This is a genomic window from Streptomyces sp. NPDC088350 (assembly GCF_044753545.1).
In the GTDB taxonomy this organism is placed as follows: domain Bacteria; phylum Actinomycetota; class Actinomycetes; order Streptomycetales; family Streptomycetaceae; genus Streptomyces.
In genome coordinates this window covers 1-113,436 of record NZ_JBIVNL010000021.1, presented here as the reverse complement: position 1 = coordinate 113,436, position 113,436 = coordinate 1, and the positions used below count along the sequence as shown (strand labels likewise).

Below are 113,436 nucleotides of genomic sequence, written 5' to 3'. Positions count from 1 at the left end.
TCGGTTATGTGGGCGACCCCGCGTCCACCGCCGAACGCTTCCTTCCAGACCCGTTCGCCGACCAGCCGGGCCGACGCGTGTACCGGACCGGCGACCTGGTCAGCTGGACCGAGGACGGCACGCTGCTCTTCCATGGCCGGCTCGACGGCCAGGTCAAAATCCGCGGATACCGGGTGGAGCCCGGCGCCGTCGAGACCGAGTTGCTGGCTCACCCAGACGTGCGGCTGGCCGCCGTCGTGGCGCAGCGCGACCCCTCGGGGGATCCTCGCCTCATCGCGTACATCGAGGCACGAGGTGGGGCGGTGCGAAGCCATGCCGATCTCGCGGTCCGCCTGCGAACCCATCTGGCCACGACGTTGCCCGCGTACTCGCTGCCAGCCGCGATCCTGGTCCGCGACGCGCTTCCACTGACGGCCAGCGGCAAGGTGAATCGCCGGGCGCTGCCGGCCAACAGCAGCATCGCGCGTTCGGTGTGGAACGAATACGTCCCGGCCCGCGACGGTCTCGAACAACGCCTGACGGAGTTGTGGGGTGAGGCGCTGAACGTGGAGCCGATCGGGGTCGAGGACGACTTCTTCGAACTCGGCGGGCACTCACTGCTCGCCGCGGAGCTGCTCAGCCAGATGCAGCGCGAGTTCCAGGTCAAGCTGACCGCCCGGACCCTGTACCTGCAACCGACCATCGGCGAGCTGGCCACTCAGATCTCCGACCTCAGCCGGGAGATCACTCGTGACGACGTCTGACTCCATCCACTCGGCGCGAATACCGGGCTGCCCGGTCCACAACGGCGGAATCGACCTCGTTGATCCGATGCTGTACAGCGACGGTGACGCTCCGGCGATGTGGCGTCGCCTGCGTGCCTTGGACACCCTGCACTGGCAGCAGGTGGACGACGAGAACGGATTCTGGTCGGTCGTTTCCTACGACGACGCCGATCGCGTCCTGCGTGACTGGGCCGTCTTCACCTCCGAACGCGGCACTCTTGTGGACCTGCTCGGACACGACGACCCTGCGGGTGGACGGCAGCTCGCCGTGACCGACCCGCCCCGGCACACCGAGATGCGGGGCCGGCTCCAGAAGGCGCTCACCGCGCGCGCTGTCGACCGGCAGCGCGACATGATCACAAGTCTGTTGGTCGAACTGATCGAACCACTCGGCGACGGAGGAGTCTTCGACTTCGCTCAAGCCACTCTGGCTCTCCCCATGGCCGTCAGCGGCACACTGATGGGCATCCCGCGGCGGGACTGGTCGTGGCTGAGCCGGCTGACAACGGTCTGCATCGCCGCCGACGATCCGGAGTATCAAGGCCCGGATGGCAAGGCCGCCACTCTGGAGGCCGCGCACCGCGAGCTGTTCGCCTATTTCCAAGACCTCGTGGAGTTCCGGCGCGCCAACCCCGGCGACGATTTGCTCAGTGTATTGATCGGGACCACTTTCGAGGGGCGCCATATGTCCCCGGGAGAGATCACCTCCAACTGCTACAGCTTGTTGCTCGGTGCGAACGTCACCACACCGCATTCACCCAACTTCGTCATGGCCCAGTTCATCGGCACGGACGTTCTTGACGACTGGGCCGCGCACCCCGAGGTAGACGCGACCGCCACCGAGGAGGCCCTGCGCTGGGCATCTCCGGTCAATCACTTCCTGCGCTACGCCACCCAGGACGTAGTCATGCACAATACGCCGATCGCCGCCGGAGATGCGGTGGTGGTATGGCTCGGTGCGGCCGACCGTGACGAAAAGGCGTTCCCCGACGCCGAGGTTTTCCATCTGAGGCGCAAGCCCAACAGGCACCTAGCCTTCGGGGTGGGGCCGCACTACTGCGTCGGTCACTCACTCGCGCGCCTGACCCTTCGCATCCTGTTCAACGAGCTGTTCGAACGCTTCGATGATTTCCAGGCCGCCGGACCGGCGGAACGACTGCGGTCGAACTTTGTTTCGGGCTTCAAACACATCCCCATAACCGCGAAGCGGCGCATCGGAGGGAGAAAGTCATGAAGGGCATGAATCCTTGGCTGCTGCGCAAGCCCGATCCGTTGGCCACCGCCCGGATATTCTGTATCCCCTACTCGGGCACCGGCGCAGGGATGTACGGCCGTTGGCCGTCCGGCGTGGGCAGTGTCGAACTCGTGCCGGTACAACTACCTGGACGCGCGAACCGGATGCGCGAACAGATGCCGACCACCTACGAAGAGTTGGCCGTGAACCTCGTGGCCGGCCTGGCGCCTTACCTCGACCGGCCGTACGGCTTCTTCGGGCACTGCGGCTCGGCTTTGGCGGCATACCAGGCAGCCGTCCAGGCCGAGGCGACAGACCCGGCCGTTCCGGGCCATTTGTTCATTTCCTCACAGGTGGCGCCGCAGGACGGCCCGACTGGACGGTTCCTGGAACTCGATGACGATGGGCTGACCGACGAACTCCGCATCCTGATCGAAGACCGCGGCGGGAACCCGAGCCCGGAGGTTCTCGAACTGGCGCTGGAAGTCTTGCGTTCCGACATCGAGGTCAACAAACGGTACGTCGTCCCCGAACCCGTCAGGCTGACCATGCCGATCACGACCATTGGCTGGAGCGAGGACCGCGAAGTCCAGCACCACACAATGAGTGGCTGGAACCGGTGCGGAGATACGGATCACCATGTGCTTCCGGGGGCACATTACCGGTTCCTTGACGGACCACCGGAGTTGTTCGAACTGTTCGCCGCCGGGCTGGGTACGAAGGGGGCCTAGTGGCTGCTCGGTCACGGCGCGGGGCAGAGACCAAGTGGTTCCAGCGGCTTGGTCCGGCCCACGAAGCCAGGGCACTGCGCCTGTTCTGCTTCCACTACGCGGGGGGCAGTGCCGCCTCATTCCGAGACTGGCGGTTCCTGCTTCCGCCGTACGTCGAGGTGGTGGCCGTGCAGCTGCCTGGCCGCGGGAACCGCTTCGCGGAGCAACCCTTCCGGGACATGCGACCGCTGGCCGAGGCCGTTGCCGACGCGATGGCCGGAGAGCTGAATCCACCGTATGCCTGTTTCGGATTCAGCATGGGCGCGCGTGTGGCCTTGGCGGTGTCGCACCTGCTGCGCGAGCGGGGCCTACCGCAGCCCTCGCATATGTTCTCCGCGAGCAGTTGCGCTCCTTTCCGAGGCCTGCCGGTGCGTGGCTGGAACGAGTCGGACGAGATGCTGATCGCCTACCTGCGTGAGCTCGGCGGCACAGCCGCGGAAATCCTCGACAACAAAGAGTTGCTGGACATGTATCTGCCAATCGTCCGCGCCGACCTCACCGTCGTCGGCACCTGCCCGCCGCGAAGCGGGCTGCCGCTGGCGGTGCCCCTGCGGGCTTTCGCCGGCACAGACGATACGCAGGCACCACCCGAGCTCATGCGGGACTGGTACCGGGAAACCTCAGGGGCGTTCAGCTTGACCACGGTGTCCGGCGGGCACTTCTTCGACCCCGCCGGCACCACCGAAATGATCAACCAGATCGCGTCCGACCTGGAGTTCACGGTGCGGAATCAAAGGTGATGTCCGGCTCCGCGCCGGAAACCCGCGGTCGGGGTTCCGGCGCGGCCACGGCGAACTCCCACGCCTCGGCCACAAGGTCAGCCCGGCCTCGCCCGCCTACTCCCGACGGCGGCAAAGGCTGTCGTCCTGGCCGACCTCGGTGCGCAGGCAGGAGGCGACTCGGCGGGTCTTGGTGATCATTCCGATGCGGGCGGTGATCTTCTCCGGGGTGTTGCAGTACCTGCCGTGGGCCCCGCGCCGGACTTTCTCCAGGTCTTCGGTGGCGCGGGCGGGACGTTTGGCGCGAGCGGCCTGCTGGCCTGCGGCGTTGCCGGTGGAGTGGACCAGGATCCGGCGCACGGTCGGCACCGGGTCCCGCTTGCGGGGGCCGTTGAGGGTGTGGACGTCCTCCAGCACCCGGTGGACATCGCGCCGGCCGGGGTCCTTGCCCTCGTCGCGGGCAGGTCCTGGACGCCGAGGAGGCGGCCGACGGCTGGTACGCGCTGCTGACCGCGTCGCCACCCGAGCATCGAGCGCACCAAGGAGTCCTGCAGATGCGGCTTGAGGGCGAACTTGCGCCAGCTGCGCCCGATGGTGGACGTCGACAGGCCGGTACGTTCGGTCATCGAGGCCTGTGACCAGTGCGTGTCTTCGCCTGGCGTGGACTCCAAGGTCGCCACGGCGATTTCCGCGACCCGGTCCAAGAGGATCGAGGGCGGTCTTCCCGGGCGTGGCTCGTCGGCCGGCCCGTCCAGGCGGTCTTCGATGAACCGGGCACGCCGGCGGTTCAGCGTCGCCTGGTCGATCCCGAGCTCCGCCGCGACCGGTTTGTTCGTCCCGCCCTCCGCACACCGCAGCACGAACTTCGCCCGCAACGCGAGGAACTGGGCGGTTCTCGCGCGCCGGGCCCACCGGGTCAGCTCTGCGGTCCGTACCCGGAGCGCCTGCGGCAGCAGTTCGGGGGCCTGATCCGGCGGTTCAAGACCGGAGGGCAGTGGCGGGAGACGCCGTCGGAGTTCGGGGCGTGGTCGACCGTCTCCCCTCGCTTCCGGCAGTGGCGTGACGCGGGCGTCTTCGAAGTCCTGATGGAGGGCGCGATCGCGGAGGCCGCGAGGCGGGGCGAGGTGGACTTGTCACTGGTCGGCGTGGACTCCACCACCGTTCGGGCTCACCACGACGCCGCCGGGACGCACCTGGGCCCCGACGCCCTGGCGGCCCGACGGATCATCGGGCGCAAGCGCCACCTCGGCTGCGACGCCCTCGGCCTGCCGCTGACCGTGCTGGTCACCGCCGACGCCTCCGACACCGCAGTCGGCGTGACCCTGCTGTCCCGCATCGCCGCCGCCCACCCGCACATCACAAAGGCCTGGGTGGACGCCGGCTACCGCACCAGCGCCATCGACGCGACGTCCACCCCGTCCAACGCCCGCCCGGCACCCGCGGATTCACGATCGTCCCGAGACGGTGGACCATCGACCGCAGCATCGGCCGGCTATCGCACCACCGACGCCTCGCCCGCGACTACGAACGCCACCCGGAACCACACACGAATCACCGGACCAAACGCTTCAGTCAGAACGTCGAGTCCTCCCGCCGGTACAGGACGCCCTCGCTCCACACCAGGTCGAGCTGGCCCCACTCGATCGCCGACGCGACGTCGGGGAAGAAGCTGCGGCCGTTGTAGTTCGCGCTCGTGTTGCACAGGACCGGGATGCCGCTGCACTTGTAGTACTCGCGCAGGATGGCGTGCAGGTTCGGGTCGTCGGACGCGTTGACGGTCTGCAGCCGTGCCGTGCCGTCCAGGTGCATGACGGCCGGGACGCGGTCGATCCACTCGGGACGGACCCAGTGTTCGAACAGCATGTACGGGTCCGGCGTGCCCGGGTCGAAGACCGTCGGGGCATGCTCTTCCAGGCAGATGGGCGCGACCGGCCGGTAAGGCTCCCGGCTCTTCACGTCGTTCAGGAGCCTCTTCATCGAGGCCTCGACCGCCGAGGCGATGATGCTGCGTCCGCCGAGCGCGCGGGGTCCCAGTTCGGCACGGCCGTCGAGCACGACCGCGGGCTGGCCTGTGGTGTGCAGGATCTGGGCCAGTTCCTCCGGCGTGCAGGGCGACGTGCTCCAGCCGCGCGGCACGTCCGGCGTCGGTTCGAGAGCCGGGCCCAGCCGGGGGCCCCACTGGATCGGCCGGAGCCCCGAGCCGCCGGCCGCGGCCAGGCAGGCCGTGCCGATGGCGACGCCGGAGTCGTCCGGGAACGGCGGCACCCACATGGCCTTGATCGTCGGGTGGGAGCGCAGGGCGCTGTTCCACTTGATGTTCAGCGCGCAGCCGCCGGCGAAGCACAGGTTCCAGGCGCCGCCGCCCTTCCACGCCTGGATCTTCTTGGTCACCCGGTCGATCAGCAGTTCCTCGATGAACGTGTGGACGCTGGCCAGCACGTCCTCGTCGGAGAACCCGAGCGTGGCGGTGCGGGTCTGCACGGCGGAGAGGAACCGGTGTACGTAGGCATGCGACTGCTCACCGGTGCTGCCGCACCCGATGATGGCCCGCCGGTACTCCCGCACCCGCGGCGAGTCGGCGTCGAAGAACTCGAAGAACTCCTCGCGGAAGACCTGCTTGATCCGCTCCTGCGAAGTGCCCAGGGCGATGTACGCCATCATCTTCCCGGCCACGGAGAGGTCGTCGACGTTCTTCGACTTGTTCTGCCGCTTGAACGGGCCCCAGTACTGCGAGGTCATCGAGTAGGTGTGGCCGATGAGCGGGAACGCCTCGCCGCCGGCCTCGATCCGGCCGTCGGCGTCCACGCAGTACAGCCGCGGGAAGCAGCCGCCGTCCCAGACCAGCACCATCGACGGCTCGCCGCGGCGCGCGAACGGGCTGGTGCAGTAGGCCGAGGCCAGGTGACCGGCGACGTGGACGTAGCTGTCGTAGTCCAGCGCCTGGCCGCCGATCACGATCCGGCCGCGGTGGCCCGGCAGCGCCGGGTCGGGGACCAGGTCGGTCTCCCGGTAGGGGGCGACCAGGACCTCGGTCCGGATCCCGCCGGCGAGCACCTTGACGCGCCCGCCGGCGGCGCCGTCCCAGCCGTCCAACGCCCATGTGCCGACGTCGCCGACCTTGAGGTCGAACTTGTCCATGACGCCGACCAGGTCGTCGAGTTCGTCGACGTTGCTGTACCGGGCGCCGTTGGCGATCTTCTGCATCTCGACGTTGAACACCAGACGGTCCTCGTCGAGGATCGCGATGCCGCCGCTCTGCGTGAGCTTCAGGCCTGCTGTGATCATGGTCTTGCGGCTCCCGTATGTCCGAGGGCTGATGTGGTCGTGCCGGAGGTGGTGCTCAGAGGTCGTCATGGTCGGGCCGGTCCAGCCGGGCCAGTGGGCGCTCGCCGTGCGCGACCAGGCCGGCGAGCAGGTTCTGGTAGCGGCGCGCGACGTCGGCGGCGAGGTCGGGAGCGACGACGTCCGTCGCGATCTCGAAGTCGCACCGGAAGCCGTCCGCGCTCTCGATGATGTTCAGCGCCAGGGGGTGGCCGGTGTGAATGATCGGCAGCGGGTCGGCATCCGACACCGTGAGCCCGTCCATCGGGGGCGCCGCCACGCGGCGGTAGAACGAGACGGACGTCGCGAGCAGGTCGGCGCGCAAGCCGGTTCCGGGCGCGAGCTCCACGATGAGGTCGGCGAACGGGTGGTCCTGGGTCTCGAGCCCGGTCACGAGGTGTTCCATGACCTCGGCCACGTAGTCCGCGGCCAGGACGTCCGCCGTCCGCCGCAGACGCAGCGGCAGCAGGTTCGAGCAGTACCCGACCACCTGGTCCAGCTCCTGCGGTCGGCGGGCGGCCAGGACCGGGACGACGATGTCGTCCTGCCCCGTCACCTGGTGCAGCACGGCGCCCCAGGCCGCGACCAGGTAGGCGAACACCGTCGCGCCCTGCTCTCTGGCGGTGACGCGCATCCGGTCGCAGAACTCGGAGTCGAGCCGGACGCTGTGCCGCACCGCCCTGTAGGGGAAGGGCCCGGACGTGCCGGACCCGGGCAGTTCCGGAGCCGCCGCGCCCTGGAGAAGAGTGCGCCAGTAGTCCCGGTGCCCGGCGGCGTCGGGGCCGCCGACGACCCGCTCGTGCCACGCGGCGTAGTCCCGGAACTGCGCCGCGGGCGGCAGCAGAGGCCTGACATCCTGGCAGCCGGCGTTGTACAGCGCGACGAGGTCGTCGACCAGGACGCTGAACGACCAGCCGTCCACCGCGGCGTGCGCCCCGGAGATCAGCAGCAGATGCCGCTCCGGAGCGGTCTGCGCGATCGCGGCGCGGAACACCGGCCCGGCCGCGAGGTCGAGCCGCTGCTCGGCCCAGGACTGCCGGAAGCGGTCGAGGTCGTCGTCGTCCGGGCAGACGTGTTCGGTCAGAACCTCGTCCAGCACCGTCTCCGCAGCAGGATGCACGACGAGCGTCACGCCGTCGGCAGCGAGCGTGGTCCGCAGGGTCTCGTGCCGCGCGACCAGGCCCTGCACGGCGCCGCGCAGCGCGTCCCGGTCCAGCCGACCGTCCAGCCAGAAGCCGACGGACATCTGATACGCCGGCACGCCGCCCTCGTCCAGTGCCGCCTGCTGCCGCTGCGCGAGGGTGCTGCGCGGCGCGGGCGGCGACACCACGGCCCCCGCCGGGGCCGCCCGGCCGGGGCCGAGCACACCGTGCTCCCGCAGCTCGGTGATCGAGTCGCGGACCGCTGCCCGGATGTGGTCGAGGTCGGCCTGCTCGTGCGCCGTGGACAGGAAGAAGTTGCGCAGCTCCCAGACGAACACGCCGCGGTCGAGCAGGTTGAGGTACAGGGGGTCCATGTTCTGTTCGTGCTCGAACCGGAAGAACGAGGAGAACCGGCGGACCTCGATCGGCACGTCGAGCTCGCGGAAGTCGGCCTTCAGCCGGTCGACGAACACCTCGGTCCTGTGATCGAGGTCCCGCTGCAGGGCCGGGCCCTCGCCGCGAAGGTGGTCCAGAACCGCCCGGGCCGCCACCATGGTCATCGGATGCTGGCTGAACGTGCCGGCGAAGAAGGTGGACTCCGCGGTCGGGCGGGAGTCGTCGCCGAAGTCCCACACGCCGCCGTCGATCGTGTCCATGATCCCGTCCCGGCCGGCGATCACGCCGATCGGCATGCCGCCGCCGATGATCTTGCCGTACGTGGCCAGGTCGGCCTCGATGCCGTAGAGCCCCTGGACACCGGCCGGGTGGCAGCGGAAGCCGGTCACCATCTCGTCGAAGATCAGCTTCGTGCCGTGCCGCCGGGTGATCTCCCGAACCCGGCGCAGGAACTCGGGGTTCTGCACTCCGGGGGTGCGGAGGGTCACCGGCTCGGTCATCACCGCGGCGAGCCGCGGACCGTGCCTGTCGATGAACTCCAGGGCCTCGTCGGTGCCGAATTCGAGCACGTGCACGTTCTCCACCGCGCGCGCCGGGATGCCCGAGGTGATCGGCCGGGTGGTCCGCACGCCGTTCTCGGAGGAGGCCGCGGCGAGCACGCTGTCCGCGTGACCGTGGTAGGCGGTGGAGAAGACCACGACGTCGTCGCGGCCGGTCGCGGTCCGGGCGATGCGCAGGGCGGTCATGACCGCTTCGGTGCCGGTGTTCAGGAAGGCGACCCGCTCCATGCCGGTGAGTTCGATCAGGCCGGCGGCGACCTCTTCGACCACCTCGGTGCGCGAGGCGATGAGGAAGCCGAGGTCCAGCCGCTCGCGCAGGGCCGCCATGACGGCGGGCGGGTTGTGCCCGAGGAGGTGGACACCCCAACCCAGGGTGAGGTCGACATACTCGTTGCCGTCGATGTCCCACAGCCGCGCGCCTTGCCCCCGTTCGGCGACGATCGGGTACAGCATCTCCTTGGTCGTCGGCCGGAAGCCGATGGACGAGCGGCTGTCGGCGATCAGCGGGCGGAACCGCTGGGCGAACTCCTTCGAGCCCTTCGTCCTGCTGCCGAACCGCTCGGCCAGGACCTTGAGATACCGGACGCGCTCTGCCGACTCCACGAGGCCGGCTCCGCCGCGCGCACCGGGTGCGAGCGGGGCGGCCGGCCGGGACGAGGCCGGTCGCCCCGCCGGACGGGCCGCGGGCGCCGGTTCGACGACGACCGGTCCGGCGCCCGGGGCGGCACCGCCCGCCAGGAGTTCTAGCTGGCTTCGCATGACGGCGAGCTGTTCGGTGATCAGCCGCTCGACTGCCGTCGTGGCTCCGGGCGCCGACACGGTGTCGGCCGAAACCGGCGCCACCGGCGCGGCTGCGAGGGTCTGCGGCACGTCGACGGCCGCGCCGATCACAGCACCGGTGGCCGGGGTCGCCGCAGCCTCCGGCGGCGTCCCGGCCGGGGCGTTCGCCGCCAGGTGCGCCGCCAGCGCGGCAGGCGTCTGGATGTCGCCGAACAGCTTCCGGAGCGAGACCTTGCAGCCGAAGCGTTCCTCGACCAGCCGCAGCATGCCGAGCAGCGCCATCGAGTCCGCACCGATTTCGGCGAACGAGACGTCCGGATCCAGCGCGTCCGGCCGGATGTCGAAATAGCCGCCGACCATCGCGACGACCTCTGGGAGCAGTGGCTCCACGGTGTTCTCCTCGTGGTTCACGTCAGCCGACCCGGGCCAGGTGCGCCGCCAGGCGGTCGACCGTCGGGTTCTTCAGCAGATCGATCGTCGGCAGGGGGACGCCGAGCTCCGTCCCGATCCGGCGGGCGAGCCGCACGGCGAGCACCGAGTCGTCGTTGATGTCGAAGATGCTCTGGTCGTAGCGGACGACCTCGGTGCGCAGCACCTCGGTCCACAGCTTCGCCAGCAGCCGCTTCAGCTCCTCGCCGCGCGGCGGGCCGGCGGGGGCCGCCGGCGGCACCTGGTCCGGTTCGTCCAGCCGCAGCCTGCTGCGATACAGCGGATGTGCCGGCAGCGGGACCCTGCGGGGCTCCTGGCCGGACCAGCCCGACCAGTCCACCGGCACACCCGCGGTCCACAGCCGGGCCGCGTCGTGGAGCAGCCGCGCCACCGGCGACGACTCGGCGCCGCCGTCCGGGCCGAAGTCCCCCGGCAGCGGTTCAGCCGGGGTTCCGATGACGACCACCGTCGCCCCGTCCGCGGTCAGGCCCCCGAATGCCCCGGCCAGCCGGCCGCCCTCCCAGACGTCCCGAGTCCAGTGCAGCGGGTCGAGGGCTCGCGACTCCGGCAGCTCGCCGCCCACGACGGCCGACAGGATCGGGACGCGCGGGACCCGCGGCCGCACCTCCGGCGGGCCGTCGAGCAGCCCGGCCCGCCAGGACAGCAGGGCCAGCGCCTCGGTCTCGTCGAGGACCCCGCTGAAGCAGGCCGCGAGGACTTCGCCGGCTCCGGCGCCGCCGACCGCGTCGGGCCGCGCGCCGGATTCGGCCCACAGCGTCGCGAGCACCAGTGCGGCGGTCACCCGCGCGGCCGGCGGACTCTGCGCGCCGATCAGGACGCTGTCGGTGGACCGCTGCGCGATGTCGGCCACGGCCGGCACCCGCTCGGCCAGCACCCGGAAATCCTCGACCGGGACCTCGCCGAACAGGAACGACACGGCCGGGGCGGCCTCCGCCGTCGGCGCCGCCGCGGCCCCCGCGGCGATCTCCCGCAGTCCGGCCACGGCGGTGGCGTGGTCGTCCGCGACGACCGCGCGGCGATGCGCGAACCCGCGCCGGCCGGCCCGCAGCGTGTAGTCGGCGCCGGCGAGGTCGGGGGCGTCCGGCCGCGCCAGCACGTCGGCCAGCCGGCCGGCCAGCTCGCGCAGCGCCCGGTCGCTCTTGGCGCTCACCGCGAGCAGCCGGGGACCGGCGTCCGGCGTCCGCGCGGGCAGCGGCGGCGCCTCCTCCAGCACGACGTGCGCGTTGGTGCCGCCGATGGCGAACGAGCTGACCGCGGCCCGCCGCGGGGTCGGGCCCGGCTGCCACGCCATCGGCAGAGTATTGATGTGGAACGGGCTGCCGGCCAGCTCGATCTCCGGGTTGGGCCGGGTGAAGGTCGGGTGGCCGGGGATCTCCCGGTGCCGCAGGGCCAGCACCGTCTTGATGAACCCGGTGATCCCGGCGGCGGCGGCCAGGTGCCCGACGTTCGCCTTGACCGAGCCCAGCGCGCACTGTCCGGGCTGGGCGCCGCCGGCGACGAAGGCTTCGCTGAGGGCGGCGAACTCGATGGGGTCGCCCAGGGCGGTCGCGGTCCCGTGCGCCTCGACGTACGTGATGGTGTCGCTGTCCACCCCGGCGACCGCGTGCGCCTCGCCGATCACCGCCCGCTGCCCTTCGACGCTCGGGGCGGTGTAGCCGATCTTGTCGGACCCGTCGTTGTTGACCGCCGATCCCTTCAGCACGGCCAGGATCCGGTCGCCGTCCTCGATCGCCTCGGCCAGCCGCTTCAGGGCCACCAGGCCGACGCCGTCGCCGAACGTGGTGCCGTCGGCGTCCGCGTCGAAGGGACGGCACCGGCCGTCCGGGGAGAACATCATCCCCTCGCGGTACACATAGCCCGGATACGCGTTGGCGATCACCGAGACGCCGCCGGCCAGCGCGATGTCGCATTCCCCCGCGATCAGGCTCTGCGCGGCCACGTGCACCGCGACCAGCGAAGTCGAACAGGCGGTCTGCACGGCGACGCTGGGCCCCTTCAGGCCCAGCTTGTAGGAGATCCGCGTGGTCAGATAGTCCTTGTCGTTGGCGACCATGAGCTCGATGCCGTCGTAGGTCAGCAGGTCGCAGGACCGGGCAACGACGTTCGTCAGGTACGTGTTCATCGCCGCGCCGGCGAACACCCCGACCGCCTGGCCGTCGGCCCCGCCGGAGTAGCCGATGGTGTCGAGCAGTTCCCACGCGACCTCCAGCATGATCCGCTGCTGGGGATCGATCAGCTTCGCCTCGCGCCGGGTATAGCCGAAGAACTCGGGGTCGAAGTCGAAGGCGTCGGGCAGGACGGCCGCTCGCCGGACGTAACGCGGATCGCGGAGTACCCGCTCGGGCACACCGGCCGCGAGGAGTTCGTCGTCGGTGTAGGTGGTCAGCAGCTCGTCCCCGGCCCGCAGCCGGCTCCAGAGCGCGTCCACGTCGGGGGCGCCGGGAAACCGGCCGCACATCCCGATCACGGCCACGTCGTTCGACCGGATCGTCACGTCGGTCTCGTCGGCGTCAGGCATTCTTCCCGCCCCGTTCCCGGGCCCGCAGGCGCGCGCCGCGGACCGTGTCGTCCGCCAGTCGGACGCGTCGGCTCGACGTCCGATCCCGGTCGCGGCCCTCGCCTCCGCCGACGACGGCGGGCGCGGCATCGGCCCGGCCGAGGCGCGCGGCCAGACTGGCCACGGTCGGATAGCGGAACAGCTCGGACCCCTTCAGCGGAGGGTCTGCGGCGTCGTCGGCGAGCAGTTCGTGGACTTGCAGCAGCAGCACGGAGTTGCCGCCGAGATCGAAGAAGTTGTCATCGCGGCCGATGTCCTGGCGCTGCAGCACCTGCTGCCAAACGGCCGTCACCCGGCGCTCGTGGTCGCTCGGCGCCCCGGCGACGCCGGTTCGAGCGGCCACGCTCGCGAACTGCGCGGCCAGTCGGGCGCGGTCGACCTTCTGACTGGCGTCGAGCGGGAACGCGTCGAGGAACCCGATCGCGGTGGGCACCATGGAATGCGGCAGCGTGGAACGCAACTCCGCGCTCAGGGCGCTTTCCGTCAAGTTCCACCCCGGCTCGGGAATCACGCAGGCGACGAGGCGGCTGTCGTCGACGCCCGCGCCGACGACCAACGCCGTCGACCTTCTGACACCGGGCACCTTGTCCAGCTGGGCTTCCACGCCTTCCAGCGCGACCCGGAACCCGCTGATCGTCACCTGGTTGTCGACACGTCCCAGGATTTCCAGTTGCCCCCGGGTGTTGACCCGCGCCAGATCGCCGGTGCGGTACAGCCGGCCCCGCGGCTCGAGCGGACTGTCGAGGAAGCGTTCCTTCGTCAGCTGCGACTGGTTGACGTAACCCCGGCTGACGCACTGTCCGCCGAGGTGGAGTTCGCCGGTGAACTCCGGCGGCACGGGCTGCCCGTGCTCGTCGAGGACGTGGACCCGGGCGTTCGCCAGCGGGAGTCCGACCGGCACGCTGGTTCCCACGCAGTCTTCGGGCCGGACGGGCTGCGCAGTGGCCCAGACCGTGGTCTCGGCCGGGCCGTACACGTTCCACAGCGTCCCGCACCACTCGCGGACGGTCCGGGCGAGCGGCGCGGGCAGAGGCTCGCCGTACGAGAAGACGTGCCTCAGCGCCAGACCCTGGGTCCCGGTCCGCCGGACCACGGCGGACAGGCCGTGCAGGGCGGAGGGGGTCTGGACCGTGTGTGTGACCCGTTCCTCGACGAGCAGCGTGTGGAAGAGTTCGGGCGAGCGGGCCGCCCCCGACGGCACGACGACCAGGCACGCCCCGGCCAGCAGGGTGCCCCACAGCGACAGATCGAGACCGGCCGGGTGGAAGAACGCCCCGACCGCGGTCTCGTCGATGACGACGTGCTCGCGCATCGACTCCAGCAGCGTCAGGACATTGCCGTGCTCGACGTCGATCCCCGTGGGCGTCCCGGCCGAGCCGGAGGTGTAGACGGTGCAGGCCACGTCGTCGGCTCGGGGCAGATCGCCGGGCTCGCCGGCCGGCGGCAGCTCGGCCTCCGGCATGACCAGGACCGGCACCGCGACACCGTCCAGCAGACCGGTCAGGTCCGGCTGGGTGAGCACCACGCGCGCTCCGCTGTCCTGGAGCACCGTCCGGCACCAGGCCGCGGGATGGGACGGGTCCAGGACCACGTAGGCCGCCTGGGCCCGCTGGACCGCGACGATCGCGGTCACCGTGTCGAGGGAGGGCTCGAGCAGGAGGGCGACCCGGCTGCCCGGCCCGACGCCCTCGGCCCGCAGCCGGGCCGTCCAGCGCCCGGCCAGCTCGTCGAGCTCGGCATACGTGAGCCGGTCGCCATCGCAGCGCACTGCCGTTCGACGGGCGTGCTGCTCCGCGGCCTGCCGGAATCGGGCCGCCAGGCTGTCGTCCGGCGCGACGGACACCGGCACGGGGTGCCGGTCGGCGCCGTGCCCGGCCTCGGTCAGGATCGGCAGTTCTGCCACGCTGCGGTCCGGGCCGGCGACCGCGGCCCGCAACAGCGTCGCGTAGTGCTCGGCGGCACGGCCGGCCGCGGCGGCGGAGAAGACGGACTTGCGGTACTTGAGCACTCCGACGAGCCGGTCGCCGTCGTGGACGACCTCTAGGGTGAGCTCGAACTGGTTGTCCTGCTTGGCCAGCGGGAACGGCGCCGCGGACAGTCCGGCCCAGGCGACCGGGGACGCGCCCTCGTCGGCCACGTGGAGGGCGGTGTGCGCCGGATGCCGGCCGGACTTCTGGTAGATGAACATCGCCTGGAAGACCGGATTGCGGCCGTCCACCCGACGCGGCGCCAGCTCGCTGACGAGCAGCTCGAACGGATAGTCCTGGTGCTCGAACGCCTCGGCGACGGTGCGGCGGGTCCGGCCGAGCTGCTCGCGGAACGAGACCGCGTCACTCAGGTCTGCGCGCAGCACGACGGAGTTGACGAAGTTCCCGACGCATTCGGCCAGCGCCGGGTCGGTGCGGCCGGCGAACGGGCTCCCGACGAGCACGTCACGTCGGCCTGTGTAGCGGCCGACCAGGATCTGAAAGGCCGTCAGCAGTACCACGTAGGGCGTCACCGCTTCCGCCTTGGCCAGCGCGAACACGTCGGCGGCGAGGTCCGCGGGGATGGGGAACACGAGCTGATCGCCGCCGTCGGCGTCCGCCGGGTCCAGATCGAACCGGGGCCATTCGGCCGGCTCCGGCTGACCGGACAGCTGGGAGTGCCAGTAGGCGCGGGCCCGGGCACCCCCATCGCCGGCGATCAGCTCACGCTGATACGTGACGAAGTCGCTGTACGGATTGTTGCGCCCGGACAGCCCCGCCGGGCGCCGTTCGGCCTCGGCGGCGTAGAGCTGCTCGAGTTCGGCCAGCATGGTGCCGAGCGACCAGAAGTCGCACACCGCATGGTGGGCCGCCAGCAGAACGACCGCTTCTCCGGGCGCCACCCGGTAGGCCCGCGCTCGAAGGGGAGACCCGGTCACGAGGGCGAACGGCTCGCGATAGGCGGCTCGCACCGCCTCCTGGAGTTCTCCGTCAGTCCACTCATGCGCGTCCAGCTCGGCGAAGTCGGGTTCGAGCCAGCCGTGGACGGTCTGACGGCCCGCGAGGCCGTCCCCGCCGTCGGCGCCCGCCGGGCTGAAGGTGGTGCGCAGCGCCGCGTGCCGCCCGACGAGCGACTGCAGCGCGCGGTGGAACGCGGCGGAGTCGAATCCGCCGGTGAACCGGACGGTGAGGGCGACGTTGTAGGACGCGCTCTCCGGGTCCATCCGATGCAGCATCAACATCGAGCTCTGCGCGTACGAGAGCGGATGCTCGGTGCGTGCCTGCCCGGCCCGTGCCCGAAGCGCCGTCTCCAGCTTCTTCCGGAGGTCGTAGTCAGTCATGAGTGTCACTCCTCGGTCGATCCGACGGGGGTGGAAGCGTCTGAGCCGGTCCACAGAGGCAGGAGGGCGTGCAACTGGTCCTCGGTGAGCGCGTCGAGCGAGGCCAAGAGCCGCTCCGCCTCCTCCGGCGAGATCTGGTCCGGCCCGCCCGCCTCCTCACCGGTCCCCGCCCCGATGACGAGCCCGAAGACCTCGACCACCGGCCGGCCGGCGTCGTCGACGACCGAGACGTCGACCACCTCTCGCGCCGTCTCGCCCACCCGGTGCCGGACCACCGCGACTCCGGACCCCGCAGCGCTCGCCGACTCGTGGATCACGACCCGCTCGATCCGGAACGGCAGCTCCGTGGACGGCGCCGGAGCCGGCCGATCCACTTCCGGCCGATCCACTCCCGGCCGATCACCGACCGTCCGCCCCGTCGCACGGAACGGCGCGTGGTACCTCACCCAGTCGACCGGAATCCCCTCCTCCTCCAACCGGGTCAGGTGCTCCAGGACCGTCACCGAATCCGGTGTCCGAGGCGAGAGCCCCGCCAGCCAGAGCTCGCTCCCGTCGCTCTGCGCCCGGCCGGCCGTGGTCAGCGTCCGTCCGGGCCCCACCTCCAAGAAGACCGTGCAGCCGCCGTCCGTCAGTGCCCGCACTCCCGCCATGAACCTGACCGGTGAGGTGAGCTGCCGGCCCCAGTACTCCGCGCCGAGATCCCCGCCCGCGGCCCACCCCCCGGTGAAGTTCAGCGCCAGCGGCACGGCCGGGGTCCGGTGCCGGATCCGGCCCGCCGCCGCCACCAGCTCCGGGACGGCCGGGGCGACCAGCGTCGAGTGAAAGGCGTGGGTGGTCTCCAGCGGGATCGTCAGCCAGCCTCGCCGCTCGAACGCCGCCACCAACTCCCCCATCGCTGTGTCGGTCCCCGAGACGACGATCCGCTCCGGGGCGTTGTACGCGGCCACCGACGCGGCACCGCCGTGTGCCGCGACCAGGCGTTCCAGCTCCGCCGGGTCAGGAGCGCCCACGGCGACCATCCGGCCGGCGCCGGGCACGGCCGCGAAGGCCCGGCCGCGGGCGCTGACGAGTTCGAGCCCTTCCTCGACGCCGAACACCCCCGCCACACAGGCGGCCGCGTATTCGCCGAGGCTGTGGCCGACCACCGCGTCCGGCCGCACCCCGCACGAGGTCCAGAACTCCGCCAACGCGACCTGCAGCAGGAAGACCGCGGGCTGGAGCAGCTCGGCGCGAGTCTGGGCGGCCGGGTCGGCGAACACGTCGAGCGGACCGACGCCGGTGAGCCGGCGGAACTGATCGGCGTGCCGGTCGACGGCCGCGCGGAACAACGGGTGCTCACGATGGAGCTCGACGCCCATGCCGACGTACTCGGAGCTCTGCCCTGGAAACAGGAACCCGGTCCGCGGCCGGGTTCCGGCCGCCGTCACGAGGTCCCCCCGCACCGCAGCACCGGCCGGGCACTGCTCTCGGCGGCCCCGAGCTGCGCCGCGATGTCCCGCAGCGACGTCCCGCCGAGGGCGAAGAAGTCGTCGTCGAGACCCGCCTCCGGCAGGTCCAGGACATCGGCCCCGATCTCGCACAACTGCCGGCCCCGAGTATCGGCCGGCGATGCGACGGCAGGCGCCGCGCTCGACAGCCCGGCACCCAACGGCTTGACGACCGCCGGCTGATCGCTCGACGCCATCCGCTCCGCCAAGGCCCGGCGATCCACCTTGCCGTTCGCCGTGATCGGGAAGGCGTCGAGCAGCTCGACCCGGTCCGGGAGCATCGCGGACGGCAGCCGATCCCGCAGAAACACCCGCACGCCAGCGGTGGTCGTCGCGTCCCCGCCCTCGTCCGCCGGCACGAGAAACGCCGCCGACTTCGCCTTCCGCGTGCCTTCGCCCGTCGCGACGACAGCGGCGCGGGCCACATCCGGGTGGCCGAGCAACGCGGCCTCCACTTCGCCCGGCTCCACCCGCACGCCCCGGACCTTGACCCGGCGCGCGGCTTCGGCGTCCGCCCGGTCCCGGCGCTCGGCCGACGACACGCCCTCGGCCTCGACGACCCCGGTCCCGACGCGGCATGCGTCGGCGTCCCGCACCACCTGAAGGACTTCGCCGTTCCGCTCGAGGCACGTCGTGCGGAACGCGCCACGCCGCCGGTACAGCACCATGCACGCCCGCTCGAGGCGGTCGACGGACAGGCCGCCCCCGACGCTCGGCACAGCCTTCCCGATGTCGGCGGTGTCATCTGACCGCAGGATCCAGGAGAAATACATCCGTCGCCGCGCCGACGATGCGGCGACCGTTCGGGAATGACCTCCGGTCGAGGGATCACCGTCTGAATCCGACATGACCTGAACATTGTTGTACGGCATTCCGGGCACGAAGGAACTCCAAACGATCTATCAAGTCTGGAAAAAGTCAGCCACGTGAGCCCGCGACGACATCCAACGGGCCAGAAATGGGATGACGCCGATTTCCAGAAGAGGTCGAAGCGCCATTGACCGAGGGTGCTGTCACCGAACCACGAACATATAGGCCGGGACACCGTCCACCGCAAGGTGATATCGGCTCGATGTCTAGCCGGCGAGACAGGCTCTCTGTCTCAGCGTTCTGATGCTGATGCGATTTACCTGGCACGGGGAAAGGGCGGCGTCGCACCCGGGACTTCGCCCGGACGCGGCCCTCACGACATGGTCAGGACGCCTCGCCGACCAGTTCGCTCAGCACGTCGCTGAGGTCGCTGAGCAATGGGTTCTTGAGGATAACGCCCGTGATCCGGGATATCCCGAGCTCCTGGCGGAGGGCCTGGCCGAGGCGGACGGCGGTGATGGAGTTGCCGCCGACGGCCAGGAAGTCGTCGCCGATGCCGATGCCCGGATTCCCCAGAAGCTCCCGCACCTTGCCGACCACCAGCTCGTCCATGGGGTTACGGAACCCGCTGTCGACCGTCACCTGACCACCTCTCGCACTTCATCGGTCAGCTCTCGCAGGCTGGCAGGCCGCATGTCCGACCAGTGTGCGGACACGTATTCAAGACAGTTCGCCCGCGTATCCGCGTCGTGCGCGACCGACCAGCCGGCGGGCACGGCAGGGGACGCCGGCCACAGCGAGTACTGCTCCTCGCCATTGACGAGGACCAGATGAACGCCTTCCTCGTCTTCGAACGAATTGGCCACGGCTCTCCTGTGTGAACGAAACCTGATTTCCCGAAGGACGTGTCCATCGTGCGCTTGTCTCGCCGGCGAGACAACACTCCGTCGGCCGTTTTCCACCGCGGTCAGCGGTGAGCGTGTCCGCGAAGAACGAGGGTGCTATGAATCAGGAGCGGGCGCTTTTACTGACCGATGTTCGCCACACACCCCCGACTCCGAACCCGTATCCGCTGGGGAGAACACACAATGGATCTCAGCCTCTTCTATTTCGCCAACGACAGCGGAGGCGCCGAGGCCGACCGGTACCGGTTGTTGCTCGAAGGCGCCCGCTTCGCCGACGAGAACGGCTTGGCGGCGGTGTGGACCCCGGAACGCCATTTCCACCCCTTCGGCGGGACCTATCCGAACCCCTCGGTGACCAGTGCGGCGATCGCCGCGACGACGGAGCGTGTCAAGATCCGGGCGGGCAGCGTCGTGGCACCGTTGCACCACGCGCTGCGGATCGCCGAGGAGTGGTCCGTGGTGGACAACATCTCCCGGGGCCGAGTCGGGGTGTCCTTCGCCTCCGGCTGGCACGCCGTCGACTTCGCCCTGAATCCGGCCGCCTACCCGAACCGCCGCGCGGAGATGTACGAGCGGATCGAGCAGGTGCGTGCCCTGTGGCGCGGCGAGGCAATCGAGGTCACCGACGGCGCGGGGAACCTGGTGAAGGTGCGGTCGTTCCCGCCGCCGGTCCAGACCGACCTGCCGATCTGGGTCGCCAGTGTCGGCGACGTAGAGACCTTCCGGAGCGCCGGCCGGATCGGAGCCGGGCTCCTCACCCACCTGCTCGGCCAGAGTCCCGAACAGCTGGCGCACAACATCGCCGAGTACCGGAAGGCCGCGGCCGACGCCGGCTGGCCGGGCCACGTCGCGGTCATGGTGCACACGTACCTCGGCGAGGACACCGACAGGGTCCGAGAGCTGGTCCGGCCGTCGCTGAGCGACTACATGCGCAGCTCGCTCGGGCTCATCCTGACGTCCGACCTCAGCACCGGAGACCTGGAGCCGGACGAGATCGACATGCTCGTCGAGCGGGCCTTCGAGCACTACTTCGACAACGTCGGACTGCTCGGCTCGGTCGACAAGGGCGAGCAGGTCGTGGCGCGGCTCGCGGAGCTCGGCGTGGACGAGATCGCGTGTCTCATCGACTTCGGACTGCCGACGGACGAGGTCATGACCGGCTTGACCTACCTCAAGCGACTGCAGGACGCGTGCGGCGCCGTCGCGCCCGACCAGCGCACGATCTGATCCTGATACCGGCCCGTTTCCGGGGCGCGGTTGTATCAGCCGACGGCGGTCCGTTGTGATCGGGTCGATGGACAGGGCGGTAGGTAGAGGTTGATGCCGTTGCCACCGGCCAGGCCGGCGGTGAGCACGTTCGTGGCCGGATGTCGGGTGCTTGTTCCGGGCAGAGTCTTCGTATCGATGACTTGCGTGCCCGGAAGTCCGTCCGAATTGAGCACGCCACAGAATCGCCCGACCACCGGCGGAACCGGGTATTCCACTCCCCCGTGATCACGCTGCGCCGTGAGCGGGCACAAGCCATACCCCAGCGGTCTGTCCGACGCCCGACGGGCCTCGACCGGGCCGACGTCGACGGCCTGGAGAAAGGCCCGACTCGAACACAGGCAGTGGAGCGAAGCAGCCATGATCCACATCGCCCCGGCCGACACTCTGCGGCATAGACAACAAACTGCCCAGATCAAACGTCCTCTGAACACGCCGCACCGGATCCGCTCTTCGGGCGCATGAACGGCACACTGTCCCACCGCAGCGACGCGCACCGAGCTCCGCGGGATCATCAAGCCGACGTGACGCGGCGTGCTCGTCTCGTCGGCGGGACGAGCGACGCGATCGCCGAACGCCTCATCGGCTCAGTCCGCGGGGAGGTCACCGACCGGCTCCTGATCACCGGGAAACGCCATCTGCGCCTGGTCAGGGCCGGTGATGGAGTCTTGGACCAGGACAGCCGACGTCGAGCAGTCCGCCGGTCCCAGCACCGTCCCGCAGTTCGTCCAGGCGGTGCGCGGCCACCAGCACGTCCAGACCGGCCCCGGCCGGCCCGCTGCCCGGGTCGAGGCACGCACGGACGATCTGGTCGTACGGCGACACGTGGAACATCGGGCAGCCGGGCGTCCCGGCGAGCGCCGCGCCGAGGCAGGGCAGGATCGGGTCGGCTGTGCAGCCGGCCGCGATCCCGATCCGTGGACCGGCCGACGCCGGGTCGCGGAGGTCCACAGAGGCGTCGAAGAGCGGCGGTGGCTTCGTCGTCCTCCCGTCAGTCCGCGAGCCGGGCGATGGCGTCGGCGGTCTCCAGGTCCTGCTTGACCGCGGTGAGGAAGCGGACCGCGTCGCGGCCGTTGAGATAGCGGTGGTCGTAGGTGGCCGCGACCGTGGTGACCGGCCGGGCGAACGGCATACCGTCCTCCGTCAGCGCGACTTCGCTCCGCTCGGCGCACAGGGTCACGACGCAGGTGCGGCCCGGATGGACGATCGGCGCGGCCAGGATGATGTCCGGATCGTTGTGCAGGGAGAGGGTGATGGCCTCGTCGGCGAACGCGTCCTCGCGGAAGTTCTGCCGCCGGGCGCTGACCCGGAAGTCCATGAGGTCGTCGGTCAGGTCGGCGATCGGACGGCGGGCGGCGTCCTTGAGCACCGGGATGAACAGCCCGGTCCCGACGTCGACGGTGACCCCGACGTTGGCGGCCGACGCGAGGGTGAGGGTGTGGTCCGCACCGGGCGTGGCGAAGAACAGCGGGAAGTCGGCGTGGCGAGCGGCAATGGCCTTGACCAGGAGCTCGACCAGGCCGTACGGGGCGCCGCCGCGGGTCGCGCGGAACGCTGTCAGGTCGACCGCGATCGCGGCGAAGGCGGCCGGGATTGTGCGGTGCGCCTCGCTGACGACGGCGGCCACCGCGCGCTGGCGCGGACTGAGGTTGACGACGACGGCGTCCGTGGACACCGCGGACGCCGCCCCCTGGTCCATGACCCGCTGGTCGATGAGCCGCTGGACGTCGGAGGCCTTCACCACCCGCTTGCCGAGCGTACGCAGTTGCTCGGTCCGGATGCCGTGATCCTGGGCGAGGGTGCGCGCGGCGTCGCTGAGGATCGGGTCCGGGCCGCCGTCGTGGTCCTCGCCCTCGCCCTCGGGTGCGGTGGTCACTTCGGCGGCTGCCGGGCTCGCCAGGTAGTCGTCGCGTTCCTGACGGCTGTCGAACAGCAGCCCCACGGGCCGCCCGAACTCGCAGTGCGCTCCGGCCTCGACGAGCCGGTGGAGGACGCCGTCCGCGTCCGCGACGAGTTCCTCCAGGGCCTTGGCGGTCTCGACCTCGGCGACGACCGCGTCCGCGGACACCGCGGCGCCGTCGTCGACCGTCCAGCCGACCAGGACGCAGCCCTCGTCGTTGTTGTTGAACTTCGGCAGCAGCAGTTCACGCATGCAACGCCTCCCAGATGGCGCGGTGGATGTCAGTGGCTTGGGGGAGCACGGTCTGTTCCAGGTGTGCGGCGGTCGGGATCACTTCGGCCTCGGCGCTGCACAGCACGACCGGGCGCCGCAGCCGCCCCCACAGCCGCTCATAGACGCGCGCGGCGACCTCCGAGCCCCAGGTTCCGCCGGCGGCACAGTCCTCGACCAGGCACACGACCTCGGCGCCGGCCAGGGCGGGCAGCAGTGGCTCCACGTCGAACGGGTACAACCGGGTCGGAACGATCACCTCGCAGGTGATCTCGTGCTCGGCGAACAGCGTCCCGGCCGCCGCCAGGGCCCGCCGGGCCACGCCGCCGGGCACGATGATCACGCAGTCGGCCGCGTCGTCGCCGTCCGACGCCCGCAGCCGTGCCGGGCCGCCGGCTCCGAACGGGAAATCGGCGACGAACGGCCCGTCCGTCCCCGGCTCGTACATCGGCTGTGTGTAGAGCACCTTGTCCTCGAACAGGACGGCCGGCTCGCCGTCGGCGAGCAGCCCGGCCAGCAGCGCCGTACTGTCGTGGAACGGCGAGATCTCGTGCACCGACAGGTGCGGCACGCCGATGAAGTGCTTCTGCAGGCTCTGGCTGTGGGTCGGGCCGTACCCGCGCCGCCCGCCGGTGGGACAGCGCACGATCACCGGGACCTCGACGCGGCGGCCGTACATCGCGACCGATTTGGCCGCGAAGTTCACGATCTGGTCGAAGGCCAAGGTGGCGAAGTCGCCGAACATGATCTCGACGATGGCGCGCCCGCCGGACAGCGCCAGCCCGTTGGCCACGCCCACCAGCGACTGCTCGCTGATGGGCGTGCTCAGGACCCGGTCGGGGTAGCCCGACGACAGCCCTTTGGTGATCTTGAAGGCGCCGCCGTACGGATCGGCGACGTCCTCCCCCAGCAGGAACAGGTCGGGGTCGGCGGCGAAGGCCGCGTGCAGGGCCCGGTTCAGGTTCTCAGCGACACGCTCCACGGCTCAGCCCCTCTCCCACACCGAGGCCGGACGGGCCAGGACCCGGTCCACGGCCTCGGCGATCCGCGTCCGCTGCTCGTCCTCGACCTTGGCGAACAGATCGGGGTCCAGGCGCCGATAGGCGTCGTGCCAGTCGTGCTCCCGCTCGGCGGCGACCTCGGCGGCGGAGCGCGTGTCGTCGCCCTTGCTGTGCGGGCCGAGGCGGTGGGTCGCGAACTCCACGACGGCCGGCCCGCCGCCGGTGCGCGTCCGTTCGACCACCGGTGCCAGACGCGCGCGGATCGCGGCGACGTCGCTGCCGGCCACGGACGCATGGGTGATTCCGAACGCCGCGGCCCGCCCGGCGATGTCGCCGGCCATGGCGCGCGCGGTCGGCGTGGTCTGTGCGATGCCGTTGTTCTCCACGACCACCAGCAGCGGCAGCCGCCACAGCGCGGCCAGGTTCAACGCCTCGTAAACGGCGCCCTCGCCCCAGGTGCCGTCGCCGATGTAGGCCACGGCGATGCCGGGCCGGCCGGTCCGCTGGAACCACAAGGCCGTGCCCACGGCGACCGGCAGGCTCTCGCCCTGTACCCCGGTGGACAGGTAGGTGCCCCGGAAGATGTGCTGGCTGCCGCCGACGCCCGAACAGACGGCGCCCTCGCGGCCGGTCATCTCGGCCAGCAGGCCCTCGGGGTCGTCGAACCGGGCCAGGTAGTGTCCGTGGCCGCGGTGGTTGCTGAACACGAAGTCGTCCGGGGCCAGCAGCGGCCCCAGGGCCACCGGCACGTACTCCTGGCCGAGGCAGGTGTGCGTGGTGCCGTTCAGCAGCCCGCGCGCGAACAGGTCCAGGACGGCCTGCTCGAAGTGCCTGATCATCAGCAGGCTGGAGAGGTCGTCGACGTCGATCCCGGCATCGGTCCCGGCGACGCTGATGGCGGTAGCCGCTTTCATGACAGGCCCCCTTCCGGAAACGCTTCTGACGCGTGTCCTTCGAGGAGTGTCGTGAGCTGATCCTCGTGGTTCACAAGGACGAGGGATCGCCCGTTCTCGTCATCGACCACGTTCATGTTCCCGCCCGTCGGAGTTCGAAAAGATCAAGATGAGGTCGCATGAGTCATGTCTGCACAGATGGTCACCGTTCCGCCTGGCGGTGCTGCGCCGACTGCGGCGTGCAGGTCCTCGCCCAGGTCCGCCGGGCAGGGAGCGGCATCTCGGAACCCTCGACGTCACCCCGCGTCATCTGCGCCCGCTCGGGGAATGCCGACAGTGCGGCAGTCCGGGTCCGCAAAGGTGAACTCCCTGGTGACTGATGTGGCGGGATCACCCGGCCTGATGTGCAACTGGCCGCTCCCCGGCAATGCGACGGCAGCAGCGACGGTGCGCTCGTACCGGATGTCACCGGTTCCGACAACTCGGATGGGAGGGACCGAGAGCAGAGCGAAATGCTCTTCCACCCCTGCGGCCGGTGCCATCGCGGCGAGACCGGCGCGGCACGCCTCCAGCCTTCGGCGTGAGGAGTTCCGCGCGAAGACGTTGATCTCGTCGAAGGGTTCGAACTCGGGGTGGAGGAAGTGGTTGGTGTGCTCGGTCTGTTGGGCTTCGAGGCACCGGAACCCGCCGTCCAGAGCCTCCACCCAGACCGCTTTGCCCGCGTCGCAGAGCATGAACGACCGTGAGCTGGCCAACGGGAGGCCGCGGAGGCACTCGACCCCCTCATCGACGGTGGCAGCGGAGTCCAACACGTGGCGAATGGCCAGGTACGGCGGGACTCCGGGTTTCCAGTCGCCGCCGAGGACCAGGTTGAGGCCCACGGCCAGGCCGTCGCTGTTGACCCCGAGATAGCCGAGCAGGCCCGCGAAACTGAGCACCAGCGCCCGGCGCGGGGAACCTGTGAGTCGGACGTCGAGGACGCTGATCTGATCGTCCAGGTCGCCGTTGAGGTCCACCGTCTGGGCCAGGACCGGATGGGAACCGGCCTTGGCGTAGGTGGTGCAGTCGCCTCGCGCCGGGATCTTCCGGTAGCCCAGGATCTCCCGGCGCAGTTGCAGCAGCAGCGCCTGGTCACGGTGGATTCCGATCCCGTCGGCGAGTCCGGTGATCTCCTCGGCCAGCCGTGGCAGCTCTGCCGTGATCACCTTGTCGAACGCGGACAGCACCGGTTCGAGCCCGGCCGTCGTGACAGGTTCGTCCAGAAGCAGGTTGAGGCGGCAGAGCGAGTCGTCGACGAAGCCGCGCAGCGGACCCGCGAGGGCTGCCCCGTGCTGTCGGCCGACCTCATATGGATCGCCGCAGAGATGCAGACGGGTGACGCCCGCTCCGCCGGTCACACCGCCATGCCCTCACGGATCACCTTCGCGTTGGTGGCCAGCTCGTCCTTGAGCCACGACCACTCACCGCGCAACACGCTGTAATAGACAGCGTCCCGGCGTCTGCCGCCCGGCATCGGGTTGAAGCTGCGAAGGACGCCCTCCTCCAGGGCGCCGATGTTGCGCAGGCCCCGTCGGGCCTGCGCGTTGAGCTGGTCCGTCTTGAACTCCACGCGCTCGGCGCCCAGGTTCTCGAAGGCGTGCTCCAGCAAGAGGTACTTGGCCCAGCGGTTGATGCCGCGGCCCTGGAAGTCGACGCCCAACCAGGACCAGCCGATCTCCAGGCGCGAGTCCGCCTCGGAGAGGTTGCCGAAGCTCATACTCCCCGCGCATCGCCCCGTCGTCTTGTCGGTGATGTGGAAGACCACACGCCTGCCTGCCGCATGGTCGGCGACCATGCCCTGGAAAAAGGCTTCGAAGTCCTCCTCCGTCTCGACCAGGCTCACGAAGTAGCGCCAGATCACCGGGTCCATCGCGATGTCGTGGATCGACTCGCGGTCCTCGGGACTGATCGGACGCAGCCTCACGTGGTCATTCTCCAGCGTGGCCGCGGCCAGCTCTGCCCAACTCACTCTAAGAAGCCTTTCCTGCGTAGCGTGACAGTGTGTCGACAACATCGTTCAGCGTGCGCATCTCTGCGACGTCGCGCTCGGTCAGATACGCGAGGTCGACCGCGAGGTCCTCGCAGAGCCGGGTCAGGAACAGGACCTTCTGCAACGAGGTCAAGCCGTAGTCGGTCAACTCGAGTCCAAGTTCGATCTCGTGCGGATCCACGGCCGACTGGAACGCGGCCGACAGGTTTTCCCGCGCGATGGTCTCGACGTCACTGGGCATGGATACCGTCCTGGTTGTTGGTGATCTCCGACTGGAAGGCAGCGAAAATGGCCTGTCGTTTCGGCTTGAACTGCGAAGTGAGCATTCCGTTGGCGATACTGGGCCGCGGGCTCGCGACCACGACCTTGCGAATCTGTTCGTCACTGCCGAACGAGGCGTTGGTGCGGGCCAGTTGTTCGGCGATCGCCTCAAGGTCGGCCGTGTCGGAGGAAGGCGAGACCACCGCCACCAGGGACGTCTGCGCGGGGCAGAACACCACACACTCCTCGATCGCCGGACTCGTCCGCATGTGCTCCTCGATCGGCCGGACGATCACCTTCTTGCCGTTCCCCAGCACGATGACGTCGTCGGCGCGCCCCTGGATGAACAGGAAGCCGTCCTCGTCCACGTAACCGAGGTCGCCGGTGCGCACCACCCCGTCGGCGACGAACATCCGCTCGGAGTCCCCGGGCTCGGCGAACTCGTAGCGCTGGTTCACCGGATGCTCGCTTCGTACCAGGATCACGCCGTCCTCGTCGAACAGCACCTCCTTCCCCCGCAGCACCCTCCCCACGCTGCCCTCCCTGTGGGCACCGGGGTGGTTCTTGCTGACGATGCACGTCTCGTTCAGCCCGTAGCCCTCATAGAGGGGAAGACCCGCCTCGGTGAGGTAGCGCAGCACCTCACCGTCCGCCGGCGCCGATCCCGTCCACAGGTAGCGGATCCGATCGCCGAACAGCCGCCGCGCTGCCGCGCGGCGAGCCTCCTCCGGCGCGACGCCGTCCGCGCGAGCGGCATCCTGGCTGATCTGCTGCCTGGCGGCCTCGAAGAACGCTGGTACGCCCATCACCACAGTCGGCCGGGCCGTGCCCAGTGCGGCGAAGGCCGCCTCGTACGTGGTGACAGTCGCATCGTGGCCGAAGCAGAGGGCGGAGTACAGCCAGTACCGCTGCTGCAGCAGCGACAGCGGAAGGAAGACGAAGAGGTTGTCGCCGCCACGGTGCTCGAAGATCTCCTGCACAGCCTGTATCGACGCGTCGATACTGCCGACCGTGGCCCCGAGTCCCTTCGGCGCACCGGTGCTGCCGGAGGTGAACTTGATCGTCGTCACCTCCCCGGGCTCGTACACGACAGGTCCGGGCGGCTCCGGCCATGTCTGCCTCGCGGCCTCGGCGACATCGGTGATGGTTCGGACAGCCGCCGGCGCGTCCGCCGGCACGTCCTGGTCGGTGAACAGAACCGTGAGCCCGTAGCGCGCCACCAGCTCTCCGGCATCGGTGAACTTGCCTGGTTCGAAACCTGCGACCACCACCTTGAGCCGCAGCGCGGCAAGGTCCAGCAGAACCCATTCCAGGCAGTTGGCCGCCAGGATTCCGATGCGGTCCCCGGACTCGACGCCGAGGCTCCGAAGGTAGGCGGCGACACGGCCCGACTGTTCGTACAGTTCGGTCAGGTCCAGCGTCCTGAGACCGCCGAGCCGGATGAAGGAGATCCGGTGGCCGGGAGCCGGCGGCCCCGCCACCAAGCGGTTGATCACAGAGTCCGTCATCCCGTGGCTCCCTCGGCGAGCGACCAGTCCGACGGCAGGGCCTCGAAGTAGGACTGCCGTTCGAGGTCGATCAGGGTGCCGGGCTCGACCAGTTCGACCTGGGAAGGCCAGGACGAGAGGTCGGTCGTCCCCAGCGCCTGGGCGAGTCGGGCGGCGAATCGAGGCATGATCGGCGTGGCCGCGCGGGCCAACAGTTGTGCCGCGGCCAGTTCCAGCGCGATGGCCGTACGGGCCTCGTCCTTCCAACCGGCGATCAGCGCGGTCCGTGCCTCGGCTTCAGCGAACCGCCGGGTGTCGACGACGATCCCGTCCAATTCGGCGGCCGCACGGTTCAGCGAGAATCCGTCCTGTCCGAAACTGTCGGCGACAGCGGCGAGCCGTATTCCCAGGCGGTTGAGGAACGCCGTGTGCTCAGGAGTCCAGACACCGGCGTCGGGGGCGATCCCGCCGTACTGCCCGGCAACCCGAGCGCCCAGGTCGTTCAGCCAACCCTGCCAGCCGTCCACCAGGACCCGCTGAACGGTCTCCGTGTATGCCTCGAGTTCGAAGTTCGTCCGTCGCCGCTCCGGACGCGTGAGCGACAGGTAGTAGCGCACCGCGTCCACGGTCTCCGGTCGCAGGATCTGCTTGCCCCAGACGGCATGGCGCCTGCTGGTGGAGAACTTGCCGTCCTCCAACAGGTAGAACTCATTGACGTGGTAATCGATATCGGGATTCCACTGCGGGTACGCCAACCGGTAGAGAGCCGGGTAGAGCACGGCATGGTAGAAGCTGTTGTCGTAGCCGAAGAAGTGGACGAACTTCCAGTCCTGCTCGGGAGTCACGGCTTGCCAGTCACGGCCCAGACGCCCGCCGAGGGCCTCGATGCCGTGGAGAAAGCCGTAGGACATCTCAGGCCAGACCCAGATCACCTGCCCGTCCACTGCCGTATCCGCGGGCGCGACGCCCCAGTCCGAAGGGTGGGTCACGGGAATGTCGAGCCTGGTACGCGCGAACACCCGGTCCGCCAGTTCGCGGAGTCGGGCCGGGACCCGACCGAGACGGTGGTGATCGGCGACCTCGCTGCCGAACTCGTGGAGGGGCAGGACGTAGCGTGGGACAGGTTGCTGCCTCGGCGGCGCCTCCGAGCGGCTGCTGCGCGGGTTGACCAGGTCGACGCAGACGTTCGGTTCGCCGCACTCTTCGCAGATGTTGCCGCTGGTGCCGCCCCCGCATCCGGGACAACCGCCCGAGACGTCCACCTCGTAGAGGTAGGCGTCCGTCTCGTCGTCCACCAGTGCAGCCGTCTGCTGGACGGTAACCGCCCCCGAGTCGACCAGCTTCGAGAAGTATCCGCGCAGACCGTCCCGGTAGGCGGGGTCCTCGTTGGTCACTGTGTACTGGTCGACCTCGATGTCCATCAGACGGAGCGTCGCGGCGATCTCGGCACTGTAGTGCTTGGCCGTACGCGCCGGTTCGCGCTCCTCACGGCGGGCGCGGTCGACCACGTAGCTCTGGAAGTCGTCGCTCCCGGTGAGGTGCCATACCTCAGTGCCCCGCATGCGTTGGAACCGGACGTAGGCGTCGGCTCCCAGGTAGGGACCGGACAGGTGACCGAGGTGGAGGTCGCCGTTCGGAGTGGGCGGGGTCGAGAAGACGAAGACCGGCCTCTCGTGGAAACGGCGGCGGGTACCGCCTGCCGCTGCGGCCTCGGCGGCGCGCACCGGGTCGCGCCAGTACAGGTCGAAGAAGACCAGGTCGACGTCTCCGTCGTTCTCGACGACGTGTGTCTCGAAGGGCTCGAACTGGCACACCGTTCCCGGCTCCACCCGGATACGCCGACCGTCGAAAGCCACCCATCCGGTTCCGGCGACGACGACGAACATCTCGATCTCGTCGTGCTGGTGCGGATCGGAGGTGACACCCGGAGCGACCCGGCCCCAGCCGGCTCCGGCACTCATCTTCTCCACGGAGCTCATCTCGATGCCGAATGCCTGGTGCAGTTCCTCAGCGGAGAAGACGCTCACGTTCATTGCTGGCCCCCTTGGTCGGAAACGTTCTCAACGGCTCTACGGAGCAGGTGCGCCGCCTCTGCGGCGATGGCGGGTGCGAGTCTGTAGCCGGAGCCGTTGGCAGCACCCGCGAACACCAGTCGGCCCTCCTCGTCCAGAGCGCGTACCAGCGGCTCCCGGTCTGCGCTGTACGCGTCGCAGAACACCCTTCCGCTGCGGGCGGAGTCGGCCAGGCGGGGGGCGCGGCTGATCAGCACCTCGCGGGCCTCGGCCAGGTCCGACGGGGAGACACTGCCGGTGAGCCGCTCGGGGTCGACGTCCCAGACCTGACTGGTGTAGCTGAAGAGCCAGCGCCTCTGCTCGTGGAGCGGGAGCAGGAACGCGTCCTCGTCATGGAAGACGACGACTCCGTCCTCGGCCGCAGGCGGCTGTTCGATGTGCAGCGCGACGACCTTCTTCACCCTGGCACCCAGGGGGGTGAGCCGTTCCCGCCAGGCCGGTGCGGCCAGCCACGGGCCGGGTGCGAGCACGACCGAGTCGGCTGTGACGCGCTCTCCAGTGCTGAACCCGAGTTCGTACCCGCTCCCGACCCGGTCCAGGGAATCGACGGAGACCCCCTCCCTGAAACTCGTCCGTGGCCGCAGAGACCGGGCCAATGCCCGGGTCAACGCCCCGACATCGGCGTACTGGCAGCCCTCGCCCGTCCAAGCCGCCGTCTCGTCCGAAAGTGGTGGCAGCCAGTCCGGCAACGCGTCCACGCGGGACAGTCCGGCCTCGTCGAGATAGGCCGTCTCCACCTGGTCCACGGCCGCGCGGTCGGACACGACGAGCAGGGGGACCGGATGAATGGGCAACGCCGGATCAGCGTCGAGCAGGGCCCTGTAGTAGGCCTGGCTGTAGCCGGTCATGCGGCGTACACGCTCCGTCGCGCCACGAGGGAAATGCAGACCGGCCGACCGGCGACTGGCTCCGGACCCGACGGCGTCTTTTTCGAGCACCAGCACGGAAGCGTGCGGAGCCCGTAGCACCAACTCCCGCGCGATCGTGCACCCGATGACTCCGCCACCGACGACTGCGAAGTCGACATGCTTCATGGCTCACACCACGCTCTCGTCCGGGCTGAGCTTCGCCGACCATTCGATGAACGAAGGAACCGGATCGTCACTGCGCACGCATCGAACGCGGTCGATGATCCGCTGGCTCCGCCAGGCAAGCAGGCTGAGGTTCTTGTCCGCCAGTCCGCGCTGCCGCAGAGCCGCGTTCTGGAGGAAGATGCTTCGGTTCGAAGGACCGTCCCACCTCACGGCGAAATCACTGTCGATCCGGTACTCGTCGCCCTCCCGCTCGAGTCGGTCCGCGATCGGCGCGAGGAAGTCGGGCGCGACGGTGCGGAACCCGGTCGCCCAGACCACTACGTCGGCGTCGACCTGCCCGAGGACCGCCGGATGGTTGCCGTTGTGCAGCTTCAACGACCACGCGTTGCCGGAGGGGGAGACCGCGATCACGTTCCGGTTCGGGTACAGCGAGACCAGGTCGGTGTTGCCGTGGATGAACCGCTCGGCGTAGATGCGCTGGTAGATCTCGCGGAGTGTGCCCTCGGAGACGCCGTCACTGGTGAGGACGTGCTCCCGGTTGAGCGATTCGCGCTTCCCCTGGTCCAGCCTGGAGAAGTAGTCCGAGTAGCCCGGCATGTAGAAGTCGTTGGTGAAGGGCGAGTCGTCGATGGGGTAGAAGTTGTGGCGGCGCGACACCCACGAGACCCGGCGCGGTCGCTCAGCGGACGGACGCGAGATGAGGTCGAGGAACGCCTCGGCGCCCGACTGGCCGCCGCCGACCACGCAGACTCTCTTCCCCGCCAAGTCGCGGCTGAGAGGCACGAATTCGCTGACGTGGAACTGAGTGCGGCCGAGGTGGTCACGGGCCACCGCCGGCACCCAGGCATGTCTGCCGATGCCAATTGACACGTTGTTCGCTGTGACAGTGCGTCGGTTGGTGCGCAGAACGAATATGCCGTCGAAGTCGACGGACACGACCTCCTCGCCGAACACCACGTTCTGGTTGCGCCGGCTCGCCCATTCCAGATAGTTGCGGAACTCCTGCCGCGGCACCGCGCTGAACTGAGCATTGATGAAGTGGTAGATCCGCCCTTTGTCCTTCAGGTAGGACAGGAACGAAAAGGGACTGGTCGGGTCCGACAGACTCACCAGATCCTTGAAAATGGACACCTGGAGGGTCGCATCGGGGATCTGTTGTCCATCATGCCAACTGAACACCTCACGCTTCTCAAGGAAGAGGTTCGGCAGCCCCGGACAACCGTGCAACAGAGATGCAAGACTCAGGTTCGCAGGGCCGACGCCTATGCCGACACACTCGTAGTGCTGTTCGTCACTCATGGCTCTCCCCGTGTATGCATCGGATGTCTTTCCGCGCCCGGCAGCCGGTGTGAGCCGGGATGCACAGGTACGGATCTGCCCGCGTCACTGCTACGACAGGGGACGACAAGTCAGCGCTCCACTCGACTTGCGCCGCGTCCGGATGCTGCTCGGGATCGGCCCGCGTGCGGCCGTCGTCCCAGCGCGTCCGCGATGATCAGCTTCTGGACCTCGGACGCTCCCTCGTAGATACGCAGGGACCTGACCTGCCGGTACAAGCGCTCGGGGACGCTGTCGGCAACCAGGCCGGCAGCCCCGTGAACCTGGACGGCAGCGTCGACGATCTCCTGTGCGGCCTCGGTGGCGGCCACCTTGGCGATACTCGAGTGCTTCGCGTAGCCGGGATTCCCGCGGTCGAACTCCCACGCAGCCCGCGCGACCAACAGAGCGGAAGCGTTGAGCTTTACCTCCATGTCGGCGAGCGCACCCTTCACAAGCTGAAGATCCATCAGCTTGCCGCCGTGGATCCGCCGTTCACGGGCCTGCTGGACTGCCGAGTCGACAGCGCGCCGCGCAAACCCCACCGCGGCCGCCCCCACCGTCATCCGGAACCGCTCCAGCAGGTCCGTCGCGACCACGAACCCCTGTCCGGGGCGGCCGAGCACGCTCGATTCGGGGACCAGGCAGTCTTCGAAGGCCAGGTGTCCGAACGAGCGCGGAGCAATCAACCGCACCTCCTCCAGCACCCGGACTCCAGGCGTGCGCGCCGGCACCAGAAATGCCGTGAGTCCCAGCGCACCGGGTCCCCCGCCCGTTCGGGCGATCACGCAGTGCACATCCGCGATGCCGGCATTGGCGATCCAGGCCTTGCGGCCGTTCAACAGATAGCCGTCGGACACTCGGTCGGCAGTCAGACCGACTGCTGATATGTCGGAACCGGTCTCCTTCTCCGAGATCGCGAACGATCCCGCCGTCTCGCCCGACGCCATTCGCGGCAGATACTCCAACTGCTGCTCACTGTTTCCGTATTGGGCGATCGGGGTCGCCGACAGCGCTTGGATGGAGAAGGCGAAGTCCGCCAGATCGTCGGCGTACGCAAGGATCTCCCTGGCCAGACAGATCGAGCGGTGGTCACCGGCGGCGGACCCGTTCGCGGGATCGAGGAATCCCAGCCATCCGGCGGAGCCAAGCGCGCTCAGGATCTCCCTGCCGGCCTTCTCCGGGGTCTGCTCCAGAGGACGTGACCACAGGCCGGCGTGGCCTGCGCACCAGTCGGCGAGCTCCACGGCAAACGTGCGGTGCTGCTCCTCGTAGAACGGCAACGCCAGAATGTCCTCATCGAGACCACCGAACAGCGCGTAAGTCATGTCGCCCTTTCAAATCCGCAGGTCAGCATCGGCCGAGACGGCCGCGAGCCCGGCGGCACCTTGATCAGGCGATGCTCGATGAAAGTACGCGACCGAGGCGCGGCCCCGCCAGATCCGCCGCCCTCGCGCGGCACCACGCCGATATCGGCGCCGTGACGGGCCTCCTCCCATCAGGAAAAAGACAATGGCCGTGGACTCGCGGGCATGACAGACGGCGAATTCTTGGATCACTGGGCGCATCTTCACTTCACCGAAGTCGGTTGATCACCTTGTGGCGGGAATTCGGCGAGAAAGCACGGAACCTGATGATCGTCCGGTGTCGGATACCGTACGCCCGCAGAATCCGCGCTCCGCCTGCCCTTTTCGCATGAGCCTGCTGCGACGTGTCGGCCGATGTCTGTCTCGCCAGCGAGACAACGCCCCCGCCGACCATTCCGATGAGGCCGGTTCGCGTGCTAACGCGTCTGCTTGCGGAGCAGAACCCCGTACCGTACTCCTGGAACCGAGGCGGCCAGCAGGTAGTGGCCGTTGTCGCGAAGGCGACCGGCTGCTGCGAGGTCCGCCAGGTTGACGATCGGGTCAGCGGCGAAGCAGTGGCCCACCCGTGCGATGTTGTCTGTGTACAACTGCGCTGCGGAAAATCCCGCCTGAAGCTCTTTCATGACGATGATGGCTTCGAAGATATTGGTGTGCATGAGGATGTCGACCTGGTCGATTCCCATGGATGCACGTTTCATCAGCTGCGTGTTCACGCGGCGGGAGAGGTCCGGACTGATCTGGTTCGACCAGTCCAGGTCCTTCATCTCGTGCGCTGCGGCACTTGCGACGATCTCGTACTCCCCGTCGGTGTCCGACACCAGCGCACCGGCCGCGCCATCGCTGAACAGAGCGAACGTGGCCAGTCTTTCCGCCTCGGCAGTGACTCTGTCGGTGGTGATGACCAGGACCCGCCGATGGATTCCGGCGGCCACGAAGGCCTCGGCGACGCGCAGGCCCGCCAGCAGGTTCGTGCATCGGTCGAGCGTGATGCCGAGGAAGTCGGTCTCACCCGTTCCCAACCCCTCCGAGATGGTCCGCACAAAACTGCCGTGGCTGTCCGGCCCCCCTGGAAAACTGGTGCAGCACAGCACCAGTGCGTCGACGGAGGAGGGATCGACGCCGGCGGCGCGGAGAGTCGCCTTGCCCGCCTCGACCGCCAGGTCCTCCAGCGACTTGTGGCTCCGGTGCACATGGCCCCAGCCCCAGAGCTCCGGGGCATACGGCACCCCCAGTTCACCGGCCCGCGCCTCCAGATCCGGAGTCTCGGTATGGTGCGACGCGATCTCCCCCAGCACGTACTGCGGTCCGCTCAGGAAGACAGAGGAGGAACTCATCGAGGCTCCACAACGGGATGTGTATTTGGTCGGTCAAGCCACTGCGGTGACCGGCTGGCTCGGCCTCGGGCCCGGCACCCGCCGCCGATTCGTCCGGCCGGGCCTCCTCGATCATGTCCGGGTCCCGCATCCTCCGCAGCGTCGAGCAGAAACCCTGCAACGCCGCACACCGGCAACCGATCACCGAGATCCATAGCGTCTCACGGGCCCCACCGCCGTGCCCAGCATGCCGCCGACGACCGCGCCGACCGGCATCCAGCCCCAGATGGGTGACCTGCGCGTCGTTGCGGACGCCCGCCTGAGCAAGAAGAAGGTGCCGCCCACGAACAGCAGCGCGCCCCAGCCCGGCGACGCCATCGGCAGCGCGAAGGCCGGAATGCCGAGGACGAACGCCGAGACCCGGATGATCCGCGCGCTGCCGATCCGGTTCGACAGGCGTCCGGCCGCCAGCCCGCCGATCATGCCGCCGACCGCCGACACCGGGAAGACGAATCCGAACCCGTCGGCGATCTCCCGCTTCGTCTTCCGGCCCTCGGCGCGCCGCGCGCGGCGCCGGGCGGGCCGACGAGCCCGCCACCGATCGACGGCCCGGCGAATTCTGCGAACGACGCCGTCGTGCCCGGCTTCCCGTTGGCGTCCATTCGCTCGTCGCCGGGGAGCCGCACCGGGACGTAGCTCGTACAGGCGATGTCGACGGAGACCGCACGCTGGAACCCCGCTGAGCAGCGAGACGATCAGAAGCTGCGCGAAGGTGAGGTGCAATCCGGGCAGCGTGGCCGGCGGGATCGAGGCCAGCAGCAGCAAGCGACCGATGTCGCACCACGTCATCAGGTCGCACCACGTCATCAGCTTGTGCTTGGCGAGGCGGTCGACGACGACACCGGCCGGGAGGGAGGGAGGGAGGGAGGGAGGGAGGGAGGGAGGGAGAGAGAAGAGCGGGAACGGCAGCACGCCGAGGCTTGACGGGATCGCGACTTCCAGCGTCGTCGAGCAGGACGACGCGGCAAGCGGGATCGTCAGGAGGGAGACCGACGAGCCGAGTTCACTGGCGGCCCGCACACTCCACAAGAGCATGAAGTCTCGGTTGTCCTACCGGGGCTTCTCGGGAATCGCGTCCTCGGCTTTGTCGATCACGTGCCTACCGTGCCAAAGGGGCGACCCGGCGTCCGACGGTTGTGAGAAGGCCGTTCAAGAGCGGACTCCCCTCACAGGTCGTCGGCCGGCACGAACGATGGACGGCCCGTGTCGGGGAGGCCGAGCTCAGTCGGCGGGCGTTGTCCCGGATCCGGGTCCGAGTCCGGCCGCCAGGCGCTCCATCCCCGCGTCGTCCAGGCCGTCGAGGGTCGCCAGCAGCTGCGCGGCCGCCTCCGGAGAGGCATCGTCGAGGTCTGCCCCGGCGGGCCCGCCGGCCACCGGTCCGGCAGCGAACGCGGCGACAGACCCGCCTTCCGCCCGCACCCGCGCCGTCAGGCCGTCCAGGGTGAGCTCCAGCAGCTCGCCGGCCGGGACGTCCACACCGAGGTCGGTCCGCAGCCGGCTCCACAGCTCGATGGCCGCGAGCGAGTCGAACCCGAGCGAGACCAACGGGACGTCGCAGCTGAACGGGCTGGTCAGTCGCGCCCGGATCAGCCCGTCGAGATAGCCGCGGACGGCCAGGGGGTCGTCGCCGCTGCCGATCGTCACCTGCCCGCCGCCAATCTGCCGCGACTCATCGGCCATCTCCCCGATCCTCGAACTGGGTTCGCCATGACTCTCCTGTGCAAACAATCCGACACTCGACATCCGAACGGAGGCCGACACCATTTCGCCGCGGCACGCGCATACCCTCGCAGGCGCTCCCCATGCTGTGCCTGTCCCGCCGGCGAGACAACACCGCGCAGACCATTCCCGGCCCGCTCCGCATGCGGGGGTCCGCAAGCACGCCGTTCCCACATCATGATGTGAGTCCGAGGATGTGGAACGGGTGCTCTGCCCGTCGTACTGCCCGGCGGGTGGTTTCGGCGTCGTCGTCGCGTCCGTGCAGGTGAAGCGCCCCGCCGGCGAGGTTCCGCAGCGCGGCCATGACACGCGGGCCGGAACCGGTGCGGACGCGGCCAGGCGCACTCGGAGCACCTTCATTCGCACGCCGGAGTTCCAGGCCGAGATCGTCGAGCTGTGCCGGCGTGGTGACCGCTCGGCCGGTCAGATCGCCAAGGACCTCGATCGAACCGAGACCGCAGTACGGCCGTGGGTCAGCCAGGCCGACGCCGACGCCGGCGAGCGCGACGGCCCTGACCAGCAGTGAGCGCGAGGAGCCGGCCGCGCTGCGGCGGGAGAACCGCCGGCTGCGGGAGGACGCGGAGATCCGTAAGCGGGCCACGGCCTTCTTCGCGAAGGAGACCCGGTGACGGTGCACCCGTTCATCGAGGCGGAGAAGCAGGGCCGTCACAGCGTCGAACGGGCGTGTGAGCTGCTGAAGGTCTCGCGCACCGCCTTCTATGCCCGCCGTGCCGGCACCCTCGGGCCCCAGGCGGTCCGTGACGCTGAGCCGACCTAGCAGATCACCGAGATCCATACGAGGCCGCGCGGAACCTACGGAGTCCCGCGAGTCCATGCCGTGCTCAAGCGCGAGGGCGCCGGATGCGGACGCCGTCGTGTCGCGCGGCTGATGCGGGCCGCAGGGCCGCAGGGCCGGCATCGCCGACGACGGGGCCTGACCAAACGATCCCCGGTCCACGGGCCACCGCACGGCCCGATCTGACCGTCCGGGACTTCCAGCCCGACCCGGCCGGGCTCGACTCCCGCCGATGCGGCGACATCACCTGCATCCCGACCGGGGAGGGCCGGCTCCGCCCGGCCACCGTCATCGACATCGCCGCACGCCGTGGGACCGGCCGCGCCACCCCCGACCACCTGCGAACCGAACCGGTCGCCGATGCCCTCACGGCCGCCTGCCCACAGCGTCGCCCCACCCACCCGGTGTTGCATCGACCAGTTGAACTTGCCCAGTACACCGGTCAGCAATTCGCCGTCCCGGCGGACCAGTTCGGCATCCGGCTGCCGGCCGGCCGCACCGGCCAGTGCTGGGACAACACGCTCGCCGAGTCGTTCTTCGCCACCGTCAAACGCGAGTTGCTCGACACCACCGCCCGGCCCAGCCGGGCCGCCGCCCGCACCGCGATCTTCGCCTTCATAGGGGGACCCCGTTGCCCCATGGGCATTCTCCTCGCCCCCGTGCGCGAAGGCATGCCGCGCATCTAGCCATACCGACCAGTCGGTACTAGCCTCCGCTCGAACGGGAGGACCCCCAGCCTCCCGCCGCTCAGCGCGTCCCCCGCCGCTCCCTCTCCCCAAAGGAGTCGTATGTCCTCCGCCTCCGCACCACTCGACACGCGAGGCCCGGGTGCCGACGCGTCCGGCGCCGGCCCGCGCGGCTCGCTCACCCGGCTGTACCGGCGCGATCTGGCGGCGTATCCGGCCACCGGGCGACGCATGTCGTACCTGGCGATCGTGGTCGTGACGACCGTCGTCCTCTACTACATGCTCTACATCCAGTACGCGGTGGCGACGTCGATCATCACGCACTTCGACATGACCTACCGCTACTTCGTGTGGGTCTCGGTCATAGGCAACGCGGTCGGCGCCTTCGCCTCCCTCGTGGCCGGCCTCGCGGACCGCTGGGGGCGGGCGAACCTCGTGGTCTACGGCCTGCTGGTCGCCGCGCTCCTGGTCTTCTTCGGACTGCCCAACGCGGGTGACAAGACGGCCTACTTGGTGCTGTTCGCCGTCGTGAGCCTCATCGAGGGCATCGTGCTGGTCGCGACCCCGGCGCTGATCCGGGACTTCTCACCGCAGCTGGGCCGCGCCACCGCGATGGGCTACTGGACGATGGGCCCGGTCATCGGCAGCCTCGTCGTCACGTCGGTGACCAGCAGCACGCTCGACACCGCCGGCTGGCAGGACGAGCTGCGCTACTCCGGGGCGGCCGGGCTGGTCGTGTTCGTCGTCACCCTGTTCGCGCTGCGCGAGCTGTCGCCGGGGCTGCGCGACCAGATCATGGTGAGCCTGCGCGACCGGGCCCTGGTCGAGGCCCGCGCCAAGGAACTGGACACCGAGGCGGTACGGCGCGGCGAGTGGCGGCAGATGCTGCGCCTGGACGTCCTCGGCTCCGCCTTCGCGATCGCGGTCTTCCTGCTGCTCTACTACGCCGCCGTCGGCAACTTCGTCGTCTACTTCTCGACCACCTTCGGCTACAGCGAGCAGCGGACCAACGGGCTGGCCAACTGGTACTGGGCCGCGAACGCCCTCGCACTGATCGTGGCCGGCCTGCTGTCGGACCGGCTGCTGGTGCGCAAGCCCTTCATGATCGTGGGCGGGATCGGCGCCATCGCGGCGACCGCGATATTCGCCTCGCTGGCCACCCACGCGACGACCGGTTACTACACCTTCGCCTGGCTGTTCGTCGCGATCGGTGTGTTCAGCGGGGTCGCCTACGCGCCGTGGATGGCGAGCTTCACCGAGACCGTGGAGAAGCGCAACCCGGCCGCGACCGCCGCCGGCCTCGCGGTCTGGGGCTGGACGGTACGGATCGTGGTCGCCGTGTCGGCGGCCTTCATCCCGGTGCTCGTCACCTCGGTGACCCCGCTCGTCGAACACGGCGCGGAGGTCGCGGTCGCGCAGCAACAGGCCGCTCCGGCACTGGCGATCGTCGGCGCCCACCCCCAACTCTTCGCCGAACTGGGCAGGTTCACGCCCGCCACCACGCCCGCCGACCTCGCCGCGCGCGCGGTCAAGGAGGTCGGCCCCGCCGACCTGGCCGTCGTACAGAAGGCGCAGCCGCAGCTCAAGGTGCTCAAGGAGTACGGGCCGCAGGTGCAGAAGGCCGTGAAGGACGGTCCCGGGGAATGGCGCACCTGGTGGTGGATCTGTGTGGGCGGCCAAGTCCTCTTCCTGCCCTTCGTGTTCGTGATGGCCGGCCGCTGGAGCCCGAAGAAGGCACGCGAGGACGCCGACGCCCACCAGGAGGCCGTCGACCGCGAACTCGCGGCGCTCGGCGCGAGCGAGGCCTGAGCGAGGCCTGAGCGACACGCCGACGCGCTGCGACATGAGCCCAGCAGCCCGGCCAAGGCCCGGACCAGGCCTGACCGAGACCCCGGACCAGGCCTCAGCGAAGCCCGGCCGGGGCCCCGGGCCTGGCCGACCCGAAACCCGGCGCGGACTTCGGAACCGGCTGACCCGAAACCCGGCCCGGCTCTCTGGCCTGGCCGACCCGAAACCCGGCCGACTCCCCTGGCCTGGCCTGGCCCGACCGTCTTCGCGGCATGAGCCCAACAGCCGGGGGTCCAGGCGGGGTACAGGCGCACCGGCGGCGGCCAACGTGGCGGCGGGGGCCCGGAGTTGGGCACGGCGGATCGGTGGAACGGCGGAACGTGGCCGTGCCGCGGGCGGGGTCCCGGTGCCCCGCCCGCGCGGTGTGCCGACGCCTTCGACGCCTACCACGCCTACGTCACCTACATCACCTACATCACCTACGACAGCTGTGACTGCACCTGGGCCGAGATCAGCTCCAGGTGGTCCAGGTCGTCGAGGTCGAGGACCTGGAGGTAGACGCGCTGGGAGCCGGTCTCGGCGTAGCGGCCGATCTTGTCGACGACCTCGGACGGGGAGCCCGCGAGGCCGTTGGTCCTGAGGTCGTCGACCTCGCGGCCGATCGCGGCGGCGCGGCGGGCGACCTCCTGGTCGTCCTTGCCGACGCAGACCACGAGGGCGTTGGAGTAGATGAGGTCGTCGGCCTTGCGGCCGGCCGCCTCCGCGGCGGCGCGGACCCGGCCGAACTGCCGCTCGCTGTCCTCGATCGACGCGAACGGGATGTTGAACTCGTCGGCGTACCGCGCGGCCAGCCTCGGCGTACGGCTCGCGCCGTTGCCGCCGATCAGCACCGGGATCCTGGTCTGCGCGGGCTTGGGCAGCGCGGGCGAGTCGGTCAGGTCGTAGTACGTGCCGTGGAAGTCGAAGGTGTCGCCGGGCTTGGTCTCCCACAGCCCGGTGACGATCGCGAGCTGCTCCTCCAGGCGGGCGAACTTCTCCTTCGGGAACGGGATGCCGTACGCCTTGTGCTCCTGCTCGAACCAGCCCGCGCCCAGGCCGAGTTCGACCCGGCCGCCGGACATCTGGTCGACCTGCGCGACCTGGATGGCGAGGACGCCGGGGAGGCGGAAGGTGCCGGCCGTCATCAGGGTGCCCAGGCGGATGCGCTTGGTCTCGCGGGCGAGGCCGGCCAGGGTGAGCCAGGCGTCGGTGGGGCCGGGGAGGCCGTCGCCTGAACCCATGCTCAGGTAGTGGTCGGAGCGGAAAAAGGCGTCGAAGCCGAGGTCTTCGGTGGCCTTGGCCACGGCGAGCAGGGTGTCGTAGGTCGCCCCCTGCTGGGGCTCGGTGAAGATGCGAAGATCCATGCCTCCATCCTGCACGCTCGGGTACCGGTCAACCCCACCGGTCCCTCCAGCCTCTGTCGTCCCCGGTCGGGTGAAATTGCGTCAACCGTGCGCACGGGGGCTGCCCGTGCCAGTGACCGGCCCCGATGATGATCGTTGGCTCGGGCGGAGCCGGACCGCCCGGATTCCCGCACCGGCAAGGCGACGTCGGGGCGTCACCCGCATCGGCCTCCTCCCCCGGAGGCCACGGGCCGAGGAGGCCGTCATGTCCGAAGAAGCCGTGCCGCAGCAGGGCGGGCCTGCGCAACCGAAGGGGTTGTTGCAGCAGATGGAGGAGCTGATGGCGGCACTGAACGCGGATCTGTCCGCCCTGGACGCGGATCTGCAGTCGGCCGGAAGCACGGGGTCGGCGTCCGCCGAGGAGGGCGGGGCGACCGCCTGACCCGCACACCGCGGCGGACCGGTTCACCCCCACCCGACGGGCGGACCCGGGTGCGGGGGCTCGCTGCACAGAGCAGACCCGATGCCGACAGCACAGGCCGCGTGAGGTGCCCCTGAAGGGGCGCGGGGAACTGCGCGACCAGCCACGACGGCGTCGCGCAGGCCCCCGAACCGCGACCGTCACGGCGATCACCTCACCCGAACGCGACGGCCTTGTCGCCCTTCCCCCGCACCGTCACCCCGCCTCTCTCTCCGGTATCGCCCCCTGCTCCCGGTCCGCCAGTCTGCGCAGCATCTCCAGGACCCGGTCCCGGGACTCGTCCGCCGCGTCGATCGCCTCCATGCACTGCCAGTACGTGCCCTCGTCGTCCGCCGCGCAGGCGATGCCGACGAGAGCGATGCCGACCTCGCCGAGCAGGCTGCCCAGGCACAGCAGTGCCAGGCGGGCGTCGCCCAACTCCGTCAGCTGGGCCGCGCGTAAGTCCTCGACGGCCAGCACCGGGGTGTCGAGCACCCCGCAGCCCCGGCCCGCCAGTTCGGTCAACCCCAGTGCCTCGCCCCGCAGTTCGGGTGGACCGAAGACCGCGAGGCGGCTGCCTATCGCCTGGGCGAGGGCCTGCGCCTGCCACACCTCCGTCATGGTCTGAGGCACGTCGCCGCTTCCGGCCAGGGCGCGCCTGCTCGTCACGATGAGCCGCATCGCGTCCATGCGCTGCCCCCGTCATATCCCGACGTGCTGTTCGCACGTCCGCCCGAACTCCCTTGTCCACTACCCAGAGTGAGAGTGCCTGAGACGAAAAGCCAGAGGAAGGCGGAAATCTGTGGACAACAAATCGGTTGCGGACAGATGAATGACTCCGGAGAGTGAAAATGGACGCGCGGGCTCCCCCAACTTGACCATTACGGCGCCGGGAACCGGTGTTCGTTCCGGTCGATCTTCGCGTCGAGCGCCGCAAGCGGATCGATGCCGAGCACCTCGCACAGTTGGAGCAAGTACGCGAGCACATCGGCTACTTCGTCCGTCACCCGGTGCGCGCTGTCCGGGTCGTCCATGACCCGCGTCGACTCCTCGGGGGTCAACCACTGGAAGATCTCGACCAGTTCGGAGGCCTCCACGCTGAGCGCGGAGGCGAGGTTCTTGGGGGTGTGGTACGGCTGCCAGTTCCGCGCGGTCGCGAACTCGGCCAGTCTGCGCTGCAGTTTCGCCACGTCGAGATGTTCTGTCACGGCTCCAGGTCTACCACTGTGACCCCCTCGACCCCGGCGGCCCAGGACGCGTCGCTCACCGCGCCGACCACCCGGATGTGCCCGCGCTCGCACATCCGCGCCGCGAGCCGCAGCAGTTCGGACCGTTGCCGTACGTCGACCGCACGATCCAGGCCGTCGGCGAGCACCGTGAGGGTCTGCATCGCCGCCGGGACCTCGCCGGGCGGATCGACCTCCAGGACGCCGGGGCCGGTGAGGAGCACCAACGCCAGTGCCGTGTACCGGAGTTCACCGTCGCCGAGGCGTTCGAAGCCGGTGCGCGGGCCGTCGCCCCGGTCAAGCACCGCGCGGAGCATGCCGTCGGCCAGCGGTTCCGCGAGCACGTCCACAACGGGTCCGGCGCAGCCGGTGCGCACCGCCGTGACGAGTTGCCCGTGCCGTCGCCCGCACTCGCTCCGGGTGCGCCACAGCACGTCGGCGAGGTTGCCGCAGTCCCGCAGCAGCCGCCCGTCGCCGATCGGTACGGCCGCGCGCATCCGCTCGGGCGCCGGATCGCAGGCGAAGACGGAGCGCAGGGCGACCACCATCTGCTCGGCGGCGGCGAGGACTTGGCGCTGTCCGTCCGTCTTCCCGGCGACGCGCAACGGCAGCAGCGCGGTGCCGAGCCGGTCGTCCGGCAGCGGGGCGCGGGTGACCGGCGACGAACCCGCCGTATGCCAGGCGGCCTGTACGGAACGGCGGGAGGGGTCGCGCAGGGCGGTCTCCAGGAGGACGAGCCCGCCGGACGTCAACCGCTCGCCCACGATGCGCAGTTCGGGCTCGGCCTGGACGGCGACGTCGAGCCGTACCGGGCCCTCGGGCCCGTCCGCAGTGCAGCCGATACGGAATCCGCGCCGGCGCTGGGCGTCGGGCCGGGCCCGTTCCGGGACGCAGGCGACCGGGTCCCGGAACACCTCCCCCACCTCGCCCCCGCCGCCGAGTCGCGCGAGGGCCTCGTACGCCCGCAGCGCGGTCGTCTTGCCGCATCCGCTGGGTCCGGCGAAGAGGGTGAGCGGCCCGAGCGGGAACGCGGCGCCCCGGTGCGTGGCGAACGCCGACAGGCGCAGCTCGGTGAGGTGCGGCCGGTCGGGGTGCGCCTCGGTGCGGCCGGGGCCTGCCGGTGAGGGCCGGGGCGAGGCGGCTCCCGGCGGCTGCGCCTGCGGCGGCACACGCGACGCACACGGCGGGGAGGACGGAGAGGACTGTGACGACACGGCCATATCCGGACCGTAGGCCTCCGCCGTGAGGCGAACCGTTCCGTCCCGGGGACCTTCCTACGATCGGGGGATCATCCGCGCCGCTCCCGTCGGCGCGGGGCTCACACGCCCGGAACCCCCGCACCCTCCATCAGCCCCCGCACTTCGGTCCCCGGCGGTGTGAGCAGGAACACATTCCGGTCGACGCGGGTCATTCCGCTCGCCAGGCCGAAGACGACGCCCGTGCTGAAGTCGAGGACCCGCTTGGCGACCTCCGTCTCCGCGCCCGTGAGGTCGAGAAGCACCGGTATGCCCGCCATCAGGGTCTCGGCGACCTCGCGGGCGTCCCCGAACACGTTCACGCGGAGGACGACGAAACGCCGGCGCGGCTCGGTCCGGGCCTCGGGCAGGGAACGGTGGCCCACGGCCGACGGCCAGGCGTCCCGGCCTCGCAGCGGCACTACCTGGGCGAGCCCCTCCCACTGTTCGTCGGTGACATCGTGGCTGTTCACCGGCATGCTCCGTCCTGGGTCGCGCTGGCACTCTGCATCCGGCAATTGTTGCGCACTGTCACCCGTTCGGCCCAACTGCGACACACTGCGCGACACGATCGGGCCGCATCTCACACCGGCCCCCGGCCGGTTGTGCAGCGCGCGTAACCCCTCATGATCGAGCCGCGTGACATCGGCGTAACGGGCAATTCGTACGGTCTACGGCATGACGACGAGCCCCCAGGCACAGCGAGTACGGACGGTCTGCTCGTACTGCGGTGTGGGCTGCGGCATGCTGCTCGACGTCGGGGCGGGTCCCGACGGCAGGCGTACGGTCCTCAAGGCGTCCGGCGACAAGGCGCACCCGGCGAACGCGGGCCGGCTCTGCACCAAGGGCGCGACCACGGCCGAGATGCTCGCCGCACCGGGCCGGCTGACCAGTGCGCTGGTACGCGACGAGCGCGGTGACGAGCCGGTGCCCGCGCCCGTGGCCGACGCGATCGCCGAGACCGCGCGACGGCTGCGGAAGATCGTCGACGAGCACGGGCCGGACGCGGTCGCCCTCTATGTCTCCGGGCAGATGAGCCTGGAGGCGCAGTACTTGGCGAACAAGCTGGCCAAGGGGTTCGTCCGGACGAACCAGATCGAGTCCAACTCCCGGCTGTGCATGGCGAGTGCGGGCGCCGGTTACAAGTCGTCGCTGGGCGCGGACGGCCCGCCGGGGTCGTACGAGGACTTCGAGCGGGCGGACGTGTTCCTGGTCATCGGCTCGAACATGGCCGACTGCCATCCGATCCTCTTCCTGCGGATGATGGAACGGGTCAAGGCGGGCGCCAAGTTGATCGTCGTCGACCCGCGCAGGACCGCCACGGCGGCGAAGGCGGATCTCTTCCTGCAGATCAGGCCCGGGACCGATCTGGCCTTCCTCAACGGCCTGTTGCACCTGCTCCACGAGAACGGGCACACCGACCCGGAGTTCATCGCCGCGCACACCGAGGGCTGGGAGGCGCTGCCCGAGTTCCTCGCCGACTACGCGCCGGACGCCGTCGCCGCCCTCACCGGTCTCGCCGAGGACGACATCCGTACGGCGGCCCGGCTGATCGGCGAGGCGGGCGAGTGGATGAGCTGCTGGACGATGGGGCTCAACCAGTCCACGCACGGCACGTGGAACACGAACGCCCTCATCAACCTGCATCTGGCGACGGGCGCGATCTGCCGTCCCGGCAGCGGGCCGTTCTCCCTCACCGGCCAGCCGAACGCGATGGGCGGCCGTGAAATGGGCTACATGGGACCGGGGTTGCCGGGCCAGCGGTCCGTACTCGTCGACGCGGAACGGGAGTTCACCGAGGAGGTGTGGGGCCTGCCGCCGGAGACCATCCGCGCGGACGGGGTCGGCCGGGGCACCGTCGAGATGTTCCAGAAGATGGCCGACGGCGACATCAAGGCCTGCTGGATCATCTGCACCAACCCGGTCGCCTCCGTCGCGAACCGACGCACCGTCATCGAGGGCCTGGAAGCAGCCGAGTTCGTCGTCACCCAGGACGTCTTCACCGACACCGAGACCAACGCGTACGCCGACGTCGTCCTCCCCGGCGCGCTGTGGACCGAGTCCGAGGGCGTCCTCGTCAACAGCGAACGCACCCTCACGCTCGCCCGCCCCGTCGTCGACCCGCCCGGCGAGGCGATGGCCGACTGGCGCATCATCGCCGCCGTCGCGTGCGCCATGGGGTACGAGAAGGGGTTCTCCTACGACAGCGCCGAGCAGGTCTTCGAGGAGATACGGCAGTTCTGGAACCCGGTGACCGGCTGGGATCTGCGCGGGGTGACCTACGAGCGGCTGCGGTCCACGCCGGTGCAGTGGCCGGCGGCGGAGGAGGACGGGCCCGACCGCAATCCCATCCGGTACGTGGGCGGGGGTGACCTTCGGTTCCCCACTGCCAGTGGGCGGGCCGCCTTTCACGCCCGTCCCCACATGCCGGCCGCCGAACTGCCCGACGACGACTACCCGTTCGTGCTGAACACCGGGCGGCTCCAGCACCAGTGGCACACGCTGACGAAGACGGGCAAGGTCGCCAAGCTGAACAAGCTGAACCCCGGGCCCTTCGTGGAGCTGCATCCGCAGGACGCACGGGAGTTGGGGATCGCGGAGGGCGACTCGGTGGAGGTCGCCTCGCGGCGGGGGCGTGCGGTGCTGCCGGCCGTGGTGACCGACCGGGTGCGGCCCGGGGGCTGTTTCGCTCCGTTCCACTGGAACGATCTCTTCGGCGAATACCTGAGCGTCAACGCGGTGACGAGCGATGCCGTGGATCCGGTGTCGTTCCAGCCGGAGTTCAAGGTGTGCGCGGTGTCGCTGGCGAAGGTGGCGAGCGCACCACAGGCGCCGACGGACGCGACACCGGCCCCAACAGTGGTGCGGCCGAAGGCACTTGAGCCGACCTCCGTGACCCCGGGCGCGAATCCCTTCGGCCTCGATCCCACCCCGCCGCCCGTCCTCACCGCCCAGGAGCGCCTCTACCTGACCGGCTTCCTCGCGGGTATCGAGTCCGGCGCCCCGGGTGTGCCGACGCTCCCGCCGGACGCGCCCTTCAGCGCCGAGCACGCGCTGTGGGTCAACGGCGTTCTCGCCGGGATGTATTCGAGGTCGACGACCACTCCCGTACCACAGCCGCAGCCCGCCCGGCAGATCGTCGTCCTGTGGGCCTCGCAGACCGGCAACGCCGAGGAGCTGGCGGCGGCGACCGCCGAGCGGCTGGGCTCGGCCGGGCACCGGGCGACCCTGGTCGGCATGGACCAGGCCGACGTCGGCACGCTCCCCGCCGACGCCGATCTCCTCTTCATCACCAGCACGTTCGGCGACGGCGACGCCCCCGACAACGGCTCCGGCTTCTGGGACACGCTCGCCGCTGAGCAGGCACCGCGGCTGGACGGCATGCGGTTCGCGGTGCTCGCCCTGGGCGACTCGTCGTACGACGACTTCTGCGGGCACGGGCGCCGACTGGACGCCAGGCTCGACGAGTTGGGCGGGGTGCGGCTCGCTCCGCGTACGGACTGCGAGCCGGACTTCGAGCCGTCGGCGGACGCCTGGCTGGGCCAGGTGATCACCGCGCTCGGCACTGACACCGAGACCCCTAAGTCACCGCCCCGCACCCCGAAACACACCCTCACCGCCGCCCGTCTCGTGGGCAACCGGCTGCTCAGCCGACCCGGCGCGGGCAAGGAGGTCCGCCGGTTCACCTTCGACACCACTGGCACCGACCTGACGTACGAGACCGGTGACGCGCTCGGCGTGCGGCCGGTCAACTCCCCCTCCCTGGTGGACGAATGGCTCGCCGTCACCGGCACCGACGCCGGGGCGGTCGTAGCACTGGAGGGCGTGGGAGAACTCCCCTTCGCCGAAGCGCTCCACCGGCAGTTGGACATCACCCGGATCACCCCGGACCTGCTCCGGTTCGTGGCTGAACGTGCCGGGGACGACCGGGAGTTGCGCAGGCTGCTGCGGCCCGACAACAAGGACGGGCTGGCGAAGTGGAGTTGGGGACGGCAGGCGGTGGACGTGCTGGCCGGGTATCCGGTGAAGGCGAGTGCCGTGGAATGGGCCGGAGTCCTCAAGAAGCTCCAGCCGCGCCTGTATTCGATCTCGTCCAGCCCGCTCGTCGACCCGCACAGCGTCTCGCTGACGGTGTCGGTGGTGCGGTACGAGAATCTCGACGGCCGTCCGCGCGGCGGGGTCTGTTCTCCGTTCCTCGCCGATGCCGAGGCCGGGGCGGGGACCGAGGTGCCGGTGTTCGTGCAGCGCTCGCCGCACTTCCGGCCGCCCTCCGATCCCGCGACACCGATGGTGATGGTCGGACCCGGCACCGGGGTCGCGCCGTTCGTCGGGTTTCTTCAGGAGCGACGCGCGCTCGGTCATCCCGCGCCGAACTGGCTGTTCTTCGGGGAGCAGCACCGTGCGACGGACTTCTACTACGAGGAGGAGCTGACGGCGTTGCTGGCGGAGGGCACGCTCGCCCGGCTGGACACGGCCTTCTCCCGGGACCAGCGCGCCAAGGTGTATGTGCAGGACCGGATGCGGGAGCACGGGCCCGAGTTGTGGCACTGGCTGCGGGAGGGTGCCCACTTCTATGTGTGCGGGGACGCCTCGCGGATGGCGAAGGACGTGGACCGGGCGCTGCGTGACATCGCGGTCGCGCACGGCGGGCTGGACGAGGGCGAGGCGGCCTCGTATGTGAAACAACTGGCGGCGGCGAAGCGGTATGTGCGCGATGTTTACTGAATGAACCGATGGCCACGACCAGTTGAACAAAGCCGTTCGAGTTCGCCCCATTTAGGCCACAACGAGGCCTTCTTACCCGTCTCACACCGGAATCTTCTCGATTGCCGACACCTCGCTCACCAGGTGGGATTAGCGTCCTGTGGTGTGCACTTGGCAGAAACACATCAGGTGACGCCCGGTCGGCGGACACAGTCGGCGGTGTCCGCCCCGGAACCTCCCGCGCAGTGGCACCGCATCCTCACCCTGCTCGCCGACATCAGTCTGTTCATCGGCGTCCGCCCGGTGTGGACACAGGCCGCCAGCCACCGGCTCGTCGTGGCGGCGGCCGTCTCGCTCTGCTACGCCTCGATCCTGGTGTGCGGGGTGCTGGCCCTGGTGGTCCGCCGGGCACGGTCGCTGGCCCGGATCGATCTCGCCGTGCTGGTGACCGCGGTCCTGCTGGCGCTGTCCGCGTGGTCCGTGTTCCACACCGGCAGCGACGAGGCGGTCCTCACCACCCAGGCCGCCAGGGAACTGGTCGCCGGACACCCGATCTACGGCCAGCCCTGGCCGTGGCTCTTCCATTCGAGCCATGGCGTCGCGCTGACCCCGACGGTGACGGGCGGCTACGACTACACGTACGGCTACCCGCCGTTGGAGACGCTGCTGACGGCGCCCCTGCTGTGGATCGGGCACGGCGGCGCCCCCGCGACGGCCGTCGCCACCGCCGCGCTCATCGCCGCCGCGGTCCTCATGTGGCGGCTGCTGCCGGTGCAGTGGCGGTCCGCAGCCACCATGGCGTGCCTGGGCCTCGGCCTGCTGCCGACCTACGGCCGTCAGGGCTACCCGGCGGTCCTCGCCATGGCGTTGCTGGTGCCGGTGGTGATCCGCTGGCCCCGGATCGGCAGGGGCGGCCGGCTGGGTCGCGCCGGGATCGCGCAGGCCGCGTGCCTGGGAGCGGCGTGCGCGGCGCAGCAACTCCCCTGGTTCCTCACGCCGTTCCTGCTCGCCGGGATCTACGCGCTGCGGCGCGGTGAACTGGGCGCCCGGCAGGCCGCGTTGGTGCTGCTGCGTATCGTCGGGATCGCCGTCACCGTATGGCTGCTGATCAACATGTACTTCATCGTGCACGAGCCGGGCACCTGGCTGTCGGGCATCGCGCTGCCGCTGACGCAGGGCGCGGTGGTGCACGGTCAGGGCCTGGTGGACATCTCGCTGTACTTCACGAACGGCAGCGACCGGCTCGACTGGTACTCCCACGCGAGCATGCTGCTGGCGGCGGGACTGCTCGCCGTGTTCGTGCTGTTCGTACGGCGGTTGGGACCGGCGGCGACGGTCCTGCCCTGGTGCGCCTTCTATCTGGCGACCCGTTCGCAGGACGGCTACTACCTGTTGATGACCCCGCTGTGGCTGGCCTCGGCGGTCACCGCGCCGCTCTCCGAGTTCCGCGAGGCGTGGCAGCCGCGCCCCCGGCTGCTGTCCGGTCCGCACCGCCGTCAGGCCAGGGTCGCGGCGGCCGTGCTGCTGGTCACGCCGGCGCTGGCGAGCGCGGCCGTGGCGGCGACGGGGGCACCGCCGATGACCATGAAACTCGCCGGAGTGCGTCGGGCGTCGCCCACCGTGGTGACCCGGCTGACCGTCCAGGTGACCAACTCCTCCGGGACCGCCCTCACCCCCCATTACACGCTCACCACGGGTCAGGGCATGAGCATGTTCTGGTCCCAGGTGGGCGGTCCGGCGACGCTGCCGGCGCACAGCACGGAGAGCGTCGAACTCCGGCCGCCCAACGGGACGTTCACCCTGCCCCACAAGCAGGTCCGCATCCGGGTGCGTGCCTTCACCGCCACTCCGCTGACGCTGTCCAGCTCGGACATCCAGCTGCGGCTTCCGGGTTGACGGTCCGTCAGGCGGCCGTACGCAGGAAGCGGAGCGTGGTGGTGACGGTGGTCAGGCCGCGCAGCATGCCCATCTGGTTCCAGCCCAGGCCGAACTGGTCCCGGTCCACGGTGAATTCGGCGTCCAGCGTGAGCGCCTCGCCGGTCGCGTCCTTGAGGCGGGCCGTGAAGGTCTGCGGGCGGCTGATGCCGTGGACGGTCAGCTGACCGACGACGTGCACGGTGTCGCCGGTCAGCTCCGCGCTGCGCACCGCGAAGGTGATCTCCGGGAACTTCTCGACGTCGAACAGGTCGGCGGAGCGCAGATGCTTGTCGCGCTTGGGGTTCTTGGTGTCCAGGGAGGCGGCGGCCAGGGTCAGCGTGCCGATCGCGGACCCGTCGGGGCGGACCTCGCCCTGGCCGGTGACGGTGGCGAAGGTGCCCTTGACGTTGACCAGGCCCCACATCGTCTTGTGGCTGATGCCCACGGTGGAGGCGGCCTGGTCGAGCTGCCACACCCCGGTTTCGACGGCGACGGTCATGATCTCTCCCGCTGGTTCCGGTAGTCCAAATTTGAATGAGCCTCACGCTAGCCCATTATCCAAATCTGGACAACCATCTCCTCCAAATTTGGACAACGGGTAGACTGGATGTCATGGCCGACCCTGTTGAGCGCCCCGCCGACCAGCCCGAATGTCCCTCCCTGCAGGGCGGCGGGCTGCTCCCGCCCGAGCTGCGGGCCTGGATGCTGCTGCTGGCGGCGACGGGTGCGGTGGAGCAGGAGCTGCGCTCGGTCGTGAAGGGGAACCTCGACGTCTCGCACGACGAGTTCCTGGTGCTGTGCCTGCTGGCCGAGGAGCCCGCGGGGCTGCGCATGACCCGGATCGCCGAGCTGCTCGGCCGCCCGAAGACCCGGCTGACGTATCAGATCGCCTGTCTCCAGCACGCGGGGCTGGTCACCCGCCAGTCGGTGTGCGGGGACAAGCGCGGGGTCGAGGTCGCCCTCACGGAGAAGGCACGGCAGCTGCTGAAGGAGGCGTCCGGGACGCTCTCCGAGACGGTGAAGCGGGCACTCACCCAGTTCGTCGGCCCGGCCCAGCACGAGGCCATGCGCGCACTGCTGCCCGACCTCACGGCCAACTGACAGCGGTACCGCCCTGATCCGGAGCGAGAACGGCACCGCCGACCGCTTGGGGAGCCTGACCGCCCGGTAGCGCACGGGAAGAACCACGGGGCGGGTATCCATGCCGGGACACCCGCCCCGCGGGCTCAGACCGCGGCCGGTACGGCGGGCCGGTCGGCCTCGGCCAGCAGGTCCACGAGGGTGGCCCGCGCGCGGGCCACCCTTGAACGGACCGTCCCCACAGGGCAGTCGGCGCGTTCCGCCGCCTCCTCGTAGGGCAGGCCGAGGAGTTGGGTGAGGAGGAACGCCTCGCGGCGTTCCTCCGGCAGCACGGCGAGGAGGTCGAGCAGGGCCACGCCGTCGTCGAAGCCGGGGAGGCCCTGGGGCTGGGCGAGTTCGACGGCGAGCTGCCAGTCCGCCACCTCGGACAGGCGCGGGCGGGCGGCGGCGCGGCGGTAGCTGTCGATCACCGCGCGGCGGGCGATGGACAGCAGCCAGGTGCGGGCCGAGGAGCGGCCCTCGAAGCGGTGCAGGCTGCCGAGCGCCCGCAGGAACGTGTCCTGTGCGAGGTCGTCGACCGCCTGCGGATCGGCGCAGAGGTGGGCGACATAGCGCAGGACGTCGCGGTGCAGGGCGCGCACGAGGTGTTCGACGGCGGCGGAGTCGCCGTGGCGGGCGGCGAGCGCCCAGTTGGTCACCGACTCGTCGCTCGACACCACCGTGTCGCGCTCGGTCGTGTGGTGCTCGGTCATGTGGCGCTCCGCCATGTCGGGCGGGGCGGGCAGGGCAGGAGTGATCACCTGGAGTCCTTCTCGGTCATCCGTGAAAGGGGGCGGCCGTCCTGCGGCGCCGAAAGCGGCGCGGGGGTACGGCCGAGGCCCGGGGCGCGCATGGCCGGCCCCGGGGCACCAGCTGTCGTCAGACGACAGCCGTCCCCAGGGGCGGACCCCGCGAGGTGATCGCGTGCACGAGAAGGAGAAGCCGCGGCGCCCGGTCGGAACGGGGGCGGCGCGGCCGGAAACGCGGACGGTGCGGCGGAGCGGGGAGCGCGCGCAGCAGTCGTAGCGGAGCCGCCAGTCGGCCGGCCACGGCCCGCAGCAGACGGAACGCGGCGCGCTCGCCGTGCGCCAGCCACAGGCCGCAGAGCAGGGCGGCGACGAGGTGGGCGGTGAGCATGCCGGGCGAGGACGTACCGCCGGCGGTGGCTGCCTGCGACATATGGGCCATATCAATGGAGTCCGTGGCACTCATATGCATGGAGCCCATGTCGGCGGACCCCATGTCCATGGACGCCGACTGCGCCGTCGCGGGCTGCGCGAGGGAGAACGCCGAGTGGAGGGCGGCCTGGGTGGCGACCACGAGGGTCACGATCAGCGGGAGCCCGCGTTCACGGTCCGCCAGGGTCCAGCCGGCGACGCCGGTCACGGCGAGCCCGGTGAGCAGCGCCCACACGGGTACGTGGCGGCCGGACATCAGGACGTGCCCCAGGGCGGCCAGCACCACACAGACGGCCGCGAACACCGCGGACCGTACTGTGCGCGCACACCACCCTGCCGTCATGGCGCCTCATCCTGGCATCCGTACCTTGGTCTCAGCCGTGGGTACGGTATTTTCCGGCACGGAACTCAGTGGGACACGGCCGGGCTCGGTTGCCGAACCCGCTCACCCCGCTTGCGCACCGGTGAGGCCGGCCCACTGCAACAGAAACCTCAGCCCCTCCTGCGAAGGCGAGTCCGGCGGGGCCGTGTACGCGACGAGGAACTGCTCGGGGTGCGTGTCGACGGTGAACTGCTGGACGTCCAGGGTGAGTTCGCCGGCGACCGGATGGACGTACGTCTTGGTGAGCTGCCGCGGTCCTCGCACCTGATACGCGGCCCACCACGCGCGGAAGTCCGGGTCGCGGGCGCCGAGTTCGTCGATCAGGGCGGCCGGCGCGGGGTCGTGCGGAGTGCGGCCCGCCTCCATGCGCAGGACGGCGACGCACTCGCGGGCGGCCCGGGGCCAGTCGGCGTACAGGGCCCGGAACGGGGCGTCGAGGAAGGTGAGGCGGATCAGGTTGCGCTCGGCCGGGGGCAGGGCGCCGAAGTCGGTGAGGAGGGCGGTGGCCGCGCGGTTCCAGGCGAGGACGTCCATGCCCCGGTGCAGCACCATCGCGGGGACGTCGTACATGGTGTCGAGCAACTGCCGTAGCCGCGGGGCGACTTCGGAGCGTGCGGGCGGCCGGGCGGACCCTCCCGGCGCCACCTCGGCCAGCGTGAAGAGGTAGGCGCGCTCGTCGGGGGCGAGGTGGAGCGCGTCGGCGAGTGCGTCCAGGACGGCGCGGGAGCCCCGGCGGGTGCGGCCCTGTTCGAGGCGGACGACGTAGTCGACGCTCACGTGCGCGAGATGGGCCAACTCCTCCCTGCGCAGGCCGGGTACGCGACGCGGCCGGCCGTCGTCGGGGAAACCCGCCTGCCGCGGGTCGCGTTCCGCGCGGCGGGCGCGGAGGAAGTCGCCCAGGTCGTTGGCGGCGGAGGGCGCGTCACGGTGTGCCATGGCTCCAGTGTCGTCGGGTCGGCGGCGCGGTGCCTGGTACAGAACCGCATAGGCAGAGCCGTCCCTGGTGGCGCCGGGGCGGGTGGCGTGACGGTGGGGGCATGGCCGTACACCGGCTTCCCTCCCCTCCCACTGGAGCGCCTCCCCATGCGTACGGACGTCACTTTCTCCAGCGCCGGTCTCCGGCTCGCCGGTCACCTCTACACCCCGGACGGGGAGACCGCCGGGCCGCCGCGTCCGGCCGTCGTGGTCGGGCATCCCGGGACCGGGGTGAAGGAGCAGGCCGCCGGCCTGTACGCCCGTCGGCTGGCCGGGCGCGGATTCGTCACGCTCGCCTTCGACGCCGCCCACCAGGGCGAGAGCGAGGGCGAGCCGCGCGGCCTGGAGGATCCGGGACAGCGGGTCGAGGATCTCAAGGCCGCGGTCTCCTTCCTCACCACCCGCGACGAGGTCGACCCCGGCCGCATCGGGGCGCTGGGCATCTGTGCCTCCGGCGGCTACGCGCTGGCGGCGACCGCGACCGACCCGCGCATCCGGGCCGTGGGCACGGTCGGCGCCGTCGACATCTCACGGCAGTTCCGGCTCGGCGCGGACGGCGCCCAGGACCCGGCCGTCGTAGCGGGAATGCTGGCCGCCGCCTCCACGGCCCGCACCGCCGAGGCGCGTGGTGCGGGCGTCCAGCGCTTCCCGCTCTTCCCCGCCACCGAGGAGGAGGCGCGCGCGGGCGGTCCGCACGTCCACGAAGGCTGGGAGTACTACCGCACTCCGCGCGCCCGGCACCCCCGCTCGGCCAAGGCCCTGACCTGGACGAGCGTCGACCGTATCGCCGCCTTCGACGCGTTCGCGTCCGTCGCCCTGATCGCGCCGCGTCCCGTGCTGCTGATCGCGGGGCGGGCGGCGGTGACGTCCTGGATGAGCGTGGCGGCGTTCCAACAGGCGCACGGGCCGAAGGAGTTGGCGTGGATCGAGGGCGCCTCGCACGTCGATCTCTACGACAAGGACGAGTACGTCACGCCCGCCGTGGGGAAGCTGAGCGACTTCTTCGGCGCCCATCTGGCGGTGTGATCCAGCCGGCAGCGGCAAACTGCACAAGTGACTTGGCAAAGTTAGCGCGGACCGTGCGGCGGCTGCTGCGGGATCTTCCCTCACGGGGCGGGGTCTATTTTCTGCTGGCGACGTGCGTGTTCCCCGAGGTCGGCTATCAACTCGTGTGGGCCAAGCCGGCGGCCGGCCTGTCGGGGATGCCGGTTGTCCACCCGAGCACGAAGGCACTCCGTGATCTGTGCTGCCGATCCCCACTCGCCCTGGCAACGACCGACGAACGAGAACACGAACGGGCTGCTGCGTCAGTACTTCCCGAAGGGCACCGATCTGTCCCGGTGGTCGTCCACGGACCTCGAAGCCGTCGCCATGGCGATCAACAACCGGCCCCGCAAGACCCTCGGCTGGCGGACACCCGCCGAGGTCTTCGAAGAGCAGCTACGCTCGCTGCAACAGCCCGGTGTTGCAACGACTGGTTGAACTCGCCCAATATACGTCTGCCCAATTCCGGGAAAAATTGGCGGAGTCGGACGTCCGGCAGAGTACAGGCCGAACCGGCTCGTGCTTCGACAGTGCGGCCGCGGAGAGCTTCTTCGCCGTACTCAAGTCCGAGATCGGCACCACCGCTTGGCCAACCCGGAGGCAGGCCCGGCAGGACGTATTCGGATGGATCGCGCAGTATTACAACCGAGAGCGGATCCACTCGACCATCGGCTACCTCACCCCGTGTCAGGCACGGACCCGCTATCAGCAACGCCTCGACCTCGCGGCATGAAACGGAAGTGTCGGACCTCAGGGGGTCACTTCACACGACGACCATCCCCCGATCGACGACACGTACCTGAACGCGCTCGGCTCGTACATCCGTGGCTGCATGCAGTTCAGCCAGGAGAGCCACCGCTACCGCTACCAGGACGGAAGCACCGCAAGCGCCGAGATGTTCACCCCGCCCGGGTTCACCGACCAGTGCGGTGCGACCTCCCGTCAACCGCTCGACACCGACTCGATCAGCTGGTGGTGGCACGCAGAACGCCCCGCCTGCCGGAAACCCGCAGGTCAGCCGGCCTTGGCCACCGGCTCCAGGATCGCGACACACTCCACATGGTGGGTCATCGGAAACAGATCGAACGCCCGCAACGTCCGCACCCGATACCCCCCGTCCCGGAAGTACGCCAGGTCCCGCGCCAACGCCGCCGGATCGCACGCCACGTACGCGATCTTCCGCGCCCCCAGTGACGACAGATGCTCCACGGTCTTCTTGCCGGCCCCCGCCCGCGGCGGATCCAGGACGATCAGGTCGACCTCGCTGATCCCGGTCCGCGGCAGCACGCTCTCGACCTTGCCCTGCTCGATCCGCACCCGCTCGAACCCGGCGAGATTGTGCCGCGCGTCCTCGACCGCGCGCTTGCCGGACTCGATGCCCAGCACCGCGCCCTTGTCGCCGAGGCGGTCGGCGAGCGCGCCCGCGAAGAGGCCGACGCCGCAGTACAGGTCGAGGGCCATGTCGCCCTTGCGCGGGAGCAGGCCCTGCATGACCGCCTTGACGAGGGTGTCGGCGGCCATCGGGTGGACCTGCCAGAAGCCGCCGCTGCCGACCCGGTACGTACGGCCGTCGGCCCGCTCGCGGACGAACGCGCGGCCGTGGACGCGGTGGATGCCGCCGTCGTGCTCCTCGACGCGCATGACGGAGACAGGGCGGTCGAGTTCGACCAGCGGAAGGCGGGCTCCCGGCCTCGGCTCCAGAATCACCATGCGGTCCTGGGAACCCGTCGCCGCGATCGCCTCGACCGACGCCATGCCGGACCAGTCGCGCTCCTCGATGCCCAGCTCGCTGACGCCCGGCGCCGCGATCATGCAGTGCTCGACGGGCTCGACCTCGTGCGAACGGTGCTTGCGCAGACCGGCGTTGCCGTCGACGTCCACCGCGTACTGCACGCGCGTGCGCCACTGCGGTACCTGACCGGCGGGCAGCTTGTCGCCCTCGGCCGGCATCACCGTGCCGTCCCAGCCGGCCTCCTCGGGCGTGAGCCCCGCGAGCCGCTGCAACTGCTCGGCGATGACCTCGCCCTTGAGGCGACGCTGGGCACCGGGCTTGGCGTGCTGCCAGTCGCAGCCGCCGCAGCGTCCGGGACCGGCGTACGGGCAGGGTGCCTCGACGCGGTCCTTGGACTCCTCCAGGATCGTCACCGCGTCGGCACGCAGGAACCGCGCGCCCTCCTCGCCGTCGGTGACCCGCGCGACGACGCGCTCACCGGGCAGCGCGTGGCGGACGAACAGCACCTGGCCCTCGGACGTACGGGCGATGCAGTGCCCACCATGGGCCACGGGGCCGACCTCGACCTCGTACTCCTCCCCCACCAGCGATTTCTTCGGTTCTGCCTGCATGGCGGGGTGACTCCACAACGTCAAAGGGGGAACGGCCGGACAACAGCCCACCAGTCTACGTGGGCCCTGCCCGACCGCTCACCACAAAGCCGCCGCGGCTAGAGCTTCGACTTCGGAGACTCGGTGTGCCGCTCCTCCGCCGGCCCCCGCCGCACCGCACCCGGCGCGCTCCACTCCTGCCGCTTGCGGGCCCGGTTCTTCGCCGCCTCGGAGGACTCCAGCTGGTACGGCACCGACGTCACCATCACGCCCGGTGTGAACAGCAGCCGGCCTTTCAGCCTCAGCGCGCTCTGGTTGTGCAGCAGGTGCTCGTACCAGTGGCCGACGACGTACTCGGGGATGATCACGGACACCGCGTCCCGCGGCGACTCCTTCCGCAGCCCCTTCACGTACTCGATGATCGGCCGGGTGATCTCCCGGTACGGCGAGTCGAGGACCTTCAGCGGTACGTCGATGCCGCGCCGCTCCCACTCCTCGCGCAGCGCCTTGGTCTCGGCCGGGTCCACGTTGACGCTGAGCGCCTCCAGGGTGTCCGAGCGCATCAGCTTGGCGTAGGCCAGGGCCCGCAGCGCCGGGCGGTGGATCTTGGAGATCAGGACGACCGAGTGGACGCGGGACGGCCGGAGGCTGTCGTCGCTGGGGCCCTCGGGCGCGGCGATCTCCTCGGCGACCCGGTCGTAGTGCTTACGGATCGCGGTCATCGTCGCGTAGAAGATGCACATGCCGAGCAGCGCCACCCAGGCGCCGTGCGTGAACTTCGTGACGAGAACGACGACCAGCACCAGGCCGGTGAAGAACGCGCCGAACGCGTTGATGGCCCGGGAGCGGACCATGTGGCGGCGCTTGGCCTGGTCCTTCTCGGTGGCCAGGTGGCGGTTCCAGTGCCGGACCATGCCGGTCTGGCTGAGGGTGAAGGAGACGAACACGCCGACGATGTACAGCTGGATCAGCCGGGTCGAGTCGGCGCCGTAGATCGCTATCAGCAGCGTGGCCGTGCCGGCGAGCAGCACGATGCCGTTGGAGAAGGCCAGGCGGTCGCCCCGGGTGTGCAGCTGGCGCGGGAGGTAGCGGTCCTGGGCGAGGATCGAGCCGAGGAGGGGGAAGCCGTTGTACGCCGTGTTGGCGGCCAGGAACAGGACCAGCGCGGTGGCGGCGGCCAGGACGACGAACAGGAAGCTGCCCTTGCCGAACACGGCCTCGGCGACCTGGGAGATCACCGGGTTCTGGACGTAGCCGGAGCCGATCGCGACGCCGTTGTGCAGCAGGTCGGTGCCCGGGTTCTCGGCCATCCGGACCTTGGTCGTCATGGCGAGGGCGATGATCCCGCAGAACATGGTGACGGCCAGGATGCCCATCGCGGCGAGGGTGGTCGCCGCGTTCTTCGACTTGGGCTTGCGGAAGGCCGGGACGCCGTTGGAGATCGCCTCGACACCGGTGAGGGCCGCGCAGCCGGAGGAGAAGGCGCGCAGCATCAGGAAGACGAGCGCGAAGCCCGCGAGGCCCTGGTGCTCGGCCTTGATGTGGTAGTCGGCGGTCGGCGCGCGCATGGTGTCGCCGAGGACCAGTCCGCGGAAGGCACCCCACGCGATCATCACGAAGACGCCCGCGACGAAGACGTACGTCGGGATCGCGAACAGCGAGCCGGACTCCTTCACCCCGCGCAGGTTCATCAGCGTGAGGAGGACCACGACGGCGATCGCGCAGACCACTTTGTGCTCGACGACGAACGGGATCGCGGAGCCGAGGTTCTCGATGCCGGAGGCGATCGAGACGGCGACGGTGAGGACGTAGTCGACGAGCAGGGCGCTGGCGACGGTGAGGCCGGCCTTGGGACCGAGGTTGGTGGTGGCCACCTCGTAGTCGCCGCCGCCGCTCGGGTAGGCGTGGACGTTCTGCCGGTAGGAGGCGACCACGGTGAACATCAGCACCACGACCGCGAGCGCGATCCAGGGGCTGAAGTGGTAGGCCGACACGCCCGCGATGGAGAGGACCAGCAGCACCTCGCCGGGCGCGTACGCGACGGAGGACAGCGGGTCGGAAGCGAAGACGGGGAGTGCGATGCGCTTCGGCAGGAGCGTTTCGCCCAACCGGTCGCTGCGCAGTGCGCGCCCGATGAGGATGCGCTTGGGCACGTCGGTCAGTTTGGACACAACAGAGGATCGTAGGCCTTCGAACAGGCGATCCTCCACTCGCCACCGCCGTGACCCCTGTCATCTGCCTCACGGGTGAAATAAGGGACGAGTGGAGTTGCGGATTCCGTCGGGAGTGGCGACTCCGTGTCTATATGACAAAACCCCGTTCCCGCCCGCCTCCTGGAGGTTCCGTGCCCGCGACCGCAGAGCTGATCGGCGCCCTGGCCGCCCTCGTCGGACTCGGAATCCTCACGCTGGCCAGTGTGCGCAGCATCGGACGCCGCTGACGCACAGGGGTGCCCCGGAAGGACCGGACGTGTGTACTTTGGCCTCGGTCTGAGACCCTGATGGGGCTGAGCATTGATTTCAGGACACCGGAAGGACGGTCGTGCACATCGTCATCATGGGCTGCGGCAGAGTGGGTTCCGCTCTCGCCCAGACCCTGGAGCAACAGGGGCACACGGTCGCCGTGATCGACCAGGACCCCACCGCCTTCCGCCGGCTGGGCCCCGGATTCGGCGGACGCCGGGTCACGGGGGTCGGCTTCGACCAGGACACCCTCCGCGAAGCGGGCATCGAGGAGGCGGGCGCGTTCGCGGCCGTCTCCAGCGGTGACAACTCGAACATCATCTCCGCGCGCGTGGCCCGCGAGATGTTCGGCGTGGAGAACGTGGCGGCCCGTATCTACGACCCCCGCCGTGCCGAGGTGTACCAGCGCCTGGGCATCCCCACGGTGGCCACGGTCCGCTGGACCGCCGACCAGATGCTGCGCCGGCTGCTGCCCTCGGGCGCGGAGCCGCTGTGGCGGGATCCCACCGGCGGCGTCCAGCTCGCCGAGGTGCACGCCTCGGCCGCCTGGGTCGGCCACAAGATCAGCAAGCTCCAGGAGGAGACGGGCGTCCGTGTGGCGTTCCTCACCCGTCTCGGCGAGGCGATGCTGCCCTCTTCGCAGACCGTGTTGCAGGAGGGCGACCTCGTGCACGTGATGATGCGCACGGACGAGGTCGACAAGGTCGAGGCGGCGTTCGCCAAGGGTCCCGAAGAGGAGGGCGGTCACTGATGAGGGTCGCCATTGCCGGAGCCGGCGCGGTCGGTCGTTCCATCGCCGGAGAGCTCCTGGAGAACGGTCACGAGATCCTTCTCATCGACAAGGCCCCGACCGCGATCTCGGTCGAACGGGTCCCCCAGGCGGAGTGGCTGCTGGCCGACGCCTGCGAGATCACGTCCCTGGACGAGGCGGCGCTCCAGCGCTGCAACGTCGTGATCGCCGCGACCGGCGACGACAAGGTCAACCTCGTCGTCTCCCTCCTCGCGAAGACGGAGTACGGCGTCCCGCGCGTCGTCGCCCGCGTCAACAACCCCAAGAACGAGTGGCTCTTCAACGAGTCCTGGGGCGTCGACGTGGCCGTCTCCACCCCCCGCCTGATGTCGGCCCTGGTCGAGGAGGCGGTGTCGGTCGGCGACCTGGTCCGCCTCCTCCGCTTCAGCCACGGCGACGCCAACCTGGTGGAACTGACGCTCCCGGAGGAGTCGGCCCTGGCCGGCACCCAGGTAGGCGACGTGGAGTGGCCCGAGGACACGTCCCTGGTCACGATCATCCGAGGCACGCGTGTGCTGACTCCGTCCCGCGAGGACTCCCTGGAAGCGGGCGACGAGCTGCTGTTCGTGGCGGCTCAGGCACGCGAGGAGCAGTTGGAGGACCTGCTGTCGGTGCGCCGGGAGGACACGGCGAGCTAGAGCGGTTCTACGACGAAGAGGGCGCCCTGTGAATTCAGGGCGCCCTCTTCGTCGTAGTGAAAGCAGCGAAAGCTACGCGTCGCGACGGTGCCGTCCCGACGTGACGTCCTGGTCCTCGCCCGAGGACTCGGCAGCGGCCTTGCGGTCCTTCTCGGCCTGCTCCTCCGCCTCCATCTCCGCGAACACATCGATCGGCGCGGGCGCCTTAGCGAGGAAGACCCAGGTCAGCCAGACGGCAAGGAGGAACGGCGGGATCTTCAGGGCGACCAGGACCCAGCCGAGCTGAGCCGTGTCGGCCCACCAGTACAGCGGGAAGAGGATCGCGCACTTGGCGAGCAGGATCAGACCCCAGGCCCAACTGGCCTTGGTGTAGGCCTTCTTGCGGCCGGGGTTGCGGGTCCGCCAGGAGAGGTTCTCCTTGAAGACCGGGCCGAGGATCAGGCCGATCAGCGGGACGCCGGCGAGGGTGGTGATGATGTAGGCGAGCGCGAGGCCCAGCGTGTAGAGCATGCCGGGGAGGTAGAAGTTCTTCGCGTTGCCCGTCATCATCGCGAAGACGACACCGAAGGCGACGCCGAAGACACCGCTGAAGGCGTGCTTGACGGTGTCGCGCTTCACCAGGCGGACCACGACCAGGGCGAGGGACAGCGCGAGGGCGGCGATCGCCGACCAGTGCAGGTCCTTGTTGATCGTGAAGATGGTGACGAAGAGGAGGCCGGGCAGGACCGTTTCGATCATGCCGCGCAGGCCGCCGAACGCCTCGAAGAGGGCCGCCTCGGTCACCGCCCGGACGTCCTGCTCGGTGTCTTCGGCGTCCACGGTGTCCGCGGTCGGCTTGTCGAGCGACGTCACCGGCTACTCCCGTCCGAGGGGTCTCAGTTCGTATTTCGGGTTGAAGAGCACCCGGCGGCCTCTGCTCATCGAGATCCGGCCGGACGCGATCAGCTTGCGCCCCGGTTCTATCCCCACGATGGAGCGCCTGCCGAGCCACACCACGTCCAGAGCGGCGGAGCCGTCGAACAGTTCGGCCTCCAGGGCCGGGACTCCGGCCCGGGGGCGCAGCGTGACCGTGCGCAAGGTACCAGTAACCGTCACGATCTGTCGGTCGTGGCAGTCGCCGATGCGCACACAGCCCTCGGTCTCGGCGTCCTCACGCAGCTCCTCGGACTCCAGGTCCTCCTGCGAGGTGGAGAGCCGGTCGAGCATGCGCCGGAACCGGCCCGCCTGCTTTTCGGAACGAGGAACAGCGCTCATATCTGAAGCGTACCGGGGTCCACTGACAGCAACGTACCCACGGCACTAGCGCTCGAACCGGTAGCCCATCCCGGGCTCCGTGATGAAGTGCCGGGGATGCGCGGGGTCCGTCTCCAGCTTGCGCCGCAGCTGTGCCATGTAGACGCGGAGGTAGTTCGTCTCGGTCCCGTACGACGGCCCCCACACCTCCTGGAGCAGCTGCTTCTGGCTGACGAGCCGCCCGGTGTTGCGCACCAGCACCTCCAGCAGATGCCACTCCGTGGGGGTGAGCCGTACGTCCCTCCCGTCGCGCTGGACCTTCTTGGCGGCCAGGTCGACGGTGAACTCCTCGGTCTCGACCAGGACGTCGTCCTCGCCGCCCCCGGTGGGCTCGGCCCGGCGCACGGCGGCCCGCAGCCGGGCCAGCAGCTCGTCCATGCCGAACGGTTTGGTGACGTAGTCGTCGGCGCCCGCGTCCAGCGCCTCCACCTTCTCGTCGGAGGAGTGCCGCGCGGACAGCACGAGGATCGGCACCCGGGTCCAGCCCCGCAGCCCCCTGATCACCTCGACGCCGTCCATGTCGGGCAGCCCCAGGTCCAGGACGACCACGTCGGGGTGGCGGGAGGCGGCGAGATCGAGGGCGGTCTTGCCGTCGGCGGCGGCGTCGACCTCGTACTTCCGCGCCTTGAGGTTGATCACGAGGGCCCGCACGATCTGCGGCTCATCCTCGACCACGAGGACCCTGGTCATGAGACCTGCCTTTCCGGTTGTACGTCTTTCACATCGCGCACGCCATGCACGTCATGCCCGTCTTCTACGGCACCCTTCGCCGCGCGGAGCGTGAGGACCATGGTGAGGCCGCCGCCGGGCGTGTCCTCGGCGTTCAGGGTGCCGTTCATGGCCTCGGTGAAGCCACGCGCCACGGCGAGACCGAGCCCCACTCCGGCACCGCGCGGGGCGTCGCCGTAGCGCTGGAAGGGCTCGAAGATGCGGTCCTTGGCCTCGTCCGGGACTCCGGGGCCGCGGTCGACCACCCGGACCTCGACGCGGTCGGCGATGGCGCTGGCGGACACCAGGACGGGTCTGTCCGGCGGGCTGTACTTGACCGCGTTCTCGACGAGGTTGGCCACCGCCCGCTCCAGGAGCCCGGGGTCGACGGCCACCATGGGCAGCGTCTCCGGGATGTCGAGTTCGGCGCTGCCCTCGGGGACCCCGCCGAGCGCCATCGGCACCACCTCGTCGAGGTCTATCTCGCGGATGATCGGGGTGACCGTACCGGTCTGGAGGCGGGACATGTCGAGCAGGTTGCCCACGAGGTGGTCGAGCCGGTCGGCGCCGTCCTCGATGCCCTCCAGCAGTTCGGCCTGGTCCTCCTCGGACCACGCCACGTCGTCGGACCGCAGGCTCGACACGGCCGCCTTGATGCCGGCCAGCGGGGTCCGCAGATCGTGGCTGACGGCCGCCAGGAGGGCCGTACGGATGCGGTTGCCCTCGGCGAGCGCGCGGGCCTGGTCGGCCTCCTCACGCAGGCGCCTGCGGTCCAGTACGACGGCTGCCTGCGCGGCGAAGGCGGCCAGAACCCGGCGGTCGGAGGCGGGCAGCACCCGGCCGGTCAGCGCGAGGGCCATGTGGTCGCCGACCGGCATGTCCACATCCCCGTCCTCGGGGCGTTCCAGCGGCGCCCCCACGCCCACGCGTCCGGCGCAGGTCCAGGGCTCCACGTCGCTCCTGCGCTCCAGGAGGGCAACCGACTCCATGCCGAAGGTCTCCCGGACGCGCTCCAGAAGCGCTTCGAGGCTGGTCTCGCCGCGCAGGACGCTGCCCGCGAGGAAGGAGAGGATCTCGGACTCGGCGCGCAGTCTGGCGGCCTGCTGGGTGCGTCGCGCGGCGAGGTCCACGACGGAGGCCACGGACACGGCGACGCCGACGAAGATCGCGATGGCGACGATGTTCTTGGGGTCGGCGATGGTCAGCCGGTGCAGCGGGGGCGTGTAGTAGTAGTTCAGCAGGAACGATCCGACGGCCGCCGAGACCAGCGCCGGCAGCAGCCCGCCGAGCAGCGCCGCCGCCACGGTCAGGGACAGGAACAGCAGCATGTCGTTGGCGAGGCCGAGATGGATCGCGTTCAGCAGGATCGCGAGCCCCACCGGGCCGGCCACACCGACCACCCAACCCGAGACGATCCGGGCCCGCCCGAGCCGCGCGCCCCGGGACACGGGCAGTCCGCGCCCCTTGGCGGCCTCCTCGTGGGTGACGATGTGGACGTCGAGATCGGGCCCGGACTCGCGGGCGACCGTGGCACCCACCCCCGGCCCGAAGACGTACTGCCAGGTCTTGCGGCGGGAGGAGCCGAGGACGATCTGGGTGGCGTTGACCCCGCGCGCGAAGTCGAGCAGCGCGGCCGGGATGTCGTCGCCGACGACGTGGTGGAAGGTGCCGCCGAGGTCCTCGGCGAGGGTGCGCTGGAGGGCGAGTTCCTTCGGGGAGGCCGAGGTCAGGCCGTCGCTGCGCGAGATGTAGACGGCCAGGACCTCACCGCCGGCCCCCTTCTCGGCGAGCCGGGCGGCCCGTCGTATCAGCGTCCGCCCTTCCGGCCCGCCGGTCAGCCCGACGACGATCCGCTCGCGGGAACCCCAGATCGCGGAGACCTGGTGTTCGCTGCGGTACTCCTGGAGGTACTCGTCGACCCGGTCGGCCACCCACAGGAGCGCCAACTCCCGCAGGGCGGTGAGGTTTCCGGGCCGGAAGTAGTTCGAGAGGGCCGCGTCGACCTTGTCGGGCTGGTAGATGTTGCCGTGCGCCATGCGGCGGCGCAGGGCCTGGGGCGACATGTCGACGAGTTCGATCTGGTCGGCCCGGCGGACGACCTCGTCGGGCACGGTCTCCTGCTGCCGCACCCCGGTGATCGACTCGACGACGTCACCGAGGGACTCCAGGTGCTGGATGTTGACGGTGGACACCACATCGATGCCGGCCGCCAGCAGCTCCTCGATGTCCTGCCAGCGCTTGGTGTTGCGGGAGCCGGGGATGTTGGTGTGGGCGAGTTCGTCCACCAGGGCGACGGCGGGGGCGCGGCGCAGCACGGCGTCGACGTCCATCTCGGTGAAGACGGTCCCCCGGTAGGCCAGCTCCGCGCGCGGGACCTGCTCCAGACCGTGCAGCATCACCTCGGTACGGGCCCGGCCGTGGTGCTCCACGAAGGCCACCACGCAGTCGGTGCCCCGCTCCACCCTGCGGTGGGCCTCGGACAGCATGGCGTACGTCTTGCCGACGCCCGGTGCCGCACCGAGGTAGATCCGAAGCTTGCCGCGTCCCATGGCCCCATTGTCTTCCCGTCACCGCTGTGCACGCAGCGTCGACTTTACGGCCAATAAGTCCGACAAATGGGGTGGCGAGGGTGGTCGGCGGCGTCTTTGACACAACCCTGATGCCGCTACGGCACCGTCGCGCGCTCAGTGTTCGACGATCTCCCCGTCGCTCAGCTCCAGCACCCGGTCGGCCAGGTCGAGGAGGGTCGTGTCGTGGGTGGCGACCAGGGCGGTGACGTTCTCGCTGCGGACGACGGCCCGCAGGAGTTCCATGACGGCGAGGCCGGTCTCCGCGTCGAGCTGGCCGGTGGGCTCGTCGGCGACGAGGAGGGCGGGGTTGTTGGCGAGGGCGCGGGCGATGGCGACGCGTTGCTGCTGGCCGCCGGAGAGTTCGCCGGGGCGCTGGGCCGCGTGGTCGGCGAGGCCGACGAGGGAGAGCAGCAGCGCGACGCGTTCCTCGCGCTCGCGCGGGTCGGCCCGGCGCAGCCGCAACGGGACGCCGACGTTCTCGGCGGCGGTGAGGATCGGGATGAGCCCGAAGGACTGGAAGACGAACCCGATCCGGTCCCGGCGCAGTGCGAGCAGCCCGGCCTCACCGAGCCCGGCGAGTTCCTGCCCGGCCACGGTGACCCGGCCGCCGTCCGGCGCGTCGAGACCGCCGACGATGTTCAGGAGGGTGGTCTTCCCGGATCCGGAGCGCCCCTTGAGGGCGACCAGTTCGCCGCGCGCCACCTCGAAGGAGACCCCGCGCAGCGCGTGCACGGCGGCGGCTCCGTGGCCGTAGGACCTGTGGACGTTCTCGACGCGGACCATGGTGTCGGTCGCGACCTGGCTCATCTGTGTCCTTCCCCGGGTCCGCCGTGGACCGGGCGCCAGTATCGCCATCGGGCGCCCGGTCGGACAACGGTTCAGTGGGGGTTGTCGCCGTGCGTGAGGGTCTCCCAGGCCACGAAGAGGTTGTTGCTGCCGGCCGGGCGGTTGTTGAGCGTGAGCGTCTGGGTGTTGGTCATGGCGATGCCCAGGCGGTTGTGCAGGGCGTTGTAGCCGACCTCGGTGACCGGCCCGAGCCCGAGGGTCAGCGACCCGCCGCACAGCCAGCTCGGTACGGCCGCGCCCAGCTGGTACTTGGCCTGGAACCCGAGCGCCTGCCGCAGCCGCTCGCCGACGTCGGTGCCGTAGAGGTCGGTGCCCTGGATGCGGCTGGTCTCGGCGACGTGCGAGATCGCGGAGATGCCGTACCCGGTGTGGGTGAGGTCGCGGCACGTCTCCTGGGTGAGCCCGGTGACGAAGGTGGACTGGCCCTGCCAGTAACTGACGATCTTCGCCGTGGTGTTGAGGTTCTGGCTCGGCACGGTCTTCGGTACGGAACCGTCCGAGGCGAGGTAGATGTACGCCGCCGCGCGCGTCCGGAAGGTCGCCATGGCCTTGTCGTACGACGTCCTGTCCTCCAGGAAGACGGAGATGCCGATCGCCGCGTCCATCATCGACAGTTCCCAGTTCCCGTTGGAGTTCGAGCCGTTGATGATCTCGGGCAGGTAGACGGTGCGCAGCATGGTCGCGAAGCGGGCCGAGTTGGTCCACGTCCCGGTGTACGTGTACTTGATGATCTCGGCGGCCTTGGGCCAGGAGGAGCCCGCCCAGCCGGTCTGGAGGGGCGCGTTGCTGTTGGTGTGGCTGGTGATCGTGGCCGACCAGGCGTCCATGATCTCGATGGCCTTCTGGGCGTAGCGCGCGTCCTTGGTGATGTACCAGGCGAGCGCGTCGGTGTAGGCCGCGATCGCGTCCTCGCGTTCGTCGGTGCAGCCGTGGTCGGGGTTGGAGTACGAGCCGCACTCGACGACGGCTCTGGGTTTCGGGGCGCGGCTCAGGCCGGCGTAGGAACTGGCCATCATCTGGTCGTAGGCGCTCTTCCAGGGCTGGGCGCCGGCGAGGACCTCGGTGCGGGCGAAGTCCAACTGGCTCCGGGAGACGTCGACTCCGGGGTGGACGAAGGTGGCGGGGGCCGCCTGGGCGGTGACGGTGGCGCCGGGCTGGGCGAAGAAGCCCAGGACCAGGGCGGTGACGACGGAGAGCAGGGCAGCGCGGCGCACGGTGACTCCGTTCTCGTATGTGAACAAGGAGCACCCTCATGAACGTGGGCTTTGAGCCGAGACCATAGGTACAGACCAACGGACCGTCAAGAGTGCGCGCACGCCGAAAGGGCCGCACCCCCGGGGAGGGGTACGGCCCTTTCGTGGCTGTCTGTTCCGGCTGGTGCCTAGCGGACCTCGGTGATCTCCGGTCCGCGCTGCAACTGGCCCATGCCGCCGGAGAAGCGGGAACCCGCCTCCTCCTGCTGGACGCCCTCGGGAACCATCTGGGCGTCGTTCGGCAGCTTCAGGACGATCGGGTCGCGGGGCGCCATCGGGCCCTCACCGCGTACGACGACCGTGTCCCGGAAGATCTGCTCCAGCAGGCCGGCCGCCTGCGGCTGCACCGCGCCCTGCCCGGAGATCACCCCGCGCAGGAACCAGCGCGAGCCGTCGACACCGACGAACCGCACCACCTGGAAACCGCCCGTGCCGTCCGGCAGCTGCACCGGAACCTGCGCGCGCAGCTCCCAGCCCAGCGGCCCCTCGACCTCGTCGACGATGCCGCCCTGCTGGGTGATGCCGCTGGCGATCTCCTCGCGCACCTCACCCCAGATGCCCTCGCGCTTGGGGGCGGCGAAGGCCTGCAACTGGATGGCACTGTCCTTGAGGACCACGGTGGCGGCGACGATCGCGTCGCCCGCGACCTCGACCCGCAGCTCCATGCCGTCGACTCCCGGCACGAACAGACCGCCCAGGTCCACCCGGCCCTCGGCGGGATCGCCGACCTCCGAGTCGTCCCAGGGTCCGTCGGGGCGGGGCTCCGGTTCGAGCTTCACGCGCTCGCCCGCTGCTTCGTCCGCCTCAGTGTCGACGTCGTCGACGACCTGCTCGGCCTCGCTCGCCGCGTCCTCGGCGGCAGTGCCCTTCTTGCGACGTCCGAACACGTCACTGTCCTTCCCGGTCGGATACGACCGAAGCGTATCGATTCCCACCCGTTGTGCCGCCCACGGCCGCATGACCGCCAGTGGACCCGAAGCCCCCTGCGGCCCGCGCCGAGTCGGGAAGTTCCGCGACCTCCTGGAAGCGGACCTTCTCGACCTGCTGGACGACGAGTTGAGCAATCCGGTCGAAGCGCTCGAACCGCACCGACTCGCGCGGGTCGAGATTCACCACGATCACCTTGATCTCCCCACGGTACCCGGCATCAACCGTCCCCGGGGCATTCACGAGGGCGACACCGCAGCGGGCGGCGAGCCCCGAACGAGGGTGCACGAAGGCCGCGTACCCCTGCGGGAGCGCGACAGACACCCCCGTGGGCAGCACGGCCCGTTCACCCGGCTTCAGTTCCCGGCTCTCGGTGGTCCGCAGATCGGCTCCCGCGTCTCCGGGATGCTCGTACGACGGAAGCGGTACGTCCGGGTCGACGCGCCGGATCAGCACAGCGAGCTCTTGACGGGGGTTACGGCTCACGGGTTCACCTCGAAGGCACGGGTACGCCGGACCTGGTCCGGGTCGTTCATGGCGGCCCGGATCTCCTGCGGGCGGCCGTTGTCGATGAAGTGGTCGACCTTCACCTCGACGAAGAGGGCGTCGGCGCGCACCGCGACGGGCCCGTCGGGGCCGCCGATGCGTCCGGTGGCGGTCGAGTAGATCTTCCGCCCGGCCACGGCCGTCACCTCGGCCTCCAGGTACAGCACGGTGTCCACGGGCACGGGCCGCACGAAGTCGGTCTCCAGGCGCCCGGTCACCGCGATCGTCCGCAGCAGCCAGTTCAGCGAGCCGAGGGTCTCGTCGAGGGCACTGGCCAGCACACCGCCGTGCGCGAGGCCCGGGGCGCCCTGGTGGGCGGCCCGCACGGTGAACTCGGCGGTGATGGTCACGCCCTCACCGGCCCGCGCCGCCAGGTGCAGCCCGTGCGCCTGGTCGCCGCCACACCCGAAACACTGTTCGTAGTGCGCACCGAGCAGCTCACCGGGCGCGGGCGCGTCAGGGTGCCGCACGGGTTTCACCGCGTCGGCCGGAGGCTGAAGAGCTGGGGAAGTACCACTCACAGCCGCAGACCTTACCCGCGCGTCGGTGGGATACAGACACCGTGCCAAGCTTGGTTCCATGCAGCTTTCCGCCTCCCCCTACGACGAGCGCCTCACCGCACCCCGTTCGTGGTGGTTCATCTCGTTCCTGGTGGGCGTCTCCCTCGCCCTGATCATGCTGCCCTTCGGCACCCTGCCGATGCTCGGCGGCCTGGTCGGCGGCACGGCGGCGGCGTCCGTCATGGCCAGCTCCTACGGCTCGCTCCGCATCCGGATCGTGGGCGACCAGCTGATCGCCGGCGAGGCGAAGATCCCGGTGACGGCCCTGGGCGAGGCGGAGGTCCTGGACCCGGAGGAGGCGCGCGCCTGGCGCACCTACAAGGCCGACACCCGCGCCTTCCTGCTGCTGCGCTCGTACATCCCCGGGGCGTTGCGCGTCGAGGTCACCGACCCGGACGACCCGACGCCGTATCTGTACCTGTCGACGCGCGAGCCGGAGCGGCTGGCGGAGGCGCTGAAGGCGGCTCGGGCCGCGGTCTAACGCCCCAGCTCCTTCGGGATCTCGCCGATCCCGAGCGGGTCCGGCGGGGTCTCCAGGGGCGGGAGTTCGGGCAGCGCGTCCCAGGGCACCTGGGCCTTGCGCAGGTCCTTGCGGATGCGTTCGGCGAGCTTCCTGGTGTCCCGGCGGTTCATGACCGCTCCGACGGCGGCGCCGACCATGAAGGGCATCAGGTTCGGCAGGTCGCGGACCATGCGTTTCATGATCTGCTGGCGCAGCTCGCGCTTCATGTGGCCGTTCAGCGCCGCGCTCATGGTCGACGGCTTGGTCACGTCGATGCCGCGCTCCCCGGACCAGGAGTTCAGATACGCGGTGCTGCGCTGCCGGAGGTCGCCGGGCGGGCGGACGCCGTAGACCTCGTAGAGCTCGGCGATCAGCTTCAGCTCGATCGCGGCGACGCCGGTGATCTCGGCGGCCAGTTCGGTGGGCATGGCGGGCGGCACCGGCAGCATCGCCGCGGCACCGATTCCCGCGCCGACCGTCGACGTCGCGTTCGCCGCGCCCGCCACCAGTTTGTCGGCGAGCTGCTCGGGGTCGAGGCCCGGGAACTGCCTCCGAAGCGCCTCGAGGTCCCGTACGGGGATCCGCGGGGCGATGTCGATGATGCGGTCGGCGAGGTACGCCAGACCGGCCCTGGCCCGGCTGCCGCCCTTACGGACGCCTTCCCTGGCCTTGTCCCGGATCACCGCCACCCGTCGTTTCGCGACGGGGGCGGCTGCGGGAACGTCCGCCGGTACCGGGAGGTCAGCCCGGTCGCCCGCCGGTTCGAGCGAGGCTGATCCGGATTCGGATGAGCCCCGCTCGTCGTCACGCGCGCCATGAGGACCGTCCGTCGGCCCTTCGTCCGCTTCCTTCTGGAGGGAGCGGCGCTTCCAGGGTGGGGTCGAGCCAGTCACGGCCGACCCCTCCTCAGTCGCAGTCGCGGCAGATCGGCTGGCCGTTCTTCTCGCGGGCCAGCTGGCTGCGGTGGTGCACCAGGAAGCAGGTCATGCAGGTGAACTCGTCCTGCTGCTTGGGCAGCACCCGGACGGCCAGCTCTTCGTTCGAGAGGTCCGCTCCGGGCAGTTCGAGGCCTTCGGCGGCCTCGAATTCGTCGACGTCCACTGCGGAAGTCGACTTGTCGTTCCTACGGGCCTTGAGCTCTTCAAGGCTGTCCGAGTCGACGTCGTCGTCGGTCTTGCGTGGGGTGTCGTAATCCGTTGCCATGTCGCTCTCCCCCTCTGGGTGTCTGCGGTGTCTCCAGCGCACGTAACGCGTGAGAGGCCGGACTTGTGCCCGACCTGAGGCGGAGATTTTGCCTCACATCAAGGTCTGTTACTCAATCGACACCCAACCGGACCCCTCAAGAGTGATCGGCTTGGATGGCGAAGGGGACCGTACACGGTCCCAATGCCGCTCTTCAAAGGCACCTCATCGTGTACTTCCCGTGATCAAGACCCTTGAAAACCCGGATTTTCCCGGCTTTCCGACAGGGTGCATGATCACGGAGAGTGGATGGCCTGAAAATCGCGCTTGTGATCGATCACACACGAGAGTGCCGGAGAAGCGGCCAGAAAATTCCGCGCAAAGCGAACATCCTCGTGTGTCGGCGACATGATCTCAGATGGGCAGGGTGACTCGCATCACGAGTCCACCTCCCTCACGTGGCTGGGCCGCGATATGGCCGCCGTGTGCGCGCGCCACGGACCGCGCGATGGACAGACCGAGGCCCACACCCTTGTCGCTGCCCGTTCGCTCCGTACGCAGCCGTCTGAAGGGCTCGAAGAGGTTGTCGATCTCGTACGCCGGGACCACCGGCCCCGTGTTCGAGACGACCAGCACCGCGTGGCCGTGCTGGACCTCGGTGGTGACCTCGACCCAGCCGTCCTCCGGCACGTTGTACCGCACCGCGTTCTGCACCAGGTTCAGGGCGATCCGCTCCAGGAGCACGCCGTTGCCCTGGACGACGGCGGGTTTCCGCTCGCCGCGGATCACCACGCCCTTGGCGCCCGCCTCGGCGTGCACCTGGTCGACGGCCTGCTCGGCGACCTCGGCGAGGTCCACGGGCTTGCGCTCGACGATCTGGTTGTCACTGCGGGCGAGCAGCAGCAGGCCCTCGACGAGCTGCTCGCTGCGCTCGTTGGTGGCCAGCAGCGTCTTGCCGAGCTGCTGGAGCTCGACAGGGGCGCCCGGGTCCGACAGATGCACTTCCAGGAGCGTGCGATTGATCGCCAGGGGGGTGCGCAGCTCGTGCGACGCGTTCCCCACGAAGCGCTGCTGGGCGGTGAAGGCCCGCTGCAGCCGGTCCAGCATCTCGTCGAAGGTGTCCGCGAGTTCCTTCAGCTCGTCGTCCGGGCCGTCCAGCTCGATCCGGCGGGACAGGTCCGAGCCGGCCACCGCGCGGGCGGTCCGGGTGATCCGGCCCAGCGGGGACAGCACCCGGCCCGCCATCGCGTACCCGAAGGCGAACGCGATGATCGCGAGGCCGAGCAGGGCCAGCAGCGAGCGGCTGAGCAGGTCGTCCAGGGCGTGCTGACGCTGTTCGTTGACGCACTGGTTCATCGCGTTGTTGAGCGTGGTCGCCGACGGCTCGGACGGGAAGTTGCAGGTGCTGCTGCCGACCGAGCCGGAGATGACCTTGAAGGGCAGCTCACTGCCCACGTTCAGCGCGTGCGCCGCGAGCAGGTAGATGATCGACAGCAGCAGTATCCCGGCGATCAGGAACATGCCGCCGTACAGCAGCGTGAGCCGTATGCGGATGGTGGGACGCAGCCAGGGGAACGGCGGTTCGGGCCTTCTGGGGTCCCAGGTGGGCTTCGGGGGCGCCTGGGGAGGCGCGGGGGTCGTGGCCACAGTGGATCTCAGATCCGGTAGCCGGAGCCGGGGACGGTGACGATGACCGGGGGTTCACCGAGCTTGCGGCGCAGGGTCATCACGGTGACGCGCACGACGTTGGTGAACGGGTCCGTGTTCTCGTCCCACGCCTTCTCCAGGAGCTGCTCCGCGGAGACGACGGCGCCCTCGCTGCGCAGCAGCACCTCCAGGACGGCGAACTCCTTGGGGGCGAGCTGGACTTCCTTGCCGTCGCGGAACACCTCGCGGCGGTTCGGGTCGAGCTTGATGCCGGCGCGCTCCAGGACGGGGGGCAGCGGCACGCTCGTACGCCGGCCGAGGGCACGCACGCGTGCCGTCAGCTCGCTGAACGCGAAGGGCTTGGGCAGATAGTCGTCGGCGCCGATCTCCAGGCCCTCGACACGGTCGCTGACGTCGCCGGACGCGGTGAGCATCAGCACGCGGGTGGGCATGCCGAGCTCGACGATCTTACGGCAGACGTCGTCGCCGTGCACGAGCGGGAGGTCGCGGTCGAGGACGACCACGTCGTAGTCGTTGACGCCGATGCGCTCCAGGGCTGCCGCACCGTCGTACACGACGTCGACGGCCATGGCCTCCCGGCGCAGTCCGGTGGCCACCGCATCGGCGAGCAGCTGCTCGTCCTCGACGACGAGTACGCGCACGTCGCTTGTCCTTCCTCTGTCCACCCGCGTAGCGCGTCTCGGCGCACGCGGGCAGGGTCTTCGTGGCTGTGTGACCTCCATCCTGCCCTTTTCGGCCATAAGTCGGCTGTAAGGCGGCCGGGCGCGGGATGAAGGTCGGCTGCGAGGCCCGGGAATGCGGGATTTTCTCGGTGGGTTGAGGTTTCCACGGAAGGGAGCGGGGGGAGGACGGCTTTACACCCCGCGATCACGCTCTGCATGTGGCAAGCCACCTTGTGGTACGTCCAACCGCTTCCGCAGAGCGGGCGTGGGTGTCCGGCACCGTCGCCGCCCAGCCAGGGCAGCGCTGGGCACCCATTCTTCAGACGTGATCGCCCCTTCCGAACGGCACACCCCCGTGCCACCCGACCCACGACCCAGGACGAGGGGGCGCAGCATGGACGCATTCACCGCAGGACTTCTGCAGCGCATAAGGGCGACCGAGACCGACCTGACGCGGGCTCGTGACGAGGGCGACGACTTCCTCGTCGAGGTGGAACAGGCCGAGCTCGACGACCTGCGCCGCCTCGCCGCCGACCACGGTGTGGAGGTCGGCGCGACGAGCGTCTGATCAGCGCGAACAGCAGGATGGCAGGGCCCCGGCGAATCCAGCGCCGGGGCTTTGCTGCTTTTGGCTCTTTACCTTCGGGGTAGCCGGGCCGGTGTTGACCAGCGTCAGTCGTGCCAGGCGCCGAAGTCCTCCAGGAGGCGTTGGAGGGGTTCGAAGACTCCCGGGGTACCCGCGACCGCCAGATCGCGTGCGGGGCGCTCTCCGGGGCGTCCACCGGTCAGGGCGCCCGCCTCACGGGCGATCAGGTCGCCCGCTGCGAGGTCCCACGGGTTCAACCCCCGCTCGTAGAAGCCGTCCAGCCGGCCCGCGGCCACGTCGCACAGGTCGACCGCCGCCGAGCCGCCCCGCCGGATGTCACGCAGCAACGGGATCAACTTCTGCGCCACAGCGGCCTGGTGGACCCGGACCTCGGTGACGTAGTTGAAGCCGGTCGACACCAACGCCTGCTCCAGGGGCGGCGCGGGCCGGCACGCGAGCCTGCGTTCGCCCTCCCACGCGCCCGTGGCCCACGCCCCGCCGCCGAGCACCGCGTGGAACGTCTCGCCGCGCATCGGGACCGCGACGACCCCGGCGACGGTCTCGCCGTGCAGCTCGGCGGCGATGGAGACGGACCAAGTGGGCAGTCCGTAGAGGTAGTTGACCGTGCCGTCGAGCGGGTCGATGACCCAGCGGACGCCGCTGGTGCCCGTGACGGAGGCGCCCTCCTCGCCCAGGAACCCGTCGTCCGGGCGCTGTTCGGAGATCAGGTCGGTGATCAGCTTCTCGGCCGCGATGTCCATCTCGGTGACGACGTCGATCGGGCTGGATTTGGTGGCGGCGACCGCGAGGTCGGCCGGGCGGCCGTCCCGCAGCAGCGCGCCGGCCTTGTGAGCGGCCTCCTGGGCGAGTGCGAGCAGTTCCTGGTGCAGGGGGTCGGTCACGGCGCTCCTCAGGCGTAGGGGCTGTCGGCGCCCGCGGCGGCGGGACGCGGGGCGCGGGCCGGGCAGCAGCCCACCGGGCAGAGGTTGCGGCCGGCGCCGAGCGCGCCCAGGGCGCAGGGTGTGACCTGCCGCCCGCTCTCGACTTCGGCGCGCTCCAGGACGAGTTCGCGGATCGCGGCGGCGAAGCGCGGATCGGCGCCGACGGTGGCCGAGCGGCGTACGGGCAGGCCCAGTTCCTCGGCCTTGGCCCTGGCCTCCGTGTCGAGGTCGTAGAGGACCTCCATGTGGTCGGAGACGAAGCCGATGGGTGCCATGACGACCGCGGGGGCGCCGGCCGCGTGGCGCTCCTCCAGGTGGTCGCAGATGTCGGGCTCCAGCCACGGGATCTGCGGGGCGCCGGAGCGGGACTGGTAGACGAGCTGCCAGGGGTGGTCGACGCCGGTGCGCTCGCGGACGGCGTCGGCGATCAGCCGGGCCGCGTCCAGGTGCTGCGCGACGTACGCCCCGCCGTCTCCGTGGTCCTCGACCGGGCCGGAGCTGTCGGCCGCGGCGGTCGGGATGGAGTGGGTCGAGAAGGCGAGGTGTGCGCCGTCCCGGACGTCCTCGGGGAGGTCGGCGAGGGATTCGAGCACCCCGTCGATCATCGGCTCCAGGAAGCCGGGGTGGTTGAAGTAGTGGCGCAGCTTGTCGACCTTCGGGAGGTCGAGGCCCTCGGCCTGGAGGGCGGCCAGGGAGTCGGCGAGGTTCTCGCGGTACTGGCGGCAGCCCGAGTACGACGCGTAGGCGCTGGTGGCGAGGACGAGGACGCGGCGGCGGCCGTCGGCGACCAGCTCGCGCAGGGTGTCCGTCAGGTACGGGGCCCAGTTGCGGTTGCCCCAGTACACCGGCAGGTCCAGGCCGTGGTCCGCGAAGTCCTTGCGGAGGGCGTCCAGGAGGGCGCGGTTCTGGTCGTTGATGGGGCTGACCCCGCCGAACAGGAAGTAGTGCTGCCCCACTTCCTTGAGGCGTTCCTTGGGGATGCCTCGCCCACGCGTCACGTTCTCCAGGAACGGAACCACGTCGTCCGGGCCCTCGGGGCCGCCGAACGAGAGCAGGAGCAGGGCGTCGTAGGGGGTGGCATCGAGCACGTCTGGCATGCGTCCGATCCTGCCACCCGCCACTGACAGCCGGGAAACGGCGGGGTGGTGTGCCGGGATCCGGGCGCGGTACGGGCGGGTGCGTCGCGGCCGACCTGCTCGTAAGCTGTATCAGCCGCATTCGCACCTTACCGAGCCGCCACTGCTCCTTTCCGACCGGAGAACCCCGTGCCCAGCCCCTATCGCGCCCTGTTCGCCGCCCCCGGCTCCAGGGGCTTCTCCGCCGCGGGGTTCCTCGGCCGGATGCCCTTGTCGATGATGGGCATCGGCGTGGTCACGATGATCTCGCAGATCAACAGGCGCTACGGGCTCGCGGGCGCGCTGTCGGCCACCATCGCGCTGGCCGCCGCGGCGATCGGGCCCCGGATCTCGCGGTGGGTCGACCAGTACGGGCAGCGCCGGGTGCTGCGTCCGGCGACCCTCGTCGCGCTGACCGCGGCGGCCGGGCTGCTGCTGGCGGCCCGCTTCGAGTGGCCGGAATGGGTCCTGTTCGTGTGCGCCGCCGGGATCGGGTCGGTGCCGAGCCTGGGCGCGATGGTCCGCGCGCGCTGGGCGGCCGTGTACCGGGGCACCCCGCAGTTGCACACGGCGTACTCCCTGGAGTCCGTGGTGGACGAGGTGTGCTTCATCTTCGGGCCGATCATCTCCATCGGACTGTCCACGGCGTGGTTCCCGGAGGCCGGTCCCCTGCTGGCCGCCTGCTTCCTGGCGGTCGGTGTCTTCTGGCTGACCGCCCAGCGCGCCACCGAGCCCGAGCCGCACCCGCGCGTGCGGGGCGCCGCCAACGGCGGTTCGGCGCTGCGGGCGGCCGGTCTGCAGGTGCTGGTGGCCACGTTCGTGGCGACCGGGGCGATCTTCGGTGCGGTCGACGTGGTGACCGTCGCGTTCGCCGACGAGCGGGGTCACAAGGCCGGCGCCAGCGTGGTGCTCGCCCTGTACGCGGCGGGCTCCTGCGCGGCGGGCGTCGTGTTCGGGCTGCTGCGCTTCCGCGGAGCCCCCGAACGTCGGTGGCTGCTGGGCATATGCGCGATGGCCGTGAGTATGATCCCCCTCCTACTGGTCGGAAACTTGCCGCTTCTGGCCGTGGCGCTGTTCCTTGCGGGCCTGTCCATCGCACCCACGATGATCACGACGATGTCCCTCATAGAAGAGCACGTACCTCGCGCGAAGCTCACCGAGGGCATGACCTGGGTGAGCACCGGCCTGGCGGTCGGGGTCGCGCTCGGCTCCTCCGTCGCCGGCTGGGTGATCGACGCGGCCGGCGCGCGTGCGGGGTACGGGGTTCCGGTCGTCGCCGGGGCCGTCGCGGTCGCGGTCGGTTTCCTCGGGTACCGCCGGCTCAGCAGACCGGCGACGGGTCGGGGAGGCACCGTTGTTGAGCACCAACGCGAGCGCGAGGAACGGCACGTGGCGTAACTGGGGCGGCACGGTCGCGTCCCGTCCCGCACGGGAGGTCACGCCGGCCTCGGTCGAGGAACTGGCGGCGGCCGTGCGGAGGGCCGCCGAGGACGGCCTGACGGTGAAGGCGGTCGGCTCCGGGCACTCCTTCACGTCGATCGCCGCCACCGACGGCGTATTGATCCGCCCTCAACTGTTGACCGGCATCCGCGACATTGATCGTGACGCCATGACGGTCACGGTCGAGGCGGGCACCCCGCTCAAGAGACTCAACATGGCCCTCGCGCGCGAGGGTCTGTCGCTCACCAACATGGGCGACATCATGGAGCAGACGGTGTCGGGCGCGACCAGCACCGGCACCCACGGCACCGGCCGTGAGTCGGCCTCGATCGCCGCCCAGATCAGGGGACTCGAGCTGGTCACCGCGGACGGCTCGGTGCTCACCTGCTCCGCGAAGGAGAATCCGGAGGTCTTCGCGGCCGCGCGGATCGGCCTCGGCGCCCTGGGTGTCGTCACGGCGATCACCTTCGCCGTGGAGCCCGTCTTCCTGCTCACGGCCCGCGAGGAGCCGATGACCTTCGACGAGGTCACCGGACGCTTCGACGAACTCTGGGCCGAGAACGAGCACTTCGAGTTCTACTGGTTCCCGCACACCGGCAGCACCAACACCAAGCGCAACAACCGCAGCGCGGGCCCCGAGAAGCCGGTGAGCCCGGTCTCCGGCTGGTTCGAGGACGAGTTCCTCTCCAACGGCGTCTTCCAGGTGGCCCAGTGGGTCGGCCGCGCGGCGCCCGGCACGGTCCCCTCGATCGCCCAGATCTCCAGCAAGGCCCTGTCGGCGCGGACGTACACCGACATCCCCTACAAGGTCTTCACCTCGCCGCGCCGGGTGCGCTTCGTGGAGATGGAGTACGCCGTCCCGCGCGCGGCCCTCGTCGAGACCCTGCGCGAGCTGAAGACCATGGTCGACCGCTCGGACCTGAGGATCAGCTTCCCCGTGGAGGTGCGCACCGCCCCCGCGGACGACATCGCCCTCTCCACGGCCTCCGGCCGCGACAGCGCGTACATCGCCGTCCACATGTTCAAGGGCACGCCCTACCAGGCGTACTTCACCGCCGCCGAGCGCATCTTCACCGCGCACGAGGGCCGGCCGCACTGGGGCAAGGTGAACACCCGGGACGCGGAGTACCTCGCCGGGGTCTATCCGCGCTTCGGCGAGTTCACGGCGCTGCGGGACCGGCTGGATCCCGACCGGCGGTTCCAGAACGACTACTTGCGGAGGGTGCTGGGTCAGTAGCCGACGCGCTGGACATGGAGGTCGGCGTACCACCGCCGTCCGAGGCGCTCGGCGTCGGCGTCGGACTGGACGGGGAATCGGTCGGAGCGGGCTGGTCGTCACCGGACCTCGGGGTCAAGGACGTGTCGTGTCCGGTGACGGCGGCGCGGGCCGTGGTCCCCTTGCCGCCGCCGAAGCCGCCGCCGAAGCTGTCGCCGGACACCAGTTCGTACACGGTGATCCCGGTCATGGTGACCCCGAAGACGAGGGCCGCGGCGAGCACCGGGCACCGCCGACCGGCCGCCCGCGCGCGGTGGAGGGTGCCTTCCGTGAACTCGCCGGGGTGCGTGGGCCGTTGCTGCGGGGACCTGGACGTGACGGTCGCCTCCCGGAGCGTCGCGCCGGTCCGGCTGAAGGGGACGTACGGCCGAAACCAATAGTTCCGTTTCGGGCTATTGCGTGAAGTACGCCACTTTCAAGATCGCCCGAACCCCGCTCCACACCGCCAAGTCCCGCCCAGCGCAAGAAGTTGGGCGGCGTGCCAATCCACGCACGTGGTCCAAATGGAGTACTGTTGCGAGCCCTGGGTCAGGCCTCCCGCCAGGGCGTCCACAGCCTTTTGGACCGCCCAGAAGGGGCCAGTTGCACAGGGTGACGTAGTTGGTCACTTAGCGTTGCGAATAGGTAACCGTGCCATAACGGCGAGTCCGGGCCCGTGCCCGACACGCCGGGCAACTCGGCAAGGTTGTGGCAGGCTGCACCCGGGCAGGCCACACTCGACTAGCGGAAGCAGCGACGCACGTGACGTCGGCAGGCACCACCCGGGAGGTCCCCATGCCCGAACTGCGTGTCGTGGCCGTCTCTAACGACGGCACACGGCTGGTGCTGAAGGCTGCGGACAGCACGGAGTACACGCTTCCGATTGACGAGCGTCTGCGCGCCGCCGTACGCGGCGACCGTCCCCGCCTCGGCCAGATCGAGATCGAGGTGGAGAGCCATCTCCGCCCCCGAGACATCCAGGCACGTATACGTGCCGGCGCCTCCGCCGAGGAGGTCGCCCAGCTCGCCGGCATCCCCGTCGACCGGGTGCGCCGCTTCGAGGGCCCCGTCCTCGCCGAGCGCGCCTTCATGGCCGAGCGGGCCCGGAAGACCCCCGTCCGCCGCCCCGGTGAGAACGCCGGACCCCAGCTCGGCGAGGCCGTCCAGGAGCGGCTGACGCTGCGCGGCGCCGAGAAGGACACCGTCCAGTGGGACTCCTGGCGCCGCGACGACGGCACCTGGGAGGTCCTGCTGGTCTACCGGGTCGCGGGCGAACCGCACTCGGCGAGCTGGACGTACGACCCGCCCCGGCGACTCGTCCAGGCCGTCGACGACGAGGCACGCTCGCTGATCGGCGAGTCCGACGACCTCGCCGCCACCCCCGAGCCCAGCTTCCCGTTCGTCCCGCGGATCGCCCGGCTGCCCCGTGACCGCCCGCTGGACCGTGCCCTGGAGCGCCCGGAGCGTCCCGCGCTGCCGTCGCCCGAGCCGGTGATCGAGGAGAGCGAGCGCGACTCGCTGACCAGCCTCCTGGAGGCGGTACCGAGCTTCCGCGGCGACATGGTGGTCCCCGAGCGCCCCTCGGAGACCCCGGAGGAGCCCGTCGAGGAACCGGAGGCGGAGGAGCCCCCGGCGCCCGCGGCCTCGGCCGGTTCGGCCTACGCGGACGTCCTGATGCCCCGTTCCGTCGGCGCCCACCGCGACCGGCTCATCGGCTCGACCGACCGCCAGGCGGAGGCGGACGGCGTCCGTCCGGGCCGTAGAGCGGCGGTTCCGAGCTGGGACGAGATCGTCTTCGGGACACGAAGGAAGAAGCAGGACTAGTCCGTCGTACGACGAGAGGGCCCGCGCCGGTTTCGGGACGGTGTTGGCTCATTCCGCTGCGGCGATGCGGGCCACGGTGAGTCCGTGCCGGAGGTCCTGGGTGCTGTCGCCGCGAATGTGACACTTCCCGCCGGGAGTGTCACATTCGCGGAACTGGGACCCGGCCGCCCATGGCTGTGCCAACAGCGTCCGGTTTCGGCCGCGGGCCCTTTTCGTCTCCTACGGGTGCTACTGCGGGTCGGGGCCGACGGCGACCGGTCGCTCCGGGTCCGCGGACCACTCCGACCAGGAGCCGACGTAGAGCGCGGCCGGGATGCCCGCGACCGCCAGCGCCAGCACCTCGTGGGCGCCCGAGACGCCCGAGCCGCAGTACACGCCGACGTCCGCGCCTTCTGTAGCGCCCAACGACTTGAAGCGGGCGGCCAGTTCCTCCGCCGGGAGGAAGCGGCCGTCCGTGCCCACGTTCTCGTTGGTCGGCGCGGACAGCGCGCCGGGGATGTGGCCGCCCACCCGGTCGATCGGCTCGACCTCGCCCCGGTAACGCTCCCCCGCGCGCGCGTCGAACAGCACCCCGGTGCGGGCCAGCGCGGCGGCCCCGTCGGCGTCCAGGAGGGGTACGGCTCCCGGTTCCGGTGTGAAATCGCCCTCGGCCGGTGCCGGTGCGTCCGTCTCCAAGGGCCCCTCCCACGAGGGAAGGCCGCCGTCGAGCACACGCACGTCCGGGTGACCCGTCCAGCGCAGCAGCCACCACGCGCGGGCCGCCGCCCAGCCCTGACCGCCGTCGTACACGACGACCGGGCGGCCGGTAGACACGCCCGCGCGGCGCATCGCGGCGCCGAACCGCGCGGTGTCGGGCAGGGGGTGCCGGCCGCGGGTGCCGGGTGCCGAGGCGAGTTCCTCGTCCAGGTCGACGTAGACGGCGCCCGGGATGTGCCCGGCCGCGTACGCGGCGCGGCCGTCGAAGGGCGGCTCACCTGCGGCCTTCGCGACGCTGAGCTGCCAGCGGACGTCGAGGAGGACCGGCGGGTCGATTCCGGCCAGGTCGCTCGCCAGTTCGGATGCGGAGATGATGGCGTTCATGGTCGCCATCCTTGCGCAAGGGGTGGCCGCCGCGTCCAGGTCCGACTACTGTGCTCCGCCGGACAGCCTCGATCACGAGGCGTACGGGATCGAACACATGCTGTACAACCGATGGACACCCCGCGGCAATCACCCGGAAACGGATGAGTAGCCACAGACCGGTCACCCTCCCCATGTGAGCCGCCTGTCGACGGCGCGGCCGGGGCGCGGTGCGCCACAGGGAGTGCGAGCATCGGCACGGGGCGTGCACGCGGCTGCGGCACGCGGATCCGCAGAGCGGAAGCGACACGGCCACCGCGAGGGGCCGAGGAGAAGGTGACGATGACCGAGGCACGGGGGTCGGCCGGCCTGAACGGCGACACACATGCTCGGCGTACGCAGGGCACACCCTGCTGGGTGAGTCTGATGGTGCACGGGATGACCACGACTCAGGAGTTCTACGGAGAGCTGTTCGGCTGGGAGTTCCAACCCGGCCCCCATCAGCTCGGCCCCTACGCGCGGGCCCTGCTCGACGGCCAGGAGGTGGCCGGCATCGGCCAGCTGCCGCCGGACCGGCACCTGCCCATCGCCTGGACGCCGTATCTCGCCTCGGACGACGTGGACCAGACGGCCGAGACGGTACGGATGTGCGGCGGCACGGTGGGGGTGGGCCCCCTGGACGCCGCCGAGGCCGGCCGCCTGGCGATCGGCTCCGACCCGTCGGGGGCGGTGTTCGGCATCTGGCAGGTCGCGGAACACCTCGGCACGACCGTCACGGGCATCCCCGGCACCCCCGCCTGGAACGAACTGCTGACCTTCGAGACCGCGAGCGTCGCCAAGTTCTACGAGGCGGTGTTCGGCTACGAGGAGGTCCCGGCGGTCTCCGCCGACTTGGACTACGTCACCCTGCATCTGGACGGCCACCCGGTCGCCGGCATCCACGGCGTCGGCACGGCCCTGCCCCGCGACCGGGGCCCGCACTGGATGACGTACTTCGAGGTCGCCGACACGGACGAGGCCCTGCGCCGCGTCACGGACCTGGGCGGCCACACCCTGACCCCACCGCACGACAGCCCGCATGGCCGCGTGGCCACGGTGACGGACCCGGAGGGCGCGATGTTCTCGGTGATCCAGGGGCCGCGTTGACTCTTCGGTGGTCAGCCGTTGGAATCGCACTCCCCTGTCACAACTCAGAGCGTGCCTTTCCCCTGCGGGGACTCCTGGTGATCGCGAATGACACCCGCAATCCGTGCAACGTCGTCCACCGTCAGTCCACTGTGAACCGGAAGGCAGATACCGCCCTCATAGCCAGCCACAGCATTCGGGAAGTCCCGATCGGATGTGTCCGGGCCACGCAACGACGCGAACGCGGGCTGGAGATGGAGCGGGTAGAAGAACGTTCTCGACTCGATCTGATGCGACGTCAGGCGCTCCATGAGGGGCGCCGCGTCGTCCACGAGAGCGACACAGCGGAACGGGACATGGTTGGCGCCTTCAGCGGCTCCCAGGACTCGCACGCCGCGAATGCCGCTCAGCGCATCGCGGTACGCGGCGTACAGTGTCTGCTTCCTCTCCACGATCTGGCTCAGCCTGCGCAGCTGTACGCGTCCCATGGCCGCCTGCATGTCCGTGATGCGGAAGTTGAATCCCACGCTGGGGTGGATGAACGTCCCGCTGTTCATGCGTCCCTGATTGCGGAGCAGGCGCAGGCGCTCGTAGGTCGACTCGTCCCGGCAGGTGACGAATCCGCCCTCGCCCGTCGTGATCGTCTTGTCTGCGAAGAAGGAGAAGCAGCCCACATCGCCGAAGGTGCCGACATGCTGCCCTCGAAAACGCACCCCCATCCCCTGAGCGGCGTCCTCGATGACCCGGAGCCCCCTCTCGTCGGCGAACGCCGACACGGCGGTCATGTCGCACGCCGTCCCGTAGAGGTGCACAGGCATGACGGCCTTCGTGGCCGAGGTCGCCCGCCGTTCGGCATCCGCCATGTTGATCTGGAACGTCGTCGGCTCGACATCGACGAACACCGGCTTGGCTCCGGTCAGAGCCACCGCCGACGCGGAGCCGACGAACGTCGTATCCGGCACGAGCACCTCGTCGCCCGGCCCGACACCGAGCGCCAGGAGCCCCAACGCCAGCGCCAGGGTGCCGTTCGGCGCGAGGACGGCAAACCGGGCGCCGACGTACTCCTTCAGTTCCTCGACGAACGCCGCGGACTCGGGCCCCTCGGTGATCCAGCCCGACTCCACCACCCGGTGGACCGCACGGGCTTCCTCCTCGCCGATGAGCGGCGACACCTGTCGAATCCAGCCGTCACCCGACACGGCCGCCCGATCCACGGGGCGCTCCTGAGGACGTTGTGAGGAACCGCTCGTAGGAGTCGCGGAGCCCGCCGTCGAAATCGACGCGGGGCACCCAGCCCATGGCCCTGATCCGGCTGGAGTCGACCCACTTGCGCGGCGCGCCGTCGGGACGCGAGGGGTCGAAGCGGAGCTCGCCGTCGAAGCCGGCGATCGTACAGATCTTCTCGGCAAGCTCCCGGATCGAGATCTCGGACCCGCTCCCGACGTTCACCGTCTCGGTGTCCGAGTACCGCTCCGCGAGGTGGACCAGTGCATCGGCGCAGTCGTCCACATGCAGGAACTCGCGGAGCGGGGTACCTGAGCCCCAGACCTCGAGCGACTCGGCCCCCGAAGCGACAGCGTCGCGAGCCTTGGACATCAGCGCCGGGATGACGTGTCCGCGTCCCTCGTCGAAGTTGTCGTTCGGCCCGAACAGGCTCGTCGGCATGGCGGAGATGAAGTCGTGGCCGTACTGGATGCGATAGGCCTCGGCCAACTTGATGGCGGAGATTTTCGCCATCGCGTACCACACGTTCGTCGGCTCGATGGCACCGGTGAGCAGCGAGCTCTCCCGCATCGGCTGAGCCGCGTGCTTCGGATAGATGCAGGAAGAGCCGAGCACCATCAGCTTCGGCACGTCGGTACGGACCGCAGCGGAGATGACCGACATGTTGATCGCCAGGTTGTCGGCGATGAAGTCAGCGGGGAAACGGGAGTTCGCATCGATCCCGCCGACCCGGCCGGCCGCGATGAAGATCATGTCCGGCGCGGTGTCCTTGACCCACCGAAGAGTCGCGTCACTGTTGCGCAGGTCGAGCTCGCCGCGGCTTGCGGTGACGAGTTCGACATCGCTCTCCGCGAGACGTCTGACAAGCGCGGATCCCACCATCCCGCCGTGCCCCGCAACCCACACACGTCGGCCGGCCAACGGAAAGACCACTTCACTGACAGGGGAGGTGTGACCACTCAGCTCCGCAACCATCAGGTTCCCCTTTTGACGAGTTCGACAAGGCGCTTCATCTCGTTCTCCTCCGAACCGCAGGCAATCTCGACCAAGAGCCGTTCGGTGGAGAGCAGAATGTTCTGCAGATCGGCGTCCGGAAAAAAGGCCAGGTCGGTGCGCAGTCTCATGTCCGCGTGCTCAGAGAATTCATAGATGTCCAGCGTGAGGTCGCTGAAGCGCACTCCGTCCCCAGGGTCTCTGGCGCCGCAGACCCCACGATCCAGGAGCTGCCTCAGCTCTCCCGGCCGGACCGCGAAGGCTGCCTCGATCTGACGCTGCTGACGGCTCCGCGATTCCGCGTCCTCCACGGGCGTCGTCAGGTTCAGGTTGACCAGGTACGGGAAGAACACCTCTTTCCCGTACTCCGCCTTCATCTCAGCGTACAGATTTTCCATGAGCGCCGGGTCGTACACCCCGTAGCGATATGCCAGGAGAGTGGCGTTGTTCGTCCGGCGGCAGAATTCCTCGAACGTCGGCACTGCGGCGTCCACAGAAAGGCTGGAGGCTTGTGCCACTTTGGCGATGGACATCTGGAGCTTCGGGTTGAATCTGTTTCCGCTCGTCAGGGCGAGGGGAAACCTGTCCTTCGACAATCTGGCGGAAAGAACCGTGCAGTACGTTGCCAGCGTGACGCTCAACGCGCTCACATTCACCCGTCGGGAAATCTGCTGCGCCGCGACCACGACGGCCGGCGAGGTGAGCTGGTACTCCCGCAAGGGTGTGACCACACGGTCGGTCGGCGGGACGTCGAACTCGGCCAGATCGCGGAACCTGGTCCGATGGTATCCGTCGGCCCTCTCCGCCAGCGCTCGCCCGGGCGGGCTCGTCTCGAACTCGACCAACTGGTGCGGCTGCCACGCGGAAGACGTCAGGACGGGCAGACCGAGACTCCTGCGGCAGATTTCGTGGCACGCGATCTCTGCGCCCATGTTGTCCACGGAGGCATGATGTATGGCCAGATAGACATGGGTAGGCCGGCCTTCGAAAGTGACCACCGCGACCCGCACGGGTACTTCGCCGGGCTCGGGTGACAGGGGCCCGAGAAGCGCCACGACCTCGGCCGCCTCCAGCTGCGGTGACGTGGCGGAAAGCTCGGCCACGGAGATGTCACCGCTGCCCATTATTTCCTGGAGCCACCGGCCGTCTCGGCAGACATAGCGCGTACGTAGAGCGTCGTTGCTCTCGTAGGTCAGACGAATGGCAGCAAGCACCCCCTCGACATCGACCCGGCCGCCGTCCAGCGAACCGAATTTGGTGACGTACAGGAGATCGTCAGGGTCGCGCGTGTGAATGTAACTGAGCATCTCACCCTGCGCCCAGCCCAGTTCATAGACGCCCGCGTTGCAGTTCGAGTAAGAAAGGACATGCTTCTTCAAGATTTCCAAGACAAGGCCTTTCCGTGTATTTCCTGAAGCACGACGTTCAGGTTCTCCAGGCTGCTCAACACGGCTTCCGCTGGAAGGCCGAAGTCGATGAGGCAGGCGATTTCATCGACGCCTGTCCGACGGAACTCCTCGGCAACCGCAAGCGCCTGGTCGACCGTGCCGATGAGACTGCAGCCGTGCAGGTACTTCTCATACGCCGGCTGGACCGCGAGACGAGCGTGCCTCAGCCGGATCTGGGCATCCGAGCGGGAACCCTCCTCGGGCCTCATCAGGTTCATCGCGCTCATGAGGTAGTCCTCCAGCGGGCCGCGCACCGCCTGCTCGACCTCGGATTCCGTACGCCCCACATAGGCATGGAGCATGAGCGCGACATGTCCCGATCCCCGGCTGCCACTGTCCCGAAAAGCCTTGCGGTACTCCTGGATCCGCTCGGCCAGCACCGCGGGGGTCTGCGAGGCCAGATGGGTCAGCACGCCGACGCCGAGACGGCCGGCCGCGGCGAAGGTCTCCGGGCTTCCGCCCGAGGAAAGCCACAGCGGAATTCCCTGCTCGTGATCCTCCCGCGTCCCCCGCAGAGCATGCGCGGCCTGCACGGTCGACCGAACACGGTCCTCGAAGCCGGTCGGGTTCAGGACGAAATCGCCACGATTCCATCCCGAGGCGAGCGACACACCGGCCCGCCCGTTGGAGGAGGTGTTGATCAGCCACCAGTCCCGCGCGATCTGCTGGGGGTCGTGCAGTGGCGCGACAACACTTCCAGCGCGTACCGCGACCCGCTCCGTCACCGCCGCAACGGCCGCGCCGGTGACCGCGGGATTCGGGTAGTTCCCGCCGAAGCGATGAAAGTGACGCTCGGGCGTCCACACGGCGGCGAAGCCGTGAGCATCGGCGAACCGCGCGCCATCCAGCAAAAGTTCGTAGCGTTGTGTGGCTTGCCTCGTCGAATCATCCGCGAAATAGAACAGGCTGAGGTCCACGATCGGGGTTCCTTTCTCCGGCACGGCCGACTCTTGAGGCTGTTCCCGAGACGGGTTATCGGCCGAGGTACTCGGTTTGGTGATCGGGTCCATGAGCCAGGAAAGCCTCCACCGCACGACGGTGGTCCTCGGTGCCCGAGACACGGTGCACCACCGCCGACAGGACGGCATCGGCTGCCGCCACACCGCCCCGGAGGTACTCCCTGGTGACCTGCTTCGTCGCCACGTGCGCCTGGGTGGGACCAGTGGCGAGGTCCGATGCGAAGGCGTGCGCCTCGTCCGTGAACGTCGCCGCGCCGAACAGGGCGTTGACGACCCCCCAGTCCGCGAGCGTCGATGCCCGGTACAGCCTGCCCGTCATCACGAGCTCCCGAGCCCTTGAGACACCGGCCCGTTCCGCCAGACGTTGGGTTCCGCCCATCGCCGGTGTGAACGCCACTCTCCGCTCGACCAACCCGAACCGCGCACCGTCCACGGCGACGATGAAGTCACAGGCCAGCGCGATTTCGAAGGCGGCGGTGAGAGTGAGGGCATGGGCTGCGAACACCGTCGGGCACGGCAGCCGCTCCACGGCCTGGACGATGCGCAGATTACGGCGCCAGTACTCCTCGACCTTCTCGGCAGGGGTGTCGCGGAAGATCCGGACATCGACGCCGGCGCTGACCACACGCCCTTGTGCCCTGATCAGCAGGGCCCGCGGCACGTTCTGTTCGCACCAGTCGACGGCCGCGAACCACGCCTGCCACATCGCATCGTCGAACAGGTTGTGCGGCGGACTGGCCAGGGTGAGCACCGCGAGCGGGCCGTCGAACGACAGCCGCAACGGAGCGTCGGGATCTTCCAAAACCGCAGGCACCGCGGTGCCGTCCGCATCGGATACGGACATTGAATTGTTCACGATATTCGCCGAAAGATGGTGATGGCGTTGTTTCCGCCGAATCCAAATGCGTTGTTCTGAACGTAACGAACATCCGGGACCGAGCGGGCCGCTCCCGTGACGAGATTCAGGTCGAGTTCGACCTCGCTCGCATCGACCACGGTCGGAGGCACCAGGCGATGCTTCAGTGTCAGGCAGGCCGCCACAGCGCCGGCCGCGCCCGCAGCGCCCATCATGTGCCCGATGGTTCCCTTGACAGCCGTCACCGCGGCCCTGGGGAAGTCCTCGACGAAGATGTTCCCCTCGATCGCATCGTTGATCCGACTGCCGGTGCCGTGGGCGTAGATGACATCGATCGCGGACGCTTCGAGGCCGGCCTCCCCGAGTGCCCGGCGATGGCACGCCTTGACTCCCTCGGGATCAGGCGCTGTCGGATGGCTGGCGTCGTTGCTGATCGACGCCGCGACCAATTCCGCGTAGGGGTGCTGGTCCTGACGCAGCGAGCGCTCCGTCTGGAGGACCAGTGCGCCGGCGCCCTCGGCGGGCGTGACGAAGCGTCGGTCCTTCGAGAAGGGCCGGCACCCAGTCGGACCGATGGCCTGAAGGCTGCTGAAACCGATGATGTTCTTCTGCGAATAGGCATCGCAGCCCACCACCACCGCGGTCTCGGCAAGGCCTGAGCTGAGCGCGTCCCGAGCACAGGAGAGGGCGGCGTTCGTCGACGCGCAGGTCGCTTGCACCACGAAGGCCGGGCCGACACTTCCCACCACCTGAGCAACGGAGGACCCGATACCGGCACTCGAGAAGCGCGCCGACCCGGCACCGTCGCCCGCACTGATCGCTTCGAGCACGTCGGCCTGGCCATCACTGGTGCCGACGCAGACCACCGACCGTGACAGTAAGGGGTCTCCGGCGAGGAGACCGGCGTCCTCAATGGCCTCCGTCGCGGCGTACGCGGCGTAGATCTCCGCCATCCGAGATTGCGCGCCCACCTCGGTCTTGGTCGCGGCGATCGCGGCCTCGCGGGCCGGCTCCGGCACCCAGGCCCCCAGCGAGCCGAGCTTCATTCCCGTGTAGAGGGGCGAGAGTTCGTCGAAGAGGGGTGCGGCTGCGCAAAGGCCGTCCCAGTACGCCTGCCTGCCGGCTCCTGCGGGCGAGATGATTCCTACACCCGTCACGTACACCCTCGGCGCGGTGGCTGTCATCGGCCGCTCCGTTCCCTGCTCGCATCCGGATCTGCCAGGCGGCTGATCAGCACTTTCCCGCGAGGCCCGCTGACGCCGCGGCACTCCATGCCGACACACTCGCCGTTGTCCAGGTCGCGGGCGGCGCGGAGAAGATCCGCCAGGGCGAAGGCACCGTTACGGCCATAGCCATCGCGGGCAACTCCGTTCGGCCCGTGCAGACTTACCCGAGGAAGCCGTGATGGGCCGACCTCGTCCTCCTCGTGCGGCGCGTCGAACTCGAAGCGTGCCTCGAACTCGGAGCCCGCGGTCAGGCATGTGTGCACGAGCCCGGGGTCACACGCGAGGTGCGGTGTCTCCTTCCCGGCATCCTCGCGGGCTTCCGAGCAGTAGACGTCGCCCACGAGCAGCCTGCTCCCAGAGCTCTTCAGGTAGCCCAGCCCGCACAGGGCCTGCCAGAAGGCCATGATCGGAGTGAGGAGGCTGGCGTTGATCGTGTAGTTTCCGCCGGTTGCTCCGATACGCATGCTGAGAAATGCCGCAGCGGAACTCGAGGTTGCGCTCGGGAAGTATTGCGGAGACAGCCGCCGGCCCTGGGACTCCGCCGCGCGTTGAAGGCCTATGAGAGCAGAAGTGTTTCCGTACTCGGTGCCGACGACGATGACCTGGTTGGCGGCTTCTTGGGACGTATCGAAGGACCTCCCCACCGCATAGAGGCACATGCGAGTGAACCAGTCGCGATAGCGGTCACCTCCAGTACCTATGACCTCGTACAGGTCTTCGGGTGGAGACGAAGGCTCAGAGGAGTCATCTGGCATATCAAGCGCGACCAGGTCGACCTCGCCAAAATTGAACTTGAACAAGATTTCACCTTCAGTCACTAGTTGCGGCGCTCATAACTCATCCGGGCTACAAGTTTTACAGGTACATCCACTGCACCGTGTTGTATCAACGGCTCTTGGAAGTGATCGCTCCGAATCCGCCACAGAACGTTGCGCGGAGACCTTGCGGGCGGCCAGTCCTCAGCGTTGACCACACCCCAGCGTGCGAGAGTCCGAAGAAAGAACGGGTCCGCGGCGATCCATCGTCCGTTCACATTGATATCGAGCCATATGTGCGGTACGGGAAAAGGGGCGCCCACGAAGTAGCCCGACGCCTGGCGAACCGCCAATCCTGCTTCGACAGCCACGTCGGCGAGATGGATGCTTGCCGACCTGCAGTCGGCGATGCGGTACTCACGGAGAAAACCCATGTCCTGCGCAAGTTCAGGGGTGAGTCTGTGGAAGTGGAGCTTCTCGACCTCCTTGACAAGAGCGGAGAAACCATCCTGGAAAGTGTGGTCGTCATTCTGCAGCTGCACGTCCAGGTCGACGTTCCAGCCGGAGATGTCATGAGCCATCGGACCTACTGACCGACCTCCGATTCGAGGGCTCACGGTGAAGTGACACTCGCAATACCCCTCGTGCCCCGGAGTCGGGCAGGACCATGCCAGCTGCGCGGTGCAGCGAGCTGTGGCCATGCGGACCGGGTCCCTGAACGCTCTCGCCCAGAGCGACATGGCGGCACGACTCGCCGAGGGAAGCCCCAGGTCCAATCCCAGATTTTCCAGGTCGAGCGAGTCGAATGCGACCTGCCCGCTCCGGCTCCTATAGGGAAAACCCATACCGATAAGCACGTCGACAAGCTCGCTGTTCACGCCGTAGGCGGTATGCGCCTCCGCCCGCGATACGTTGTACGACCGACACCACTCAGGCTTGACCAGCGCACGGTCCACAGCTTGCCCGAGCCGTTGCGGATCTATGTCATCATATTCCATGTCCACTCACCCCTGAAGTAAATGAAGGTGAGATCACCTCGGCCCCACAATCTCGCCGTTCGACACCAGGTCGTTGGCGTGCGCGAGTTCTGTGACGGCCTCGGTCAGACGTTCTTGAACCGCTTCGATGTCGAGCCGGTGCACAACTTCCTCGACGCCGAGGGCGTGGATCCCCTGGATGTCCTCCGGACTCAGCGCGGTGCCGGCCGCGACGGCCACGCGGCCTGGATTTCCGTTCACGGCCCGGAACTGTTCTTGCAGAAGCGCGATCCGCTCCGCGATCTGATCGAAGCTGAGATCATCCACGATGTAGACACCGGTGTTCATCTCGGCGGAAAGCTCCCGTCCCAGCCCGTCGTCGCCATCGGCGAGCCAGAATGTCGGAGCCGCCTGCTGCGGAGCAGGGTAGATACGGACGTTGTACTCGTTCTCCCCTGGTCCGGCGCGCAGAACGTCCTTTCCGTTCCACAGGTCACGGGTGGAAAGCAGCTGTGCACGCGTACGGTCGGCTGCCTCGGCAGGATAAAGCAGCTCGACGCGTGAGTCCGAGAGGTTGTCCACGACTGACCAATCCTCCGCTACTCGCAGAGGATCATGGCCTGACTCCGCCATTTCGACACGCAGCCGGATGTTCTGGGTGCTGACGGACACAGCCGCGGCTACGAGCGCAGGATTGGGCCGGACCCTGTCGACGGTACGGTCACCACCGGTCAGCCATATCGAGTGGAATCCACAGAGCTCCGCCGTACGCGCGGCTTCCACCACCGCACGCCAGCCCTCCTTCTCCCAGCTTGTGCCGACGCCGACTGCTATCGAAAGCCCGCAGAGCCGTGTGTCGTCGCCGCGCCGCGTCTCCTGTGAAGTCGTCATTTCTCATTCCCTAACTCCATGGCCAGCGTTTCCCACAGCTGGGCAGTGGCCGTACTCAATCGTTCGAAACGCTCATCTATGCGATCCGCTATCGATCTCGAGGACGTCGCTTCGAACTTGAGCGACTGCAGTCCGAGTACACGCCAGTCGTCCATCAGCGCCTGGCACAGGTCAGAGATATGTTCCGGCGCTTCGGCCCGGCGCAGTGATTGGTCGAGCAGTTTTAGACCCGGGAGAACGTAGAGAACGTTCACATGGTCGAAGAGACGTCGCGCCGCGTGCTTGGCGATATCCTCTGTGCTTGCCATGGCGTCTCTGCACAGAAGCCTGTACTCGTGGACGGCGTTGAAGTAACAGGAATTCGTGCGGAAGGCCTCCGATTGTCTCAGGAGACCCGACACCGCAATGTTCCTGCTGTCTGCAGCAGGCGCAGGCGCCGCGACCAATGTATGGAATCTTCCCATATGGTCGAGCGACTTGGAGTATATGCGGTCGAGAATTGCGCCTTCAAATGCGGTGTCCGTCGTCCAGGCAACGCATGAATAACGGCTGCGCTCATCGACGAGCGAGTCGAACACCTTGAGCTGCCTCAGGTCTTCTGACTGCTCCAGGATCAGGACGGCGTGCATGAAGCCCGGATGGGATGAGTAGACATCGGCATAGTCCAGGTGTGCGGAGTTGACCCAGACGACTGCACCGGCGTGCTCGGACAGCAGGCCGTGGAGTTGCTCGCGCCACTCGTCCGGCTTGATCGCGACGTCTCGCGTCTCGTACCCGAGCGAGGCCAGGCCGGAGAGGACGACGGACTCCACTCCGAAGACGAGTTCCGGGCACGACCGTTCGTCCAGGCCGGCCTGGAGGAGGTATCCGTCCCCGGCCTCCATGATGGCCGCCTCCTCGACCTGCCGGTCAGGGAGGAGGGCCAGCCGCTGGAAACTCCCCGAGAAGCAATTGCGTGCCGCTACGGGGAATTGCTCGACTTGGCCCGCCTTCACGTGCTCGATACCAGATCCCATGAACAGGCCTTCAGACCTCGTCGAGCGCGGCGATGAGACGTCGAGGGTCGTGGTTCTCGGTGTTGCTCAGCAGTGCCAGCAGCATCCGTTCGATACCGAAGGCGATGCACATGGAATGCATCGCCGGGCCTTCTGTCGCGGTACCTATATTAAATGACGTGGTGAACAGATCCTGGTGCAGGTTGCGAGAGCCGATGGCGACCTCGCTCACGTTGTCCCAGGGCACCGATATTTCCCGCTTGACGCCACGTGCGAGCTGCACCCTTCGCGTCACCTCTGCGCGGTCACCGTAAAAGACGTCGTTCGCCTTACTGACGGATACCTCGCTGTGCAGCTTGCCGACCAGATCGACGGATTCATTGAACGCCGACTCGCCTTGGTGCACGACCAGGTCTTCATCGCCGATGAGGACGAACTCACGCATCGTGAAGCTTGCCAGCCGGAAGGCCTCGGTCGAAGGCTCGAACCGGTGGCAGGTTCCACGTGCCGTGTAACAACGCAGGTCCCAGCGCTCGTCGACGCCGGAGAGGTGGGCGAAGGTGTGGTAGCAGGTGGAAGGGCTGAGCACCCACTCGTTCTGCTTCGGGATCTCGAGCGAGGCGACCTCGTGGGGCACCGCGCTCATGGGAATGCAGGGGAGCTTGTCGAAGAAGTCGATCGCCTCGAGCACATCCCGCTGAATCAGAGTGGTGCAGGAATGTGGGCTGAGCGGGAAGCGCTTCTCGAAGAAGCGGACCAGCGCGCGGTCCAAGGACTCGAAAGCCTCGAAGAGCGGACCGTGGAACCGGTAGCCAATGAGTCCGGTCTCGTTCGAAACCGATGAAATAAGTCGCTTGGTATGCAAATCGTCGAGCATCGCATTGCCACGCACCTGGGAGACCTCCTGTAGCGCTTCCATTCAGTCCGCCGCCCGGCTGACTTCGAGCCAGAGCTCTTCGACGGTACTCACGTCCGCCGAAACGTCGTCGCTCAACTCGACGCTGTACTCGCCCTCCAGGTTCACGATGAGGTCCATGAGCTTGAGCGAATCGACGCCGAGCTCATTCCGCAGGTTCTGCTCGCCGGTGATCACCAGATCGTCGGGAAGTTCCGCGACGGACCGCAATATGGTTTCAAATCGGTCATCGAACATTGTCGCGCTGCCTTCTTTCTGCGAGGGTTCGAGGGAGACGCTGGCCCACTCGGGGCTACGGAAGGTACTTCAGTACCGTGAGTCGCAGGCTGCGGATGCTCTTGAAGGTCTCAAAAGACAGATCCTCGTCGGACAGCGAGACACTGAAAGCCTGCTCGACTGCGACGACGATTCCGATCGTTCCCACCGAGTTCAAGCCCAGGTCCTTCAAATTGTCATCCACATGAATAGGGACATGGGGTTCGAGATCGGGGCAGCATTCCCTGACAATTTCTTCCAGCTGCGCATCTATCGTTTCTATGCTCATGTGAGACCTTCTCCATCAAGGAGTCGCAAATAAGGAAGTTGTTCATGGCCGAGGGGATGCAGAGCATCGCTTCGTGGCCGATGGCGCTGCGCCGGCACGGTTTTGAGGTCCGCTTCGACCAGCACCGAAGCCAGCTCCGTCACGAGCGTCTTCGGTTTCCAGCCGAGGCGGGCGGTCCCGGTCGCGACGGCGTAATCGCCCGATTCATCATCCTGCAGCATGAGCCATATCGCCTCGCCGTACCTGGACGCTTGTAGAGAAATGGCAGTCGAGCTTCAGCAGCCTGATAGCCTCCAGGATGCGAATCGTCCCCATGCCGGTGATATCACCTGTGAACTCGGGCTGGTCGAAGCTGACTCGCACGGAGTTCTGAGCGGCGAGACGGTACATCTCGCAGGCTGGATCTCCTGGAGGAGGGCGATCAAGCGAGAACTTTCCGCGAGATCTCCGTAGCGCAGATGCAGTCCGGACTCCTCTGCGTGCAACGCGGCACTCAGACGTGCCAGACGCCCGACGCTGGACAAGGACCCTCGCCGGATGCCCCCGTGAACCTCGTGTCCCCCGTCCAGTAGAAAGTACCGTCTTGGCCGGCCAGGCCGGTATTCAATGCCCTCTTGGTCGTGTCCTTGCACTTCTTTCTGGGTAGAAACCCAATGACCGTAAAGAGCGGGAGAGAGAAGCTCATGCCGTCACTCGCCTGGTGTCCAATGTGCGGGAGTTATCCACTCCGAGTAAACGTCGCGATGTTCGGGCGTATACCAATGACGCGGGCGGACGATCTCGGTTGAGCCGGAGAGGAAGGCTCCCCACCAGGAAAATGACGAATTGGCGATGACAAGTCGGCTGCAGCGCGTCATGCAGGCGAGATCGAGGAAGCCGACCGGCTGACAGGTCATGCGAGCACCGTCGAGGAACGGCATGTGTTCCGCAACCCACTGGGGATCGTCGGTGAAGACGATGATGTTCGCGGCCGAGAAGCGTTCAATAGCCTCCCGGTAGTAGCTCGCCGTCGGCAGCGGATATTTGTCCGGGTACTGAAGGTAGTCGCCACGTCGAACATGGATGCCCGTCACATCACCGCGCTCGAGAACATCTCCGTAGAGGGCGTCCACTTCGTCGAGAACGTGCTTGGCCGGCGTCAGATACTCTCTGACCTGCTGTTCATATGGCCACCACAGTCGGATGTCCTGCAGTACGAACCTGTCCACCGGCTTGAGATAATCCACGAGATCGTAGACTTGAACGTCATTCTCGTCGGGCAAGGCGAACCACGAACTCGGAAGACTGAAGGCATTGCCGTATATCCAGGCCGGCAGCCGTATCGGCAGGCCGAGTTCCAGCGAGCGGCCTATCACTGCGGCGATCTGCCACAGCTGGTTTCCAAGCCTGCCATCAAGGCCGAGCGTGGAGAACGTGACTGCGCGCTCACGCATTGCGCGACACCTCCTGCGGATCGATCGCCCGTGCCGCTGACCGATGTGTGGTGCCCAGAATCCGGGCGAGACGCTGGTAGTGCGTGAAATGAGATCCCGCGACCACTGAATCTTCGCCCGAGTCGGGATATCCCCCCGACCAGTCGCTGACTTGGCCGTGTGCCTCGGAGATCAGCAGCGCGGTGGCAAGCCTTGCGGCCGGATCCGCCACCCGGCCCAGGAAACCGGCCGCGCGGCCCTCGGCCACGTCGAGCAGCGCCAGGACCTCCGACCCAGCGGGAACGATGCGGTAGCCGGATTCCGTAAGCGATTTCTCGACGGAGTCCAACCGATCCGCGGCAGGCACCGACCAGCCCACGTTCTGAACTGAGTCATCCTTCGGGGTGTCCGAGCCTGTCTCCTCATGGCGCGGCACGGCTCTGGCTCCCAGTGTCGCGCTGTGAACAGATCCAGTCGTCGAGACATATACCGCGGCACTGGTGAGAACGCCGGCCGTCGTCCAGGCAAGGGATGTGGTGTAGCCGACAACGGATCCCGAGTCGTCAGTCAGTTCCGAGGATCCCAGATGCCAGCGATTTCGGCTGTTCGGATTCTCCGGTCCACCTGCCGGGCAGACACGCATCAGAAAGTCGAGAACCCGCTGGTCCGCCTCGATGTGATCCGCACTGTCCGCTGCATTCAGAATAGCTGCGCGGCCGGTCTCTATTTGCGCTTGCGGAAAATTGCTCCACATATCACTCATCCTTGGAGTCTCGGCGCCAATTGATCACTTCTGCAGCTTCCTTCCGGCGACCGTCAGCGGGCTCAGATTTTTTCCCAGGTGAAGGGTCATCTCAATCCAGGTGAAGCCGACTTCAGGCTGACATGATGCGCAGATCCGGCATCGGATCAACATCGATAATTCGAGTTACCAAGGCGCCGAGTCCGCGAAATCTAGTCCTTTTCAGGCTCCCCGTAGTCCAATTTTGTCCACTTTGGGACCTCGCTCGCATCGAGGCGCTCCAGCGAACAATCGATGGCTCTCGATCTGAAGTGTAAGGAGAGAAAAAGATGTTCGACAAGACCATTCAGAAGCGACAGGGCCGACCGGGTTGCTGCAAAGTCGCGGCGATCTCTCGGATGCGCAGGTCACGGCGGCATAACGCTGCTGGTCCGGTGTGCGACCGGTCCGTCGCCGGTCAACCGGCGGAAGACGGGCGGCAAGCACCGTGCGATTCCGCCACGGGAAGGGCACCCCGCTCCACGTCATCACGACTGCGGCGCACGTCAACGACATCACGCAGAATCTCGCCCTCGTCGACGGCATCCCGCCGGCGGCCGAACGTCCGGGCCGTCCCCTCCGACGCTCCGGCACTGTCCTGGGCGACCCTGAGCGACAAGGGGTACGGCTCCCGGGCAGTCCGCCGTGAGCTGCGCACACGCCGGATCGTGCCGGTGATCTCCGGCAAGGGCGCCACGAACAGCAAGGGCCCGGGGCAAGCTCCGTTACGTCGTCGAGCAGCCCCTCGCCCCGCTCGACCAGTTCAAACGCCGCGCTGTTCGATGGGAACGACGCCTCGAACTCCGCGGCACTTTCGTCTCGTCGGCATGCGGCCTCACCTGCTGGCGACGCACCGGGAAGGCCCACTCATGATCCCGGTACGAGCTCTCTGGACCAGTCTTCGTCCTCGCTGAGGCGCATGGCTTCGTCCAGGAGTTCCTCAGAGTCCTTGTCCCATCCCTCGGGAAGCTCCCCGAAAGCGGCGGGTCGGAAGCCGAGGCGCTCGTCCGTCACGTCGATGTGGCCGTCTCGCCCCTCGACGTGCCGGAGCAGCTTGGCAGCCTCGTTCCGAATCCAGGGACCGACCTCGTGCCACGCCCCGGTGGTGTGCTCGGAGACGCGACGCGCGAGGTCCGGCAGGACGCCTTCGCGCCATTTGAAGTGATGGACAGGAACCAAGGGGCGGTTGATGGGCGACGCATCCAGGTTGCGGTGGCTTCCCAACGCCAGTCGGACCGATGAGTGAGCAGCCACGATCTTGCCGGGATTGCCGCCCAGCAGTCTGGGAGTGAGGTAGCCGCCAAGCGGATACGCCTTCTCCAGCCCCTCTTCGACGGACCACGATCGGATGGCCCCGTCCTCGGCCACGCGGTCGAACAGCAACCCGCCGATCACCTTGCTGCCCACGGACTCGGCATCGGCGATGAGATCGGTCACCGGAACCGGGTAGTCATGGAATTCGTCGCTGTCCGCGATCAAGTGCCAGCCGGCGCCGGCGCGGACACGCAGGTGATCGCGCAACTGGCTGTGCACCTCTTCGTGCCAGGGCCCCTGGCTGATGAGGGTCGGTGGTCCGATTAACTCTTCGCACACCGACAGCAACTCGTCTCGCACCGAGTGCGGAGCATGTTCGGTGAAGTGAAAGCCAAGGTAGAAATCGGAGACACCGACCCTTTCTCGATAGTGCGTGATGAAGGAGGTGAGCAAGCCTGACTCAACTGGCCCTATTACCGCAACCAGAGGGGGGGAGGTATGCATGCCAAATCCTCGTCTTGGTATTCGGGTGCAAAAGCGCAGCAGGATAAGCGGTGATCACTTCTTGAATGTCAGCAAGCACAGCATCCACCCGCGCGGAAGGATCATATTCTCTATCGTGGCCACCACAACAGGGCTGCAGCGTTCTCGGGTGACGAGACGTCATGGTTGTGATGGAGTAGGCGTGTTGTCAGTTTCACGCGGTTGGCGAAATGAGACGCGACTCCGGATGATCAAGGTGCTGAAGCCATTGAGCGTTTTCAGCGTTGCTTTTCCAGGGTGAGGACGAAGGGCCGGCACAAGGGCTTCACCGAGACCGACCACACCCGCCTTCTGGATGGCGCACAGCAGCAGCCCGGCGGCCCCGCCGTCCCGAGATCGCCGGCCGGCCTCGCCAAGACCGGACTCGACTTCCAGCCGCCGTAACCCCAGCCATTGAAGATCTCTGGAGGTCAGCAGAGCCTGGAAAAATGAGCCAGTGGTGCGCTCACACTTCGTACGATGACCTGGCCGCCGTGCCAGTGTCCGCGCTGCCTGTCCGCCCTCAGCCGTTGACGCCTGTGTAGTGCCGCAGGCTCCAGTTCCACAGCAACCGGGCCCCGATGAACCCCGCCAACCCGAACAGCGGTGCAGAGGCCGCCACCCACACGGGTACGCCCAGCGCCGAGCCGTGCCCGGTGAGCACCCCGGCCGGGAAGTATGCGATGAACGCCAGCGGCAGCACGTAGGTCAGCGCAGCCGAGACGGCCTTCGGGAGGATGTTCAGCGGGTAGCTGCCGAAGGTGCCCATCAGCTCCTCCAGCCAGCTGCTCCAGTAAGAGGTGGCCGGGTAGTGCAGCGCGGCGCTGGACAGCGCGGTGAAGAGAGCGGCCTCCACCAGCATGCCGCCCAGCACCCCCGCGACCAGGAAGGCGATCCGGCCCGGGGTCCACTCCAGGGAGCTACGGACGATGGCCCAGGAGAAGAGGCTGGTGGCGACTGCCAGGTCGCCAATGGCGTGGGTGGGGAACCAGTGCAGCTGGACCTGACGGTAGACCGGCATGGGCCGCACCAGGCAGGCGTCGATCAGCCCCTCCTGGACCCGGTGCGCCAGTGCGGGCAGCCGGCCGAAGAAGAGCACGAACAGGCCGTGCGCCAGCATCCGCATGGCGACGATCAGCAGGACGTCGGCAGCGGTCCAGCCGCCCATCCCGGAGAACTGGGTGAGCAGCACGGTCGCGAAGACGATCACCGCGACCTGCCAGACCGCCCCGATGGCAATCGTCATCAGGAACTCGACGCGGTACTCCAGCTGCGTGCGGAAGTTGAGCCTGGTCATCCGCCAGGCCACTCCCCAAGCCGATTTCGGCACGCTCGGTCATCCTCCCTGGGAGACGACCCGCCGGGCGGCACGGTGCCACAGAAGCCGGGTCAGTACGGCGAACAGGACCACCCACCCCGCCTGGAGGGCGAGTTGGGGCAGCGCGTCGGCGAGGGGGATCCGTCCGACGTACAGGGAGAGCGGGACCGCCAGCGTGGTCTGGAAGGGCAGGAAGCTGCTCATCGTCTGGAACCAGCCGGGGAAGTACCACAGCGGCGCGAAGACCCCGGACAGTAGATCCTGTGCGAACAGCAGGATGAGCAGGGCCGCCTGGTTGCGCAGCGTCCAGAAACAGCACAGATCGATCAGCAGCATCACGTAGTACAGCACCCACTGCCCGAGCAGCAGGCTCAGCGCCGATACGGCGGCGACGGCGGCCGAGGCCGGGGGCTGCACCGCCCCGGCGGCGAGGCAGATCACGCAGCCGGCCAGCAGCCAGATCAGGCCGTAGAGCTGGTCGCCGAGCGCGCGCAGCGCGTAGTAGCGACGGGGCGGTAGTGGGCGCAGGAACCAGTAGATGATCGTGCCGAAGTGCAGATGCTGGAGGACCGAGTCCCGGGAGGCATTGCGGTCCAGGCCGCGGATGGGGGTAGCGAGGACAGCCAGCACCGCGTAGCTGACGGCCTGTTCACGGCTCAGCCCGGCCTTGGTTCCGTCCCCGACCTCGGCGTACAGGCCCCGCCACAGGGCGACGACCAAGAGGATCTGCACGGCGAGCCGCAGCAGATTGGCGGTGATGCGGGGCGGGGCGAGGACCTCGCCGAGCGGGGTGATCCTCGCGACCCGTAGGGCGCCCGTGGCGCTGCCGGCCATGGTTCAGCCGCTCCGCAGCGCGGATTCGGTGGGCTGGGCGGGTTCGGGGGCCTTCAGATAAGCGGTCCGCATCACGTCTTCGAGGTCGTTCTCCTCGATCGCGATGTCGGAGACCTCGTACCGCTCGATGATCCGTTTCAGCGCACCCTGCACGGTGATCGGGGCAGCGGAGTCCTGGGGCCCGAACACCAATCGGGGACCCTCGCGGCGCAGCAGCGCGATCCCGGCGGGCGGCTCCAGGCGGGTGTCGGGGTCGGGGTCGGCGAGCGTGACCTGCACCTGCCAGGTGCCACCGAATCGTCGACGTATCTCGTCCAGTGAACCGTCCAGCACGATCCGGCCATGGTTGATCAGCACGACGCGCTCGGCGAGCCGGGCCACCTCGGTCATGTCGTGGGTGGTGAGCAGGACGGTACGGCCCCGCTGCTCGACCTGGTGCCGTAAGAAGTCGCGTACCTGCTCCTTGACCACGACGTCCATGCCGATGGTCGGCTCGTCGAGGAAGACCACAGGCGGGTCGTGGAGCAGGGCTGCGGCGAGATCACTGCGGACCCGCTGCCCGAGGGAGAGATGCCGGACGCGGGTGTCCCAGAACGAGGACAGTTCGAGGAGTTCGTCGAACTCCTGGAGGCGGGCGCGGTGTTCGGCGTCGTCCACCCCGTAGATGTCGCGCAGGATGGCGAACGACTCACGCACCGGCAGGTCCCACCACAACTGCGTGCGCTGCCCGAAGACCACCCCGATGTTGCGCGCGTTGCGCTCGCGCTCACGGTGCGGGACCACCCCCGCGACCAGCGCCTCGCCGGACGTGGGGGCAATGATCCCGGTGAGCATCTTGATGGTCGTGGACTTCCCCGCGCCGTTGGGTCCGAGCAGCGCGAGGAGTTCCCCCGCCCCGACGGTGAAAGAGACGTCTGCGACCGCGGTCTTCGCCACCCGCTCGGGGTTCACCAGCGAACGCAGGGCGCCGCCGAGACCGGGACGGCGGACGGTTGTGCGGAAGACCCTGGAGAGGCCACGGGCTTGGATCACCGGAACCGCCATCAGCCACCCTTCGATGTACCGGACGAGGTTCGTTCGGGCCGGCTTGAGTCTAGAAAATCCGCGAGACGGGTCAAGCGAGTGATCAAGCGAGTGATCACGAAGGTCTATGGGTGCGGACGGGATGTCGATGAAGTCCGCTCCTGGTCCACGCGTTGCGCACGCGAGGTCGGATCAGGGCGAACTGCCTGTCCGGGCCCTCCGCGTGGTGATCGAGTACCGAGGCCGGCCGACGGGTGACCCTCCGCGCCGGCAGCACACCTGCGTCCCTCGGTCCGGGACGCCCGATCGGTGTGTCGCCCTCCCGCGGCTGAGCCCTCAACTCCGCCCGCCGCGGCTCCGGTTCAGCGAGCAGCTCCAGCACGGCGATCAGCTTGAGCAGTGCCGAGGACCACTCCTGCGTCCAGGCCCTCGTGCATACGGCCTCCAGCATCCCCACCTCCGCCGGCAACCCGCCGCTCGAACCACGGCTGAAGCACCCGGACGGCCCCCCGGCCTGGAACTGCCGGGCCACGGAGGAGGTGAGGGGGCGATCCTGCCCTCGTCGAGGCAGAGAGCCTCGGCCTCCTCGTCGTACGAGATCGAGACGGGCCGGGGCGGAATCGCGGCCCGCGCCAAGGGCCACCGCCCAGCAGGCACACGAGGGCGGTCCATACCGCATGCACCGTGTGCGCAGCCGCACCATGCGCCTCCCCAGCTCCACGCCCCGGTCCCATTTCTCTGCGCCGGTGATGAGCGGGACCGCGCGGAGAGGCCGGATCCAGCCTGGCCCGACGGGCAGCCACCCCGGCTCGGCTCTCGGGCCGATTTACCGCCGCCCCTGCCCCTCGGATATTTCCGACGCTCAACTGCAGGCACGGGTAACCGTGAGCTGTATCCAGGAAGTGGTGTACGGCCGATCTTCACGATGGACTGTCGTGCGGGGCCTGTTGTCGAGCGCGAGAGCAACGGCGTGCAGCTCGTCGGGATCCCATCGCAACAGATCCGTTCCCCTGGGAAGGGATTGCCGCGGCAGGCCGTTGGTGTTCCCGTTCGTGCCCCGCTGCCAAGGCCTGTGCGGGTCGTCGAGGTATACCTGCGGCCCCGCGTCGATGCGTAGTCGGGCATGCTGGGCCAGTAATCTGCCGCAGTCCCATGCCGAAAGGCGGCGCAGTTGCTTCCTATGAGTGCAACTCGCCGCGCCGCTCCAGGCGTTCGGCAATGATGCCCCAAGTGATGGAGCACTGCTTCGCCACCGCGGCCATTTTCTGCGCGCAGTGCACGGGAACCGAATCCGCCACTCCTTCATCCAGACTATATGCCCGCAAGAGAGTCAGTAGGTTGCGGCCGAAACGCGTCAGGTTCAGGGACGGATCCTTGCTCAACTGTTTCCAGAAGAGCACGAAGTCGGAATTCGACGCTGCCGATATCCTGTTGTTCACCACTCGATGCCGCGTACTGTTCGCTGACGACACCTTGGCGGCCATGACGGGATCCTTGCCGTCTCGCAATCGACGGCGGACGTCGTTCACCGTCCCCGGGGACAGTCCGGCTTCCCTGGCAACCTCACGCAGTGAGGCATCGGGCCTGGCTGTCATGATCTCCTCGGCCTTGCGTCGCCCCTCTGCCGTGCTCAACGGCCGGACACGCCCGTCACGCCCCACCCTCCCGTTCAACTGAGTGGCGCTGACAGTTGAACGGCGTACCTTGCCGACAGTCTGCGCCGAGACACCCGCCGTGGTCGCAATGGCTCGATCCGACCACTCGGGGCGCGCCCGCAGAAGGCGCACCACCGCCGCACGACGGTCCGAGACAGTCAGGGGCAGCCCATGCGCATTGTTGGCCCGGACGGAATGGATAAAGGCCTCATCATCCGTCCCGTCGAACAACCAAGCCCTGACAGAGGTCTCCCCCCTGGCTATCGCCGCTCGCACACGATGCGCGCCATCAATCACCCGGAGAGTAGACCGATGAACGGTGATCGGGGGCAACGCATCTTCAGCGTCCGCGAGGAGCTGTACATGCGCCTCGTCAATCTCCTTCAACCTCGGGGAATCCCCTAACTCAATCTGCTCGATCCCGATGCGGACGACGGGGCCGCGATCGTCCACACCCAGTTGCCGCTCATCAGATAGTTCGTAGGGCCGGATGCACGTGTCATCGACGGCAACAACAACGTCAGGCTGGGTCATACCGACTCCTCGTTCAGTATCTCGGCACTGAAAGCGCTTTCGTTGATCATGCCCCTGGCGGCCGCCCGCTAACCGCAGTCTTTTCATGGCGGCGTCAACCCCCAGAGGGTTGTTGAGACATAACTCCATTGTTTGCAAGGCCTGTTGGCCCGCAGGATCAGGTTGTGGCGGACGCGTTCGGGCTGCTGCTGCGGCATCTGGATAAGCGGCGCCTGGGGCTGCGGCCCGGGTGCGAGGGCGCGGTGGGGGTTCGCACGGTGGCCGGAGCCTCGGGTGGCGGCGTCCACGGTGTCGCACGGACTGCGTGAGTGGGAGCAGGGTGAGGAGTCCGGTGGCCGTGTCCTGGCGGGGGCGGAGGCCGCAAGCGGTTGCGGGATGCCGATGCGGCGCTGTTGCCGGCCCCGTCGGCATTGGTCGAGCCGGGGCAGCGGGGAGATCAGGAGTCGCCGTTGCGGTGGCCGTCCTGTTGACGGCCGAGGGGTTCTCGCTGCAGGGCACCTGGCGCACCACCGAGAGGACCCGGCACCCCGACCGGGACACACAGTTCCACTACATCAACAACTGGGTCAACGAGTTCACCGCGGCCGGGCAGCCGGACATCAGCGTGGGCGCCAAGAAAAAGGGGGCCCTGGGTGACTACGCGATCGTCGGAGGCGAGTGGCACCCGACCGGACGGCCTGTCCGGGTCCGGCCCACGACTTGCCTGAAATGAGCGCGTTGATGGCGATGCCGCACGGGATCCACGACATCAGCGCAGACACAGGCTGGGTCTCGGTCGGCTGCGGCACCAGCGCCTTCGCCGTGGCCACCCCGCACCGCTGACGGGAAGACGAGGGGCAGCACCACTACCCGACCGCTTCCGGCCTGCCGATCACTCCCAATGCGGGAGGCCGCAACGGCTACCGCGAACGCGCCTGGAAGAACGGGCCGGCCACCTCCGCTCACGCCACCGGATCGGAAGTAACACAGTCGTTTTTCACTCAGCGCCGGGTGATGGCCGACTTCTTGGCGGAGCCCCTGGTGATGAGCGAGGAGCCCACGTACGCTCTCATGCCGCGAGAGTCGGCGAAGCGGGTGTGGTGGTCCCCCACCACCTCAACGATGATGCGGGCGGCGAGCTGGATGCCGAGTTCGGGGAAGCTCAGCGGGATCTCGACGTCCGGGTGCTGCGGGAATGCCTCTTCCACCGCCTCGGCGAGCTGGTCAGCGGCGGCGCAGGCGGCTTCCAGCTGGACAAGCAGGGCGAGCATCTGCGTGCCGAGGCCTCTTCGGCCAAGGGCGGCTGCCCAATTCACCGGAGCCACTGCGCTCGGCGCCGCCCCTCATCGCAGACGTGGAGCCTTGCGCCCATTCGACATGACTACCGGGCCATCGGCCTGCTCTCCGGCAGATGCCTCCACTCAAACCCAAACGAAAAGGGTCCGTCAACGAGTCAAGTTGACGGACCCTCATGCATGATCGAGACTAATACCGGCCGGAAATGAAGGCCCAACGGTGGAGGCTTAACCAACCTGTGCGTTGCGTGTCAGCCGATCGATGAGCCGTTGCTGATCCTCAAGGCAACCGACACACGGAGCCCCACCCGAATCATGACCGGATGCCGCCCAAACATCATCCCGGACTATGACCACTCATCAGGGCCGGTTTGCGTGCAAAGCCCTGCCGAATGCGCAAAAAGTGCCGAACATCCCACAACAAGTCTTTTGATCGCATGACGACTGCAGACCTAATGTGATTCATCTTTTACAAGAAGTGTTGATGCTCGCTCGCAGTCAAGTTGCGATCTATCAGCTACGAAGCAACGCGACGCTCTACTTTGCCCTTCTTCAGGCAAGACGTACAGACCTTCAGTCGGGTCGGTGTACCGTTGACCGTCGTCTTCATAGGCTGCACGTTCGGATTGAACCTCCGCGCCGAACGCCCCTGCACCCTACGGTGGATGGCATTCTTACCCAAGCGAGCGACTTTCTTGCCGAAAGAGGGCTCCTTGCCACAAACATCGCAACGCTGAGCCATTAAAATCTCCACTTCCAGAAACGGGTCGCCGCACATTCGACCAGATGCGCACTAAACGACGATGACAGACCAAGCAAGTTTAACACACCCTCCAACGCCGTTTTCACACCGTGGGCAGTGGGAGGTTTCAACCTGACGTTGCAGGTGGCGGGGGTGGTGCGGGTCACGAACGGGGGCTCTTGCCGGTCAGGAACGTGATCGTCGGCAAGCGATCGTCTGACAGCGGCTGAGGTGTCCCGCCAACCTTACATACGCCAGTCGGCACGGTCACGCCCACGGTGTAGGCGTCAAGGCCCCTTGATTGGCCGACGACGAGGTCTACGGTAGCAAGGAACTGCGCCGGACGGCCCCGCCGCTCGGCCTCGACCACGCTCCCCAGTAACCGGTGGGCTGCGCCGATCCCTCGGGCTGTTCGACCAGGAGGGTCCGCAAAGGCAGTACGAGGTCATCGGCCCTTCGCTGCCCTGGCTCCAGATGACGGTTTCGCAGCAGGTACCCGCATCGGTCAGTTGGTGCAGGGGCCGGGCGGAGGGAGACACCGCGGCCGTAGCCGCAGTCGGCCACGATCACCGGCACCGACCCCAGCAGCCCCACAGCCAGACGTGTGTGGCGCATCACACTGGCCGGCCGAACACGCAGGCCGCCGATCGACTCACCGAAGGGGGCCGGACCCCGGTGCCGTCCGTCGGGTCTGGTGCGCGGCTACGGCCATCACGCCGACGGAGATCAGGACAATGGTGGCGCCAACGTAGAGAGGGGAGGCGTAACCGAAGCCGGCGGTGATGGCCAGGCCGCCGAGCCAGGCGCCGAGGGCGTTGCCGACGTTGGAGGCGGAGACGTTGGCACTGGCGGCGAGGGCGGCGCCGTGGGCGGCGTCGGTGACGCGGGTGATCATGCCAGGGACGCTGGCGAAACCGAACACACCCATCAGGAAGACCAGGACCACGGTCGCGGTGGCGCTGGCGGCCAGCAGGCCGAAGACGAACAGCGTGACGGTGAGGCCGACCAGGGCCACCAGCAGGGCTCGGTCGCGGTCGATGTCGGCGGCCCGCCCGCCGATGATGTTGCCGACGACCAGGCCGACGCCGTAGACCATCAGCAACCAGGAGACGTCCCCGGTTGAGAAGCCGGCGACCTCGGTGAAGGTGTACGCGATGTAACTGAAGGCTCCGAACATGCCTCCGTAGCTGAGGGCGGTGGCTGCGAGGGTGAGCCAGACCTGCGCGGAGCGGAAGGCGCGGAACTGGGCGCGCAGGCTTGTGGGTGCTGCCGCGAGGCGCTGGCCCGCCCCGGTCCCGGTTTCCTGCGGCTGGCCCGCCCATGCCGGGACCAGGACGACGATTCCGGCCAGGGCGAGGACGCCGATGCCGGTGACCGCCCAGAAGGCCGCCCGCCAGCCCCAGCGTTCGCCGACCAGGGCGCCAAAGGGGACGCCCAGCACGTTCGCCACCGTCAGCCCGGCGAACATGATCGCCACCGCGCGGGACTTACGCTCCGGGACCACCAGGGCGCGGGCCACCAGGGAGCCGATACCGAAGAACGAGCCGTGGCACAGGGCCGCGACGATCCGGCCGAGCATCATCGTTGGATAGTTCTGGGCGATCGCGGACAGTAGGTTGCCGAGGACGAACAGGGCGACCAGGCCGACCAGGACGCTCTTGCGGGGCAGCCGAGTCGTCGCTGCGGTCAGAGCTATCGCGCCGATCGCGACACTTAGTGCGTAGCCGGAGATCAGCCAGCCCGCGGCTGCCTCAGACACCGAGAAACTCGACGCGACCTGCGGCAGCAGTCCGGCGATCAGGAACTCGGTCAGCCCGATGCCGAACCCTCCCAGCGCCAGTGCGACCAGCCCGCTCGGCATCCGCCGCCCCTCACCCGGACCGCTGCCCACATCAAGCCCCGCGTCGAGTCGGGAAGTCCCGTCTGTCATATGCCTGCCATGCCCTTTCGGCGAAGTTTTCAGTGAGGCTTTCACGTGCTGCCGCCCAGTGGATCACCCGCCGGGAAAGTGGCTGAAATCCCTTCGGTAATTCCCCTGACCCATGCGGGATGATCAGTGTTCGATGGCCGAAGCTAACGAAGAGGGCGGGCGATTGCGCATCATCGAGTGTCACTTCGAGTTCAGTGGATTCGACGATCATCTGGTGAAGGCCGGCACCTCTGTCTATCTGTGGAACCTCGTCCGGCAGTTCAAGGCCGCCGGGCACGAGACCGGGGCGGTGACCGCCGCGCACGGTCTGCTGGACGTCATCGCGGAGAAGCACACCGTCACCGACCTGGACTGGCGCTTCGCCGACCGGATACCCGTGCGGCTTGACCCCGCCGAGTGGCCCGGGTTCCCCGAGACGGTCACCCTGGACGTCACCGCGCGCGCCCACCGGATCACCGTGGACGGCATCGACATCGTGCTGCTGAGCGGTGGCATGCTCGACAACCACCCCGACAGTTTCTACCCGCCCCGCGAACTCAAGGGCCACAGCCTGGACTTCCTCAAGCCACTGGTGTTCCAGGTGGTGGCGGCCCGCTATGTGCGGGAACAGGTGAGGGCGGGCACGCTCGTCCACCTGCACGAGCCCTTCTACCACTACCTCCTGCCCGGCCTGCTGGCCGGGCACGGTTTCCACGTCGTCTCCACCGTGCAGACGAACATGGCCGTCAACACCAAGGTGTACGGCCCCGAGGTGCGCGGCGTGCTGGAGAGCGAGGGCGCGGACGCGTCGGTCGCCGACGGGCTCGCCGACCCGCCTCTCGACTCGTCCCTGGAGCGGGCGATGCGCGCCTTCCTGCCGCGGACCCTGCTCTACCAGGACTATCCGGAGCGGCCGGGGCACGACTACATCACCATGCTGGGGCTGGTCGTCCGGTCCGTGGCCGCGATGGACTTCCTCTCGGAGGGACAGCTCGACCACGCGCTGACCCAGGCGGAGACACCGTTCGAGCAGCTCTTCCAACGGCTGGCCGTACGGCGGGAGTTGGCGGCGCGGGAGCAGCTGCTGGTGGTGGGGGGCTGCGCGATCGGCGACGAGTGGCTGGACGTACGGCGCGACGACGAGGTCCGCGCGCGGACGCTCAGCGGGCTGGGGCTGGATCCGGGGCTGCCGACGATCTACCACAACGCGCGCTACTCCGTGCAGCACAAGGGGCAGCAGGAGCTTTTCAAGGGGGTCCGCGCGCTGCTCGACGAGGGCGGGCGCTGCAATGTGCTCTTCCACTGTCTGGCGCCGCGGCCCCCGGAGGATCCGGATCTGACGGCGCTGGCCGAGGGCTACCCGGAGCTGGTGCGGATCGAGACCGGGCCGATGAGCAACGCCGAGATCAAGGACTGGGCCGTATCGAGTGACTTCTGTGTCTTCCCGTCCAAGTTCGAGATGGACACCTTCCTGATGGCGATGGGCGAGGCGATGGCGAGCGGCTGCGTGCCCGTCGCCACGGCCCAGCGCGGGATGCGGCACTTCCGGCACTCCTTCGATCTCGACGCGCCGGCGGCGACCGGGCTGGCGCTGCCGCGGTCCTTCCGGGTGGACGACCCGCTGTTGACGGAGGCGGTGCACACCGGGCTGGCCCAGGTGCTGGACCTGTGGCACCGCGACCCCGGGCGTATCGAGAAGTTGCGGGTGCTTGCGGTCGAAGCCGGCCGGAGCTTCACCTGGAAGGCCGCCGCGGAGCGGTTCCTGGCGGTGTTCGCCGCGTGCGTGGCCGGTACTCCGCCCGCGAACGCCGTCCCCGCGGGGCGTACCCCGGTACGTGCGGGCGGGGACGAGGCCGCGCCGTTCGACGCCGGGCACGGCGGCGCACGGCGGGACGGCGACGGCGTGGTCGTACGGTGGCACGCGCCGCATGCGAGCCGGGTCGAGCTGGTGCCGACCGCCCCGGACGGCGAGGTCACCGTCCTGACGCGGGAAGACTGTGACTGGTTCACCGGCCGGACGGCCCGGTCCTCCGGTGACGACGCTCTCGCCGTGCTGACGACCGGGCCCGACGGCCGCTCGGCCTGGGCGGAGGCCGTCCTGCCGGACTCCGGCTGAGACGAGGACGCCGCGGGCGCCCCGGAGGGTCAGCCCAGGGAGAGGCTCGCGCCGACCTTTTCCAGGATCGACTCTCCAGCGATCACTGGGCTCATGCCCGCGCCGCCGCCCACGGGCGCCGCCAGCGGGACGACCTCCGTGTCGGGGTCGGTCTCGAAAAAATAGACCAGGGAGACCAGTTCCTCGTCCGGGGCGGCGTTGCTGGGGGCGAGGACCCGGTGGCGCAGGGAGCGCCACCGACCGTCCGTCCAGAGGTTCATCAGGTCACCGAGGTTGACGACCAGGGTGCCCGGTTCGAAGGGCGGCCGGTACCAGCCGTCCGCCTCGTTCCAGACCTCCAGTCCGCCCACCCCCTGCTGCCGGTCGAGCAGGCTCAGCGTGCCGAAGTCGGTGTGCGGGCCGACCCGCATCTGTCCCTCCAGCACGCCGCCGACGGCCCGTAGCGAGGGGTACCAGTTGACGTTCTGGGTCCAGGTCGCCCGCTGTGAGCGCGAGGTGAAGTAGTCGTCCGGGAGGCCGAGGACCGCGGCGAGGACGGCGAGCACCTCGTGGGCGACCCTCGTCATGTGCCCGGTGTACTCCAACGCCGTTTCCCGCAGCGCGGGTTGTTCCGCCGGCCACTTGTTGCCCGGGTAGTACCGCGCGTCGTACGTGGCGTCGCCCGTGCGGTGGGAGGGCCCGACGTGGTACGCCTCGTGCAGGTCGGGGGTGCCCGCCTGGCCGTCGACGGCACCGACGTCGAGCGCGCCGAGGCCCCGCCAGCCGTTGTCGTAAGGGCGGTCGACGGCGTATTTCCGCTTGTTCTCGGCGGGCAGGGCGAAGAACTCCCGGCCCGTGACCCGCATGCGGTCGGTGAGCTCCTGTGGGATTCCGTGGCCGCTCAGGAGGAAGAGGCCGGTTTCGCGCAGGACGGCGTCCAGTGCCGCCGCGATCCCGGCGCGGCGGGGTGGGGCCTCGGTGCGCCACTCGGTCAGGTCCAGAACGGGTATGTCACGAGACATGGCTGTCTGCCCTTCGTTCGTGCGGTTCGTGCTGGGGCTCGGTTCCGGCCGCCCGCGCGAACCGGTGGACGTCGCCGATGGGCTCCGCGGAGGGCCCCCAGCTCAGCGCGGGGATATGGGCATTGACCAGTTCGCCGTCCTCCCGCAGCACCGCGGAGGATGGGTGGTACATGTGCAACAGCGGGTCGTCGTAGTGGTCGAAGGCCGAGTTGATGTCCATCCGGTAGGCGAAGTCGTTGTCCTCGCCGCCCCAGCCCTCGAAGCGTTCGTCCATCCCGCCGATGCGGTGGAAGGCGCTCGTGCGGACCCAGACGCAGCACCCGGGCGGGCGGCGCAGCACGAAGGCCCGCAGATGCTCGGCGTCCACCTGCCCGGCGCCCCGCCACAGCCGCTCCTCGATCGCCCAGGAGGTGGCGGACTCGTCGAGGCACCACATGTCGCGGTAGCTGAGGTGGCCCATGGTGCCGGGCTGGTGGAAGCGGGCCACGTTCCGCGCGATGAAGTCGCGGTCGACCAGAGCGTCCGCGTCCAGGACGCAGAGGATGTCGGCCTGGCCCGGGGCGTTCACCGCGCCGACGTTCACCGCCCAGGACTTGTTGAAGCTGCCGGGCTTGTACGCGAAAAGGTAGTGGTCGGCACGGGGCTGGACAACGTCACGCCAGCGGGGTTCGTCGTCCGTTTCCACCGCCACGACCTGGTAGAAGGAACGCGGCACCGACTGGTCGCGCAGGGCCAGCAGACAGGCCAGCAGATTGCGCAGGCGCAGCCCCGGGCCCCGGTCGCGGAACGGCACCACCACCCGCACCCGGGGCGCGTCGCCGGGCACGGGCCCGTCGCCCGGCGCCAGGGTGGCGAGCCGCTCGGGGCGGACGGTGGCCTGGAGAGTGCCGTCGTAGTGCCGGCCCAGCTGGTAGCCCAGG

General features: G+C 69.0%; 104 protein-coding genes and 8 pseudogenes (1 of these 112 only partly in view). 32 read left to right on the top strand and 80 right to left on the bottom strand.

Annotation, left to right across the window (positions count from 1 at the left end; genetic code table 11):
* The 4 genes in view from ACIQBL_RS45995 to ACIQBL_RS45980 are tightly spaced (each overlapping or abutting the next) and all read left to right on the top strand, a layout consistent with a single transcriptional unit that may run on beyond the window.
* A protein-coding gene (locus ACIQBL_RS45995; RefSeq protein WP_401954474.1) for an amino acid adenylation domain-containing protein crosses the window boundary here: on the top strand, positions 1-743 show its end. Its footprint begins 1,465 nt before the window's first position; the window shows 743 of its 2,208 coding nt (coding positions 1,466-2,208); its start codon lies off the left edge, out of view; the stop codon is at positions 741-743.
* Complete coding sequence (locus ACIQBL_RS45990; protein WP_401954471.1) at positions 730-1,998, top strand: cytochrome P450; 1,269 nt, start codon at positions 730-732, stop codon at positions 1,996-1,998. Before ACIQBL_RS45995 ends, ACIQBL_RS45990 begins: the two co-directional genes overlap by 14 nt.
* Positions 1,995-2,729: a thioesterase II family protein gene (locus tag ACIQBL_RS45985; protein WP_401954468.1), complete on the top strand. Its 735-nt coding sequence runs from the start codon at positions 1,995-1,997 to the stop codon at positions 2,727-2,729. The genes ACIQBL_RS45990 and ACIQBL_RS45985 overlap by 4 nt, the downstream gene beginning before the upstream one ends.
* Positions 2,729-3,508, top strand: a complete 780-nt coding sequence (locus ACIQBL_RS45980; RefSeq protein WP_401954465.1) for a thioesterase II family protein — start codon at positions 2,729-2,731, stop codon at positions 3,506-3,508. Before ACIQBL_RS45985 ends, ACIQBL_RS45980 begins: the two co-directional genes overlap by 1 nt.
* A gap of 96 nt (positions 3,509-3,604) precedes the next feature.
* Here the strand turns inward: ACIQBL_RS45980 and ACIQBL_RS45975 are convergent, their stop codons facing one another.
* Entirely contained in the window at positions 3,605-3,904 is a 300-nt protein-coding gene (locus ACIQBL_RS45975) for a hypothetical protein (RefSeq protein ID WP_401954518.1), read from the bottom strand.
* 173 nt (positions 3,905-4,077) lie between these two features.
* A pseudogene (locus tag ACIQBL_RS45970) lies at positions 4,078-4,362 on the bottom strand (helix-turn-helix domain-containing protein); the annotation flags it as partial.
* Positions 4,363-4,413: 51 nt separating this feature from the next.
* Here ACIQBL_RS45970 and ACIQBL_RS45965 point away from each other — a divergent pair.
* A pseudogene (locus ACIQBL_RS45965) lies at positions 4,414-4,678 on the top strand (transposase); the annotation flags it as partial.
* A 2-nt stretch (positions 4,679-4,680) separates the two neighbouring features.
* A pseudogene (locus ACIQBL_RS45960) lies at positions 4,681-4,818 on the top strand (hypothetical protein); the annotation flags it as partial.
* 241 nt (positions 4,819-5,059) lie between these two features.
* Here the strand turns inward: ACIQBL_RS45960 and ACIQBL_RS45955 are convergent.
* The 8 genes from ACIQBL_RS45955 to ACIQBL_RS45920 form a co-directional block, all read right to left on the bottom strand.
* A complete protein-coding gene (locus tag ACIQBL_RS45955) occupies positions 5,060-6,772 on the bottom strand; it encodes a carbamoyltransferase N-terminal domain-containing protein (RefSeq protein WP_401954462.1) in 1,713 nt (570 codons plus the stop codon).
* Positions 6,773-6,827: 55 nt separating this feature from the next.
* Positions 6,828-10,076: an aminotransferase class III-fold pyridoxal phosphate-dependent enzyme gene (locus tag ACIQBL_RS45950; protein ID WP_401954459.1), complete on the bottom strand. Its 3,249-nt coding sequence runs from the start codon at positions 10,074-10,076 to the stop codon at positions 6,828-6,830.
* A gap of 22 nt (positions 10,077-10,098) precedes the next feature.
* Positions 10,099-12,654: a type I polyketide synthase gene (locus ACIQBL_RS45945; RefSeq protein WP_401954456.1), complete on the bottom strand. Its 2,556-nt coding sequence runs from the start codon at positions 12,652-12,654 to the stop codon at positions 10,099-10,101.
* A complete protein-coding gene (locus ACIQBL_RS45940) occupies positions 12,647-16,000 on the bottom strand; it encodes an amino acid adenylation domain-containing protein (protein WP_401954453.1) in 3,354 nt (1,117 codons plus the stop codon). Before ACIQBL_RS45940 ends, ACIQBL_RS45945 begins: the two co-directional genes overlap by 8 nt.
* 5 nt (positions 16,001-16,005) lie before the next feature.
* On the bottom strand, positions 16,006-17,427 hold the full coding sequence (locus ACIQBL_RS45935) for an acyltransferase domain-containing protein (protein ID WP_401954450.1): 1,422 nt from the start codon (positions 17,425-17,427) through the stop codon (positions 16,006-16,008).
* On the bottom strand, positions 17,424-18,359 hold the full coding sequence (locus ACIQBL_RS45930; protein ID WP_401954447.1) for a condensation domain-containing protein: 936 nt from the start codon (positions 18,357-18,359) through the stop codon (positions 17,424-17,426). The genes ACIQBL_RS45935 and ACIQBL_RS45930 overlap by 4 nt, the downstream gene beginning before the upstream one ends.
* Before the next feature lie 322 nt (positions 18,360-18,681).
* Positions 18,682-18,939 carry a phosphopantetheine-binding protein gene (locus tag ACIQBL_RS45925; protein WP_401954444.1) on the bottom strand — a complete coding sequence of 86 codons (258 nt, stop codon included), beginning with the start codon at positions 18,937-18,939 and terminating at the stop codon, positions 18,682-18,684.
* Positions 18,936-19,163, bottom strand: coding sequence for an MbtH family protein (locus ACIQBL_RS45920; RefSeq protein ID WP_401954441.1), 228 nt, complete (start codon positions 19,161-19,163; stop codon positions 18,936-18,938). The genes ACIQBL_RS45925 and ACIQBL_RS45920 overlap by 4 nt, the downstream gene beginning before the upstream one ends.
* 222 nt (positions 19,164-19,385) lie before the next feature.
* Between ACIQBL_RS45920 and ACIQBL_RS45915 the strand changes: the two genes are divergently transcribed.
* Positions 19,386-20,429 (top strand): MupA/Atu3671 family FMN-dependent luciferase-like monooxygenase, encoded by a 1,044-nt coding sequence (locus tag ACIQBL_RS45915; RefSeq protein ID WP_401954439.1) that lies wholly within the window; start codon positions 19,386-19,388, stop codon positions 20,427-20,429.
* Between the two features lie 687 nt (positions 20,430-21,116).
* Here the strand turns inward: ACIQBL_RS45915 and ACIQBL_RS45910 are convergent.
* From ACIQBL_RS45910 to ACIQBL_RS45840, 15 genes are all read right to left on the bottom strand, one after another.
* A complete protein-coding gene (locus ACIQBL_RS45910) occupies positions 21,117-21,419 on the bottom strand; it encodes a hypothetical protein (RefSeq protein WP_401954436.1) in 303 nt (100 codons plus the stop codon).
* Positions 21,420-21,459: 40 nt separating this feature from the next.
* Positions 21,460-22,620: a 2-oxo acid dehydrogenase subunit E2 gene (locus tag ACIQBL_RS45905; protein ID WP_401954433.1), complete on the bottom strand. Its 1,161-nt coding sequence runs from the start codon at positions 22,618-22,620 to the stop codon at positions 21,460-21,462.
* Positions 22,613-23,620: an alpha-ketoacid dehydrogenase subunit beta gene (locus tag ACIQBL_RS45900; RefSeq protein WP_401954430.1), complete on the bottom strand. Its 1,008-nt coding sequence runs from the start codon at positions 23,618-23,620 to the stop codon at positions 22,613-22,615. The genes ACIQBL_RS45905 and ACIQBL_RS45900 overlap by 8 nt, the downstream gene beginning before the upstream one ends.
* A 3-nt stretch (positions 23,621-23,623) precedes the next feature.
* Positions 23,624-24,553 (bottom strand): thiamine pyrophosphate-dependent dehydrogenase E1 component subunit alpha, encoded by a 930-nt coding sequence (locus tag ACIQBL_RS45895; protein WP_401954427.1) that lies wholly within the window; start codon positions 24,551-24,553, stop codon positions 23,624-23,626.
* Positions 24,554-24,828: 275 nt separating this feature from the next.
* Entirely contained in the window at positions 24,829-25,929 is a 1,101-nt protein-coding gene (locus tag ACIQBL_RS45890; protein ID WP_401954424.1) for a C45 family autoproteolytic acyltransferase/hydolase, read from the bottom strand.
* The gene (locus tag ACIQBL_RS45885) at positions 25,926-26,540 is read right to left on the bottom strand and encodes a GNAT family N-acetyltransferase (RefSeq protein ID WP_401954420.1); all 615 of its coding nucleotides are present in this window, start codon (positions 26,538-26,540) and stop codon (positions 25,926-25,928) included. The genes ACIQBL_RS45890 and ACIQBL_RS45885 overlap by 4 nt, the downstream gene beginning before the upstream one ends.
* Before the next feature lies 1 nt (position 26,541).
* Positions 26,542-26,802 (bottom strand): acyl carrier protein, encoded by a 261-nt coding sequence (locus ACIQBL_RS45880; protein WP_401954417.1) that lies wholly within the window; start codon positions 26,800-26,802, stop codon positions 26,542-26,544.
* Positions 26,792-28,330 (bottom strand): AMP-binding protein, encoded by a 1,539-nt coding sequence (locus tag ACIQBL_RS45875; RefSeq protein ID WP_401954414.1) that lies wholly within the window; start codon positions 28,328-28,330, stop codon positions 26,792-26,794. Before ACIQBL_RS45875 ends, ACIQBL_RS45880 begins: the two co-directional genes overlap by 11 nt.
* Positions 28,327-30,342, bottom strand: a complete 2,016-nt coding sequence (locus tag ACIQBL_RS45870; RefSeq protein ID WP_401954411.1) for a class I tRNA ligase family protein — start codon at positions 30,340-30,342, stop codon at positions 28,327-28,329. The genes ACIQBL_RS45875 and ACIQBL_RS45870 overlap by 4 nt, the downstream gene beginning before the upstream one ends.
* A complete protein-coding gene (locus tag ACIQBL_RS45865) occupies positions 30,339-31,415 on the bottom strand; it encodes an NAD(P)/FAD-dependent oxidoreductase (protein ID WP_401954408.1) in 1,077 nt (358 codons plus the stop codon). Before ACIQBL_RS45865 ends, ACIQBL_RS45870 begins: the two co-directional genes overlap by 4 nt.
* 3 nt (positions 31,416-31,418) lie before the next feature.
* Positions 31,419-32,714, bottom strand: coding sequence for a lysine N(6)-hydroxylase/L-ornithine N(5)-oxygenase family protein (locus ACIQBL_RS45860; protein WP_401954405.1), 1,296 nt, complete (start codon positions 32,712-32,714; stop codon positions 31,419-31,421).
* A gap of 110 nt (positions 32,715-32,824) precedes the next feature.
* Positions 32,825-34,060 (bottom strand): acyl-CoA dehydrogenase family protein, encoded by a 1,236-nt coding sequence (locus ACIQBL_RS45855; RefSeq protein WP_401954402.1) that lies wholly within the window; start codon positions 34,058-34,060, stop codon positions 32,825-32,827.
* Between the two features lie 455 nt (positions 34,061-34,515).
* Complete coding sequence (locus ACIQBL_RS45850) at positions 34,516-35,433, bottom strand: 3-oxoacyl-ACP synthase (RefSeq protein ID WP_401954399.1); 918 nt, start codon at positions 35,431-35,433, stop codon at positions 34,516-34,518.
* Between the two features lie 180 nt (positions 35,434-35,613).
* The gene (locus ACIQBL_RS45845) at positions 35,614-36,507 is read right to left on the bottom strand and encodes a hypothetical protein (protein WP_401954396.1); all 894 of its coding nucleotides are present in this window, start codon (positions 36,505-36,507) and stop codon (positions 35,614-35,616) included.
* A 186-nt stretch (positions 36,508-36,693) separates the two neighbouring features.
* Positions 36,694-37,152 carry an acyl carrier protein gene (locus tag ACIQBL_RS45840; RefSeq protein ID WP_401954393.1) on the bottom strand — a complete coding sequence of 153 codons (459 nt, stop codon included), beginning with the start codon at positions 37,150-37,152 and terminating at the stop codon, positions 36,694-36,696.
* A gap of 235 nt (positions 37,153-37,387) precedes the next feature.
* Between ACIQBL_RS45840 and ACIQBL_RS45835 the strand changes: the two genes are divergently transcribed.
* The 5 genes from ACIQBL_RS45835 to ACIQBL_RS45815 all read left to right on the top strand — a co-directional run bounded on the left by ACIQBL_RS45835 (position 37,388) and on the right by ACIQBL_RS45815 (position 40,482).
* On the top strand, positions 37,388-37,717 hold the full coding sequence (locus tag ACIQBL_RS45835; RefSeq protein WP_401954390.1) for a transposase: 330 nt from the start codon (positions 37,388-37,390) through the stop codon (positions 37,715-37,717).
* Positions 37,718-37,816: 99 nt separating this feature from the next.
* Positions 37,817-37,969: a hypothetical protein gene (locus ACIQBL_RS45830; protein WP_401954387.1), complete on the top strand. Its 153-nt coding sequence runs from the start codon at positions 37,817-37,819 to the stop codon at positions 37,967-37,969.
* A gap of 60 nt (positions 37,970-38,029) precedes the next feature.
* Entirely contained in the window at positions 38,030-38,173 is a 144-nt protein-coding gene (locus ACIQBL_RS45825) for a hypothetical protein (RefSeq protein ID WP_401954384.1), read from the top strand.
* A 218-nt stretch (positions 38,174-38,391) separates the two neighbouring features.
* On the top strand, positions 38,392-38,673 hold the full coding sequence (locus ACIQBL_RS45820; protein WP_401954381.1) for an integrase core domain-containing protein: 282 nt from the start codon (positions 38,392-38,394) through the stop codon (positions 38,671-38,673).
* A 102-nt stretch (positions 38,674-38,775) separates the two neighbouring features.
* A complete protein-coding gene (locus ACIQBL_RS45815) occupies positions 38,776-40,482 on the top strand; it encodes a nitrate/nitrite transporter (protein ID WP_401954378.1) in 1,707 nt (568 codons plus the stop codon).
* A gap of 458 nt (positions 40,483-40,940) precedes the next feature.
* Here ACIQBL_RS45815 and ACIQBL_RS45810 read toward each other — a convergent pair whose 3' ends face one another.
* Positions 40,941-41,864, bottom strand: a complete 924-nt coding sequence (locus ACIQBL_RS45810) for an LLM class F420-dependent oxidoreductase (RefSeq protein ID WP_401954376.1) — start codon at positions 41,862-41,864, stop codon at positions 40,941-40,943.
* A 244-nt stretch (positions 41,865-42,108) separates the two neighbouring features.
* On the opposite strand from ACIQBL_RS45810, the gene ACIQBL_RS45805 reads away from it, so the two are divergent.
* On the top strand, positions 42,109-42,285 hold the full coding sequence (locus tag ACIQBL_RS45805; protein ID WP_401954374.1) for a hypothetical protein: 177 nt from the start codon (positions 42,109-42,111) through the stop codon (positions 42,283-42,285).
* Between the two features lie 234 nt (positions 42,286-42,519).
* On the opposite strand, the gene ACIQBL_RS45800 is transcribed toward ACIQBL_RS45805, so the two are convergent.
* From ACIQBL_RS45800 to ACIQBL_RS45785, 4 genes are all read right to left on the bottom strand, one after another.
* Positions 42,520-42,993, bottom strand: a complete 474-nt coding sequence (locus ACIQBL_RS45800) for a DUF6099 family protein (RefSeq protein ID WP_401954372.1) — start codon at positions 42,991-42,993, stop codon at positions 42,520-42,522.
* Positions 42,994-43,184: 191 nt separating this feature from the next.
* Positions 43,185-43,511, bottom strand: coding sequence for a nucleotide pyrophosphohydrolase (locus tag ACIQBL_RS45795; protein WP_401954369.1), 327 nt, complete (start codon positions 43,509-43,511; stop codon positions 43,185-43,187).
* Positions 43,508-44,749 carry an AAA family ATPase gene (locus tag ACIQBL_RS45790; protein WP_401954367.1) on the bottom strand — a complete coding sequence of 414 codons (1,242 nt, stop codon included), beginning with the start codon at positions 44,747-44,749 and terminating at the stop codon, positions 43,508-43,510. Before ACIQBL_RS45790 ends, ACIQBL_RS45795 begins: the two co-directional genes overlap by 4 nt.
* Positions 44,750-44,847: 98 nt before the next feature.
* Complete coding sequence (locus ACIQBL_RS45785) at positions 44,848-45,243, bottom strand: cell division protein SepF (protein ID WP_401954364.1); 396 nt, start codon at positions 45,241-45,243, stop codon at positions 44,848-44,850.
* Positions 45,244-45,442: 199 nt separating this feature from the next.
* On the opposite strand from ACIQBL_RS45785, the gene ACIQBL_RS45780 reads away from it, so the two are divergent.
* Positions 45,443-49,489 carry a molybdopterin-dependent oxidoreductase gene (locus ACIQBL_RS45780; RefSeq protein ID WP_401954362.1) on the top strand — a complete coding sequence of 1,349 codons (4,047 nt, stop codon included), beginning with the start codon at positions 45,443-45,445 and terminating at the stop codon, positions 49,487-49,489.
* A 198-nt stretch (positions 49,490-49,687) separates the two neighbouring features.
* The gene (locus ACIQBL_RS45775; RefSeq protein ID WP_401954359.1) at positions 49,688-51,364 is read left to right on the top strand and encodes a hypothetical protein; all 1,677 of its coding nucleotides are present in this window, start codon (positions 49,688-49,690) and stop codon (positions 51,362-51,364) included.
* 7 nt (positions 51,365-51,371) lie between these two features.
* Here the strand turns inward: ACIQBL_RS45775 and ACIQBL_RS45770 are convergent, their stop codons facing one another.
* Positions 51,372-51,884, bottom strand: coding sequence for a YceI family protein (locus ACIQBL_RS45770; RefSeq protein ID WP_401954357.1), 513 nt, complete (start codon positions 51,882-51,884; stop codon positions 51,372-51,374).
* Positions 51,885-51,997: 113 nt separating this feature from the next.
* Here ACIQBL_RS45770 and ACIQBL_RS45765 point away from each other — a divergent pair, with 113 nt between their 5' ends.
* Positions 51,998-52,486 carry a MarR family winged helix-turn-helix transcriptional regulator gene (locus ACIQBL_RS45765; protein ID WP_401954354.1) on the top strand — a complete coding sequence of 163 codons (489 nt, stop codon included), beginning with the start codon at positions 51,998-52,000 and terminating at the stop codon, positions 52,484-52,486.
* A gap of 125 nt (positions 52,487-52,611) precedes the next feature.
* Here ACIQBL_RS45765 and ACIQBL_RS45760 read toward each other — a convergent pair whose 3' ends face one another.
* The 3 genes from ACIQBL_RS45760 to ACIQBL_RS45750 form a co-directional block, all read right to left on the bottom strand.
* Positions 52,612-53,265: a sigma-70 family RNA polymerase sigma factor gene (locus ACIQBL_RS45760; protein ID WP_401954352.1), complete on the bottom strand. Its 654-nt coding sequence runs from the start codon at positions 53,263-53,265 to the stop codon at positions 52,612-52,614.
* A 118-nt stretch (positions 53,266-53,383) separates the two neighbouring features.
* A complete protein-coding gene (locus tag ACIQBL_RS45755) occupies positions 53,384-54,025 on the bottom strand; it encodes a hypothetical protein (protein WP_401954350.1) in 642 nt (213 codons plus the stop codon).
* A gap of 102 nt (positions 54,026-54,127) precedes the next feature.
* Entirely contained in the window at positions 54,128-55,000 is an 873-nt protein-coding gene (locus ACIQBL_RS45750) for a helix-turn-helix transcriptional regulator (RefSeq protein WP_401954348.1), read from the bottom strand.
* Between the two features lie 147 nt (positions 55,001-55,147).
* On the opposite strand from ACIQBL_RS45750, the gene ACIQBL_RS45745 reads away from it, so the two are divergent.
* The 4 genes and pseudogenes from ACIQBL_RS45745 to ACIQBL_RS45730 all read left to right on the top strand — a co-directional run bounded on the left by ACIQBL_RS45745 (position 55,148) and on the right by ACIQBL_RS45730 (position 56,816).
* Positions 55,148-56,065 (top strand): alpha/beta hydrolase, encoded by a 918-nt coding sequence (locus ACIQBL_RS45745; protein WP_401954346.1) that lies wholly within the window; start codon positions 55,148-55,150, stop codon positions 56,063-56,065.
* Positions 55,960-56,220, top strand: a pseudogene (locus tag ACIQBL_RS45740) (hypothetical protein); the annotation flags it as partial. The gene ACIQBL_RS45745 and the pseudogene ACIQBL_RS45740, both read left to right, overlap by 106 nt.
* Positions 56,221-56,287: 67 nt before the next feature.
* Positions 56,288-56,521, top strand: a pseudogene (locus ACIQBL_RS45735) (transposase); the annotation flags it as partial.
* Positions 56,502-56,816, top strand: coding sequence for an IS3 family transposase (locus tag ACIQBL_RS45730; protein ID WP_401954344.1), 315 nt, complete (start codon positions 56,502-56,504; stop codon positions 56,814-56,816). The pseudogene ACIQBL_RS45735 and the gene ACIQBL_RS45730, both read left to right, overlap by 20 nt.
* A gap of 281 nt (positions 56,817-57,097) precedes the next feature.
* On the opposite strand, the gene ACIQBL_RS45725 is transcribed toward ACIQBL_RS45730, so the two are convergent.
* Together ACIQBL_RS45725 and ACIQBL_RS45720 are read right to left on the bottom strand one after the other, a co-directional pair.
* Positions 57,098-58,426, bottom strand: a complete 1,329-nt coding sequence (locus ACIQBL_RS45725; RefSeq protein ID WP_401954342.1) for a class I SAM-dependent RNA methyltransferase — start codon at positions 58,424-58,426, stop codon at positions 57,098-57,100.
* A 98-nt stretch (positions 58,427-58,524) separates the two neighbouring features.
* On the bottom strand, positions 58,525-60,576 hold the full coding sequence (locus ACIQBL_RS45720) for an APC family permease (protein ID WP_401954339.1): 2,052 nt from the start codon (positions 60,574-60,576) through the stop codon (positions 58,525-58,527).
* Positions 60,577-60,946: 370 nt separating this feature from the next.
* On the opposite strand from ACIQBL_RS45720, the gene ACIQBL_RS45715 reads away from it, so the two are divergent.
* Positions 60,947-61,618: a TrkA family potassium uptake protein gene (locus ACIQBL_RS45715; protein ID WP_200716253.1), complete on the top strand. Its 672-nt coding sequence runs from the start codon at positions 60,947-60,949 to the stop codon at positions 61,616-61,618.
* Positions 61,618-62,295 (top strand): potassium channel family protein, encoded by a 678-nt coding sequence (locus ACIQBL_RS45710; protein ID WP_401954337.1) that lies wholly within the window; start codon positions 61,618-61,620, stop codon positions 62,293-62,295. Before ACIQBL_RS45715 ends, ACIQBL_RS45710 begins: the two co-directional genes overlap by 1 nt.
* 72 nt (positions 62,296-62,367) lie before the next feature.
* Here the strand turns inward: ACIQBL_RS45710 and ACIQBL_RS45705 are convergent, their stop codons facing one another.
* From ACIQBL_RS45705 to ACIQBL_RS45665, 9 genes are all read right to left on the bottom strand, one after another.
* Complete coding sequence (locus ACIQBL_RS45705) at positions 62,368-63,147, bottom strand: DUF3159 domain-containing protein (protein WP_401954335.1); 780 nt, start codon at positions 63,145-63,147, stop codon at positions 62,368-62,370.
* Positions 63,148-63,150: 3 nt separating this feature from the next.
* Positions 63,151-63,549, bottom strand: coding sequence for an OB-fold nucleic acid binding domain-containing protein (locus ACIQBL_RS45700; RefSeq protein ID WP_078651612.1), 399 nt, complete (start codon positions 63,547-63,549; stop codon positions 63,151-63,153).
* A gap of 45 nt (positions 63,550-63,594) precedes the next feature.
* Positions 63,595-64,278, bottom strand: a complete 684-nt coding sequence (locus ACIQBL_RS45695) for a response regulator (protein WP_043678051.1) — start codon at positions 64,276-64,278, stop codon at positions 63,595-63,597.
* Positions 64,275-66,845 (bottom strand): ATP-binding protein, encoded by a 2,571-nt coding sequence (locus ACIQBL_RS45690; protein WP_401954331.1) that lies wholly within the window; start codon positions 66,843-66,845, stop codon positions 64,275-64,277. The genes ACIQBL_RS45695 and ACIQBL_RS45690 overlap by 4 nt, the downstream gene beginning before the upstream one ends.
* Before the next feature lie 135 nt (positions 66,846-66,980).
* A complete protein-coding gene (locus ACIQBL_RS45685) occupies positions 66,981-67,673 on the bottom strand; it encodes an ABC transporter ATP-binding protein (RefSeq protein ID WP_401954328.1) in 693 nt (230 codons plus the stop codon).
* 71 nt (positions 67,674-67,744) lie between these two features.
* Positions 67,745-68,926, bottom strand: coding sequence for an alginate lyase family protein (locus ACIQBL_RS45680; protein WP_401954326.1), 1,182 nt, complete (start codon positions 68,924-68,926; stop codon positions 67,745-67,747).
* A 167-nt stretch (positions 68,927-69,093) separates the two neighbouring features.
* Positions 69,094-69,852, bottom strand: coding sequence for a DUF3710 domain-containing protein (locus tag ACIQBL_RS45675; protein ID WP_401954323.1), 759 nt, complete (start codon positions 69,850-69,852; stop codon positions 69,094-69,096).
* Between the two features lies 1 nt (position 69,853).
* On the bottom strand, positions 69,854-70,378 hold the full coding sequence (gene dut / locus ACIQBL_RS45670) for a dUTP diphosphatase (protein WP_401954321.1): 525 nt from the start codon (positions 70,376-70,378) through the stop codon (positions 69,854-69,856).
* On the bottom strand, positions 70,375-70,959 hold the full coding sequence (locus ACIQBL_RS45665; RefSeq protein ID WP_401954318.1) for a PaaI family thioesterase: 585 nt from the start codon (positions 70,957-70,959) through the stop codon (positions 70,375-70,377). The genes dut and ACIQBL_RS45665 overlap by 4 nt, the downstream gene beginning before the upstream one ends.
* Positions 70,960-71,017: 58 nt before the next feature.
* Here ACIQBL_RS45665 and ACIQBL_RS45660 point away from each other — a divergent pair, with 58 nt between their 5' ends.
* Positions 71,018-71,479: a DUF3093 domain-containing protein gene (locus tag ACIQBL_RS45660; protein WP_401954316.1), complete on the top strand. Its 462-nt coding sequence runs from the start codon at positions 71,018-71,020 to the stop codon at positions 71,477-71,479.
* Here ACIQBL_RS45660 and ACIQBL_RS45655 read toward each other — a convergent pair.
* From ACIQBL_RS45655 to ACIQBL_RS45640, 4 genes are all read right to left on the bottom strand, one after another.
* Positions 71,476-72,393: a hypothetical protein gene (locus tag ACIQBL_RS45655; protein ID WP_401954313.1), complete on the bottom strand. Its 918-nt coding sequence runs from the start codon at positions 72,391-72,393 to the stop codon at positions 71,476-71,478. The genes ACIQBL_RS45660 and ACIQBL_RS45655 overlap by 4 nt on opposite strands.
* 13 nt (positions 72,394-72,406) lie before the next feature.
* Complete coding sequence (locus tag ACIQBL_RS45650; protein WP_235474357.1) at positions 72,407-72,703, bottom strand: DUF4193 domain-containing protein; 297 nt, start codon at positions 72,701-72,703, stop codon at positions 72,407-72,409.
* A 393-nt stretch (positions 72,704-73,096) separates the two neighbouring features.
* Positions 73,097-74,329, bottom strand: a complete 1,233-nt coding sequence (locus ACIQBL_RS45645) for a sensor histidine kinase (protein ID WP_401954310.1) — start codon at positions 74,327-74,329, stop codon at positions 73,097-73,099.
* An 8-nt stretch (positions 74,330-74,337) separates the two neighbouring features.
* Entirely contained in the window at positions 74,338-74,991 is a 654-nt protein-coding gene (locus ACIQBL_RS45640) for a response regulator transcription factor (protein ID WP_010983842.1), read from the bottom strand.
* Positions 74,992-75,406: 415 nt separating this feature from the next.
* Here ACIQBL_RS45640 and ACIQBL_RS45635 point away from each other — a divergent pair, with 415 nt between their 5' ends.
* Positions 75,407-75,580 (top strand): hypothetical protein, encoded by a 174-nt coding sequence (locus ACIQBL_RS45635; RefSeq protein WP_019061061.1) that lies wholly within the window; start codon positions 75,407-75,409, stop codon positions 75,578-75,580.
* Between the two features lie 104 nt (positions 75,581-75,684).
* Here the strand turns inward: ACIQBL_RS45635 and ACIQBL_RS45630 are convergent, their stop codons facing one another.
* Together ACIQBL_RS45630 and ACIQBL_RS45625 are read right to left on the bottom strand one after the other, a co-directional pair.
* Positions 75,685-76,500 (bottom strand): inositol monophosphatase family protein, encoded by an 816-nt coding sequence (locus tag ACIQBL_RS45630; protein ID WP_401954307.1) that lies wholly within the window; start codon positions 76,498-76,500, stop codon positions 75,685-75,687.
* Between the two features lie 8 nt (positions 76,501-76,508).
* On the bottom strand, positions 76,509-77,636 hold the full coding sequence (locus ACIQBL_RS45625) for a ferrochelatase (RefSeq protein WP_401954304.1): 1,128 nt from the start codon (positions 77,634-77,636) through the stop codon (positions 76,509-76,511).
* Positions 77,637-77,804: 168 nt separating this feature from the next.
* Between ACIQBL_RS45625 and ACIQBL_RS45620 the strand changes: the two genes are divergently transcribed.
* The 4 genes from ACIQBL_RS45620 (at position 77,805) to sepH (ending at position 82,173) form a co-directional block, all read left to right on the top strand.
* Positions 77,805-79,052 carry an MFS transporter gene (locus ACIQBL_RS45620; protein WP_401954301.1) on the top strand — a complete coding sequence of 416 codons (1,248 nt, stop codon included), beginning with the start codon at positions 77,805-77,807 and terminating at the stop codon, positions 79,050-79,052.
* Positions 79,012-80,331, top strand: a complete 1,320-nt coding sequence (locus ACIQBL_RS45615) for a D-arabinono-1,4-lactone oxidase (RefSeq protein ID WP_401954298.1) — start codon at positions 79,012-79,014, stop codon at positions 80,329-80,331. The genes ACIQBL_RS45620 and ACIQBL_RS45615 overlap by 41 nt, the downstream gene beginning before the upstream one ends.
* Positions 80,332-80,345: 14 nt before the next feature.
* Positions 80,346-80,750, top strand: coding sequence for a hypothetical protein (locus ACIQBL_RS45610; RefSeq protein WP_401954296.1), 405 nt, complete (start codon positions 80,346-80,348; stop codon positions 80,748-80,750).
* Between the two features lie 394 nt (positions 80,751-81,144).
* Positions 81,145-82,173, top strand: coding sequence for a septation protein SepH (gene sepH, locus ACIQBL_RS45605; RefSeq protein ID WP_401954293.1), 1,029 nt, complete (start codon positions 81,145-81,147; stop codon positions 82,171-82,173).
* A gap of 228 nt (positions 82,174-82,401) precedes the next feature.
* Here sepH and ACIQBL_RS45600 read toward each other — a convergent pair whose 3' ends face one another.
* Positions 82,402-83,253 (bottom strand): sulfurtransferase, encoded by an 852-nt coding sequence (locus tag ACIQBL_RS45600; protein WP_401954290.1) that lies wholly within the window; start codon positions 83,251-83,253, stop codon positions 82,402-82,404.
* A 321-nt stretch (positions 83,254-83,574) separates the two neighbouring features.
* On the opposite strand from ACIQBL_RS45600, the gene ACIQBL_RS45595 reads away from it, so the two are divergent.
* A complete protein-coding gene (locus tag ACIQBL_RS45595; RefSeq protein WP_401954287.1) occupies positions 83,575-84,378 on the top strand; it encodes a VOC family protein in 804 nt (267 codons plus the stop codon).
* Positions 84,379-84,422: 44 nt separating this feature from the next.
* Here ACIQBL_RS45595 and ACIQBL_RS45590 read toward each other — a convergent pair whose 3' ends face one another.
* The 18 genes and pseudogenes from ACIQBL_RS45590 to ACIQBL_RS45505 all read right to left on the bottom strand — a co-directional run bounded on the left by ACIQBL_RS45590 (position 84,423) and on the right by ACIQBL_RS45505 (position 100,041).
* On the bottom strand, positions 84,423-85,571 hold the full coding sequence (locus tag ACIQBL_RS45590; protein ID WP_401954285.1) for a DegT/DnrJ/EryC1/StrS family aminotransferase: 1,149 nt from the start codon (positions 85,569-85,571) through the stop codon (positions 84,423-84,425).
* Entirely contained in the window at positions 85,546-86,556 is a 1,011-nt protein-coding gene (locus ACIQBL_RS45585) for a GDP-L-fucose synthase family protein (protein WP_401954282.1), read from the bottom strand. Before ACIQBL_RS45585 ends, ACIQBL_RS45590 begins: the two co-directional genes overlap by 26 nt.
* Positions 86,556-87,953, bottom strand: a complete 1,398-nt coding sequence (locus tag ACIQBL_RS45580) for a hypothetical protein (RefSeq protein ID WP_401954279.1) — start codon at positions 87,951-87,953, stop codon at positions 86,556-86,558. Before ACIQBL_RS45580 ends, ACIQBL_RS45585 begins: the two co-directional genes overlap by 1 nt.
* On the bottom strand, positions 87,950-88,939 hold the full coding sequence (locus ACIQBL_RS45575; protein ID WP_401954276.1) for an LLM class flavin-dependent oxidoreductase: 990 nt from the start codon (positions 88,937-88,939) through the stop codon (positions 87,950-87,952). The genes ACIQBL_RS45580 and ACIQBL_RS45575 overlap by 4 nt, the downstream gene beginning before the upstream one ends.
* A gap of 55 nt (positions 88,940-88,994) precedes the next feature.
* Positions 88,995-89,825 (bottom strand): enoyl-CoA hydratase/isomerase family protein, encoded by an 831-nt coding sequence (locus tag ACIQBL_RS45570; protein WP_401954274.1) that lies wholly within the window; start codon positions 89,823-89,825, stop codon positions 88,995-88,997.
* Between the two features lie 8 nt (positions 89,826-89,833).
* On the bottom strand, positions 89,834-91,021 hold the full coding sequence (locus ACIQBL_RS45565) for a beta-ketoacyl synthase N-terminal-like domain-containing protein (RefSeq protein ID WP_401954271.1): 1,188 nt from the start codon (positions 91,019-91,021) through the stop codon (positions 89,834-89,836).
* Entirely contained in the window at positions 91,018-91,863 is an 846-nt protein-coding gene (locus ACIQBL_RS45560; RefSeq protein ID WP_401954269.1) for a hypothetical protein, read from the bottom strand. The genes ACIQBL_RS45565 and ACIQBL_RS45560 overlap by 4 nt, the downstream gene beginning before the upstream one ends.
* Before the next feature lie 17 nt (positions 91,864-91,880).
* Positions 91,881-92,816 carry a hypothetical protein gene (locus ACIQBL_RS45555; RefSeq protein ID WP_401954267.1) on the bottom strand — a complete coding sequence of 312 codons (936 nt, stop codon included), beginning with the start codon at positions 92,814-92,816 and terminating at the stop codon, positions 91,881-91,883.
* Positions 92,817-92,849: 33 nt separating this feature from the next.
* On the bottom strand, positions 92,850-93,686 hold the full coding sequence (locus tag ACIQBL_RS45550; RefSeq protein ID WP_401954264.1) for an LLM class flavin-dependent oxidoreductase: 837 nt from the start codon (positions 93,684-93,686) through the stop codon (positions 92,850-92,852).
* A complete protein-coding gene (locus ACIQBL_RS45545) occupies positions 93,683-94,702 on the bottom strand; it encodes a hypothetical protein (protein ID WP_401954262.1) in 1,020 nt (339 codons plus the stop codon). Before ACIQBL_RS45545 ends, ACIQBL_RS45550 begins: the two co-directional genes overlap by 4 nt.
* Positions 94,703-94,712: 10 nt before the next feature.
* Positions 94,713-95,573, bottom strand: a complete 861-nt coding sequence (locus tag ACIQBL_RS45540) for a hypothetical protein (RefSeq protein ID WP_401954259.1) — start codon at positions 95,571-95,573, stop codon at positions 94,713-94,715.
* A gap of 27 nt (positions 95,574-95,600) precedes the next feature.
* Positions 95,601-95,834 carry an acyl carrier protein gene (locus ACIQBL_RS45535; RefSeq protein ID WP_401954257.1) on the bottom strand — a complete coding sequence of 78 codons (234 nt, stop codon included), beginning with the start codon at positions 95,832-95,834 and terminating at the stop codon, positions 95,601-95,603.
* 55 nt (positions 95,835-95,889) lie between these two features.
* The gene (locus ACIQBL_RS45530; protein ID WP_401954254.1) at positions 95,890-96,141 is read right to left on the bottom strand and encodes an acyl carrier protein; all 252 of its coding nucleotides are present in this window, start codon (positions 96,139-96,141) and stop codon (positions 95,890-95,892) included.
* Positions 96,138-96,362, bottom strand: a complete 225-nt coding sequence (locus ACIQBL_RS45525) for a hypothetical protein (protein WP_401954252.1) — start codon at positions 96,360-96,362, stop codon at positions 96,138-96,140. The genes ACIQBL_RS45530 and ACIQBL_RS45525 overlap by 4 nt, the downstream gene beginning before the upstream one ends.
* A pseudogene (locus ACIQBL_RS45520) lies at positions 96,349-96,773 on the bottom strand (GDP-mannose 4,6-dehydratase). The gene ACIQBL_RS45525 and the pseudogene ACIQBL_RS45520 overlap by 14 nt, the downstream one beginning before the upstream one ends.
* A gap of 57 nt (positions 96,774-96,830) precedes the next feature.
* Positions 96,831-97,574, bottom strand: a complete 744-nt coding sequence (locus ACIQBL_RS45515) for an alpha-1,2-fucosyltransferase (RefSeq protein WP_401954249.1) — start codon at positions 97,572-97,574, stop codon at positions 96,831-96,833.
* A complete protein-coding gene (locus ACIQBL_RS45510; RefSeq protein ID WP_401954247.1) occupies positions 97,567-98,316 on the bottom strand; it encodes a hypothetical protein in 750 nt (249 codons plus the stop codon). The genes ACIQBL_RS45515 and ACIQBL_RS45510 overlap by 8 nt, the downstream gene beginning before the upstream one ends.
* A gap of 885 nt (positions 98,317-99,201) precedes the next feature.
* Complete coding sequence (locus ACIQBL_RS45505; protein ID WP_401954244.1) at positions 99,202-100,041, bottom strand: hypothetical protein; 840 nt, start codon at positions 100,039-100,041, stop codon at positions 99,202-99,204.
* A gap of 327 nt (positions 100,042-100,368) precedes the next feature.
* Here ACIQBL_RS45505 and ACIQBL_RS45500 point away from each other — a divergent pair, with 327 nt between their 5' ends.
* Positions 100,369-100,515, top strand: a complete 147-nt coding sequence (locus ACIQBL_RS45500; RefSeq protein ID WP_401954242.1) for a hypothetical protein — start codon at positions 100,369-100,371, stop codon at positions 100,513-100,515.
* A 118-nt stretch (positions 100,516-100,633) separates the two neighbouring features.
* On the opposite strand, the gene ACIQBL_RS45495 is transcribed toward ACIQBL_RS45500, so the two are convergent.
* From ACIQBL_RS45495 to ACIQBL_RS45475, 5 genes and pseudogenes are all read right to left on the bottom strand, one after another.
* Complete coding sequence (locus ACIQBL_RS45495; RefSeq protein WP_401954239.1) at positions 100,634-101,407, bottom strand: ABC transporter permease; 774 nt, start codon at positions 101,405-101,407, stop codon at positions 100,634-100,636.
* Between the two features lie 39 nt (positions 101,408-101,446).
* Entirely contained in the window at positions 101,447-102,262 is an 816-nt protein-coding gene (locus ACIQBL_RS45490) for an ABC transporter permease (protein WP_401954236.1), read from the bottom strand.
* 3 nt (positions 102,263-102,265) lie between these two features.
* Positions 102,266-103,294 carry an ATP-binding cassette domain-containing protein gene (locus tag ACIQBL_RS45485; protein ID WP_401954234.1) on the bottom strand — a complete coding sequence of 343 codons (1,029 nt, stop codon included), beginning with the start codon at positions 103,292-103,294 and terminating at the stop codon, positions 102,266-102,268.
* A 916-nt stretch (positions 103,295-104,210) separates the two neighbouring features.
* A pseudogene (locus ACIQBL_RS45480) lies at positions 104,211-104,462 on the bottom strand (IS30 family transposase); the annotation flags it as partial.
* A 1-nt stretch (position 104,463) separates the two neighbouring features.
* Positions 104,464-105,474 carry a streptomycin biosynthesis protein gene (locus ACIQBL_RS45475; RefSeq protein ID WP_401954231.1) on the bottom strand — a complete coding sequence of 337 codons (1,011 nt, stop codon included), beginning with the start codon at positions 105,472-105,474 and terminating at the stop codon, positions 104,464-104,466.
* A gap of 164 nt (positions 105,475-105,638) precedes the next feature.
* Between ACIQBL_RS45475 and ACIQBL_RS45470 the strand changes: the two are divergent.
* A pseudogene (locus ACIQBL_RS45470) lies at positions 105,639-106,452 on the top strand (ISAzo13 family transposase); the annotation flags it as partial.
* A gap of 2 nt (positions 106,453-106,454) precedes the next feature.
* Here ACIQBL_RS45470 and ACIQBL_RS45465 read toward each other — a convergent pair.
* The 3 genes from ACIQBL_RS45465 to ACIQBL_RS45455 all read right to left on the bottom strand — a co-directional run bounded on the left by ACIQBL_RS45465 (position 106,455) and on the right by ACIQBL_RS45455 (position 109,351).
* Positions 106,455-106,724 carry a transposase gene (locus tag ACIQBL_RS45465; RefSeq protein WP_401954229.1) on the bottom strand — a complete coding sequence of 90 codons (270 nt, stop codon included), beginning with the start codon at positions 106,722-106,724 and terminating at the stop codon, positions 106,455-106,457.
* A gap of 541 nt (positions 106,725-107,265) precedes the next feature.
* Complete coding sequence (gene rpmB, locus ACIQBL_RS45460) at positions 107,266-107,490, bottom strand: 50S ribosomal protein L28 (RefSeq protein ID WP_401954515.1); 225 nt, start codon at positions 107,488-107,490, stop codon at positions 107,266-107,268.
* Between the two features lie 652 nt (positions 107,491-108,142).
* The gene (locus ACIQBL_RS45455) at positions 108,143-109,351 is read right to left on the bottom strand and encodes an MFS transporter (RefSeq protein WP_401954513.1); all 1,209 of its coding nucleotides are present in this window, start codon (positions 109,349-109,351) and stop codon (positions 108,143-108,145) included.
* Between the two features lie 202 nt (positions 109,352-109,553).
* On the opposite strand from ACIQBL_RS45455, the gene ACIQBL_RS45450 reads away from it, so the two are divergent.
* A complete protein-coding gene (locus ACIQBL_RS45450) occupies positions 109,554-111,515 on the top strand; it encodes a glycosyltransferase (protein WP_401954227.1) in 1,962 nt (653 codons plus the stop codon).
* Between the two features lie 29 nt (positions 111,516-111,544).
* Here ACIQBL_RS45450 and ACIQBL_RS45445 read toward each other — a convergent pair whose 3' ends face one another.
* Both ACIQBL_RS45445 and ACIQBL_RS45440 read right to left on the bottom strand, forming a co-directional pair.
* Entirely contained in the window at positions 111,545-112,516 is a 972-nt protein-coding gene (locus tag ACIQBL_RS45445; protein ID WP_401954224.1) for an isopenicillin N synthase family dioxygenase, read from the bottom strand.
* Positions 112,506-113,436, bottom strand: a 931-nt coding sequence (locus tag ACIQBL_RS45440; protein ID WP_401954222.1) for a glycosyltransferase, incomplete at its 5' end; no start/stop codon positions are given. The genes ACIQBL_RS45445 and ACIQBL_RS45440, both read right to left, overlap by 11 nt.

What these genes read in the sequence shown, in the direction of transcription:
- ACIQBL_RS45985 (WP_401954468.1), top strand. Translation starts at nt 1,995, where the DNA reads ATGAAGGGCATGAATCCTTGGCTGCTGCGCAAGCCCGATCCGTTGGCC.
- ACIQBL_RS45955 (WP_401954462.1), bottom strand. Translation starts at nt 6,772, where the DNA reads ATGATCACAGCAGGCCTGAAGCTCACGCAGAGCGGCGGCATCGCGATC.
- ACIQBL_RS45945 (WP_401954456.1), bottom strand. Translation starts at nt 12,654, where the DNA reads ATGCCTGACGCCGACGAGACCGACGTGACGATCCGGTCGAACGACGTG.
- ACIQBL_RS45940 (WP_401954453.1), bottom strand. Translation starts at nt 16,000, where the DNA reads ATGACTGACTACGACCTCCGGAAGAAGCTGGAGACGGCGCTTCGGGCA.
- ACIQBL_RS45930 (WP_401954447.1), bottom strand. Translation starts at nt 18,359, where the DNA reads ATGCCGTACAACAATGTTCAGGTCATGTCGGATTCAGACGGTGATCCC.
- ACIQBL_RS45915 (WP_401954439.1), top strand. Translation starts at nt 19,386, where the DNA reads ATGGATCTCAGCCTCTTCTATTTCGCCAACGACAGCGGAGGCGCCGAG.
- ACIQBL_RS45905 (WP_401954433.1), bottom strand. Translation starts at nt 22,620, where the DNA reads ATGCGTGAACTGCTGCTGCCGAAGTTCAACAACAACGACGAGGGCTGC.
- ACIQBL_RS45895 (WP_401954427.1), bottom strand. Translation starts at nt 24,553, where the DNA reads ATGAAAGCGGCTACCGCCATCAGCGTCGCCGGGACCGATGCCGGGATC.
- ACIQBL_RS45880 (WP_401954417.1), bottom strand. Translation starts at nt 26,802, where the DNA reads ATGCCCAGTGACGTCGAGACCATCGCGCGGGAAAACCTGTCGGCCGCG.
- ACIQBL_RS45875 (WP_401954414.1), bottom strand. Translation starts at nt 28,330, where the DNA reads ATGACGGACTCTGTGATCAACCGCTTGGTGGCGGGGCCGCCGGCTCCC.
- ACIQBL_RS45870 (WP_401954411.1), bottom strand. Translation starts at nt 30,342, where the DNA reads ATGAACGTGAGCGTCTTCTCCGCTGAGGAACTGCACCAGGCATTCGGC.
- ACIQBL_RS45865 (WP_401954408.1), bottom strand. Translation starts at nt 31,415, where the DNA reads ATGAAGCATGTCGACTTCGCAGTCGTCGGTGGCGGAGTCATCGGGTGC.
- ACIQBL_RS45860 (WP_401954405.1), bottom strand. Translation starts at nt 32,714, where the DNA reads ATGAGTGACGAACAGCACTACGAGTGTGTCGGCATAGGCGTCGGCCCT.
- ACIQBL_RS45855 (WP_401954402.1), bottom strand. Translation starts at nt 34,060, where the DNA reads ATGACTTACGCGCTGTTCGGTGGTCTCGATGAGGACATTCTGGCGTTG.
- ACIQBL_RS45850 (WP_401954399.1), bottom strand. Translation starts at nt 35,433, where the DNA reads ATGAGTTCCTCCTCTGTCTTCCTGAGCGGACCGCAGTACGTGCTGGGG.
- ACIQBL_RS45845 (WP_401954396.1), bottom strand. Translation starts at nt 36,507, where the DNA reads ATGCTCTTGTGGAGTGTGCGGGCCGCCAGTGAACTCGGCTCGTCGGTC.
- ACIQBL_RS45840 (WP_401954393.1), bottom strand. Translation starts at nt 37,152, where the DNA reads ATGGCCGATGAGTCGCGGCAGATTGGCGGCGGGCAGGTGACGATCGGC.
- ACIQBL_RS45815 (WP_401954378.1), top strand. Translation starts at nt 38,776, where the DNA reads ATGTCCTCCGCCTCCGCACCACTCGACACGCGAGGCCCGGGTGCCGAC.
- ACIQBL_RS45810 (WP_401954376.1), bottom strand. Translation starts at nt 41,864, where the DNA reads ATGGATCTTCGCATCTTCACCGAGCCCCAGCAGGGGGCGACCTACGAC.
- ACIQBL_RS45805 (WP_401954374.1), top strand. Translation starts at nt 42,109, where the DNA reads ATGTCCGAAGAAGCCGTGCCGCAGCAGGGCGGGCCTGCGCAACCGAAG.
- ACIQBL_RS45800 (WP_401954372.1), bottom strand. Translation starts at nt 42,993, where the DNA reads ATGGACGCGATGCGGCTCATCGTGACGAGCAGGCGCGCCCTGGCCGGA.
- ACIQBL_RS45790 (WP_401954367.1), bottom strand. Translation starts at nt 44,749, where the DNA reads ATGGCCGTGTCGTCACAGTCCTCTCCGTCCTCCCCGCCGTGTGCGTCG.
- ACIQBL_RS45785 (WP_401954364.1), bottom strand. Translation starts at nt 45,243, where the DNA reads ATGCCGGTGAACAGCCACGATGTCACCGACGAACAGTGGGAGGGGCTC.
- ACIQBL_RS45780 (WP_401954362.1), top strand. Translation starts at nt 45,443, where the DNA reads ATGACGACGAGCCCCCAGGCACAGCGAGTACGGACGGTCTGCTCGTAC.
- ACIQBL_RS45770 (WP_401954357.1), bottom strand. Translation starts at nt 51,884, where the DNA reads ATGACCGTCGCCGTCGAAACCGGGGTGTGGCAGCTCGACCAGGCCGCC.
- ACIQBL_RS45765 (WP_401954354.1), top strand. Translation starts at nt 51,998, where the DNA reads ATGGCCGACCCTGTTGAGCGCCCCGCCGACCAGCCCGAATGTCCCTCC.
- ACIQBL_RS45755 (WP_401954350.1), bottom strand. Translation starts at nt 54,025, where the DNA reads ATGACGGCAGGGTGGTGTGCGCGCACAGTACGGTCCGCGGTGTTCGCG.
- ACIQBL_RS45750 (WP_401954348.1), bottom strand. Translation starts at nt 55,000, where the DNA reads ATGGCACACCGTGACGCGCCCTCCGCCGCCAACGACCTGGGCGACTTC.
- ACIQBL_RS45745 (WP_401954346.1), top strand. Translation starts at nt 55,148, where the DNA reads ATGCGTACGGACGTCACTTTCTCCAGCGCCGGTCTCCGGCTCGCCGGT.
- ACIQBL_RS45725 (WP_401954342.1), bottom strand. Translation starts at nt 58,426, where the DNA reads ATGCAGGCAGAACCGAAGAAATCGCTGGTGGGGGAGGAGTACGAGGTC.
- ACIQBL_RS45710 (WP_401954337.1), top strand. Translation starts at nt 61,618, where the DNA reads ATGAGGGTCGCCATTGCCGGAGCCGGCGCGGTCGGTCGTTCCATCGCC.
- ACIQBL_RS45700 (WP_078651612.1), bottom strand. Translation starts at nt 63,549, where the DNA reads ATGAGCGCTGTTCCTCGTTCCGAAAAGCAGGCGGGCCGGTTCCGGCGC.
- ACIQBL_RS45695 (WP_043678051.1), bottom strand. Translation starts at nt 64,278, where the DNA reads ATGACCAGGGTCCTCGTGGTCGAGGATGAGCCGCAGATCGTGCGGGCC.
- ACIQBL_RS45690 (WP_401954331.1), bottom strand. Translation starts at nt 66,845, where the DNA reads ATGGGACGCGGCAAGCTTCGGATCTACCTCGGTGCGGCACCGGGCGTC.
- ACIQBL_RS45685 (WP_401954328.1), bottom strand. Translation starts at nt 67,673, where the DNA reads ATGAGCCAGGTCGCGACCGACACCATGGTCCGCGTCGAGAACGTCCAC.
- ACIQBL_RS45660 (WP_401954316.1), top strand. Translation starts at nt 71,018, where the DNA reads ATGCAGCTTTCCGCCTCCCCCTACGACGAGCGCCTCACCGCACCCCGT.
- ACIQBL_RS45650 (WP_235474357.1), bottom strand. Translation starts at nt 72,703, where the DNA reads ATGGCAACGGATTACGACACCCCACGCAAGACCGACGACGACGTCGAC.
- ACIQBL_RS45635 (WP_019061061.1), top strand. Translation starts at nt 75,407, where the DNA reads ATGGACGCATTCACCGCAGGACTTCTGCAGCGCATAAGGGCGACCGAG.
- ACIQBL_RS45625 (WP_401954304.1), bottom strand. Translation starts at nt 77,636, where the DNA reads ATGCCAGACGTGCTCGATGCCACCCCCTACGACGCCCTGCTCCTGCTC.
- ACIQBL_RS45610 (WP_401954296.1), top strand. Translation starts at nt 80,346, where the DNA reads ATGGAGGTCGGCGTACCACCGCCGTCCGAGGCGCTCGGCGTCGGCGTC.
- sepH (WP_401954293.1), top strand. Translation starts at nt 81,145, where the DNA reads ATGCCCGAACTGCGTGTCGTGGCCGTCTCTAACGACGGCACACGGCTG.
- ACIQBL_RS45600 (WP_401954290.1), bottom strand. Translation starts at nt 83,253, where the DNA reads ATGAACGCCATCATCTCCGCATCCGAACTGGCGAGCGACCTGGCCGGA.
- ACIQBL_RS45595 (WP_401954287.1), top strand. Translation starts at nt 83,575, where the DNA reads ATGACCGAGGCACGGGGGTCGGCCGGCCTGAACGGCGACACACATGCT.
- ACIQBL_RS45585 (WP_401954282.1), bottom strand. Translation starts at nt 86,556, where the DNA reads ATGGTTGCGGAGCTGAGTGGTCACACCTCCCCTGTCAGTGAAGTGGTC.
- ACIQBL_RS45570 (WP_401954274.1), bottom strand. Translation starts at nt 89,825, where the DNA reads ATGTCCGTATCCGATGCGGACGGCACCGCGGTGCCTGCGGTTTTGGAA.
- ACIQBL_RS45565 (WP_401954271.1), bottom strand. Translation starts at nt 91,021, where the DNA reads ATGACAGCCACCGCGCCGAGGGTGTACGTGACGGGTGTAGGAATCATC.
- ACIQBL_RS45555 (WP_401954267.1), bottom strand. Translation starts at nt 92,816, where the DNA reads ATGGAATATGATGACATAGATCCGCAACGGCTCGGGCAAGCTGTGGAC.
- ACIQBL_RS45550 (WP_401954264.1), bottom strand. Translation starts at nt 93,686, where the DNA reads ATGACGACTTCACAGGAGACGCGGCGCGGCGACGACACACGGCTCTGC.
- ACIQBL_RS45545 (WP_401954262.1), bottom strand. Translation starts at nt 94,702, where the DNA reads ATGGGATCTGGTATCGAGCACGTGAAGGCGGGCCAAGTCGAGCAATTC.
- ACIQBL_RS45535 (WP_401954257.1), bottom strand. Translation starts at nt 95,834, where the DNA reads ATGTTCGATGACCGATTTGAAACCATATTGCGGTCCGTCGCGGAACTT.
- ACIQBL_RS45530 (WP_401954254.1), bottom strand. Translation starts at nt 96,141, where the DNA reads ATGAGCATAGAAACGATAGATGCGCAGCTGGAAGAAATTGTCAGGGAA.
- ACIQBL_RS45525 (WP_401954252.1), bottom strand. Translation starts at nt 96,362, where the DNA reads ATGCTGCAGGATGATGAATCGGGCGATTACGCCGTCGCGACCGGGACC.
- ACIQBL_RS45515 (WP_401954249.1), bottom strand. Translation starts at nt 97,574, where the DNA reads ATGCGTGAGCGCGCAGTCACGTTCTCCACGCTCGGCCTTGATGGCAGG.
- ACIQBL_RS45510 (WP_401954247.1), bottom strand. Translation starts at nt 98,316, where the DNA reads ATGAGTGATATGTGGAGCAATTTTCCGCAAGCGCAAATAGAGACCGGC.
- ACIQBL_RS45495 (WP_401954239.1), bottom strand. Translation starts at nt 101,407, where the DNA reads ATGACCAGGCTCAACTTCCGCACGCAGCTGGAGTACCGCGTCGAGTTC.
- ACIQBL_RS45490 (WP_401954236.1), bottom strand. Translation starts at nt 102,262, where the DNA reads ATGGCCGGCAGCGCCACGGGCGCCCTACGGGTCGCGAGGATCACCCCG.
- ACIQBL_RS45475 (WP_401954231.1), bottom strand. Translation starts at nt 105,474, where the DNA reads ATGACCCAGCCTGACGTTGTTGTTGCCGTCGATGACACGTGCATCCGG.
- ACIQBL_RS45465 (WP_401954229.1), bottom strand. Translation starts at nt 106,724, where the DNA reads ATGCTCGCCCTGCTTGTCCAGCTGGAAGCCGCCTGCGCCGCCGCTGAC.
- rpmB (WP_401954515.1), bottom strand. Translation starts at nt 107,490, where the DNA reads ATGGCTCAGCGTTGCGATGTTTGTGGCAAGGAGCCCTCTTTCGGCAAG.
- ACIQBL_RS45455 (WP_401954513.1), bottom strand. Translation starts at nt 109,351, where the DNA reads ATGCCGAGCGGGCTGGTCGCACTGGCGCTGGGAGGGTTCGGCATCGGG.
- ACIQBL_RS45450 (WP_401954227.1), top strand. Translation starts at nt 109,554, where the DNA reads ATGGCCGAAGCTAACGAAGAGGGCGGGCGATTGCGCATCATCGAGTGT.
- ACIQBL_RS45445 (WP_401954224.1), bottom strand. Translation starts at nt 112,516, where the DNA reads ATGTCTCGTGACATACCCGTTCTGGACCTGACCGAGTGGCGCACCGAG.